Raw genomic sequence first — 115,343 nt, 5'->3', positions numbered from 1 at the left:
GGATCCCGACGTTGGGTACCGCGGTATACGGCGCTGCTCAAGGGCTATTAGCTGCGCTTGCGGGGGCCGAATACGTTGCGCCATACGTTAACCGTGTGGATGCGCAGGGGGGGGACGGCATTCAGACGGTGACCGATCTGCAGACCTTACTGAAAATGCATGCCCCGCACGCCAAAGTACTGGCCGCCAGTTTTAAAACGCCGCGTCAGGCGCTGGATTGCCTGCTGGCAGGCTGCGAGTCCATCACGCTGCCGCTGGATGTCGCTCAGCAGATGATTAGCTCTCCGGCCGTTGATGCTGCCGTAGCGAAGTTCGAGCACGACTGGCAGAGCGCATTTGGACGCACTTCTCTGTAAGTTTGTTTTGCCGGATGGCGGCTAACACCTTATCCGGCCTACACAATGCGCTGTTGTAGGCCTGATTGGAGGCATTAGCATCGCCCTCTGGCAATAGTGTGGTGCCGACGATTTCTCTGCTAACTCCCGCAGACCTCACAGGTGGGATTGCGCATCAGCTTCATTTCGCGAAACTGGCAGGTCATGGCGTCGTACATGACGATTTTTCCTGACGCCGGTTTACCGTAGTTAGCCAGCAGCTTAATGGCTTCCATCGCCTGTAACGAGCCGATCACGCCGATCAGCGGGGCCATCACTCCGGCCTCTACGCAGGTCAGGGCGTTTTCACCGAACAGACGGCTCAGGCAACGGTAGCAGGGCTCTCCTTCCTGGTAGGTAAATACGGTAATTTGTCCTTCCATGCGAATTGCCGCACCGGAAACCAGCGGAACCCTGGCGGCGAAGCATCCGGCATTCAACTGATTGCGGATGCTGACGTTATCCGTACAGTCCAGCACCAAATCGTGTTCGGTAATAAGCGTGTGAATCTCGCTCTCGTCCAGCAGCGCATTCACCGGTGTAATGGCGATATAAGGGTTAATCCGCGCCAGTGCGTCGCGGGCGGATAGCACTTTTGGCTGTCCAACGGTCGCATCGCTGTGCAGCGTCTGGCGCTGGAGGTTCGACACGGAGACCGTGTCAAAGTCGAGCAAGGTTAAATGCCCGACGCCAGCGCCTGCAAGGTACTGAGTTGCTGCACATCCCAGTCCCCCCACACCAACGACCAGTACCCGCGCCTCCTTGAGCGCTTCCTGACCTTCGAAATCGAAGCCGCGCAGAATGATTTGCCGGTTATAGCGCATCATCTCCTGGTCGCTGAGTTCTGCCATTACAGGCCTCCAAACAGTGCGTTAAACGGCTCGACCTCAACCCATTCGCCGGCTTCGACGTTACCGCGATCGCGCTCCAGCACGATAAAACAGTTACCCTGGCTAAAAGAGCTAAAAATATGCGAGCCCTGGTGCCCGGTAGTGGTGACTTCCAGTTCGCCTTCAGCGGTACGCTGCAATACACCGCGCTGAAAATCCAGACGGCCAGGTGTTTTCTTCAGGCGTGAAGCGGTGCGCACGCGCTGGCGAGGCGGTAGTCCACAGGCGGTGTTGCCGCTCAGTTTCGCCAGGAGCGGTTGTACCAGTTGATAGAAGGTGAGGGCCGCAGACACTGGATTACCCGGCAGACCGCAAAACCAGCTGTTGCTCAGTTTGCCAAACGCGAACGGTTTGCCCGGTTTGATAGCCAGCTTCCAGAAGGCAATTTCTCCCAGCTCTTCCAGAATAGTTTTAGTGTAATCCGCTTCGCCTACTGAAACGCCGCCGGAACTGATGACGACATCGGCCTGGCTGTCGGCTTCGATAAACGCGGCACGCAGCGCGTTGGGATCGTCGCGAATAATCCCCAGGTTGATCACTTCGCAGCCTAACTGTTGCAGCATCAGGTGAACGGTCAGACGGTTAGTGTCATAAATCTGCCCGTCTCCCAGCGGCTGACCTGGCAACTGCAGTTCATCACCGGTGGAGAACAGCGCCACGCGGACTTTGCGCACAACGGGAGCATCGGCAACACCGAGCGAAGCCAGAACGGGAAGCTCGGCGGTTGTCAGGCGAGTCCCGGCGGGAAACACCACCGCGCCGTTTGCAATATCTTCACCGCGCAGACGAATATTTTGCCCGCGGCGGACTTCGGCGGTAAAACGCACCCCGTCGTCAGTTTGTTCCGTTTGCTCCTGCATCACCACTGCTTCACAACCAGCAGGCACCGGGGCGCCGGTCATAATACGGATGCAGGTTCCCGCAGGCCACTCGCCATGGAAAGGCTGACCGGCAAAGGCTTTACCCGCCACAGCAAGCGGCTGATCAGATTGTAAATCGGCTAATCGTACCGCATAGCCATCCATTGCCGAGTTATCGAATCCCGGTACATCAATGGGGGAGACAACGTCGGTGGCCAGAATGCGGCCAAAGCATTGAACCAGCGGCAGCGTTTCGACGGCGGTGAGCGGGGTAATACGCGAAAGCATCTGAGAGAGAGCCGTTTCAAGCGGCATCAGTCCGGCGGTAAATTCCATGAGAAGACTCCTGCGGGGCAAAATCGAATCTGCTCATTATGTCAGAAAATGGACGCGGGCAGTATGCTACCTCAGGCTTAGAATCAGATCTGGTAAAGGTTTTGTGTCAGGGATAGCGCAGCAAGAAGAATGCAGTATAGACTCAATATTTCCGCTCATTTTTCCCTGGGGGCTAAATGGCTAATATTATTCCAGACGCAATTCGACGACAGGTGGAGGCCGCCAGTGCGTGCATCCGCCAGATTTTCGAGGGGAATCTCATTGCCCTTCATTTGTATGGCTCTGCGGTTGAAGGCGGCTTAAAACCCCAAAGCGACATTGATTTATTGGTCACCCTGCGTGAACCCATAAATGCCCGACAAAGAAAAAAACTGATGCAGGATTTGCTGACCATTTCAGCGCCTCCCGGCACCTCCGGGCCATATCGTGCGTTGGAAGTGACCGTTGTTCTGCACTCGCAGATCGTGCCGTGGCGATTTCCACCGGCGAGAGAAATGCAGTTTGGCGAATGGCTGCGTGATGATATTCGCGCTGGCGTGTTTGAACCGGCAATGGTGGATGCTGATCTTTCTATTCTGCTGACCCAGGCCCGGCGCGCCAGCGTACCGCTGTTCGGTGAACCGGCTGAGACGTTATTTAACGTCATTCCGTTTAGCGATGTATTGCAAACATTTCGGCATATCCTTGAGATGTGGCAGAAACCGGCTGATTTAGAGGGGGACGAGCGTAATATCATCCTTGCTCTGGCACGTATCTGGTATAGCGTGGTTACGGGTAATATTGTCGCTAAAGATGAGGCCGCATCCTGGCTTCTGCCGCAATTACCCGCTGAGCATGCTGATTTGCTGCAAGCGGCGCGTGCGGAATATCTGGGGTTAACCAAACATAACTGGGCAGCGTGTATGCCGTCTGTAGAACGCTTTGTGTTTTATGCAAAAAAACAGATTACCGATCGGCTTGAATAATTTAGCACCAATGTCGAGAGATCTCCTTTCCGTTAAACACATCTGAATGACCTGATGAGACGGGGTGTGAGGTGCGGGCCTTTACCTTTACATGACGTCTGCATCTTTCTATATTCAAAAATCGAATCAATAAGTCACCGAAATTCTGATATTTATAACCCCCCGGTACCCGCCACCTAATGGACGAATAAAATGGGTAAAGCAGTCATTGCAATTCACGGCGGCGCAGGGGCTATCACCCGCGCGCTACTGAGCCAGGAGCAAGAATTGCGTTATATACAGGCGCTGTCGGATATCGTTGAAACCGGCCAGCGGATGCTTGAAGACGGTCGTAGCGCACTGGATGTGGTCACCGAAGCCGTGCGTTTGTTGGAAGAGTGTCCGTTGTTTAATGCCGGAATTGGCGCGGTGTATACCCGTGATGAAACCCATGAACTGGACGCCTGTGTGATGGACGGTAATACGCTAAATGCGGGAGCCGTCGCCGGGGTTAGCCATCTGCGCAATCCAATTCTCGCGGCTCGCCTGGTGATGGAGCACAGCCCCCACGTCATGATGATAGGTGAAGGGGCTGAAAACTTTGCCATTGCGCAGGGTATGGAGCGCGTTTCGGCGGATATTTTCTCGACGCCAGAACGCTACGCTCAACTGCTGGCAGCGCAATCGGCGGGTGAAACGGTGCTGGATCATAGCGCGACCCCGCTGGATGAAAACAACAAAATGGGTACTGTGGGTGCGGTCGCGCTGGATATGTTTGGCAATCTGGCGGCGGCAACATCGACCGGCGGGATGACCAACAAATTACCGGGTCGGGTAGGTGACAGTCCGCTGGTCGGCGCTGGCTGCTATGCCAATAACGCAAGTGTGGCCGTTTCCTGCACCGGAACCGGTGAAGTCTTTATTCGTGCGCTGGCGGCGTATGACATTGCGGCGTTGATGGACTATGGCGGCCTGAGTTTATCGGAGGCGTGCGAACGCGTAGTAATGGAAAAATTACCGGCGCTCGGCGGTAGCGGCGGTTTAATTGCCGTCGATCACGAGGGCAACGTCGCCTTGCCGTTTAACAGCGAAGGCATGTACCGTGCCTGGGGATATGCAGGCGATACGCCAACCACCGGTATTTATCGGGAAAAAGGAGATACCGTTGCCACACAGTGATGAGCTTGACGCCAGCGACGTGCTGGCAGTCAGCAACCTGAACATTGTCTTTGAGCAGGAGCAGCAGCGCATCAGTGCGGTGCGTAATCTGTCATTTCGCCTGAAGCGTGGTGAAACGCTGGCGATAGTGGGCGAATCCGGTTCAGGAAAGTCGGTAACAGCCTTGTCGCTGATGCGTTTGATTGAACAGTCAGGCGGCGAGGTGAGCTGCGATGAAATGCTCCTTCGACGCCGTAACCGACAGGTTATTGAGCTGGGTGAACAGAGCGCGTCGCGGATGCGTCACGTGCGTGGCGCGGATATCGCCATGATCTTCCAGGAGCCCATGACATCGCTTAATCCGGTATTTACCGTGGGTGAGCAGATTGCTGAGTCAATCCGTTTGCATCAGGGGGCCAGCCACGAAGAGGCGATGGTGGAAGCGAAACGGATGCTCGACCAGGTGCGTATTCCTGAGGCGAAGGCTATTTTATCGCGTTATCCGCACCAGCTTTCTGGCGGCATGCGCCAGCGGGTAATGATCGCCATGGCGCTATCGTGTCGCCCTGCGGTTTTAATTGCCGATGAACCGACTACCGCGCTGGATGTCACTATTCAGGCACAGATCCTGCAACTGATAAAAGTGTTGCAGCAGGATATGTCGATGGGAGTGATCTTTATTACCCACGATATGGGCGTCGTAGCGGATATTGCCGATCGCGTGCTGGTGATGTATCAGGGCGAGGCGGTAGAAACCGGCAGCGTTGAGCAGATTTTTCACGCTCCCCAGCATCCTTACACCAAAGCGCTGCTGGCAGCCGTGCCGCAGCTTGGGGCGATGACTGGACAAGCGTACCCGCGCCGGTTTCCACTCATTTCGTTACACGATCCCAGCCATGTAGAACCACAGACTGAACAGGATACCGTGGTTGAAGGCGAGCCTATTTTGCAGGTACGTAATCTGGTGACGCGTTTTCCGCTGCGCAGCGGCATTCTTAATCGGGTGACCCGCGAGGTGCATGCGGTGGAAAACGTCAGCTTTGACCTGTGGCCCGGAGAGACGCTCTCGCTGGTGGGGGAGTCAGGCTGCGGGAAATCCACCACCGGTCGGGCGCTGCTACGTCTGGTCGAGTCTCAACGCGGGGAGATTGTTTTCAACGGACAGCGTATCGATACCCTGGCCGCCAGTAAGCTACAGCCGCTGCGTCGGGATATTCAATTTATCTTCCAGGACCCCTATGCTTCGCTCGATCCGCGTCAGACCGTGGGATATTCCATTTTAGAACCGCTGCGGGTGCATGGGCTACTGCAAGGCGATGCGGCGGCAAAACGGGTTGCATGGCTGCTGGAACGCGTAGGATTGCTCCCTGAGCATGCCTGGCGCTATCCGCATGAGTTTTCCGGTGGGCAGCGTCAGCGGATCTGTATTGCCCGGGCGCTGGCGCTCAATCCCAAGGTGATTATTGCCGATGAGTCAGTCTCGGCGCTGGATGTCTCAATTCGCGGGCAAATTATCAACCTGTTGCTCGACCTCCAACGAGAAATGGGGATTGCGTACCTGTTTATTTCCCACGATATGGCGGTGGTGGAGCGGATCAGTCATCGGGTGGCGGTGATGTACCTTGGGCAAATCGTCGAGATCGGCACCCGACGCGCGGTGTTTGAAAATCCGCAGCATCCGTACACCCGCAAACTGATGGCGGCAGTCCCGGTCGCCGATCCCTCACATCACCGGCCCCAGCGCGTGCTGTTGTCGGATGATATCCCCAGTAATATCCGCAAACGCGGTGAAGAGATTTCCCCCGTTTCACTCCAGCAAGTTGGCCCGGGGCATTATGTTGCGCGTCCGCAACCAGAAAATGCGCTTTCGCGTTTATAACAGGCAGGCAGGGTTTAAGGAGAATAACATGACAAAAATTGTTGCTCGAAAATGGCTGGTTGCTGTGGGAGTGGCCTCTGCGCTGGCCGCCACACCTGGCTGGGCCGCCAAAGATGTAGTAGTGGCGGTAGGATCCAATTTCACCACCCTCGATCCCTACGACGCAAACGACACGTTGTCGCAGGCGGTAGCGAAGTCGTTTTACCAGGGGCTGTTTGGCCTTGATAAAGAGATGAAGCTGAAAAATGTGCTGGCGGAGAGTTATACGGTTTCTGATGATGGCCTGACTTATACCCTTAAGCTGCGACAGGGTGTGAAGTTTCAGGACGGCACCGACTTCAACGCCGATGCGGTTAAAGCTAACCTCGACCGGGCCAGCAACCCGGAAAACCATCTGAAACGCTACAACCTGTATAAGAATATCGATAAAACCGAGGTCGTCGATCCGTCGACGGTGAAGATAACGCTGAAGCAGCCGTTCTCTGCATTTATCAATATTTTGGCGCACCCGGCTACGGCGATGATCTCTCCCGCCGCGCTGGAGAAATACGGCAAGGAGATCGGTTTCCATCCCGTGGGGACCGGGCCGTATCAGCTTGAGACCTGGAATCAGACGGATTTTGTAAAGGTTAAGAAGTTCGCGGGTTACTGGCAGCAAGGGCTGCCAAAGCTGGATACGATTACCTGGCGTCCGGTGACCGACAACAACACGCGTGCGGCAATGCTGCAGACCGGGGAAGCGCAGTTTGCCTTTCCGATCCCTTACGAGCAGGCGGCGCTACTGACGAAGAATAAAAACCTGGAACTGGTGGCCAGTCCGTCTATTATGCAGCGTTACATCAGCATGAACGTCACGCAAAAACCGTTCGATAACCCGAAGGTGCGTGAAGCGCTGAATTATGCCATCAACCGTCAGGCGCTGGTGAAAGTGGCGTTTGCCGGTTATGCGACGCCAGCAACCGGCGTTCTCCCTCCGTCGATCGCCTATGCGCAAAGCTATACGCCATGGCCATACGACCCGGCAAAAGCGCGCGAACTGCTGAAAGAAGCGGGTTATCCGAACGGTTTTACCACCACGCTATGGTCTTCTCATAACCATAGTACCGCGCAAAAAGTGCTGCAATTTACCCAGCAGCAACTGGCGCAGGTGGGCGTTAAGGCTCAGGTGACGGCGATGGATGCCGGTCAGCGCGCGGCGCAAGTCGAAGGTAAAGCGCAGAAAGAGAGCGGGGTACGCATGTTCTACACCGGCTGGTCTGCCTCTACGGGTGAAGCAGACTGGGCGCTGTCACCGCTGTTTGCATCTCAAAACTGGCCGCCAACGCTGTTTAATACGGCGTTCTACAGCAATAAGCAGGTGGACAGTGATTTAGCGGCAGCGTTGCAAACCAACGATCCGGCCCAGAAAGCGAAGCTGTACAAGGATGCGCAGGATATTATCTGGAAAGAGTCGCCGTGGATCCCACTGGTAGTGGAACAACTGATTTCGGCGCACAACACCAGATTGACCGGGTTCTGGATCATGCCGGATACCGGATTTAGCTTTGATGATGCGGATTTAAAATAAGCTATTCATCCGGCCCCGCCACACAGGGGCCGGCGAAGGGAGTGTGATGCTTAACTATGTTTTCAAGCGCCTGCTGGGGTTGATTCCAACTCTGTTGATTGTAGCGGTGCTGGTATTTTTATTTGTTCACCTGCTACCAGGCGATCCGGCCCGGCTGATTGCCGGACCGGAGGCTGATGCTGAGGTGATCGAACTGGTGCGTCAGCAGTTGGGTCTGGACCAGCCGCTGCATATTCAGTTCTGGCATTACATTACTAACGTGTTGCAAGGCGATTTTGGAACCTCAATGGTTTCTCGTCGCCCGGTCTCCGAAGAGATAGCCAGTCGTTTTATGCCATCGCTATGGCTGACCATTGCCAGCATGGCGTGGGCGGTGTTATTCGGCATGACGGCAGGGATCATTGCTGCTGTATGGCGTAATCGTTGGCCGGACAGATTGAGTATGACGCTCGCCGTCACCGGGATCTCTTTCCCGGCGTTTGCGCTCGGCATGCTGCTCATGCAGATATTCTCCGTTGAGCTTGGCTGGTTGCCCACCGTTGGCGCTGATACCTGGCGGCACTATATCCTCCCGTCTATTACCCTGGGTGCGGCGGTGGCTGCGGTGTTAGCCCGGTTTACCCGCGCTTCGTTTGTCGATGTGCTCAGTGAAGACTATATGCGTACCGCGCGGGCCAAAGGGGTGAGTGAAACCTGGGTGGTGTTAAAACATGGTTTGCGCAATGCGATGATCCCGGTGGTCACCATGATGGGGCTACAGTTTGGCTTTTTGCTTGGCGGCTCAATTGTCGTTGAGAAGGTGTTTAACTGGCCAGGGCTTGGGCGGCTGTTGGTGGACTCAGTCGAAATGCGCGACTACCCGGTGATTCAGGCCGAGGTGCTGTTGTTTTCTCTGGAGTTTATTCTTATTAACTTAGTGGTGGATGTGCTCTATGCCGCCATTAATCCGGCTATCAGGTACAAGTAAGGATGCGATTTTTTAACTGGCGCCGACAGGCGATTTTAAATGCGATGCCCCTTGTTAAGCCTGAGCAGATACGCACGCCGTGGCATGAATTCTGGCGTCGTTTCCGTCGCCAGCGCATGGCGATGTTAGCGGGGTTATTTGTCCTGCTGCTGATAATGGTGGCGATTTTTGCTCGCTGGTTAACGCCATTTGATGCCGAGAATTACTTCGATTATGACCGTCTGAATGACGGACCATCGATGCTGCACTGGTTCGGCGTTGACTCGCTGGGGCGGGATATTTTTAGCCGCGTGCTGGTGGGGGCGCAAATCTCGCTGGCGGCGGGGGTCTTTGCCGTATTTATTGGCGCGGCGATTGGCACCGTGCTGGGTCTGCTGGCGGGATACTACGAAGGCTGGTGGGATCGACTGATTATGCGTATCTGCGATGTGCTGTTCGCCTTTCCGGGCATTTTGCTGGCGATAGCCGTGGTCGCCGTGCTGGGCAGCGGCATTGCAAACGTGATTATTGCCGTGGCCATTTTCTCCATTCCGGCCTTCGCGCGGCTGGTGCGCGCAAATACGCTGGTGCTAAAGCAGCAGACCTTTATTGAATCCGCGCGCAGTATCGGCGCCAGCGATGCGACCATCATCTTCAACCATATCTTGCCGGGTACGGTTTCATCGATCGTGGTCTTTTTTACCATGCGTATTGGCACGTCGATTATCTCTGCCGCGAGCCTGTCATTTCTGGGATTGGGCGCGCAGCCGCCGACCCCGGAGTGGGGGGCAATGCTCAATGAAGCCCGCGCTGATATGGTTATCGCGCCGCACGTGGCGATTTTCCCGGCGGTGGCGATATTCCTGACGGTACTGGCGTTTAACTTACTGGGAGATGGTCTGCGCGACGCGCTGGACCCGAAAATTAAAGGATAAATCACAGGCCGGATAAGACGTAACGCTTATCCGGCCTACTGTTGGGTTGCGCTTATTTAAACGCGGGTGCCCCACAGATCGTATTCATCAGCGTTTTCGACCTTCACGCGAATGATATCGCCAGGTTTCACCTTGGTTTCGCCATTCAGGTATACCGCGCCGTCGATTTCCGGGGCGTCAGCCATGCTGCGGCCAATCGCGCCTTCTTCGTCAACTTCATCAACGATAACCAGAATTTCGCGGCCCACTTTTTCCTGCAAACGTTCAGCGGAGATTTGCTGTTGCAATTGCATAAAGCGGTTCCAGCGTTCCTCTTTCACCTCTTCCGGGATTTGGTCCGGCAGGTCATTGGCGCCAGCGCCTTCTACCGGGCTGTATTTAAAGCAGCCCACGCGGTCCAGACGCGCTTCCTTCAGGAAGTCGAGCAGCATCTGGAAGTCTTCTTCCGTTTCACCCGGGAAACCGACAATGAAGGTTGAGCGCAGCGTCAGTTCAGGGCAGATTTCACGCCACTGCTTGATGCGTGCCAGTTGTCTGTCCACGGAGCCTGGGCGTTTCATCAGCTTAAGAATACGCGGGCTGGCATGTTGCAGCGGGATGTCCAGGTACGGCAGGATTTTCCCTTCCGCCATCAGTGGGATCACGTCATCAACATGCGGGTAGGGGTAGACGTAATGCAGACGAGTCCAGATCCCCAGTTTTGATAACTGCTCGCACAGATCAACCATGCTGGTTTTGACCGGCTCGCCGTTATGGAAACCGGTGCGATGCTTCACATCCACGCCGTACGCGGAGGTATCCTGAGAAATGACCAGTATCTCTTTCACGCCCGCATCCACCAGACGTTTGGCTTCGCTGAGGACGTCGCCAATCGGACGGCTCACCAGATCGCCACGCATCGACGGAATAATGCAGAACGTGCAGCGGTGGTTGCAGCCTTCAGAAATTTTCAGATAGGCATAATGACGCGGAGTGAGCTTGACGCCCTGTTCAGGAACCAGGCTCAGGAACGGGTTGTGCTTTGGTTTGGGCACATAGTGGTGAACGTGCTCCAGAACCTGTTCGTAGCTATGCGGCCCGGTGATTTCCAGCACCTTCGGGTGGACTTCACGGATCTGATCGACTTTCGCGCCCAGACAGCCGGTGACGATCACCTTGCCGTTTTCGTTCAGCGCTTCGCCGATTGCTTCCAGCGACTCCTGAACCGCGCTGTCGATAAAGCCACAGGTGTTAACGATAACCATATCCGCGTCGTCGTAGCTTGGCACAACATCATAGCCTTCGGTACGAAGTTCGGTCAGGATGCGTTCAGAATCGACGAGGTTTTTCGGGCAGCCGAGGGAGACAAAGCCGATTTTCGGCTGGTGGGTTACATTGCTCATAGCGTAAAAATTGTTCAGTTATTGGAATATTCAGGGCACGGATTCTACAGAGTTCTGAATAAAAATTGTATCGCAATCTCATACCATCAGTCGCCACGCCCGGCGTGGAATTAAAGATTATTTGTAAATTGTGTTAATTTTCGGTGATGGATTGATCCTGGACACGACTTTGTTCAAAAAATGACCATACTATTAAGTTGCACCATAGTTGGAAAGAGGAGGAACAAAGTATGGTTGTTGACAGACTGAGAACCGATCTTCTCAACAAATTGATAAACGCCCGTGTCGAACTTGCCGCTTATCTGCTGTTGAGAAAAGCGAAAGGCTACATGTCAGTCAGCGAGAGCGATCGTCTGCGTGATAATTTTTTTGCACTGAATCGCGAATTGCACGAGCAATCACAGCTTCACGGTATGCATCTTGATCAGGAAGAGTGGAATGCCCTTCATCGTGCTGAAGGGGCGTTAGCCGCCGCCGCTGTTTGTCTTATGAGTGGACATCACGATTGTCCAACCTTTATCGCCGTTAACGCAGAGAAACTGGAAAACTGCCTGACAACGCTGACGCTAAGTATCCAGTGTTTGCAATCTTATCCAACGCTGGAACACGTCTGAATCAGGGGGAGGGCGCTCCCCCTTTTCGTTAAGATTATGTAAATGTGGCAGGATAATTCCCCTTGCTGGCTACGCTTTATGCAGAGCCATTAAGGAGGTGTTATGCGTCGACTCTTTCTCTGTGCTGTCCCACTCGCGCTATTTTCCTCTTATGCCGTCGCGGTAGAGGTGGAAGTGCTGCAAACGAAACTCGATCATCCGTGGTCGCTGGCGTTTTTACCCGACAATCGCGGTATGCTCATTACGCTTAAAGGCGGCCAGCTTCGACTTTGGCAGTCTGGGAAGGGGCTTTCCGACCCGCTGACCGGCGTACCCAAAGTCTGGGCGAATGGTCAGGGGGGATTGCTTGATGTGGCATTAGCACCGGATTTTAAACAATCCCGCCGGGTGTGGCTTAGCTTTGCTGAAGCTGACAGTGAAGGTAACGCCGGGACAGCGGTTGGTTACGGACGATTGAGCGACGATCTCAAACATCTGCAAGGGTTCCAGACCATTTTTCGCCAACAGCCGAAACTCTCCAGCGGAAACCATTTTGGCGGACGTATGGTTTTTGATGGCAACGGTTATCTGTTTATTGGTCTTGGTGAAAATAATCAACGTTCTACCGCACAGGATCTGGATAAGTTGCAGGGCAAGGTCGTACGACTGACCGATGAGGGAAAAATTCCGCCGGATAATCCGTTTGTGAAGAGGGCAGGAGCGCGGGCAGAGATTTGGTCATATGGTATCCGCAACCCGCAGGGGATGGCGATGAATCCCTGGAGCGATACGCTGTGGATCAATGAGCATGGTCCACGCGGGGGCGATGAAATCAATATCCCGGAGAAAGGGAAAAACTACGGCTGGCCGCTTGCGACCTGGGGCGTTAACTACAGTGGTCTTAAAATTCCCGAAGCAAAAGGCCCAATTGTTGCTGGAACAGAGCAACCCATCTTTTACTGGGAAAAGTCACCGGCGGTCAGCGGAATGGCTTTTTATAATAGCGATACCTTCCCACAGTGGCGGCAGAAGTTATTCATTGGCGCGTTGAAAGATAAAGAAGTGATCGTGCTGAGCGTCAAAGGGAATGCCGTCACCGAAGAGGGTCGTCTGTTGCAGGAAAGGGGACAACGGATCCGTGATGTGCGCGTCGGACCAGACGGGTACTTATACGTACTAACCGACGAGTCCGACGGGGAATTACTGAAAGTGAGTCCCTGATTTAGTTAGCTGACCGGGATCATTACGACTTTTTGAAACGCCGGACGTTCGGTCAGTTGCTGATACCAGTTCTCCAGATGTGGGCGCGGGGTCCAGCTCAGGCCAACGTTGAACAGGTTATAGATGAACGGCGCAACGGCGATATCGGCAGTGCCAAATTCAGCCCCGGAGAACCATGGCTGGTCCGCCAGCGCGTTATCCAGAATGGCAAACAGGTTATCGCACACCTGGCTACCCGCCTCGATTGCCGCCATGTCGCGTTTCTCGGCAGGGGTTCTGACCAGGCCAAACAAGATAACCCGATGCGCAGGGCTCAGCGTCTGGTTTGCCCAGTCCATCCATTTTTCACCGACGGCGCGCGCGGCCGGGGCGTCAATCCACAAACGCTTTTGTCCGTACTGAGCTGCCAGATAGCGGACAATGGTATTGGATTCCCACAGAACAACGTCCGTTTCATCATCGCGTAGTAGCGGGACCAGTCCGTTCGGGTTGAGTGCCAGATAGTTGGCATCGCGGTTACCGCCATGCTGTCCGCCCGCCAGAATTTGGTTATACGGCAGTTCCAGTTCCTCGAGCGTCCACAATACTTTTTTTACGTTGGTCGAGTTATTGCGACCCCACAGTGTAATCATAGTAACCCCGCAAATTAATTGAGCAGCTTTATGGCTGCTGATGCCATCTGACTAGCCCACATGGTGGGGTAAACCTAATATTTACGCAACAAAGTCTAAAAAAATCGTGCCAGGAGCAGCGCAGCGCGGTGTTATTGCATAAACTTTAAAAACTTTACCAACTTACGGTTTCTTTAAGCTCGTTAGTGCGTTATTACTCACCGCACTTATTTTACACGTCATCCATCAGACCTTTTCTGCATGGGTTGGCCAGGGTCGCCTGGCTGGTTTTGTGTAAACACGGTGTGGTATGACGTGGTTTTTTGGAATGGATACTCGGGTGGCATTTATGACGCAATACTTCTCTTCACTTCGCAGCTTTGCTGCAGGTTCTGCACTCTTAATCCTTTTGGCGCCGAGCGTACAGGCGGCGGAGCAACCAACGGCCCCACCGAGCGTCGACGCGCGCGCGTGGATCCTAATGGATTACGCCAGCGGTAAGGTACTGGCGGAAGGTAATGCTGATGAGAAACTGGATCCTGCCAGTCTGACTAAGATCATGACCAGCTATGTGGTCGGTCAGGCGCTGAAGGCCGGGAAAATTAACCTCAACGATATGGTCACCGTGGGCAAAGACGCCTGGGCGACCGGTAATCCGGCCCTGCGCGGTTCGTCTGTTATGTTCCTCAAGCCCGGCGATCAGGTTGCAGTGTCCGATCTGAACAAAGGCGTTATCATCCAGTCTGGTAACGATGCCTGTATCGCACTGGCTGATTACGTTGCGGGCAGCCAGGAATCCTTCATTGGTCTGATGAACGGCTACGCGAAAAAACTGGGGCTGACCAATACCACTTTCCAGACCGTGCATGGCCTGGATGCGGCAGGACAGTTCAGTACCGCACGTGATATGGCCCTGCTCGGGAAAGCGCTAATCCACGATGTACCGGAAGAGTACGCTATCCACAAAGAGAAAGAATTTACCTTTAATAAAATCCGCCAGCCGAACCGCAACCGTTTGTTGTGGAGCACCAACCTGAACGTGGACGGTATGAAAACCGGTACTACGGCTGGGGCGGGATACAACCTGGTTGCTTCCGCGACCCAGGGGGATATGCGGCTGATCTCCGTGGTGTTGGGGGCGAAAACCGACCGCATTCGTTTTAATGAGTCAGAAAAGCTGCTGACCTGGGGCTTCCGCTTCTTTGAAACCGTTACGCCGATTAAACCGGATGCCACTTTCGTGACGCAGCGCGTCTGGTTTGGTGATAAGAGTGAAGTTAATTTGGGCGCCGGAGAAGCGGGCTCGGTGACTATCCCGCGTGGTCAGCTCAAAAACCTGAAGGCCAGCTTTACCCTGACCGAACCACAGTTAACCGCGCCGCTGAAGAAAGGCCAGGTTGTGGGGACTATCGACTTCCAGTTGAACGGGAAATCCATCGAGCAGCGTCCACTGATGGTGATGGAGGCCGTGGAAGAGGGGGGATTCTTTAGTCGCATGTGGGACTTTGTGATGATGAAATTCCACCAGTGGTTTGGCGGCTGGTTCTCTTAAGCTTAGCGTTTGCCGGATGACGCTATTGCCATCCGGCAGTATCGCTTAATACATCAGTTTGATACGTTGCGCTTTCGCGTACTCAACAAACGCCTCGTCAGGACGGCTATCGCTGACGATGGTATTAAAGTGTTTTACTTCACCCATCCGCGCAGTACGCACCTTACCAAATTTGCTGTGATCGACCACCAGCACGTGATGCTGCGCCATCGACATCGCCCAGTGTTTCACCGGTAGCTCTTCCAGGTTAAAACAGGTCGCGCCTTTCTCAATATGAACGCCAGCTGCGGAATAAAAAGCGATATCCGGGCACAGGTTGTTCAGCGTTTCCTGGAAATCAAGCGGTTTGAAAATTGCGTTGCTGGCATGGAATTCGCCACCACACAGAATGACGCGGCACTGCGGTTTTTCCTGCAGCACCAGAAACGTATTTAGCGAGTAGCAGATTGCGGTGAAAGGCAATTCATTGTCGATAGCCTCAATGATCCACGGCGTGGTGGTACCACAGTCGAAAAAGATAGTCTGATGTGCCTGCACGAGGCTTGCCGCCATCTGGGCGGCACGGCGCTTTTCATCAACCAGTCGGGATTTTTGATCGCTGATTAAATAGTGATTGGCGCTGCGGGGTTCCAGAACAATATAGCCCCCGAGCAAGACGACGGGAGCATCGTGATTATTCAGGTCGCGACGAATGGTCATCTCAGATACGCCCAGCAGCGTCGCGGCTTCTTTGAGGTGTAATTTATCGCTGCGTTTCAGCGCCTGCAGTAATTGACCAATACGCTCGTCGCGTCGAGTTTCCATAGTTCCCCTGGAGAGTAGAATAAGTGCTCAGTATCGCGCTTAATACTACTCTTTTTACCGTGGGTTAGTCACGCACCCAGCCTTTACGGATGGGCAGAGCGAAGCAGGCGCGATAGCAATTTTGCAAGCCGAGGTACAGGGGCGTGCCAAACCGCTGCCAGATCATCTGGGCGCTCAGGCAGCCAATCAGCCCGGCGAGTAATCCTCCCAGCATATCCAGCGGCCAGTGTACGCCAAGGTAGACCCGCGACCAGGCAATCGCCACAGCAACGACCATCAGCAGAGCGCCCGTCCACAGCCGATGCCAGAACAGGAAAGCCAGTGCAAAGGTAAAGATAACCGTACCGTGATCGCTCGGGAAAGAGTCATCCGCCGCATGATGCAGGAAGTTGTAACCGATGTGGTTAACAAACGGACGATCGTGAGGGAACAGATGCCCCATCAGCCATGAAATCGTCAGACCGACGATCAGCGCAATCGCCATTTTTATAACTAACTGGCGCTGGAGAGTAACCTGGGCCCGCGGCCCCCAAAGCCAAAGCACAACGGCTAACAGCGGTACGATGTTAATCAGGTCTTTGGCAATAAAAATGGCAAGCGATATCATCCATTGCGCAGAGTCCGGCGTGGCATTGATGAGATAAAAAAGTGAATTGTTCAGATTTTCCAGCATATCGTCCAGACTCAGTGTAATCGTTAAAAAGGCCCATGAGGGGAGAGCATAAAATTGCTTTCACGGGATAAAAAGCGGTCTTGTCTTATTTGTCTGTTAAATGACTATTTTTCAGACAATTAATGAGACTTAATGAACATGATAGCGGCCTCAACTTAAATTAACCTTAACGCAAAATGTTCCTGAGCAAATGAGTGTAAAAATGTGCGCAATTTGCTTTCAAATCACATAATTCACTATCACCAGTACGGCGCATTTATTACACTTTGCGCGATTTTTCTATAGTTAAGAGACTGCATGCAGAACCGTTTATCTTCAGGCGCCCGTTTGGGGCGTCAGGCATTACTTTTCCCTCTCTGTCTGGTGCTTTACGAATTCTCTACTTATATCGGCAACGATATGATCCAGCCCGGAATGTTGGCGGTGGTGGAGCAATATAATGCCGGATTAGATTGGGTGCCCACATCCATGACCGCCTATCTGGCTGGCGGCATGTTTTTGCAGTGGTTATTAGGACCGCTGTCGGATCGAATTGGACGTCGCCCGGTGATGTTAACCGGCGTGCTCTGGTTCATTGTGACCTGCCTTGCAACCCTGCTTGCGCAGAATATTGAGCAATTTACCTTCCTGCGTTTTTTACAAGGGATAAGCCTGTGCTTTATTGGCGCGGTGGGTTACGCCGCAATTCAGGAATCCTTTGAAGAAGCGGTGTGCATAAAAATTACCGCGCTGATGGCAAACGTAGCGTTGATTGCGCCCCTGCTGGGGCCGTTGGTCGGCGCAGCCTGGGTACATGTTCTGCCGTGGGAAGGGATGTTTATCCTGTTTGCCGCCCTGGCCGCCATCTCTTTTTTTGGTCTGCAACGCGCGATGCCGGAAACGGCAACCCGGCTTGGTGAAAAGCTGTCGATTAAAGAGCTGGGCAAAGATTATAAGCTGGTGCTGAGGAACGTGCGCTTCGTTGCAGGCGCGCTGGCATTGGGTTTTGTCAGCCTGCCGTTACTGGCGTGGATTGCGCAGTCCCCGATTATTATCATCAGCGGTGAACATCTCAGCAGTTACGAATATGGCCTGTTGCAGGTGCCGATTTTTGGCGCGTTGATTGCCGGTAACCTGGTACTGGCGCGCCTGACCTCGCGAAAAACCGTACGTTCGCTGATTATCATTGGCGGCTGGCCAATCGCCGTCGGGCTGGTGATTGCCGCTGCGGCCACGGTGGTGTCATCCCATGCTTATCTATGGATGACGGCGGGTTTAAGCATCTATGCATTTGGTATTGGCGTGGCGAATGCGGGACTGGTACGTCTGACGCTGTTTGCCAGTGAAATGAGTAAGGGCACGGTTTCTGCCTCCATGGGTATGTTGCAGATGCTGATTTTTACCGTCGGTATTGAGCTGAGTAAACACGCTTATCTGCTCGGAGGAAACGGCTTGTTCAGCCTGTTCAATCTGGCAAGCGGCGTACTGTGGGTGATTCTGATGGTTATCTTCCTGAAAGATAAACGGGTAGGGGATTCACGGGAAGGTTAAAGCCCGGTTGCCCGGGCCAGGCAAAAACTTAGTGGTGATCGTCAATCTGGTGTTCGATGATCATTCCTTCACCGACGCTTGCAACATGTCGCGCATAAGGATGTGCGCGATAGACTGGGGCCGGGGCAGGCGCCGGAGCAACATACACCGTTTGTGGCGCGGTGGTAACGCTGACCGCCTGCGGAACGCTGACGGAAGAGGGCACTACCACCACCTTATAACCGCTTGGTACATCAACGGTAACGCTTTGCGCAAATGTTGTCCCCGCAAAACCCAGCAACAATGTCGCTATCAGTACACTTTTCTTCATAATCCGCTCGTCTGAATATTCACTGGAGGTAATAATCCAGCGGGTTAATTTGAGGCGGATTATGAATAGATCATGCCATCATTTTGTTGCCGTCTGTGCTGAGGCGTTATTGCGTAAACGGTGCTTCATTCTTTAACACGCGGTCAATAATATCCAGCACGCCCTCTTCGTTGTTCGACCCTGCGCGATATTTTGCCGCCTGGATAACCGGCTCATGGGCGTTCGCCATTGCAAAACTAAATCCTGCCTGACGCAGCATCTCAATATCATTGCCGCCATCGCCAAACACAACAACTTCATCGTCGGTAATATTCCAGCGTTGTTGCAGCAGACGCAGCCCGTTTGCCTTATGCACACCGGGTATAATTAAATCGATGCTGCCGTAGCCGGTATGTACCGGCACCATAATGTCGCCAATCGCCTCATGGAGGTCAGCCTGCACCTGGGGGATACGATCGTCTGAAATATTTAGCCCGAACTTGAAGAAAATGTCGTTGAGGTTGTCAAAATTATCCACAAATTCAATACGATGATAATACATGGCGGAGACCGTCTTATGCTCATCGCTGTACCGCTTCAGGGTATAGGCGCTATTTTTACCGCAGGCGATAATGTCGATGTCCGTACGGGTCAGCAGATGTTCCACAATGGCATGGAAATCGTCTTTTGCCAGCTCACCGTTAAAGACATCTTCCCCTTCGCTGACCACCCATCCGCCGTTTTCAGCGACAAATGAGATTTCACTGGCTAGTTCAGGGAAAAAGGAGATGAGCTGGTAATACTGGTTGCCGCTGGCGACCACAAAGCGGATCCCTTGTTCTTTCATCTGGCGGTATTGCGCCATAAAGCGCTCACGATTATAGGTTTTTTGGTCGCTTAAAAATGTGCCGTCCATGTCGACTGCAATCAGTTTGATACGCATTAGCTGTTCTCCATCACAGTGGTGTTTTTGAGATCCGGTTTTGCCACCGCTTTCGCGACGATGGCGGCGACAAGCACCAGCGCCAGCACCACCAGCATAGCGCTACGCAGGCCGTAGTGTTCACCCAGGTAGCCCAGCAGCGGTGGTCCAACCAGGAATGCCAGATAGCCGGTAGTGGCGACAACGCTGACGCGGGTTGGCGCATCGGGGCCGGTGTCGCTGGCAGCCGAAATGGTCAGTGGGAAGCCCAGTGATGCGCCGAGTCCCCACAGAATAACGGAAACACCCGCCACCCAAGTGCTGTCGACAAAAATAATCAGGCTAATCCCAAGAGCCCCCATAAGCGCACTGGCGCGTACTACCGCGACGCGGCTGTAGCGGTCGATGAACCAGCCGCCAGTAAATCGTCCAACGGTCATACCCAGCGTAAATCCGGCATAAATCAGCGAGCCTGATGTCGGGCTAAATCCATGTCCGTCCACCATCAGCAGCGGAAGCCAGTCGTTGGCGGAACCTTCAGCAAATGCCATTGCGAGCACCACGACGCCAATCAGCAATAGCTGAATATCGCGATAAAAAGGCAGTCCTTTTTCGCCGGAGTGAGACCCGTCAGCGGCATTTTTACCCGTGCCGTCAGGAATGGCTTTGATGGCGATGAAAATAGGGGTGATAGCCACCATCGCCGCCAGCAAGATATGCGCGGTCGCCGGTACGCTGAAGGCGGTAAGCATCATCCCGACTCCGGCACCCGCCAGCGTTCCCAGGCTGTAAAAACCGTGCATCATCGGCAGTACGGTTTTATTCATTTCGCGCTCAACAGCCGCACCTTCGACGTTGATGGCAACTTCTGCTGCGCCAAAGCTGGCGCCGAACACGCCCAGACCAAATGCGAAAAGCCATGCGGAATGCAGCCAGAGTGCCACGCTGAGGATTGCCATTCCGAGGACAGCGCAAGACATGGTGGTACGGATCACTTTACGCGTGCCAAATCGTTTCACCAGCCAGGCCGAACAAAGAATGCCACTCATCGAACCAATTGAGAGTCCAAACAGCACCGCGCCCATTTCGGCGGTTGAGATGGAGAGGATATCTCTGATGGCAGGGGTACGCGTTGCCCAGGAGGCCATTAATAATCCTGGTAAAAAGAAGAACGTGAACAGTGCCCAGGTGCGACGTCTTAAGGCTTTGCGTGATGAGATGCCAGTCATGAATTCGAGCCGAAGAAAAGAGGAAAGAAGACAACCTTAGCAAGGTTGTGTACATTTGTACACAAATGCAAGAAGAGGTAATGCAGTGCGACGTGCGAACGATCCGCAGCGGCGGGAAAAAATAGTTCAGGCGACTCTGGATGCGGTAATAGCCCATGGTATTCATGCGGTTACACATCGGAAGATTGCGACAATTGCTCAGGTGCCCTTGGGTTCTATGACCTATTACTTTTCGGGAATTGATGAGCTTTTAATGGAGGCGTTTGACCGTTTTACTGACAGGATGATGCTGCAGTATCAGGCTTTTTTTGCCGACGTTGCGGATGCGTCGCAGGCTTGCCATGCGATTACCGATATGATTTACAGCTCCCAGGTCACGACACCCGATAACATGGAACTCATGTATCAGCTGTATGCCTTCGCCAGCCGTAAACCGGCACTAAAAACGGTGATGCAAAACTGGATGTTACGCAGCCAACAAACGCTGGAGCAGTGGTTTGCTCCGGTTACGGCGCGGGCGCTGGATGCGTTTATTGAAGGGATGACGCTGCATTTTGTCACGGACAAAAAACCACTGCGGCGAGAAGATATCTTGCTGATGGTGGAGCGTATTGCGGGGTTGCCCGCGACGGTCAGTTGTGCGTAGCGCCGCCGGTAATATTCACCACCGTTGCGGTGATTGCTCCGGCATGGTCTGAAGCCAGAAAGGTCATTACCTCAGCGATTTGTGCAAGCGTAGGCAGGCGCCCAAGCATGGTACTTTGCGCCGCACCACCTAACCATTGTGCGACGGTTATACCCATTGACTGCGCTTTAGCGGTAAAAATATCCCCGGTATAGGAACCGGCCTGAACGGCATCCACAATCGCATGCGAGCGCACGCCGACGACCCGAATATTCGCCGGCCCCAGTTCGCTGGCGAGCGCTTTAAGAAAGGCCTCTGTTCCCGCACAGCCAACGATGTGTCCCAGATGTCCAGGCATCGCCATCGGGGCCGCGGGCGCAACAACGGTGAGAATGACGCCCGCACGATTGCCGCCCATGTGTGGCGTTACGGCTTTTGCGATATTGAACTGCGCCGAGAGGAAAGGGGTGATACCGCTCATAAACTCAGAAAGGGATAACGCCTCGATGCGTTTGCCCTGTTCATGCATAAAGCCGGTTGCGTTAACCACCACATCTATTCCACCGGTTTGCTGCGCAAGCTGAGTAACTTGTTTTGAGGTAACGTATTTGTCGAGTACATCGGTGACAAAGGTTTCGACGGCACCGCCCGCGGTTCGAATGCTACTGGCCGCCCAATCCAGCTTTTCCTGACTGCGCGCGCCCAGATACACATGAGCGCCTTCACGCGCCATAGCATGCGCAACTGCACTGCCTATAGCGCCGCTGCCACCGAAAATTACCGCGACTTTGCCTGCGAGTAACATAGCAACCACCTATTACCATTTAGCTCTGACTAAAAGTATGTGTCATAACCAGCATGCTGCAAATGTGAGAGAGTTTCGGGGGAGGGAGTCAGCGATCGCAAAATTCAGGCAACAAAAAACCCATCAACCTTGAACCAAAACGGCGGGGTTGATGGGCTCCACAAATTGGGGACATCAAAGAAAAGCAGTGGCAATAGTTATGACTGACGTCTTGAAGAAAAGTTCTGCTTACCTGCAAAAAATTTTCGTTTAAGAGTAAATTTCAGCGCTAACCAAGCCCAGGCCAGACAATAACGATGAGTGTCCCCGCTAATGTCAGCAGTACGTTGGCAATTGCGTAGGTCCCGGCATAGCCTAATGCGGGGATGTTGCTGCGTGCCGTATCGCTGATGATTTCCATTGCCGGAGCGCAGGTACGCGCGCCCATCATGGCGCCAAAAAGCAGGGCGCGGTTCATGCGCAATACGTAAGCACCGAATAAGAAACAGATGACAACCGGCACCAGGCTGACAACCAGGCCGGCAATCAGCATTTGACCACCCACGGCGCCAAGGCCATTGCCAATGCCGCTGCCCGCGCTTAAACCGACGCCTGCCATAAATACCATCAGGCCAAACTCTTTGACCATGTTCAGCGCCCCCTGTGGGATATAGCCAAACGTTGGATGGTTGGCACGCAGGAAGCCCAGCATGATCCCGGCGAACAGCAGTCCAGCCGCATTCCCGATGCCGAAGCTGAAATTACTGAACTGGAAGGTGATCATCCCGATCATCAGACCGATGATAAAGAAGGCGCAGAAGGCCAGCAGATCGGTCACCTGACTGTGAATGGAAATGAAGCCGATACGATCGGCAATGGTTTTGACGCGGCGAGCATCCCCACTGACCTGCAGCACGTCGCCTTTATTAAGCACGACGTTATCATCGATAGGCATTTCAATCTGGCTACGGATCACGCGGTTGAGAAAACAGCCGTGATCGGTCAGTTTCAACTGGGCCAGGCGGCGGCCAACGGCATTGTGGTTTTTCACCACAATCTCTTCAGTGACGATGCGCATATCGAGCAGATCGCGATCGAACACCTCTTTACCATTACGGAAGCTGGGATCGAGGCGGGCATGTGCATCAGGATAACCCACCAGGGCTATCTCATCGCCCATTTGCAGTACCGCGTCGCCATCCGGGTTGGCCAGGATGCCGTTGCGACGGATGCGTTCAATGTAACAACCGGTCTGGCGATAGATACCCAGCTCGCGCAGATTTTTGCCATCGGCCCATGCCACCAGTTCCGGGCCAACGCGATAGGCACGAATTACCGGCAGATAAACCTTACGGTTGGCATCAGTGTCCAGACCTCGTTCACGTGCGATTTGTTGGGCGCTGGTTTGCAGATCCTGATGCTGAAGTTTCGGCAGGTAGCGCGCGCCAACAATCAGACTGACCAAACCAATCAAATAGGTGAGCGCATAACCGAGGCTCAGGTTATCGAGGGCGGTTGAAAGCGATGTCCCCGACATTCCGGAATGGCGCAAGGTGTCACCCGCGCCGACCAGCACCGGCGTTGAGGTCATCGAGCCGGCCAGCATACCTGCCGTCAGGCCGATGTCCCAGCCAAATAGCTTACCCAGCCCCAGGGCGATCAGCATGGCGCTGCCGACCATCACCAGAGCAAGCATTAGATAATTTTTCCCATCGCGAAAAAAAATCGAAAAAAAGTTGGGACCGGCTTCGACGCCGACACAAAAAATAAACAGCATAAAGCCGAGATTTAATGCATCGGTGTTAATACTAAAGTGCTGTTGACCTAATAATAGGGACACCACTAAAACGCCAATGGAATTACCGAGTTGGACTGAACCCAGACGTAATTTACCCAGACACAGGCCCAGTGCCAGGACCACAAATAATAACAGGATGTAATTCCCATTTAACAAATCTGCGACGTTTATATTCACGGAGACTAACTTCTTGTTTACTAGTAAGCTATTGAAAGAAATGGCAATTTACGCTAATGTTTTTGCCAGAAATTAAGGGGCGACAGCTTCGTACACAGCCCCAAATAATGCAGCATAACAATATATGCGGTTAGTTTAATCTCATTACGTATCAACGGCTATAAGAATCGTGTGAGTGTGTTTTTGGCATGGAATGCCTGGTTACTTTATCTGACTGGACGCCTGCGGGCGAAAAGAGTGTTCGATAGAGAATGTGTCAGGAGGAACAATTGAAACATAAGCAAAGTTGGGCGGGTGCGGTCTGCTGCTTTGTGCTCTTTATTGTGGTGTGTCTTTCATTAACGCTGAACGTGAAAGGGGCATTCAGAGCGGCAGGGCATCCTGAGGTCGGATTGTTGTTTTTTATCCTGCCTGGTGCTGCAGCAAGCTTTTTCTCCCATCGTCGGGAGGTGCTCAAACCCCTTCTTGGTGCCATGTTGGCGGCGCCGTGCTGTCTGTTACTGATGCGGTTCGTTTTTATGCCGACGCGTTCGTTGTGGCAAGAGCTGGCATGGTTGTTTAGTGCGGTGTTTTGGTGCGCGCTTGGCGCATTGTGTTTTTTGTTTATCAGCAACTTGTTCAATCAGCATCATCGACGGAAAAAGAACTGAAGACGCCCTCCAGCGGAGGGCGTAGAAACGGCGATCAGGCGAACAGATTCATGTTCTCTTTTGCCCACGCTTCAAAATCCGTGCAGCCGCCGATGTGTTTTTGATCAACAAAAATCTGCGGAACGGTTTCAACTGGCTTACCTACCGTCTTTTCCAGATCGGCTTTCGTAATACCTTCGGCATGGATATCAATGTAGCGGAAGTTAAAATCGTCATGCTCATTGCTTAATTTTTCTGCTAATTCTTTTGCGCGCACGCAATACGGGCACCCTGGACGACCAAAAATAACGGCAAACATCTCTCTCTCCTCGAACTTATCAGGCCGGATGGCAATACTTGTTATGATGCCGCGATTTGTGACGGATGAAAAGCAGGTTCAGCCTGTTGCTTTGATACCCTCAAGCTATAACTGTTAAACACGACAAGCCGGAACGTTTTATAATGGAAGCCATTTCGCCGGGAGGCCGCTTATGCGCACAATTGGTGCATTACCCAAAAGCGTATTGATGCTGGAAATAATCGGGATGGTTTTGTTATCGCTGGCGCTGCTATCGCTTAACGATTACCTCACTTTACCCGCACCGCTTGGCAGTCCGTTAGCCTGCGTGGTGATGATATTTCTGGGTGTGCTGCTGATGCTTCCCGCCGCGGTGGTATTAACGTGGCGTATTGCTCAACTGGTTGCGCCGCAGCTGATGTCACGAACCCCCGGTGATTCTTCACGTTCAGACAGAGAAAAAAGAGATGACGCCAACCATTGATTTACTTCGTAGCCACCGTTCCATTCGCCATTTCACCGATGATGCCATTTCAGATGCGCAGCGGGAGGCGATTATTGCCGCCGCTCAGGGGACCTCAAGCTCCAGTTTTTTACAATGCACAACCATTGTTCGCATAACGGATAACGCCCTGCGTGAATCACTGGCTACTTTATCCGGCGGACAAAAACATGTGGCGCAGGCTGCCGAGTTCTGGGTGTTTTGCGCTGACTTTAATCGCCATTTGCAGATTTGCCCTGACGCGCAACTCGGGCTGGCGGAACAATTGCTACTGGGCGTCGTTGATACCGCGATGATGGCGCAAAATGCGCTGACGGCGGCAGAGTCTTTGGGACTTGGCGGCGTGTTTATTGGCGGTCTGCGAAATAACATTGAGCCGGTCACTGAACTTCTGAAGCTTCCGCAACATGTTCTGCCGTTGTTTGGGCTATGCCTCGGCTGGCCTGCTGATAACCCGGATATCAAGCCGCGACTGCCAGCGTCGCTTGTGGTGCACGAAAATCAGTATCAGCCACTCAACAAAGACGTTTTATCGCAATATGATGAGCAGCTCGCGCAGTACTATCTGACCCGCGGGAGCAATACGCGCCGTGACACCTGGAGCGACCATATTCGCCGCACCATCATTAAAGAAAGTCGTCCCTTTATCCTGGAATATTTGCATAAACAGGGATGGGCTACGCGCTAAAGATTTTAACGCAGTGTATGATACGCCAGCTTTTACCAGGTCATTCAGAGAGGTGCAGGGTGAAAATTGCCATTTTGTCCCGGGACGGAACGCTCTATTCTTGTAAGCGCCTGCGTGAAGCGGCGATGCAGCGTGGTCACCTGGTTGAAATTATCGATCCCCTTTCTTGCTATATGAACATCAGCCCGGCGGCGTCCTCTATTCATTACAAGGGCCGCCAGCTTCCTCATTTCGATGCAGTGATCCCAAGGATTGGTTCAGCGATTACCTTTTACGGTACCGCGGCGTTGCGCCAGTTTGAGATGCTGGGTAGCTATCCGCTGAATGAGTCGGTAGCAATTACGCGTGCGCGCGATAAGCTGCGTTCGCTGCAGCTGCTGGCGCGTCAGGGAATCGATTTACCCATCACCGGGATTGCTCACTCTCCGGACGATACCAGCGACATGATTGACATGGTTGGCGGCGCGCCGCTGGTGGTGAAACTGGTTGAAGGTACGCAGGGGATCGGCGTGGTACTGGCGGAAACGCGCCAGGCCGCAGAAAGCGTGGTGGATGCCTTTCGTGGGTTGAATGCCCATATTCTGGTTCAGGAATATATCAAAGAAGCGAAAGGGCGAGATATTCGCTGTTTCGTGGTGGGTGACGAGGTGGTGGCCGCCATTGAGCGCCGGGCCAAAGAAGGTGATTTTCGTTCTAACCTCCATCGCGGTGGGGTTGCCACTATTGCGAATATCACGCCGCGCGAAAGGGAAATTGCGCTCAAAGCCGCTCAGACAATGGGTCTGGACGTTGCTGGCGTTGATATTCTGCGTGCTGAACGTGGGCCGCTGGTCATGGAGGTCAACGCTTCTCCTGGCCTGGAGGGGGTGGAGAAAACCACCGGAATAGACATTGCCGGCAAGATGATCCAGTGGATTGAGCGTCACGCTACGCCTGAATTTTGCCTTAAAATCGGCGGCTAAGCACAATATCGATTGCGATCGTAGTATGACACGCTCTTTTTGCGTAAGCTGTGCCGGTATTTTTTTCATCAATAGAGGTCGCACATTATTATGACATCACTGGTCGTTCCCACTCTGGATACGTTGCGTCAATGGCTCGACGACCTGGGCATGAGTTTTTTTGAATGCGATACCTGTCAGGCGCTGCATTTGCCGCACATGCAGAATTTTGACGGCATCTTTGATGCAAAAGTTGATTTGGTCGATAACGTCATTCTGTTTTCCGCGATGGCAGAAGTCAGACCTTCTGCACTACTGCCGCTGGCCGCCGATCTGTCTGCGATTAACGCCAGTTCACTGACGGTGAAAGCCTTTCTGGATATGCAGGATGATAATCTGCCAAAGCTGGTGGTCTGCCAGTCTTTATCCGTTATCCCGGGCGTGACGTTTGAGCAGTTCGAATATTTTGTTCGCCAGAGTGAAGAGCAAATATCGATGGTGATCCTCGAGGCCGGTGCGCATCAGCTGTTATTTAACGCTGAAGAAGATGCGCAAAACAGCAACGCCGAAGTTCATTTCCTCCATTAATTCTTCCTGAATCTGGACATATATTGCGCAGCCGCTGCCAAAGCGGTTGCGTATTGCCTGTTTTTATTCTGCATTTAACCGTTCATTAAAGAATTATTCACCTCCATTCAGCGCCTTCCACTGTATGTCATAGACAATTCATGCATAAAAAATTGATAAAAGACGTTTTTTAATCTGGGCTATATCCACAAATCCTGGCTAAAGTTATTCTTGCGAAGCTTATCAACGTCATCATTCAAACAGCCCCTTGTGGCCTGACCTGTGGCCACAATGCATATTGAATGCATGGGCGGATAACAGCGCGCAATAGCGGCGTGAGGAGAGGCCTCTCTTTTCATGGGTGCCGCTTGAAAGAATATGCACGTTTCTTGCATATCATTAGAGTGTGACATTTTTGTTCGTTTGTTAACGAACTTTCAGAAGGAAAGAGATTATGACCGCCTTAAATAAACGATGGTTACCAGGCCTGGTTGCGGGTGCTCTGATGGCCATCTCTGCTGGCACGCTCGCTGCTGAACAAAAAACGCTGCATATTTATAACTGGTCTGATTATATTGCCCCGGATACGGTGGCTAATTTTGAAAAAGAGACCGGAATTAAAGTTATCTATGACGTATTTGATTCCAATGAAGTGCTGGAAGGTAAGCTCATGGCTGGCAGTACCGGCTTTGACCTTGTCGTTCCATCCGCCAGTTTCCTTGAGCGTCAACTGACCGCGGGCGTCTTCCAGCCGCTGGATAAGAGCAAATTGCCTGGCTGGAAAAACCTCGATCCTGAGCTGCTGAAGCTGGTGGGTAAACACGATCCGGACAACAAGTTTGCGATGCCGTATATGTGGGCAACAACCGGTATTGGCTATAACGTGGATAAAGTGAAAGCGGTACTGGGGCCAGATGCGCCGGTTAATAGCTGGGATCTGATCCTCAAGCCAGAAAATCTGGAAAAACTCAAAAGCTGCGGCGTCTCTTTCCTCGACGCGCCCGAAGAAGTGTTTGCCACCGTGCTGAATTATTTGGGTAAAGATCCAAACAGTACCAAAGCGGATGATTACACCGGACCGGCAACCGATCTGCTGTTGAAACTGCGCCCGAACATTCGCTACTTCCACTCCTCGCAGTACATTAACGACCTGGCAAACGGTGATACCTGCGTGGCGATTGGCTGGGCCGGGGATGTATGGCAGGCGGCAAACCGGGCGAAAGAAGCGAAAAATGGCGTCAATATTTCCTTCTCAATTCCTAAGGAAGGTGCGATGGCCTTCTTTGATGTGTTCGCGATGCCAGCCGATGCGAAAAACAAAGACGAAGCCTACCAGTTCCTCAACTACCTGCTGCGCCCTGATGTAATTGCGCATATTTCTGACCACGTGTTCTATGCCAATGCCAACAAAGAAGCGACAGCACTGGTCAGCCAGGACGTTCGCGACAACCCGGGCATTTACCCGCCTGCCGATGTCCGCGCCAAGCTGTTCACGCTGAAAGTACAGGATCCGAAGATCGACCGTGTACGTACTCGCGCCTGGACGAAGGTAAAAAGCGGGAAATAACCCGATGTACGGGACGTGACCCGGCAGGATTTACGCCTGCCGGGCAGTGTTGATCCCGGACACATATAACCCGGCAATACGCACCACCGTGGTGCGTTATTTGCACCGTTTCTTTGTTTTATGCCGGAGAGCGCCTAATTGAATGATGCAACCCCACGCCCACACGCGAAAATCCGCAAGGCGCTGACCCCGCTGCTTGAAATTCGCAACCTGACCAAGTCCTTTGACGGTCAGCACGCCGTTGATGACGTCAATCTTACTATCTACAAAGGTGAAATATTTGCTCTGCTCGGGGCGTCCGGCTGCGGTAAATCGACCCTATTGCGGATGCTGGCGGGATTTGAACAGCCAACAACCGGGCAAATTATGCTTGATGGCGTCGATTTAGCGCATGTCCCGCCTTATCTGCGTCCGATTAATATGATGTTTCAGTCCTATGCACTGTTTCCGCACATGACGGTAGAGCAGAACATTGCCTTTGGCCTCAAGCAGGACAAGCTGCCAAAGGCTGAAATCGCCAGCCGGGTGAGTGAGATGCTGGGACTCGTGCATATGCAGGAGTTCGCCAAACGTAAGCCGCATCAGCTTTCTGGCGGTCAGCGTCAGCGCGTGGCGTTGGCGCGTAGCCTGGCGAAACGCCCGAAGCTGCTGCTGCTGGATGAGCCGATGGGGGCGCTGGATAAAAAGCTCCGTGACCGCATGCAACTGGAAGTGGTGGATATCCTTGAACGTGTCGGCGTGACCTGCGTGATGGTGACGCACGATCAGGAAGAAGCCATGACGATGGCGGGCCGCATTGCGATCATGAACCGTGGAAAATTTGTCCAGATCGGCGAGCCTGAAGAGATCTACGAGCATCCGACTACGCGTTACAGTGCAGAATTTATCGGTTCGGTTAACGTCTTTGAGGGGCTGCTGAAAGAACGTCAGGAAGATGGTCTGGTTATTGAGTCTCCAGGACTGGTACATCCGCTGAAAGTGGATGCAGACGCTTCCGTTGTCGATAACGTCCCGGTGTATGTTGCGCTGCGCCCGGAAAAAATCATGCTCTGCGAAGCCCCTCCGCCAGAGGGATATAACTTCGCGGTAGGCGAAGTGGTGCACATTGCCTATCTGGGTGATTTGTCGGTGTACCACGTACGCTTGAAAAGTGGCCAGATGCTGAGCGCTCAGCTACAAAATGAACATCGTTATCGCAAGGGATTACCAACCTGGGGTGACGAAGTCCGTTTATGTTGGGATGCGGACAGCTGTGTGGTGTTGACGGTTTAAGGAGCGAAGATGAGTACACTTGAACCTCCGGCGCGCGTGGATAACGTGGGGCGTTTCACGCTGTTTATGTCGCGACTGCAAATGAAGCACGGGCGCAAGCTGGTCATCGCGCTGCCGTATGTGTGGCTGATGCTCCTGTTTCTGCTGCCATTTCTGATCGTCTTCAAAATCAGTTTGGCTGAAATGGCGCGGGCTATTCCGCCGTATACCGACCTCATTTCATGGGCTGACGATCAGTTATCCATCACCCTCAATTTAGGCAATTTCCTGCAACTGACGGACGATCCGCTCTATTTTGATGCGTACCTGCAATCTTTGCAGGTAGCGGGGATTTCGACTGTCTGTTGCCTGCTGTTGGGATATCCGCTGGCATGGGCGGTCGCGCACAGCAAACCCTCGACACGCAATATTCTGTTGCTGCTGGTGATCCTGCCGTCCTGGACGTCATTTTTGATTCGCGTATACGCCTGGATGGGGATCCTGAAAAATAACGGTGTCCTGAACAACGTTCTGATGTGGCTGGGCGTTATCGACCAACCGTTGACGATTCTGCACACCAATCTGGCGGTCTATATCGGTATTGTTTACGCCTATTTGCCCTTTATGGTGCTGCCGATTTATACCGCGCTGACGCGTATTGATTACTCGCTGGTGGAAGCGGCACTGGATTTAGGCGCCCGACCGTTGAAAACCTTCTTTAGCGTGATCGTGCCGTTGACCAAGGGCGGGATTATCGCCGGGTCAATGCTGGTGTTTATCCCGGCGGTTGGGGAGTTTGTGATCCCGGAACTGCTGGGCGGCCCGGACAGCATCATGATTGGGCGTGTGCTTTGGCAGGAGTTTTTCAATAACCGTGACTGGCCGGTGGCTTCTGCCGTCGCCATTATTATGCTGCTGTTACTGATTGTGCCGATCATGTGGTTTCATAAATATCAGCAAAAAAGCGTGGGGGAACACGGATGAATAACTTACCGGTCGTTCGCTCGCCGTGGCGTATTTTTATCCTGGTACTGGGTTTTACCTTCCTGTACGCGCCGATGCTGATGTTGGTTATCTATTCGTTTAACAGCTCCAAGCTGGTGACGGTCTGGGCGGGGTGGTCAACGCGTTGGTATGGTGAGCTTTTCCACGATAGCGCGATGATAAGCGCCGTGGGCATGAGCTTAACGATTGCCGCCTGTGCTGCGACGATGGCGGCAATTCTCGGTACCATCGCCGCCGTGGTGATGGTGCGCTTTGGTCGTTTTCGTGGATCAAATGGTTTCGCCTTTATGATCACCGCACCGCTGGTGATGCCGGATGTCATTACCGGTTTGTCGCTGCTGCTGCTATTTGTGGCTTTGGCGCACGCCATCGGCTGGCCAGCGGATCGCGGTATGTTGACCATCTGGCTGGCGCACGTCACATTCTGTACAGCGTACGTGGCGGTAGTGATTTCCTCGCGTTTACGCGAACTGGATCACTCCATTGAGGAAGCGGCGATGGATCTTGGTGCCACGCCGCTGAAGGTTTTTTTCGTCATCACGCTGCCGATGATTATGCCGGCGGTGATCTCAGGGTGGTTACTGGCCTTTACGCTGTCGCTTGATGACCTGGTCATTGCCAGTTTTGTCTCTGGTCCTGGCGCCACAACGTTACCCATGCTGGTGTTCTCCAGCGTACGTATGGGGGTCAATCCGGAGATCAACGCGCTGGCGACGTTGATACTTGGCGTGGTAGGAATTATCGGATTTATCGCGTGGTATCTGATGGCGCGAACAGAAAAACAACGGATTCGCGATATCCAACGTGCAAGACGCGGCTGAAAAAACTAAAATCTGCCAACCTGTCTATACGGCGCAGCTGCGGTGGCTGCGCCGTTTTCATGGAAGACGACGCGTTGGGATTTTTTAAGAAATCATCCACATCACATGCCCGTTTAAACGTCCCTACTTTAGTGCAGGTGGCGGCGCTGGCTATTATCATGATCCGCTGTCTCGATCTGTTGATGATTTTTAATACGCTCGGGTTTCGCGGAACCAGCGAGTTTATTCATCGCAGCGTCCAGACCTGGAATTTGACGCTGGTATTTCTGGGTAGCCTGGTGCTGCTGTTTATCGAAATTTACTGCGCATTTTCGCTGGTTAAAGGTCGGAACTGGGCACGCTGGGTCTATCTACTGACCCAGATTATCGCCAGCGTCTATCTGTGGGCGGCCTCATTGGGCTATGGATATCCGGAACTGTTCAGTATTGCGGGAGAGTCCAGACGTGAAATCCTGCATACGCTGGTAATGCAAAAATTACCGGATATGCTGGTGTTGCTACTGCTGTTTGTTCCTGCGTCCAGCAGGTGGTTCTTCCGCTTGCAATAACGTGTATAATCTTCGCCCCCTGTTAATTTTTAGGTTTTTGTATGCAGTGCGCACTTTATGACGCCGAACGCTGCCGCTCTTGTCAGTGGATAACGCAGCCTGTCGCCGATCAACTCTTCGCCAAAACAGCCGATCTGCAGAATCTGCTGGCCGCTTATCCGGTCGGAGAATGGTGCGCGCCGGTCAGCGGCCCGGAGAGCGCTTTTCGTAATAAAGCCAAAATGGTGGTCAGCGGCAGCGTGGAAAAACCGCTGCTGGGGATGTTGCATCGTGACGGTACGCCGGAGGATTTGTGCGAGTGTCCGCTCTATCCTGAGTCTTTTGCGCCGGTGTTTGCCGCACTAAAACCGTTTATCGCCCGTGCGGGGTTGACGCCCTATAACGTGGCGCGCAAACGCGGGGAGCTGAAATATCTGCTGTTAACGGAAAGCCGGTTTGATGGCGGTATGATGCTGCGTTTTGTTCTGCGCTCCGATGCGAAACTGGCACAACTGCGTACGGCGCTGCCATGGTTACAGGCCCAGCTTCCGCAGTTAAAAGTGATCACCGCCAATATTCAACCTGTGCATATGGCGATTATGGAAGGGGAGAGCGAAATCTACCTGACGGAACAACAGGCGCTGGCTGAACGCTTTAACGATGTGCCATTGTGGATACGCCCACAGAGCTTCTTCCAGACCAACCCCGTGGTGGCTGGGTATTTATATGCCACGGCGCGCGACTGGGTGCGACAGCTTCCGGTTAATCACATGTGGGATCTGTTTTGCGGCGTCGGGGGTTTTGGTTTGCACTGCGCCACGCCGCAGATGAAACTGACGGGTATTGAAATTGCGCCAGAGGCCATTACCTGTGCGAAACAGTCGGCGCAGGAGCTTGGGTTGCAGAATCTGCATTTTCAGGCGCTGGATTCAACCCAGTTTGCTACCGCGCAGGGAGAAGTGCCGGACCTGGTGCTGGTGAATCCGCCTCGTCGGGGGATTGGGAAGCCGCTGTGCGATTTTCTCTCCCGCATGGCACCGCGTTTTATCGTTTACTCCAGCTGTAATGCACAAACCATGGCGAAGGATATCCACGAGTTGCCTGGATATCGCATTGAACGCGTCCAACTTTTTGATATGTTCCCACATACCGCGCATTACGAAGTGTTAACACTGCTCAGCCGACAATAACCGACATGCCTGATGGCGCTACGCTTATCAGGCTACGCAGAGATGTTGAAATGTAGGCCGGATAAGGCGCATGCGCTGCATCCGGCAAATGCAACATGCGAAAAAAAAGCCCGTACTTGCGTACGAGCTCTTTCTCGAATATGGCGGTGAGGGGGGGATTCGAACCCCCGATACGTTGCCGTATACACACTTTCCAGGCGTGCTCCTTCAGCCACTCGGACACCTCACCATATTGTATTGCTGCCTGACCGCTTGGGGGGCAACGGGGCGCTACTATAGGGAGTTGCGCTAAAACGGTCAAGCAGAATTTACGTGTTAACTCTCGTTTGGTTACGCAATGTACATATTCCTCCGCCCGGACAGGCGCGGAGAATATGATTAGCGCTGCGAGTCCAGTTTTTCGCCGTTGGTCACGACTTCCTGGGCCTTGCTATAGCTCTCGATCAGCAACTGATAAGCCGGGAAGATTTTGGTATACACTTCCGCCCATTCAGCGGCATCTTCACGGTTCCATGTCCCCTGAATTTCAGAAGCGACGGCGGCGGTATCCATCGGTATCACGCCAGCCTGAACAACACGTGCCAGGGTGATTTCCTGCGCCATTTTGCTGTAAGTACCGGAAGCATCGATCACTGCGAAGACCTTGTAGCCCTCAGCAACCGCGCTGATGGCCGGGAAAGCCATGCACACGCTGGTGATCGTACCGGCGATAATCAGCGTCTTACGACCCGTAGCTTTGACCGCTTTCACGAAGTCTTCGTTATCCCAGGCGTTGATTTCGCCTTTACGTGCTACGTATTGGGCATGTGGCGCATTGGCATGGATCTCTGGGATCAACGGGCCGTTAGGCCCCTGCGGTACCGATGCCGTGGTAATTACCGGCATCTTCGCCAGGGTTGCGATTTTAGCCAGCGCGGCGGCACGCGCACGCAGTTCCGGCATGGGCATATCGCCGACGGTCTGGAACAGCCCACTCTGATGATCGATAAGCAGCATGACGGAATCATTCACATCGATGACCGGACGTGAACCATTAAAGTTTGCAGGACTGGACATATTCTTCTCCTTCGATTCAGATTTGGCCAAAGCGGCCGGAGTTAAAATCGCGGACGGCTTCAGCGATTTCTTGTTTCGTATTCATCACAAACGGACCGTAACCTACAATCGGCTCGTTCAACGGTTCGCCAGACAGCAGCAGCACGCTGGCGTCGCTGGTGGCTTCAATGTGTAGCGTTTTCCCCTGCTGGCTTAGCACTACCAGTTGTGCTTCGCTGGCAGGCGTGGTGCCGTTTACGGTGATATTCCCTTTTAATACCACCAGAGCGGTGCTCCACCCTTCAGACTGGGACAACGTCAGCGGATGATTACGTTGCAGGCGCATATCCCAGACGTTCAGCGGTGAAAAGGTGTGTGCCGGGCCTTTCGTATCCTGATAGCTGCCCGCGATCACGCGAACGCTGCCTGCATCATCGGGCAAGGCGACGGTGGGAATAACATCGCTGCTGATGCCCTGATAACCCGGTACGGCCATTTTGTCTTTTGCCGGCAGATTGACCCACAGTTGCACCATTTCCAGTTCACCGCCCTGACGGGTAAATTCCGGGGAGTGGAACTCGTCGTGTAATATTCCTGCACCAGCGGTCATCCACTGCACATCGCCAGGGCCGATAATGCCGCCGCGACCGGTTGAATCACGGTGTTCAACTTCGCCGCTGTAAACGATAGTCACCGTCTCAAAACCGCGGTGAGGGTGTTCACCTACGCCGCGTTTTTCGTTACCCGGCGTGAACGTATGCGGACCCGCGTAATCAAGCAGCAGGAACGGGCTTAATTGCTCAGCATGAGACTGGTAAGAGAACATCGAGCGAACCGGAAATCCATCGCCAACCCAGTGTGGGCGAGGTGCGGTGTAGACGCCTGTTACTTGTTTCATATGTGTCTCCTCAGTGGCGTTGTTTTGATGTGAATAAGCTTATATTCATGACAGCGAGCTGAGTAGTAGCTAAAATAGCCCTCACTGTCTCAAAAATAGGACAATGAAATGACAAGGCCGGATCTCAATGATTTTGCATGGTTTGTGCATGTTGTAGAGGAAGGGGGATTCGCGGCGGCGGGTCGGGCGCTTGATGAACCAAAATCAAAACTGAGCCGACGAATAGCGCAACTCGAAGAGAGACTGGGGGTACGACTGATTCAGCGAACCACCCGGCAATTTAACGTGACTGAAGTCGGGCAAACCTTTTACGAACACTGTAAGGCGATGCTGGTGGAGGCGCAGGCGGCGCAGGATGCCATTGCCGCGTTACAGGTTGAACCGCGTGGCGTTGTGAAGCTGACTTGTCCTGTCACGTTGCTGCATGTGCATATCGGGCCAATGCTTGCCCGTTTTATGGCACGTTATCCTGACGTATCAGTACAACTGGAGGCCACTAACCGTCGTGTTGACGTCGTTGGAGAAGGTCTGGATGTGGCGATTCGCGTCAGACCTCGGCCATTTGAGGATAGCGACCTGGTGATGCGCGTCCTGGCGGACAGAGGACATCGCTTGTATGCCAGCCCGCAGTTAATTGAGCAGATGGGGGCGCTACACTCTCCGGCAGAGCTGACCCGTTGGCCAGGTTTGAGTCTGGCCTCTGGTAAACATGTGCATCGTTGGGAGTTATTCGGCCCGCAGGGCGCGCGGGCGGAGGTGCATTTCACGCCGCGTATGATCACCACCGATATGCTGGCGTTACGCGAAGCCGCAGTCGCCGGCGTAGGTGTTGTTCAACTTCCACAGTTGATGGTAAAAGATCAATTAGCAGCGGGTGAGTTGGTGGCGTTGCTCGACGGTTGGGAACCTAAGCGAGAAATTATTCACGCAGTCTTTCCATCACGCAGGGGATTATTACCGTCAGTGCGCGCATTAGTGGATTTCTTAACGGAAGAATATGCGCGGATGATTGAGGATTAAATACCAGGCCTCAGTCCACAAAAAAGGCCGGTTAAACCGACCTTTTATTATCTGGACGCCATTCGGGCGTTAAAAACAATCAGCGACTACGGAAGACAATGCGGCCTTTGCTCAGGTCGTACGGGGTCAGCTCAACAGTCACTTTGTCGCCCGTCAGGATGCGGATATAGTTTTTACGCATTTTACCGGAGATGTGTGCAGTAACCACGTGACCGTTTTCTAACTCTACGCGGAACATGGTATTAGGTAACGTATCGAGAACGGTACCCTGCATTTCAATATTGTCTTCTTTGGCCATCTAATCCTCTGGGGTATCACTACCGTAATTTGAACCGGCAAGATAATGCCGAAGTTCTTTTAATAAGTAAAGATTTGTGCGTTTAAAACACAGCAAATCGGGTTTGGCGCATTACTCTATCCACACACGGCAAAGCCGCACTTAAAGCGCAACGTGTAAGGGAACGAGGAGATAAACGATAGGCGTTGCCTGACGCGAACTGTTCCTTAACGGCGGCGGGGTAATGGGCTAAACCAACTCTGCGCGACAATTATAACACCCCGACAAAAAATGTGCCGAAAACATTCACTCCTGAGGTGAAAATAACGTCCTGGGAATCCAGAAATGGCTCGGTAGCCGCTGCTGGCGCAGTCTGCTCAGGTGCTCAAGGTACTCCCGACGCGGTGTTTCGACGGCGCCCAGCGAGGCTGTGTGGCTATTTAATACCTGGCAGTCGATTAATTTTCCGCCCTGACGGATAAATTCAGCGCAAAAAACAAGCAGTGCGGTTTTGGACGCATTTTCCTGACGGCTGAACATCGATTCGCCACAAAACAGCGTACCTTGCCCCACGCCATACATACCGCCCACTAATTCATTTTGTCGCCACACCTCAATTGAGTGGGCATGCCCCAGTTCGTGCAGGCGATGGTAAGCATCCACCACATCATGCGTTATCCAGGTGCCTTCTTCCCGGTCATTCGCGCAGCCTTCAATCACCTGACCAAACGCGTAATTGAGCGTCACGCGATAAGGCGAATTTTTATGAAAGCGTTTCATGCTGCGGCTGAGGTGAAATTTCTCGGGCCAAAGAATGGCGCGCGGATCGGGCGACCACCAAAGGATGGGGTCGCCAGGTGAAAACCATGGGAAAATACCGCGCTGATAGGCCATCAGCAGGCGGGCAGGGCTGAGATCGCCGCCAAGCGCCAATAAACCGTTAGGCTCGCGTAAAGCGCCTTCCGGTGACGGGAAGGCTATGGAATGGCGGGACAGTTGCACCAGGCGCATGACAGCGAAACTCCACTACGCGAGTTTGATCGTTCAATAATAGCTTACAGACGTTGCTTAAACTGGTAATAACGCCCCTGCCTGGCTAACAGATCTGCGTGATTACCTTGCTCAATAATTTGTCCGTTGTCCATTACTATTATTTGATCAAAACGTGACAGCCCACGCAGACGATGTGTAACCATTAATACGGTTTTATTGCGCATGACATCGCTAATTAATTCAAGCATTTGACTTTCCGTTGTGGCATCCAACCCTTCGGTGGGTTCATCCAGCAGCATCAGCGGAGCATCGTGCAATAAGGCGCGGGCGATAGCCAGACGACGGAGCTCGCCGCCAGAAAGCTGACGACCGCCTTCGCCAAGCCAGGCGTTGAGTCCATCATCCTCAATCAGTTTGTCCAGACCGACGCGGCACAACATCGCGGTTAAGGCGTCATCGCCGGCGTGCGGTGCCGCCAGCAACAGGTTATCGCGAAGCGTAGCGCTGAACAGATGCACGCGCTGTGGCACGACGCTGATACTCTGGCGCAGCGTGGCTTCACTAAGGGTCGCAATCGGCTGTTCGTTAATCAGGATCTCGCCACTCTGCGGATCCCATGCGCGGGTTAGTAATTGCAATAACGTTGATTTACCACAGCCGGTGCGACCGAGAATCGCAATGTGTTCACCGGGGTTGGCCTGCAGGGAAAGTGTATCGAGCGCCTTTTGCGCCTGTCCTGCATAGCTGAATGACACATCGCGTAGCGTAAGGGTTACCTGCTCTGAAACCGAGGAACCCGCATCCGGGAAGGTCACTTCTGGCTGCTGTTCGGTCAGTTCGGTGATGCGCAGCGCAGAGGCAATAACCTGGCCGAGATGCTGAAACGCGCCGGTGACAGGCGCTAACGCTTCGAACGCGGCTAGTGCACAGAAGACAAACAGCGCGATCAGTGCGCCTGGCTGGGTGTTACCGCCCACGCCGCCTGAGGCCATCCATAGCATCATAATCACTGCCAGCGCGCCGACTAACAGCATGACCGCCTGCGACAACGCCGTTAATTCAGACTGGCGTCTCTGGGCTTCGTGCCATTGCAACTCGGTGGCTTCCATTTGAGCGCGGTAGCGTTCACTGGCGCCAAAAATGGTCAATTCAGCCTGGCCCTGTAGCCAGGAGGTTAACTGCTGACGATATTGCCCACGCAGATGCGTCAGACTTTGTCCGGTGCTTTTGCCTGCCTGATAAAAGAGTGGGGGCAGAATAAATAAGGTCAGCAGCATAATACCGCCGAGGGTGATAGCCAGCGTGAAATCGAGAACGCTTAGACCCAGCGTGACCACCATGATGACGACAAAAGCCCCCACCAGCGGGGAGATCACGCGCAAGTACAGATGATCGAGCGTGTCTACATCAGCCACCACGCGGTTAAGTAATTCACCCTGTCCATAACGGGACAGGCCCGCAGGAGAGAGCGGCAGTAGTTTGCTGAAGGTATAAATACGCAAATGCTGCAGCACACGGAATGTTGCGTCATGGCTGACCAGTCGTTCGAAATAACGCCCCGCGGTGCGGGTGATCGCTGCGCCGCGTACGCCTGCGGCAGGGAGCATATAGTTAAAGCTGTAAATCCCGGTGACGCCAACCACCGCAGAAGCCGACAGGAACCAACCTGAAAGCGTCAGTAAGCCAATACTTGCCAGCAGCGTGACGATCGCCAGAACGATCCCCAGCGTTAACATCCATTTGTGACGTTTATACAGCGTCAGATAAGGTAGCAAAGCGCGCATTTAGATGTCCTCCTGACGATGAGCCAGTAATGTCGCAAAAGCCCCGTTGGCTGAGCTAAGTTCGGTCCAGGTACCTTGTTCAACGATCTGTCCGTCCTGCATCACCCAGATAGCGTCCCAGTCGGCAAGATCTTCCAACTGGTGCGTCACCATCAGCGTGGTCTGGCGGCGAGATGCCGCGTTTAACGCCTGCATCACGCGTTGTTCGCTGTGCGCATCAAGACTGGCGGCGGGTTCATCCAGCAGCAGTAACTGACAGGGATTGAGTAAGGCGCGAGCAACGGCAACGCGCTGCGCTTGCCCGACGGAAAGTCGGGCCGCCTGATCGCCGACTGGCGTATCCACGCCCTGCGGCAGCAGCGGTAAAAACTCGCTGACCCAGGCGCTGTCGAGTGCGGCTTGTAGCTGTTCTTCGCTGGCATCGGGGCGAGCCAGCAGAACGTTTTCGCGTAACGTGGCGGCAGGAAGCTGCGGATTTTGCCCGACCCATGACAGCTGTTTACGCCAGGAAGCAGGTGACAGGTCGCGAAGTTCAAAGCCGTTAATTCGCAGCGATCCCCGATAAGAGAGGAAACCGGACAGGACATTAAGCAGCGAACTTTTACCGGAACCGCTGCGTCCAACCAGCACCGCGCGTTGACCGGCTGCCAGGGTAAAGTTGAGCGGGCCGGCCAGCACTTTACCTTCCGGCGAAGTGATAATCAGATCGTGTGCCTCAATTGAAACGGCGTCTTTCGTCGCCAGCTCAATGTCGCCACGCTCTGGATGAGCCAGCGGGGTTTCCATGAAGGTTTTCAGACTATCAGCTGCACCAACGGCTTGCGCTTTGGCGTGATAAAACGTGCCCAGATCGCGCAGGGGCTGGAAAAACTCCGGCGCCAGAATGAGCGCGAGGAAGCCTGCTGCCAGCGTGACGCCTGTCCCGTAGTGGCCGAAATCTAGCTCTCCGAGGTAGGAAAAACCGAAGTAAACCGCCACCAGCGCAATAGACAGAGAGGTAAAGAACTCAAGGACACCGGATGACAGGAACGCCAGGCGCAGGACTTCCATGGTGCGCTGGCGGAAATCTTGCGACGCAGCGCGGATGCTTTCCGTTTCGGCTTCACCGCGACCAAATATTCTTAGCGTTTCCATGCCCCGCAGACGATCGAGGAAATGACCGCTGAGGCGGGCAAGAGCCTGAAAATTGCGGCGGTTAGCATCGGCAGCGCCCATACCGACCATTGCCATAAATAACGGGATCAGCGGGGCTGTTCCGAGCAGAATAAGGGCGGCTACCCAGTTTGACGGGAATACCGCCGCCACAATCAATAATGGGACGCATACGGCCAGCGCCATTTGCGGCAGATAACGTGCATAGTAATCATGCATATCGTCAATCTGTTCCAGGATCAGCGTGGCCCAGCTTCCGGCCGGTTTGCCCTGTATCCAGGCCGGACCAGCCTGTTGCAGACGGTCAAGCACCTGGCGGCGAATTTCAAAGCGAATATGTTGCCCTGCGTGAAACCCGACCCGTTCGCGTAACCAGACGACCCATGCCCGCAGGATGAAAATCAATACCAGCACGATGAACGGAAGCAGCAGCGCCTCTCGGGGAATATTGGCCATGATCATATGGTCCAGAATGCGGGCCATGAGCCAGGCCTGAGCGACGATTAACAGACCACTCACGAACCCCAACAGGCGTGAAATGTTCAGCCATCGTTGGGAAATTACACTTTGCTGTTTTAACCAGCGGGTCAGCTCTTTTTGACGGGTTTTATTCATTGCACGCTTAGCAGGTGAGTTATTGGAATTTTTGGGCAGGGCAATGTTACAACGAGGCAAAAATAAAGGCGACTTATAGTCGCCTTTTTTACTTTTGTTACTGATTTGTAAAACTTATTTGCAAGCGTCCGCCAGACCGTCGAGATAACGTTCTGCATCAAGCGCGGCCATACAGCCTGTGCCCGCAGAGGTGATCGCCTGGCGATAAATATGATCCATCACGTCACCGGCTGCGAAGACCCCCGGAATGCTGGTTTGTGTGGCATTACCGTGAATACCGGACTGAACTTTGATGTAGCCGTTTTCCAGTTCAAGCTGACCGTCGAAAATGGCAGTATTCGGGCTGTGACCGATAGCGACAAACAATCCGGCAACGTCAAGTGACTCCACATTGTCAGTGTTTTGCGTATCGCGCAGGCGCAGCCCGGTTACGCCCATTTGATCACCGGTTACTTCTTCCAGCGTGCGGTGGGTGTGCAGCATGATGTTGCCGTTTTCAACTTTATCCATCAAACGCTTGATGAGAATTTTCTCAGCGCGGAAACTGTCGCGACGGTGAATCAAATGCACTTCAGATGCGATATTCGCCAGATACAGTGCTTCTTCAACCGCAGTGTTGCCACCGCCAATCACCGCAACTTTTTGGTTACGGTAGAAGAAACCGTCGCATGTCGCGCAGGCGGAAACGCCGCGGCCTTTGAATGCTTCTTCTGAAGGCAAGCCCAGGTAACGTGCTGAAGCGCCGGTAGCGATGATCAGTGCGTCACAGGTGTACTCTCCGCTATCGCCGGTCAGACGGAAAGGGCGGTTTTGCAGATCAACTTTGCTGATGTGATCAAAAATGATTTCTGTATCAAATTTGGTCGCATGTTCGTGCATACGCTCCATCAGCAGCGGGCCAGTGAGATCGTGCGGATCGCCAGGCCAGTTTTCCACTTCTGTTGTTGTGGTCAGTTGACCACCTTTTTCCATACCGGTAATCAGTACCGGTTGCAGGTTAGCGCGTGCAGCGTAGACCGCAGCGGTATATCCCGCAGGGCCTGAGCCCAGAATAAGAAGTTTACTGTGTTTGGTTGCGCCCATGAGATCCCCATAGTTGTTGGCAGGCAATGAGCAGGATTGTAGGGAATTTACAGGCGTAAAAAAAGAGTATGGCGATTTTGTTAACAATTTGTGTAATAGCAGAAACCGATGAGCGGGGGAATAAGTCGTAATACTATAACGATTTCTACTAAAAATCGGTCAGTTATAAGGTGATAAAATGACGATTTTCCATCACTGCGAATGAATAACTGGCATGTTGTACTAAAAATCGATGTTTTACTTTGACAATCACCTGCTGTTTTGCGAAAACAGTCAAGGAAGAAAAAAAATGTGTCATGTATGTGCTGCATAATCATGCATGTAGTTACCATGTTTACCGTGTTAGCGAAATCTACGCATGGTGTGGACAGATGCCATTCGTGATGTCGATAGCCGCCGACAGGCAACGGTCTTCTCACCATAAGCCCAGGCATTACAAACCGAAAATCCCTCTGGGTTGCGGTTTATTTTGATGGGTAGCGACTCTGAACAGTGATGTTGGTAGAGTCAGGCAGGAGTAGGGAAGGAATACAGAGAGACAATAATAATGGTAGATAGTAAGAAGCGCCCTGGCAAAGATCTCGACCGTATCGATCGTAACATTCTTAATGAGCTGCAAAAGGATGGGCGTATTTCTAACGTCGAGCTTTCTAAACGTGTGGGACTTTCACCAACGCCCTGCCTTGAGCGTGTGCGTCGGTTGGAAAGACAGGGTTTTATTCAGGGCTATACAGCGCTGTTAAACCCGCATTATCTGGATGCATCACTTCTGGTTTTTGTTGAGATTACTCTGAATCGTGGCGCCCCGGATGTGTTTGAGCAATTTAACTCTGCAGTACAAAAACTTGAAGAAATTCAAGAGTGTCATTTGGTTTCCGGTGATTTCGACTATTTGTTGAAAACACGCGTACCGGATATGTCGGCGTACCGTAAGCTGTTGGGGGAAACCCTGCTGCGTCTGCCTGGCGTGAATGACACACGTACTTATGTCGTAATGGAAGAAGTCAAACAGAGCAATCGTCTGGTAATTAAGACGCGCTAACACGGAACAGGTGCAAAATCGACGCAGTTTGATTACACTCCTGTTAATCCATACAGCAACAGTGCCGGGGCAACCCGGTGCTGTTGTCCGTTTTAGCATCGGGCAGGAAAAGCCTGAAACCTGGAGAGCCGTTTTTGAGCCAGGAATACACTGAAGACAAAGACGTCACATTGACGAAGTTAAGCAGCGGGCGCCGACTCCTGGAAGCGCTACTGATCCTTATTGCCCTTTTTGCCGTCTGGTTGATGGCTGCCTTACTCAGCTTTAACCCTTCGGATCCCAGTTGGTCGCAAACCGCGTGGCACGAACCTATCCATAATCTGGGGGGAATACCCGGAGCATGGCTGGCAGACACACTGTTCTTTATTTTTGGCGTCATGGCCTACACCATTCCCGTCATCATTGTCGGCGGCTGCTGGTTTGCATGGCGACACCAGGCCAGCGACGAATACGTCGATTATTTTGCCGTTTCGCTGCGTATTATTGGCGTTCTGGCGCTGATCCTTACCTCTTGCGGGCTTGCCGCAATCAATGCCGATGACATCTGGTATTTCGCCTCTGGCGGCGTGATCGGCAGCCTGCTCAGCACCACGTTGCAACCATTACTGCACAGTAGCGGCGGTACGCTGACGCTATTGTGCATTTGGGCTGCGGGATTAACGTTGTTTACCGGCTGGTCATGGGTGAGCATTGCGGAAAAACTGGGCGGCTGGTTACTCAATATCCTGACGTTTGCCAGCAACCGTACCCGTCGCGACGATACCTGGGTCGATGACGAAGAATATGAAGATGAAGATGAGTCTTTCGACACCGCTGATGGCAAACCTGATGAATCGCGTCGGGCGCGTATTCTGCGCGGTGCGTTAGCACGCCGTAAGCGTCTGGCGGAGAAATTTACCAACCCGCTTGGCCGTCATACTGATGCCGCGCTATTTTCCGGCAAACGCATGGATGATGAAGACGAAATTGAATACAGCGCTCGTGGCGTTGTTGCCGATCCTAACGATGTGCTGTTCTCCGGTAATCGTGCGACGCTGCCTGAATATGACGAACTTGACCCACTGCTGAATGGTCATTCGGTGACAGAGCCAGTTGCCGCCGCAGCTGCAGCGACAACGGCAGCTCAGGCCTGGAGCGCACCGGTTGATCCGCTGCTGCAAACATCGCCAGTGACCAATACCGTTATGGAACAACCGGCCCCAGCCGTAGCCTGGCAAGCCGTGCCTGGTCCGCAAACCGGTGATGCGGTGATTGCGCCAGCGCCTGAGGGGTATCCTCAGCCAGCCCACTACGCGCAGCCACCGGTGCAGCAGCAGTTTGAACCATGGCAGCAGCCGGTTGTGGAGGAGAGTCCGCAGCCGCAGGGATTTACCGCGGAGCACAACTGGCAGCCGGAACCTGCATATCAGCCGGAGCCCGTGCAGCAGCCTGTTTATCAGCCGGAATCAACCTTTCAACAAAACGCCGCGTTCCAGCAGCCTGCGGTTGAACAACCGCCTGTAGTGGAACCTGAGCCGGTGGTTGAAGAGGTTAAACCGACTCGTCCGCCACTCTACTATTTTGAAGAAGTTGAAGAGAAACGTGCACGTGAGCGCGAGCAACTGGCCGCCTGGTATCAGCCGATTCCAGAGCCTGCTCAAGAGCCTGAACGTGTTAAGCCGTCTATGCCGACGGTAGCATCCATACCGCCCGTTGAGTCAGTTGCTGCCGCTGCGCCGCTGGCCGCTGGGGTGAAAAACGCCGCTTTAGGGGCGGGTGCGGCTGCCGCAGCACCTGTCTTTAGTCTTGCGGGTAGCGGTGCGCCGCGTCCACAGGTGAAAGAGGGGATTGGTCCGCAGTTACCGCGTCCGAATCGTGTGCGCGTACCTACTCGTCGGGAGCTGGCGTCGTATGGCATAAAACTGCCGTCACAACGTATGGCTGAAGAGAAAGCGCGCGAAGAGCATCTTGATACAGATGCATACAGTGACGAAGAAATTGACGCCATGCAGCAAGATGAGCTGGCGCGTCAGTTCGCCCAGTCTCAGCAGCACCGCTATGGCGACGAGTATCAGGATGATGCCAGTCAGACTGATGATGATTCAGCCGCAGAAGCAGAACTGGCTCGCCAGTTTGCCTCTTCCCAGCAGCAGCGCTATTCCGGTGAACAGCCTGCCGGAGCGAATCCGTTCTCGCTTGATGACTTTGAATTTTCGCCAATGAAAACGCTGGTGGATGATGGTCCGCATGAGCCGCTATTTACTCCAAGCGTAATGCCGGAGCCTGCGCCGCAGTACCAGCAGCCTGTCGCACCGCAGCAGCATTACCAGCAGCCAGCGCAGCCTGTCGCACCGCAGCAGCATTATCAGCAGCCAGCGCAGCCTGTCGCACCACAACAGCATTACCAGCAACCGGCGCAACCAGTCGCACCACAACAGCATTACCAGCAACCGGCGCAACCAGTCGCACCACAACAGCATTACCAGCAACCGGCGCAACCAGTCGCACCACAACAGCATTACCAGCAACCGGCGCAGCCTGTCGTACCACAACAGCATTACCAGCAACCGGCGCAGCCAGTCGCACCGCAGCAGCATTATCAGCAACCGGCGCAGCCTGTTACAGCGCCGCCGCAGGATAGTCTGATCCATCCGCTCCTGATGCGTAATGGCGACAGTCGTCCGGCGCACCGTCCAAGTACGCCGCTGCCATCGTTGGATCTGCTCACGCCGCCGCCGAGTGAGGTTGAGCCGATAGATACTTTCGCTCTGGAGCAAATGGCTCGTCTGGTGGAGGCTCGTCTGGCGGACTTCCGCATTAAAGCCGATGTGGTGAACTACTCACCTGGTCCGGTTATTACCCGCTTTGAGCTTAATCTTGCTCCTGGAGTTAAAGCGGCGCGTATTTCCAACCTGTCGCGAGATCTGGCGCGTTCATTGTCGACCGCAGCGGTACGCGTGGTCGAGGTAATTCCGGGCAAACCGTATGTCGGGCTGGAGTTACCCAACAAAAAACGTCAAACCGTTTATCTGCGCGAAGTGTTGGATAACGCCAAATTCCGTGATAACTCATCTCCGCTGACCGTGGTACTGGGTAAAGATATTGCGGGCGAACCGGTGGTTGCCGATCTGGCGAAAATGCCGCACCTGCTGGTGGCAGGGACAACTGGTTCCGGTAAGTCGGTTGGGGTGAACGCCATGATCCTCAGCATGTTGTACAAGGCGCAGCCGGAAGACGTTCGCTTTATCATGATTGACCCGAAAATGCTGGAACTGTCGGTTTATGAAGGCATTCCGCATTTGCTGACTGAAGTTGTGACCGACATGAAAGATGCCGCCAACGCCCTGCGCTGGAGCGTCAATGAAATGGAACGTCGCTACAAGCTGATGTCGGCGCTTGGCGTACGTAATCTTGCCGGTTATAACGAAAAAATTGCTGAAGCCGCCCGTATGGGGCGTCCGATTCCGGACCCGTACTGGAAGCCGGGCGACAGTATGGATGTTCAGCATCCGGTGCTGGAAAAACTGCCGTATATCGTTGTGCTGGTGGATGAATTCGCCGACCTGATGATGACCGTGGGTAAAAAGGTGGAAGAACTGATTGCTCGTCTGGCGCAAAAAGCGCGTGCGGCGGGGATCCACCTGGTGCTGGCGACCCAGCGACCGTCGGTTGACGTTATCACTGGTCTGATTAAAGCGAACATCCCAACGCGTATCGCCTTTACCGTGTCCAGTAAAATTGACTCGCGTACCATCCTTGACCAGGGCGGAGCGGAATCGCTGTTGGGTATGGGTGACATGCTGTATTCCGCACCAAACTCAACGATCCCAGTGCGTGTACACGGCGCCTTTGTACGTGATGAAGAAGTTCACGCTGTGGTTCAGGACTGGAAAGCGCGCGGTCGTCCACAATACGTTGACGGCATAACGTCTGACAGCGAAAGCGAAGGCGGCGGTGGCGGCTTTGATGGTGGCGAAGAGTTGGATCCGCTGTTCGATCAGGCGGTAAACTTTGTCACCCAGAAACGCAAAGCCTCAATCTCCGGCGTCCAGCGTCAGTTCCGTATCGGTTACAACCGAGCGGCGCGTATCATCGAACAGATGGAAGCGCAGGGAATTGTCAGCGAGCAAGGGCATAATGGTAATCGTGAAGTGCTGGCTCCACCGCCCTTCGAATGATTGCAAAGTTAAGTAATTCAGTATTTTCTACTTTCCTCATGCTGATTTTTGGCCTGAAATGGATAGCAGAGGGATCTCCCCGTTGGGAGTGACGTATTTTGAGGAATAACGATGAAAAGAATCGCAATCACCTGTGCATTATTGTCGAGCTTTGTGGTGAGCAGCGTCTGGGCAGATGCTGCCAGCGACCTGAAAAGCCGCCTGGATAAAGTCAGTAGCTTCCATGCCAGCTTTACTCAGAAGGTCACGGACGGTAGCGGTGCGGCGGTGCAGGAAGGTCAGGGTGACTTATGGGTTAAACGTCCTAATCTGTTTAACTGGCATATGACGCAGCCTGACGAGAGCATCCTGGTTTCCGATGGTAAAACGCTGTGGTTCTTTAACCCGTTTGTTGAGCAGGCGACTGCGACATGGCTGAAAGACGCCACGGGCAACACGCCGTTCATGCTGATTGCGCGTAACCAGGCCAGCGACTGGCAGCAGTACAATATTAAGCAAAATGGCGATGATTTCGTGCTGACGCCAAAAACCAGCAGCGGTAACCTTAAGCAGTTTACTATCAATGTTGGGCGTGACGGGACGATCCACCAGTTCAGCGCCGTTGAACAAGACGATCAGCGCAGCAGCTATCAGCTGAAATCTCAGCAGAACGGTGCGATTGAACCCTCTAAATTCACCTTTACCCCGCCGCAAGGTGTAACGGTTGACGATCAACGTAAGTAGAGGCGTGTGAGTGAGCAATCTGTCGCTCGACTTTTCTGATAATACTTTTCAGCCGCTGGCCGCGCGTATGCGGCCAGAAAATTTAGCGCAGTATATCGGCCAGCAGCATCTGCTGGCTGCGGGCAAACCCTTGCCGCGCGCCATTGAGGCCGGGCATCTGCACTCCATGATTTTATGGGGACCGCCGGGGACCGGGAAAACGACGCTTGCCGAAGTTATTGCCCGTTACGCCAACGCCGATGTCGAACGAATTTCGGCAGTTACGTCTGGCGTGAAAGAAATTCGTGAAGCGATTGAGCGTGCGCGTCAGAACCGTAACGCGGGGCGACGCACGATCCTGTTCGTGGACGAAGTTCACCGTTTTAATAAAAGCCAACAGGATGCGTTTTTACCGCATATTGAAGACGGTACCATTACGTTTATTGGTGCTACCACTGAAAACCCCTCGTTTGAGCTCAACTCGGCGCTGTTGTCGCGTGCGCGCGTTTATCTACTGAAATCGTTAACTTCCGACGACATTGAACAGGTGCTGGACCAGGCGATGTCAGACAAAGTGCGTGGTTATGGCGGCCAGGATATTGTTCTGCCGCCAGAAACGCGTCGGGCTATTGCCGAACTGGTTAATGGTGACGCGCGGCGGGCGCTGAATACGCTGGAAATGATGGCCGATATGGCCGAAGTTGATGATTCCGGCAAGCGCGTATTGAAACCAGAATTGCTCACCGAAATTGCCGGTGAACGTAGTGCGCGTTTCGATAATAAAGGCGATCGTTTTTACGATCTCATCTCCGCACTACACAAGTCGGTACGTGGAAGCGCCCCAGATGCGGCGCTTTATTGGTATGCGCGAATTATTACCGCTGGTGGCGATCCGCTGTACGTTGCCCGTCGCTGTCTGGCGATTGCCTCAGAAGATGTCGGCAATGCCGATCCCCGCGCCATGCAGGTGGCGATTTCCGCATGGGACTGTTTTACCCGCGTGGGACCCGCGGAAGGCGAACGCGCGATTGCTCAGGCGATTGTTTATCTGGCCTGTGCGCCGAAGAGTAATGCGGTTTACACCGCCTTCAAAGCCGCGCTGTCTGATGCCCGCGAACGTCCGGATTACGACGTGCCGGTTCACCTGCGCAATGCGCCGACTAAGCTGATGAAAGAGATGGGCTACGGTCAGGAGTATCGTTATGCCCATGATGAGCCTAATGCCTATGCCGCCGGAGAAGAGTACTTCCCGCAGGAAATGGCACAAACGCGCTATTATCGCCCCACAAACAGAGGTCTTGAAGGCAAGATTGGCGAAAAGCTCGCCTGGCTCGCCGGACAGGATCAAAATAGCCCTATAAAACGCTACCGTTAGTGTTATCGTTGCGGTAATGTTGTCTCTGTATCCCTGTGACCGCAGGCTGTGGTCACTTTCTCCTATTTTAATTCGATAAGCACAGGATAAGCATGCTCGATCCCAATCTGCTGCGTAATGAGCCAGACGCAGTCGCAGAAAAACTGGCAAGCCGGGGCTTTAAGCTGGATGTAGATAAGCTGCGCGCTCTTGAAGAGCGTCGTAAAGTTCTGCAGGTACAAACTGAAAACCTGCAGGCAGAGCGTAACTCGCGATCGAAATCCATCGGCCAGGCAAAAGCGCGCGGGGAAGATATCGAGTCTTTACGTCTGGAAGTGAACAAACTGGGCGAAGAGCTGGATGCCGCGAAAGCTGAACTTGATACCTTACAGGCCGAGATCCGCGACATTGCGCTGACTATTCCTAACCTGCCAGCGGACGACGTTCCGGTGGGTAAAGATGAAAATGACAACGTCGAAGTCAGCCGCTGGGGTACTCCGCGTGAGTTTGATTTCGAAGTGCGCGATCATGTTACCCTGGGTGAAATGCACACGGGTCTTGATTTCGCCGCTGCGGTTAAGCTGACCGGCTCTCGTTTCGTGGTCATGAAAGGGCAGATTGCGCGTATGCACCGTGCGCTGTCTCAGTTCATGCTGGATCTGCATACTGAACAGCATGGCTATAGCGAAAACTACGTCCCGTATCTGGTTAACCATGACACGCTGTACGGTACAGGCCAACTGCCGAAATTCGCTGGCGATCTGTTCCATACCCGTCCACTGGATGAAGAAGCTGATAGCAGCAACTATGCGCTGATCCCAACGGCAGAAGTTCCGCTGACCAACCTGGTGCGCGACGAAATCATCGATGAAGATGCGCTGCCGATCAAAATGACTGCGCATACGCCGTGCTTCCGTTCTGAAGCAGGTTCTTACGGCCGTGACACGCGTGGTCTGATCCGTATGCACCAGTTCGATAAAGTTGAGATGGTGCAGATTGTTCGCCCGGAAGATTCGATGGACGCGCTGGAAGAGATGACCGGCCATGCCGAGAAGGTCCTGCAACTGCTGGGTCTGCCGTATCGCAAAATCATCCTGTGCACTGGCGACATGGGCTTCGGCGCATGCAAAACTTACGATCTGGAAGTGTGGATCCCGGCGCAGAACACCTATCGCGAAATCTCCTCTTGCTCCAACGTGTGGGATTTCCAGGCTCGTCGTATGCAGGCGCGTTGCCGCAGCAAATCCGACAAAAAGACCCGTTTAGTGCATACTCTGAACGGTTCCGGTCTGGCGGTTGGGCGTACGCTGGTTGCGGTAATGGAAAACTATCAGCAGGCTGATGGCCGCATTCAGGTTCCGGAAGTATTACGTCCGTACATGAATGGCCTGGAATTCATCGGTTAAGTTACCTTTCTCTGCTAAAAAAGCGCCTCAGGGCGCTTTTTTTATGCCCGTTTGACGTCGGACAATAATGACTACTCCTATAGGGGTAATACTGACTTCGAATGAAAGTCAGTATTTTTCTCTGTCTTTTAGCAAATTCAGTTTCTACCAGCCCGTATATCGATATTAACGTTATATAAAAAACTATACATCGAATATTTGTATTTTGTTTATTGTGAGCAGCAGAGTGAGCCACTATGAAAACTAAGATCCCCGATGCCGTGCTGGCAGCTGAGGTTAGTCGCCGCGGTTTGGTGAAAACGACGGCGATAGGCGGACTGGCGGTGGCCAGTAGCGCGTTTACCCTGCCATTTACCCGGATTGCAAATGCTGCAGAAGCCCTTAATCCGACACCGATTAATGAGAAAGTGATCTGGAGCGCGTGTACGGTGAACTGCGGCAGCCGCTGCCCGCTGCGTATGCATGTGGTCGACGGTGAAATAAAGTATGTCGAAACTGACAACACCGGCGATGACAACTATGACGGTCTGCACCAGGTACGCGCCTGTCTGCGTGGTCGATCCATGCGTCGCCGAGTCTATAATCCCGATCGTCTGAAATACCCGATGAAACGCGTTGGTAAGCGTGGCGAAGGAAAATTTGAGCGCATCAGTTGGGATGAAGCCTACGACATCATTGCCAGCAATATGCAGCGTCTTATCAAAGACTACGGCAATGAGTCTATCTACCTGAACTACGGTACCGGTACGCTGGGTGGCACTATGACGCGCTCGTGGCCGCCGGGTAAAACGCTGGTGGCACGGTTGATGAACTGCTGCGGCGGCTATCTTAATCACTACGGTGACTACTCTTCAGCGCAAATCGCTGCCGGGTTGAACTATACCTACGGCGGCTGGGCTGACGGTAACAGCCCGTCCGACATTGAAAACAGCAAGCTGGTGGTTCTGTTCGGTAATAACCCTGGTGAAACCCGTATGAGCGGGGGTGGGGTAACCTATTACCTTGAACAGGCGCGACAGAAATCCAATGCCCGCATGATCATTATCGATCCCCGTTATACTGATACCGGTGCGGGGCGTGAAGATGAATGGATCCCGATCCGTCCTGGTACTGATGCGGCGCTGGTCAATGGTCTGGCGTATGTCCTGATCACCGAAAACATGGTTGACCAACCGTTCCTCGACAAATACTGCGTGGGTTACGACGAGAAAACCTTACCGGCCGACGCGCCGAAGAACGGTCACTATAAGGCGTATATTCTTGGGCAGGGTAAGGACGGCATTGCCAAGACCCCGGAGTGGGCGGCGCAGATTACCGGTATTCCCGCTGAACGTATCGTCAAACTGGCGCGTGAAATAGGTAGCGCTAAACCGGCATACATCAGCCAGGGGTGGGGGCCGCAGCGTCATGCTAACGGTGAAATAGCGACCCGCGCCATTTCTATGCTCGCTATCCTGACCGGTAACGTTGGGATCAACGGCGGCAACAGCGGGGCGCGTGAGGGCTCATACAGTTTGCCGTTTGAGCGTATGCCAACGCTGGAAAACCCTGTTGAAACCAGCATCTCGATGTTCATGTGGACGGACGCGATTGAGCGAGGCCCGGAGATGACGGCCCTGCGCGACGGCGTACGCGGCAAAGACAAGCTCGATGTTCCTATTAAGATGATCTGGAACTATGCCGGTAACTGTCTGATTAACCAACACTCTGATATTAACCGCACGCATGAAATCCTCCAGGACGAGAAGAAGTGCGAGATGATCGTCGTCATCGACTGTCATATGACTTCCTCGGCGAAATACGCAGACATTTTGCTGCCGGACTGCACTGCCTCCGAACAGATGGATTTTGCGCTGGATGCCTCATGCGGGAACATGTCCTATGTGATTTTCACCGATCAGGCGATCAAACCACGCTTCGAATGCAAGACTATCTACCAGATGACCAGCGAGCTGGCGAAGCGCCTTGGCGTTGAGCAGCAGTTTACAGAAGGTCGTACTCAGGAAGAGTGGATGCGCCATCTGTATGAGCAGTCGCGCAAAGTGATTCCTGAACTGCCTACGTTTGAAGAATTCCGTCAGCAAGGGATCTTTAAACAGCGCGATCCGCAAGGACATCATGTGGCGTACAAGGCATTCCGTGAGGATCCTAAAGCCAATCCGCTGACCACGCCGTCAGGTAAGATCGAAATTTATTCGCAGCAGCTTGCCGAGATCGCGGCAACCTGGGAACTGCCGGAAGGTGATGTAATTGATCCGCTACCGATTTATACCCCAGGCTTTGAAAGCTTAAACGATCCGCTGGTGGAGAAATTCCCTTTGCAGCTGACCGGCTTCCACTATAAGTCTCGCGTTCACTCGACCTATGGCAACGTCGATGTCCTGAAAGCATCCTGCCGCCAGGAAATGTGGATCAACCCGATGGATGCGCAGCGACGCGGTATTAACAACGGCGACAAGGTACGTATCTTTAACGATCGTGGTGAAGTGCATATTGAGGCGAAAGTGACGCCACGTATGATGCCCGGCGTGGTGGCATTGGGCGAAGGGGCCTGGTATGACCCGGATGCAAAACGCGTGGATCAGGGCGGTTGCATTAACGTCCTGACGACCCAGCGTCCGTCTCCTCTCGCAAAGGGAAATCCGTCACACACGAACCTTGTTCAGGTTGAAAAGGCGTAAGGAGTAACCGATGACAACCCAGTATGGATTTTTTATTGATTCCAGCCGTTGCACCGGTTGCAAAACCTGCGAACTGGCCTGCAAAGATTTCAAAAATTTAACCCCGGAAGTCAGCTTCCGCCGCATTTATGAATACGCAGGCGGCGACTGGCAGGAGGACAACGGCGTCTGGCATCAGAACGTCTTTGCTTATTACCTCTCCATTGCGTGTAACCACTGTGAAGATCCAGCCTGTACCAAGGTTTGTCCGAGCGGCGCGATGCACAAACGTGAAGATGGTTTTGTCGTTGTCGACGAAGATGTTTGCATTGGCTGCCGGTATTGCCACATGGCCTGTCCTTACGGCGCGCCACAGTACAATGCTGAAAAAGGGCATATGACTAAATGTGATGGCTGCCATGAGCGCGTCGCTGAAGGCAAGAAACCTATCTGCGTGGAGTCCTGCCCACTGCGTGCGCTGGATTTTGGTCCGATTGAAGAGCTGCGCAAAAAACACGGTACTTTGGCTGCGGTAGCGCCACTGCCGGGCGCGCACTTTACCAAACCAAGTATTGTCATCAAACCTAACGCCAATAGCCGCCCGACCGGGGATACTACAGGTTATCTGGCCAATCCGAAGGAGGTGTAAGATGGGAAGTGGATGGCATGAATGGCCGCTGATGATCTTCACTGTCTTCGGACAGTGTGTAGTTGGTGGCTTTATCGTTCTGGCGCTGGCGTTGATGAAAGGGGACTTACGCCCTGAATCGCAGCAGCGCGTGATTGCCTGCATGTTCGGGCTGTGGGTATTAATGGGCATTGGCTTTATTGCTTCCATGCTCCACCTGGGCTCACCGATGCGCGCCTTTAACTCACTCAATCGTGTAGGGTCTTCTGCGTTGAGTAATGAAATTGCCAGCGGCTCAATCTTCTTTGCCGTTGGCGGCATCGGCTGGCTGCTGGCAACGTTGAAAAAAATGTCGCCCGTATTACGCAATCTGTGGTTAGTTGTCACCATGGTACTGGGCGTGATTTTTGTCTGGATGATGGTGCGCGTGTATAACACCATCGATACTGTGCCGACCTGGTACAGCATCTGGACGCCGCTGGGCTTCTTCCTGACGATGTTTATGGGCGGTCCGCTGCTGGGATATCTGTTGCTGAGAATTGCTGGCGTGGACGGTTGGGCGATGCGCCTGTTGCCGGCTATTTCAGTGCTTGCTCTGGTCGTGAGCGCCATCATGTCTGTAATGCAGGGGGTTGAACTGGCGACGATCCACAGTTCCATTCAACAGGCGTCTGCGCTGGTTCCGGATTACGGCTCGCTGATGGCGTGGCGGATTGTCGCTCTGGCATTAGCGCTGTGCTGCTGGATTGTACCGCAAGTGAAAGGCTACCAGCCTGCAGTTCCGCTGCTTTCCGTCGCGTTTATTCTGCTGTTAGTCGGCGAGTTGATTGGTCGTGGCGTGTTCTACGGGCTGCATATGACCGTCGGTATGGCGGTTGCCAGCTAAATGACAAACCGGGGCATAGCCCCGGTTTTTTTACTTCTGTTTAGTTAACGTGTCGTAGCTGGTCATCAGATTGCGATAATCAGGAATGTGATTAGAGAACAGCGTCGCCAGACCTTCGATATCGTTGCGCCAGTCGCGATGCAACTCACATGCGACACCAAACCACGTCATCAGTTGAGCACCGGCCTGGGACATCCGATCCCATGCTGAATGGCGAGTAATTTCATTAAATGTACCCGACGCATCGGTTACGACAAAGACATCAAAACCTTCTTCAATAGCCGAGAGCGCAGGGAAAGCAACGCAAACTTCCGTCACGACACCGGCAATAATCAGCTGTTTTTTACCGGTCGCTTTCACTGCTTTCACGAAATCTTCGTTATCCCACGCGTTAATGTTTCCGGGGCGAGCAATATAAGGCGCATCGGGAAATTGAGCTTTCAGTTCCGGTACCAGTGGCCCGTTTGGTCCTGTCTCGAAACTGGTTGTCAGAATGGTTGGGAGTTTGAAGTATTTTGCTAAGTCGCCGAGGGCAAGCACGTTGTTTTTAAATTTATCGGGATCGATATCCCGAACCAGAGAGAGCAGGCCAGCCTGATGGTCGACCAGCAGTACTGCCGCATTATCTTTATCAAGTCTTACGTAAGGTTTAGTCATGATATTTCTCCTGTTCAGCATCAGTGGGGGAAATTTGATGAGTTTAAGTCTACAGAAAGAACGATATATGGATTAGATACCTAAATAAGAACTCACTGTTCTATTTTGAAGACAATGCAGATCTGCATCCCGCATAGAGTTTAGTAAGAAATAAAAGTAAGGGGAGTCCATGAAATTTTTCGACTGAACGCAACGCGAGATTTTTGTTTTAGATCAATAAAAACAAGCAGATGTGTTTTTGTGTTTTTTATCTATTCACATTAAGAATCAGTAATGCAAATCGATCGTCCGGAAAGCGCCTCAGCCCTTTGATTGCGCCGATTGACAATGTTTTTGGCAGTGGCATGATGCGCATGAAATTTGAACTTCCTCACGGTTTTTATTCATGTCCATCTATACCCGTCCCGTCATGCTGTTGCTGTGCGGGCTGCTTCTGCTGACCCTGGCGATCGCCGTGTTAAACACGCTCGTCCCGCTTTGGCTCGCCCATGAAAATTTGCCCACCTGGCAGGTAGGTGTGGTGAGTTCTTCCTACTTTACCGGCAATCTGGTAGGGACGTTGCTGACCGGGTATTTAATAAAACACCTTGGTTTTAATCGCAGCTATTATATTGCCTCGCTTATTTTTGCCGCGGGCTGTATCGGCCTGGGGGTTATGGTGGGATTCTGGAGCTGGATGACCTGGCGTTTTATCGCCGGTGTTGGCTGCGCCATGATTTGGGTGGTAGTGGAAAGTGCGCTGATGTGCAGCGGGACTTCGCGTAATCGCGGACGCTTGCTTGCCGCCTATATGATGATCTATTACGTGGGGACGTTTTTAGGCCAGCTACTGGTTAGTAAAGTATCAACAGAATTGATGAACGTCCTGCCGTGGGTGACGGGTACGATCCTGGCTGGCGTTTTGCCATTGCTCTTTACGCGCATTGCCAATCAGCAGGGTGATGAACAGCAGTCTACTCCTATTACCTCCATGCTGAAGTTGCGGCAGGCGCGTCTGGGCGTTAACGGCTGTATTATTTCCGGGATTGTGCTGGGGTCTTTGTATGGCCTGATGCCGCTGTATCTCAACCATCAAGGGGTGAGCAACGCCAGCATTGGTTTCTGGATGGCGGTTCTGGTTAGCGCCGGTATTCTGGGGCAATGGCCGATTGGCCGCCTGGCAGACAAGCTGGGACGCCTGCTGGTTTTACGCGTCCAGGTCTTCGTGGTTATCGTCGGAAGTATCGCCATGCTGAATCAGGCGGCGATGGCGCCTGCGTTGTTTATGTTGGGTGCGGCAGGTTTTACCCTCTATCCGGTGGCGATGGCCTGGGCCTGTGAAAAGGTTGAACATCATCAGCTGGTCGCCATGAATCAGGCATTGTTATTAAGCTATACCGTTGGCAGCCTGCTTGGTCCTTCATTCACCGCAATGCTGATGCAGAATTATTCCGATAATCTGTTATTCATTATGATTGCCAGCGTATCGTTTATTTATCTGCTGATGTTGTTGCGTAGCGCCAGACATACGCCGACTCCGGTGGCTCACGTATAAAGCGCGCCAGACGGTATGCAGGCAAAATGTTTGCATACCGTGACTCATTTTCCCATTGCGGGTATGCCGGAAGTTGCGAGGTATTCGCATGCTTTCAGCGTGCAGTGAAGTTGCGCCTGACTGGTCATACTCGTCAGCTGTTGTAAATGCTCCCCTTCATCCAGCCAGCAAACCAGTTTTTGAATCATTTCAATATGTCGGGTGCTGCTGGCAGCCGCCAGGACAATAATTAACCGCACATCTGGATGCCCTGGAAAAGGCACCGCCTCTTTCAGACACAAGAGCGACAAATGTGTCTCACTGCTTATCACTCCTTCTTCCGGACGAGCGTGCGGCAGGGCAAACTCAGGGCTTAAGATGTACCACGGACCCAGTTGTTCTGTTTCACGGATGATTGCCTGAGCGTAGGCGGACGTAATCGCGCCCAGTTCTTCCAGAGGCTGGCAAGCCAGCGTCACGGCCTCCTGCCAGGAGTGGCATTGTTCACGAAACTGACAGGCAGAAAATAGCGCAGATGTCATTGTGTTCTCCTTATTTCAGAGCAGCAGACCGCATTGCGGTCTGCCAACCCGAACTATCTGAGGGCTTCAAAGAGTGCGGTCGCCGAAATACCGTATTTCTCTTTCAACTGGCGGCTATTGCCTGATTCCGTAAACGTATCTTGTGTCCCCAGTCGGATTAATCTCGTGGTTAATCCTTCCTCCGCCAATACTTCAGCAACCTGTCCGCCAAGCCCACCGGTGATCGTGTGATTTTCAATCGTTGCGATCTGCGGGCAACTGGCAATCAGTTGCAGAAAGCGCTGGCGGTTAAACGGTTTTAGCATGGCGACGTGAATCAGCTTGCCACGTTTTCCCTGGGCGCACAGCTGCACATAACCTGCGCTTGCCTGCTCCAGAACGGTCCCTTCATAGAGAATGGCGAAGTCATTGCCTGAGTCCTCCACGGCGGCGATATCGGTCACTCGCGGAACGGCAGATTTATCGCGCACGGGCATCGGTTCTCGGGCTACGCGAATATAGACCGGACCGGGAATGTTTACTGCCTGTTCAAATGCGGCCTCAACTTCTTCAGCGTCGGCAGGTGTTAGAATTGTGAGCCCCGGCAGTACGCGCGTCAGGGCCAGATCTTCCAGCGCATGATGCGATGCGCCGTCAGGTCCATCATCCATTCCTGGGTGGCTACCAACTAATTTAATGTTAGCTTTGGCGTAGCATGCCTGGCGCAGCTGAGTCCAGGCGGTGCCTGTCACAAACATCGCAAAGTTAACGTAGAACGGAATATTTCCTTCCAACGCCTGGCCAGTGGCAAAGCTCATTGCCGATCCTTCCGCAATACCCATTTCAAAGAAAGCGTCTGGATAGACGGCCTGGAACTGGTCAGTGCGGGTGGAGCTGGCTAAATCACTATCAATGGCGACAATGGGATAGCCCTTTTTTTTCAGGGCAATGAGTGCGTTACCAATTTCATCACGTGGGGCTTTCATCACTGCAACTCCTCCATAGCCTGCTGATATTGTTCGGCGGTTGGGGTTTTTGAATGCCAGTCACCGTTATTTTCCATATAGCTAACGCCACTGCCTTTGGTGGTATGCGCAATAATGGCGACAGGTTTTCCTTTCAGATGGCGTGAAAGCATCAGCGTGTCGGCAACCTGATGCATATCGTTACCGTTATGGAGTTCGAGTACGTGCCAGCCGAAAAGACGCACTTTGTCGGCCAGAGGTTCCAGATTCACCACCTGATTAACGGGGTCGTGGGAGGAAAAACCGTTGTAGTCAATAATCGCCACCAGGTTATCCATCTTCATATGGCCTGCCTGTTGTAGCGTTTCCCAGATTTGCCCTTCATGCATTTCGCCATCGCCAATGATGGCGAAAACGCGCTGTGATTCCCCCCGCTGTTTTTTGGCCGCCGCCATACCAAAAGCAATGGATAATCCCTGGCCCAGCAGGCCGGTTGTTGCATCGACTTCGGGCAGAGATTTGATGCTAGGGTGCCCCTGTAAACGTGAGTTAATTTGTCGAAAAGTATTAAATTCGCTGCGCTCAATTTTGCCTTTTTGATGCAGCATGGCGTACTGAGCAGCAACTGCATGACCTTTGCTCATGACCACGCGAGCGCGAGGGGCGCAGGAGAAGTTCACCTCTTGATCGTAAATCCAGGTCAGAATGTCGATGATGGACAATGCACCGCCAGGATGGCCAATGCCTGATTCATAAATCATGGTGACAATATCCCGGCGAGCAGCCAGCGCATGGGATTTTAATTCGTCAATATTCATGTTCATTCCTTATCAGGGCAACATTTTGCCGATGTAATAAACCACTAAGCCGAGGGCGACAAAATCTGTCTCCGGGAAGCTAGTACCGGACAATCCCACCGATTCCATGATGGGATAGATGAGTGCCGGGCCAATACCAATTAATATGCCAGTGACAAAGCTACCGGCGATGGCCCCTTTCCAGCCTCCTGACGCATTACCGAAGACGGCGGCGGTAGCACCAATGAAGAAGTAGGGGATGGCGACGGGGATAATGACCGTTTGCCCAATTGATGCGAGTACCCCCATAACCACCAATCCACCCACAAAGGAAGATATGAAACCTAAAACGGTGGCGGTTGGGGCATACGGAAAGACGACTGGGCAATCCAGTGCGGGTTTGGCGTTCGGGATAAATTTTTCAGAGATGCCCAGAAATGCCGGGACTATTTCTGACAACAGCAAGCGAACGCCGGTGATGATGATATAAAGCGATGCGGTAAACGTGAGTGACTGGAATAGCGGATAAACCAGCCAATGCATTCCACCGGCGGCGGCCGTTACCGCTTCTTCGCCTGCGGCAAGCGCCGCGATGTAATAGAAAATACTGACAGAGATGGACACGGAGACGATGTAGTCTTTAAAAATCCCCAACCATCCGGGAAGATTTAGCTTTTCTGTTGACTGCTTAGGATCACCCACTTTCGAACCGATCCATCCCGATAGCGCGTAGGCCAGAGTAACGTAATGACCCATCGCGATTTCATCATTACCGGTAATCTTACGCATCCACGGCTGAGCGATAGCTGGATAGACACAGGCCGCAAGCCCCAGCAGTATGGAACCGACGATGATTGTTGTTACATCGCTGTAGCCAAGCGCCTTAAGCGTAACGGTTAAGAGGGCAGACAGATACAGATTATGTTGGCCAGTCAGGAAGATGTATTTGAACGGCGTTACGCGGGCAAAAAACAAGTTCCAGCCGAAACCAACGACCATGATGAGTGAAACGCACATGGCAAACTTGGTTTGTGCCAGCCCAGTTAACGCTTCGGCTAACGGCATCACACCTTTCAGACCGAATCCATCGCTGAATAAGGTCTGAAAATTACCTAAGGATGTCACCGCAATCCCTGCTCCGCCGGCAAATACCAGAAATCCGACGATGGTTTTAAAGGTACCTGAAAGCACTTTTTCGATGGGTTTACGCTGGATAAGCAAACCAATTAGCGCAATAAAGCCAACTAAAAGTGGGGTTACACCCAAAATGTCGAATACAATGAACTTTAGGAGATCCATATTTCCCCCGGAGAGGTTAGTTGTTTTGAACAACGCTGGTGAGCGCAGATTCCATTTCTTCGCTGTTCATCAGATCGGTGATACCGATTGCTCTGAACCCGGCGGCTTCTACCTCATCGGTCAGGTCGCTCATGGTGATCACGAAGTCGATGTTTTGCCAGGTTCGTAGCCCTGACAGGACATCGTGTTCAAGATCGATATCCCAGCCATGTTTATCGATGACTTTTTGGGCTTTGATTTTCAGCATTAGCGAACTGCCCATACCGGTACGACAGACGATCAGACCTTTCATTAGACGTTCTCCTGTTTGTAAAAATAATTATTTTTAATTATCATTGGTGCGATAAAAATTATTATCGCAAAGCCGGGCAAAGTATGTGACAGCATTTGCATTTTGTGCAAAAAGGCGAAAAATGAGTCAGATAGATACTAATTTATTGATTAACATAAGAAATGGGGCTTCAGAGCTTAGTCCGATCCTGGAAAAGGTAGGGCGTTTTATCACTGAAAATCCTGATTTTGTGATGCGGCATACGATAACCGAGCTGGCCGATTCTATTGATACCAGTGAGGGGAGCATCACTCGTTTTTGCCGTGCCTTTGGTTTTAAGGGGTTTTCTGATTTCAGAACGGCTCTTGCACTGGAGCAAGGAGCTGCACGGCCGAATGATGGAGGAAGTGAGGAGACGGCGGCGGTACTGGCAAGCGTTTGTGACAGCAATGCCATCATTGACAGCAAAGAGTTGCAGGCGGTTGCGACCTGGTTAAATCAGCTCAGTAATATTGCAATTTATGCGGTAGGTACTGCGGTGCCGGTGGCGTTATTCCTGCAAATCAATCTGGTGCAGATGGGGAAAATAGCCAGTTATATCGACCGATTTTATCCGGCGGCTATCTCTCCGTTGGCGGACAGCCAAAAAACAGGGATTATCGTTATTCATACAGAACAAGTCTCTACCGATATGATGCAGTCGCTGACGCTAGCGAAGGAACAAGGCATAAAAATTCTCTCGTTAACTCGCGGATCGTTTGCGCCATTAAATCGGCTTTCTGACTGGAATTTGCAGGCGGCGGTTGCATTACAGGGGGAAGGTGAGTCTGGTTTTGCTGAAATTGCTGGTGCGATGATGGTGGCGGATCGCATACTCAGTGCTCTGGAAGAGCAGGATGAGCGTTACGTGCAGTGTCGTAAAGCACACCAGAAACGTATTTTCTCTATTGAAAGCGTGACCAATAAACTTTCAGAATATTTTATGTCGTAGGCATCGAACGTTGGCGTCGCGCTACTCAAGCAGAGCGCTGCGACGCCGTGGTCGTCATACCTTAGTACATTACTTTATGACCATACTGCTCAAGAATGCCTTTCACGCGCTCCATGGTCTCTTTCTTCGGTGGCTTAACACCGTCAAGTTTGTACTCTTCACCCATTGCCACCCATTTGTGTTTGCCCAGCTCATGGTATGGCAGCAGTTCGATTTTCTCTACGTTGCCCATATCGCGGGTAAACTCGCCCAGGCGGTGCGCGGAGTCGTCATCGTCAGACCAGCCAGGCACAACGACGTAGCGGATCCACACCTTGATGTCTTTATTGGACAGGTAACGTGCGAACTCAAGCGTACGATGGTTAGATACGCCCACCAGATTCTGATGGATTTCATCATTCATCTGTTTGAGATCGAGCATCACCAGGTCAGTGACTTCCAGCAATTCATCAATCACCGGATCGTAGCGGCGAACAAAACCGTTGGTATCCAGACAGGTATGAATACCTTCTTTTTTACAGGCACGAAACCAGTCGCGTACAAATTCAGCTTGCAGGATAGCTTCGCCACCGGACGCTGTTACACCGCCACCGGAGGCGTTCATAAAGTGGCGGTAGGTCACGACCTCTTTCATTAACTCGTCGACGGTGACTTCTTTGCCGCCGTGCGTATCCCATGTGTCACGGTTATGACAATACAGGCAGCGCATCAGGCAGCCCTGGAAGAAGGTAATAAAACGGATGCCCGGGCCATCAACAGTGCCACAGGATTCAAAGGAGTGAATGCGACCAATAACTGACATTGCGGTGTTTCTCCAGGTGTGGCCCATCCGGGGCCAGTGTTAGTGCACAGTTATTAACTGTGTCGAGTCTGTTTTGGCTGCTATCCATAAGTATAGATAGCTGACAAAGCAGGCTATTAAAAAGGCCCCACTTACGTGGAGCCTTTATTGTACGCTTTTTAAAGTACGATTTCAGTCAAAACCAATTACATGGTCTGAGTGAAGGTACGAGTAATAACGTCCTGCTGCTGTTCTTTAGTCAGGGAGTTAAAACGTACTGCGTAGCCAGAAACACGGATGGTCAGCTGCGGATATTTTTCCGGATGTTCCATCGCATCCAGCAGCATTTCACGGTTCATGACGTTCACGTTCAGGTGCTGACCACCTTCGATGGACGCTTCGTGGTGGAAGTAACCATCCATCAGACCAGCCAGGTTGGTCTTACGAACTTCGTCGTCTTTACCCAGCGCGTTCGGAACGATAGAGAAGGTGTAAGAGATACCATCTTTAGCGTAAGCAAACGGCAGTTTAGCAACGGAGGTCAGAGAGGCAACAGCACCTTTCTGGTCACGACCGTGCATTGGGTTAGCACCCGGTCCGAACGGCGCGCCAGCACGACGACCATCTGGGGTGTTACCGGTTTTCTTACCATAAACCACGTTAGAGGTGATGGTCAGAACAGACTGAGTCGGGATAGCGTTACGATAAGTAGTCAGTTTCTGAATTTTCTTCATGAAACGTTCTACCAGGTCAACCGCCATGTCATCAACGCGAGAGTCGTTGTTACCAAACTGCGGGTATTCGCCTTCGATTTCGAAGTCGACAGCCAGACCGTCTTCGTCACGAATCGGTTTAACTTTCGCATATTTGATTGCAGACAGGGAGTCAGCAGCAACGGACAGACCAGCGATACCACACGCCATGGTGCGGATAACGTCACGGTCGTGCAGCGCCATCAGAGAGGCTTCGTAGCTGTACTTGTCGTGCATGTAGTGGATAACGTTCAGTGCAGTGACGTACTGTTTAGCCAGCCAGTCCATGAAGTGATCCATGCGCTCCATAACTTCGTCGAAGTTCAGAACGTCGCCTTTGATCGGTTCAGATTTAGGACCAACCTGCATTTTCAGTTTTTCATCAACGCCGCCGTTGATTGCGTACAGCATGGTTTTCGCCAGGTTTGCACGCGCACCGAAGAACTGCATTTGTTTACCAACAACCATCGGGCTTACGCAGCAAGCGATAGCGTAGTCGTCGTTGTTGAAGTCCGGACGCATCAGGTCATCGTTCTCGTACTGCAGAGAAGAGGTGTCGATGGACACTTTAGCGGCGAATTTCTTGAAGTTCAGAGGCAGTTTTTCAGACCACAGAACGGTGATGTTCGGCTCCGGAGAAGGACCCATGGTGTACAGGGTGTTCAGGAAGCGGAAGCTGTTTTTGGTAACCAGAGTACGGCCATCAACGCCCATACCACCGATAGATTCAGTTGCCCAAATCGGGTCACCGGAGAACAGTTCATCATATTCAGGGGTACGCAGGAAACGAACCATACGCAGTTTCATGACCAGGTGGTCAATCATTTCCTGAGCGTCTTGCTCGGTGATTTTGCCTGCTTTGATATCACGTTCGATGTAGGCATCCAGGAAGGTGGATACGCGACCGAAGGACATTGCTGCGCCGTTCTGAGATTTAACCGCGGCCAGGTAGCCGAAGTAAGTCCACTGGATAGCTTCCTGAGCGTTGGTTGCCGGACCAGAGATATCGCAGCCATATTTAGCAGCCATTTCTTTGATTTGACCCAGTGCGCGGTGCTGTTCAGCAATTTCTTCACGCAGACGGATAGTGGCTTCCAGGTTTACGCCGTTTTCCAGATCGGACTGCAGAGAGACGAACTGAGCGTATTTGTCTTTCATCAGGTAGTCGATACCGTACAGCGCAACGCGACGGTAGTCACCGATGATACGGCCACGGCCATAGGCATCTGGCAGACCAGTCAGAACACCGGATTTACGGCAGTTCAGAATGTCTTTGGTGTAAACATCGAATACGCCCTGGTTGTGGGTTTTGCGGTATTCGGTGAAGATTTTTTTCAGCATCGGGTCCAGTTCGCGATTGTACGCTTTGCAGGAACCTTCAACCATTTTGATGCCGCCAAACGGAATGATCGCACGTTTCAGCGGAGCTTCAGTCTGCAGACCAACAATTTTCTCGAGCGCTTTGTTGATGTAGCCAGCGTCGTGAGAAGTGATGGTAGAAGCAACGGAGGTGTCAAAGTCAACAGGCGCGTGAGTGCGGTTTTCCTGTTTAACGCCTTCCATCACGCTGTCCCACAGTGCAGTGGTCGCATCAGTTGCGCCAGCCAGGAAGGACTCGTCACCCTCATACGGAGTGTAGTTTTTCTGAATGAAGTCACGGACGTTTACTTCATTCTGCCAATCACCTTTGGTAAAACCTTCCCAGGCTGTGGCTAACTTTTCATTAAGCTCGGACATGTAACACCTACCTTCTTAAGTGGATTTTTTATTTACTGCGTGTAATGGGCATCATCAGATTAATGATGATCGTTACCACGCAGATAAATGACCCAGTATGTCAACCCGACCAACAAACCGCCGCCGATAATGTTGCCGATCGTAACCGGAATCAGGTTATCGGTGATGAAATTCATCACGGTCAGGTGAGAAAAATTCTCCGGAGAAGACCCAACAGCGGTCCAGAATTCCGGGGTGGCGAAATCGCGAATTACAATACCCATAGGGATCATAAACATGTTTGCGATACTGTGCTCAAAACCGCTGGCAACAAACATTGCGACCGGTAATACCATGATAAACGCTTTGTCCATCAGGCTGCGACCCGAATAGCTCATCCATACTGCCAGACACACCATCAGGTTCGCCAGGATGCCAAGACTTACCGCCTCAACAAAAGTATGGTGCACTTTGTGGTCGGCTGTTTGCAGGACGTTGAGACCCCACGCGCCGTTAGCGGTCATATACTCGCCAGAAAGCCACATGAGTAACACGAAGATCAGGGCGCCAATCAGGTTGCCGACATAAACGTTAAGCCAGTTTTTAGCCAATTGGCCCCAGGTGATGCGACCACTGGCTTTCGCTACGACAATCAGTACGGTTGAGGTGAAGAGGTCTGCACCGCAGACAACGCAGAGAATCAGCCCCAGGGAAAAGCAGATACCACCTACTAGCTTCGCCATGCCGAAAGGCATTGTGCCGGTACCGGTTGTGGCGGTGATATAGAAAACAAAGGCAATTGAAATGAATACACCGGCAGTAATTGCCAGATAGAACGTCTTAAGCGGATGTTTCGTTGCTTTATAGACGCCTGCTTCTTCGGCAACTTTGGCCATTGCAGCAGGAAGAATAAGATCAAAAGGGTTGTCAGCTTTCACACTAACTCTCTCTTTATTAAGTCGGCGACGAGATACTAACAAAGCATTATAGATGAGAATTTGATATAGATCATATCTCGCCTGGCTTATAGGCCCGTAAGGCGCATGGTTTTTATGCGATTACGGTGTAACTTGTTGATTATCCAAATAAAAATAAATTTTAAAAATTATAAAGTGAGTTGAATTTTTTCTTTCTGTCTCCTCTGGGGCGGTTAATTAAAATGGAGTAATTGAGATAAAAAACCACATTAATAAGCTAATTTTCTTAATATCAACTACTAATATTTAACCTTGTTTTTACATTTATTTTTTGATTTGACCAAAATAAAAAACAGGGCGCATTAAGCGCCCCGTAATATAGCCCAGACAATACCTTTAGCCTACTCAGCGCAGGCTGATTGTCACTATTTTGACCAATGTGCTGCTTTCGCGCGCTGCAGTTTTTCGTAAGCTTTCAGCAGAGACTGATGCGCCGGGAAAGCCTGCAGATCGCTATCAACAGTTTGAAGCCCGTAGAACGGCGCTTCGCCACTTAATGCTGCACTTGCGGCTTCAACCGCCTCGGCACCGTACATGCGCACAAACGCGTTCAGATATTGTAGCGGCTGACGATCTTCTTCCTGAGATAGCAGCAGCAGCGTTTGCAGACAGCGGTAGTAGTTGGCACGTTCAGCGCTAAAGACAGAGGCGTTGAATTCCATCGTCCATTCTGTCCAGACCAGCGCCTGCTCCAGGTCGCCGCCGGCCAGCGCCAGCATCACTTTAAGCTCGCCAATGCGCAGGGTGTACCAACCGTTATCCGCACCGGTTGCCAGACCGAGCAGCTCGCGTACGCGGGTGAAGTCGTCAAAGCCTTCTTCATCCAGTTGTTCGATCAGATTGAGATAGTCTTCTTTATCCCATTCACTGCCCGGAAGCGAGAGAATAGTGTCACGCAGATGGGCGCCCATGGCGTTGTTGGCTAACCACAGATCTTCAGCCGGATAGATGTCAGACATTCCCGGAACAATAATGCGGCACGCGTAAACGCTCAGGTGCTCGTAGTCGGCGATATACACTTCTTTATCTTCAGCATTGAAGATGGCCATCAGGGTGGCGAACTCTTCTTCGGTGGTACCGGAGAAATTCCAGTCAACGAACGGATAGTCAGCATCCTGCTTGAACAGATCCCAGGAGATCAGGCCGCTGGAATCGATGAAGTGGGTTTCAAGGTTAGTATGTTCAGCCACTTCTTCGTCGTCAAAGGTCGGTGGGGTGAAGACATCAAGATCTTTCAGACCACGGCCTTGTAGCAGTTCAGTGACGGTACGCTCCAGCGCAACGCCGAAATCCGGGTGCGCACCGAAGGAGGCAAAGCAGGTACCATTGGCCGGGTTGAACAGGACAACGCAAATCACCGGATACTTGCCGCCCAGCGAGCCATCGTAGGCGAAAATTGGGAAACCTTCCGCTTCCAGTTTGGCGATGGACTCCACCACTGCCGGGTAGCGCGCCATGACTTCGGCCGGGATTTCCGGCAGGCTGATGCTTTCCGCAATAATACGGTTCTTCACATGACGCTCAAAGACTTCAGACAGGCCCTGAACGCGCGCTTCGTTACGGGTGTTACCCGCAGACATGCCGTTAGAAACGTACAGGTTGCCAATAATATTCATCGGAATATAGACGGTCTGGTTATCCGACTGACGGGTAAACGGTAGGCCGCAGACCCCACGTTCTTCATTACCGGATTGCAGATCGATAAGCATGCTGCCAGTCAGTTCGTTGTCTGGATCGTAAAACGCACGCAGACGAGCATCCAGCAGACCTTCTGGTACGTCGTCTTCTTCAGTCAACGGGAACCATTTTTCGTTCGGATAATGCACGAATGGGCCGTTGGCGATGGTTTCACCCAGCCAGAAATCCGCAAAGAAATAGTTAGTCGACAGACGCTCAAAATATTCGCCCAGCGCGGAAGCCAGCGCCGCTTTTTTCGTCGCGCCTTTACCGTTGGTGAAGCACAGCGCGCATTCTTTGTCGCGAATATGTACAGACCAGACGTTAGGGACGGGATTCAACCACGAGGCTTCTTCAATTTGAAAACCAAGGTCGAGCAATTTTTGCTGGAAGCGAGCGATGGAGTCTTCCAGAGCGGCATCTTTGCCGGGGATAAATGTTTGCGTCATGAAAATCACTTTTGTCGTACGGAAAGCGCGCAATGATACGGGTTTTAAATGAATGGCGCTATCGTCGCCGGAGTTCAGACGTAAATAAAAGTATTAGCTATGCTTTCCTACAGCCAACCACGTTTAGAGCATAATAATGAAAGCTTTCGATTTACACCGAATGGTACTGGATAAGGTGCCCATGGATTTTCTGGGAGAAGTTGCTCTGCGCAGCCTCTATACCTTTATATTGGTTTTTCTGTTTTTAAAAATCACCGGACGTCGCGGCGTACGCCAGATGTCGCTTTTTGAAGTGCTGATTATCCTTACGCTGGGGTCCGCGGCGGGAGACGTGGCATTTTATGATGATGTCCCGATGCTGCCGGTGCTGGTGGTCTTTATTACGCTTGCTGTGCTGTATCGGCTGGTTATGTGGCTGATGGCGCATAGCGAGAAAATGGAGGATTTGCTGGAGGGCAAGCCCGTTGTGATCATTGAGGACGGCGAGCTGGCATGGTCGAAGCTCAATAGCGCCAATATGACGGAATTCGAATTCTTTATGGAATTGCGTTTGAACGGCGTGGAGCAATTGGGACAGGTGAGACTGGCCATCCTGGAGACAAATGGGCAAATCAGCGTCTATTTCTTTGCCGATGAAGACGTAAAGCCGGGGCTCAGTATTTTGCCTAAACGCTGTACACAGCGATTTAAAGTGATACCTGAAGCTGGGGACTATGCATGTATACGGTGTAGTGAAGTGGTGCAAATGAACGCCGGAGATCATCAATTATGTCCACGCTGTGCAAATCCAGAATGGTCGAAGGCCAGTCGCGCAAAACGGGTCACCTGACAGCGAAAATCTCGGTTTTTACCCGTCAATCCGATAGATTCTGTTGTGTGACCAATGACACATTTTTACCCTAGCCAGTTTTACCCATTGCGGCGCGTGTCACTGAATGATAAAACCGATATCCACAGGAATAACTTATACCAATGTCTGTCACCGGATTATCGCCAATGACAGGATGTTGATTGGACAACAACACAACGTGGTGAGGGGAAATGGCTCAGGTCTTCAATTTTAGTTCAGGTCCGGCAATGTTACCGGCAGAAGTACTTAAACTGGCTCAACAGGATCTTCGCGACTGGAACGGTCTTGGCACGTCGGTGATGGAAATTAGCCACCGTGGCAAAGAATTCATCCAGGTCGCAGAGGAAGCGGAGCAGGATTTTCGCGATCTTCTCAGCATCCCCTCCAACTATAAAGTGTTGTTCTGCCATGGCGGTGGGCGCGGGCAGTTTGCGGGTATCCCGTTAAATATTCTGGGTGACAAAACCACGGCGGATTACGTTGATGCCGGTTATTGGGCCGCCAGCGCAATTAAAGAAGCGAAAAAATACTGTACGCCAAACGTTATCGACGCCAAAGTCACCGTTGACGGACTGCGTGCTGTTAAGCCAATGAGCGAATGGCAGCTTTCTGACAACGCGGCGTATTTGCACTATTGCCCGAATGAAACCATTGATGGCATTGCGATCGATGAAACGCCGAATTTTGCCAGCAATGTGGTGGTTACGGCGGATCTGTCCTCTACCATTCTTTCTGCACCGCTTGACGTGAGCCGTTATGGCGTAATTTATGCCGGGGCGCAGAAAAACATCGGCCCGGCCGGGCTGACCATTGTCATCGTACGTGAAGATTTGCTGGGTAAGGCTCATGTGTCATGCCCGTCAATCCTCGACTATACCGTGCTGAATGACAACGACTCCATGTTCAATACGCCGCCAACCTTTGCCTGGTATCTGTCTGGCCTGGTCTTTAAATGGCTGAAAGAGCAGGGCGGTGTTAACGCGATGGATAAAATTAACCAGCAAAAAGCGGAACTGCTGTACGGCGTAATCGATAACAGCGATTTCTACCGTAACGACGTGGCAAAATCGAACCGTTCACGCATGAACGTACCGTTCCAGCTTGCTGACAGCGCACTGGATAAACTCTTCCTGGAAGAGTCTTTCGCTGCGGGTCTGCACGCGTTGAAAGGGCACCGTGTGGTCGGTGGTATGCGCGCGTCCATCTACAATGCAATGCCGCTAGAAGGTGTAAAAGCGCTGACCGATTTCATGGTCGATTTCGAGCGCCGCCGCGGTTAATCTGCTGTATTTTCATCCCCACAGCCAGTCTGTGGGTTTTTATGTCTGTTTTTGAGAGTCGAGTTTCATGGAATCCCTGACGTTACAACCCATTGCGCGGGTGGATGGCACCATCAATCTGCCTGGATCCAAAAGTGTTTCTAACCGCGCTTTGCTGCTGGCTGCATTAGCAAATGGCACCACTGTCCTGACCAACCTGCTGGACAGCGATGATGTCCGCCATATGCTTAATGCTCTGAATGCGTTAGGAATTAGCTATACCCTTTCTGCCGACCGTACGCGTTGCGAGATTATCGGCAATGGCGGCGCGCTGCATGCCGAAGGCGCAGTAGAACTGTTCCTTGGCAATGCCGGAACCGCAATGCGCCCACTGGCCGCTGCGCTGTGTCTGGGCAGTAATGACATCGTGTTGACAGGCGAGCCGCGCATGAAAGAGCGCCCGATTGGCCATCTGGTTGATGCGTTACGCCAGGGCGGAGCCAACATTGAATACCTGGAGCAGGAAAACTATCCGCCTTTACGTCTGCGCGGTGGCTTTACCGGGGGACAGGTTGAGGTAGACGGCAGCGTATCCAGCCAGTTCCTGACTGCGCTGCTGATGACTGCGCCACTGGCGCCGCAGGATACGACGATCGCCATTAAAGGCGAGCTGGTATCCAAACCTTACATTGATATCACACTGAACCTGATGAAAACGTTTGGTGTTGAAATTGAGAATCAGAACTACCAGCGCTTTATTGTGCAGGGTCAGCAGCAGTATCAGTCACCGGGTGCATATCTGGTTGAAGGCGATGCTTCTTCCGCTTCCTATTTTCTCGCAGCGGGAGCCATTAAAGGCGGTACGGTAAAAGTCACCGGGATTGGCCGCAACAGTATGCAGGGTGATATCCGCTTCGCTGATGTGCTGGAAAAAATGGGCGCGACCATTACCTGGGGCGATGACTTTATTGCCTGTACTCACGGTGAGCTGAACGCGGTAGACATGGATATGAACCATATTCCCGATGCGGCGATGACCATAGCCACGGCAGCGCTGTTCGCTAAAGGCACCACGACTTTACGTAACATCTATAACTGGCGCGTCAAAGAGACCGACCGCCTGTTCGCGATGGCGACCGAGTTGCGTAAAGTGGGCGCGATCGTTGAAGAGGGCGAAGACTATATTCGCGTTACACCACCGGCGACGTTACAGTTTGCGGAGATCGCGACCTACAACGATCACCGCATGGCGATGTGTTTCTCGCTGGTGGCGTTGTCTGACACGCCGGTGACCATTCTGGACCCTAAATGTACCGCCAAAACCTTCCCGGATTATTTCGAACAGCTGGCGCGTATTAGTACACCTGCCTGATCCTCACATCTGACGATCGCGCTCCGCATATTCGTGAGCGAATCACTGCAGATAAAAAGTAAATCAGTGTCATCTTCCGGGCTGGTTTCTCGCCAGCCCGCTATAATTGCGCAATTCTTCCTCATATCGTTACAGACTAATCGGGTTTTTACACTCTGTGTTAACGATTATTAGCGTTGGCGCGTATAATGCGCGGCGTTCACGTTAACGTATGCCCGTTTAAGGAGAAAAAGATGACGGCAATTGCCCCGGTTATTACCATTGATGGCCCAAGTGGTGCAGGAAAAGGCACCTTGTGCAAGGCAATGGCGGAAGCATTGCAATGGCATCTGTTAGATTCAGGCGCGATCTACCGCGTACTGGCGCTCGCAGCGTTGCATCACCATGTTGATGTCACATCTGAAGATGCTCTGGTACCGCTTGCCTCACACCTGGATGTGCGTTTTATCTCAACGGACGGCAACCTGGAAGTCATTCTGGAAGGTGAAGATGTCAGCGGCGAAATCCGCACCCAGGAAGTAGCGAATGCCGCATCTCAGGTCGCTGCGTTTCCTCGCGTACGCGAAGCGCTGTTACGTCGTCAACGCGCGTTTCGTGAAGCGCCCGGCCTGATTGCCGACGGACGAGACATGGGGACCGTGGTGTTCCCGGATGCACCAGTGAAAATTTTCCTGGACGCCTCCTCGCAAGAACGTGCGCATAGACGTATGCTACAGTTGCAGGAAAAGGGCTTTAGTGTTAACTTTGAACGCCTTTTGGCCGAGATCGAAGAACGCGATTTCCGCGATCGTAACCGTGCTGTAGCGCCGCTGGTTCCCGCTGCTGATGCTTTAGTTTTGGATTCAACCCGATTAAGCATTGAGCAAGTGATTGAAAAAGCGTTACAATACGCGCGCCAAAAACTGGCACTCGCTTAAGTGCGACCGAATTTGCAGTACCCCCGTTGCAATGGATTGACAGCGGGTATGTTAAACAACCCCATCCGGCATGGAGCCAGGTGGACGTTAAATATGAAACCTGAAGATTAAACATGACTGAATCTTTTGCTCAACTGTTTGAAGAATCCTTAAAAGAAATCGAAACCCGTCCGGGTTCCATCGTTCGTGGTGTTGTTGTTGCTATCGACAAAGACGTAGTACTGGTTGACGCTGGTCTGAAATCTGAGTCCGCCATTCCGGCAGAGCAGTTCAAAAACGCCCAGGGCGAGTTGGAAATCCAGGTTGGTGACGAAGTTGACGTTGCTCTGGATGCAGTAGAAGACGGCTTCGGTGAAACCCTGCTGTCCCGTGAAAAAGCTAAACGTCACGAAGCTTGGATCACGCTGGAAAAAGCTTACGAAGAAGCTGCAACCGTTACTGGTGTTATCAATGGCAAAGTCAAGGGTGGCTTCACTGTTGAGCTGAATGGTATTCGCGCGTTCCTGCCGGGTTCCCTGGTAGACGTTCGTCCGGTCCGCGACACGCTGCACCTGGAAGGCAAAGAGCTTGAATTCAAAGTAATCAAGCTGGATCAGAAGCGTAACAACGTTGTTGTTTCCCGTCGTGCCGTTATCGAATCCGAAAACAGCGCAGAACGCGATCAGCTGTTGGAAAACCTGCAGGAAGGCATGGAAGTTAAAGGTATCGTTAAGAACCTCACTGACTACGGTGCATTCGTTGATCTGGGTGGCGTTGACGGCCTGCTGCACATCACCGACATGGCATGGAAACGCGTTAAGCATCCGAGCGAAATCGTAAACGTTGGCGACGAAATCACTGTTAAAGTGCTGAAGTTCGACCGCGAGCGTACTCGTGTATCTCTGGGCCTGAAACAGCTGGGCGAAGATCCATGGGTAGCTATCGCTAAGCGTTATCCGGAAGGTACCAAACTGACTGGTCGCGTGACCAACCTGACCGACTACGGCTGCTTCGTTGAAATCGAAGAAGGCGTTGAAGGCCTGGTTCACGTTTCCGAAATGGATTGGACCAACAAAAACATCCACCCGTCCAAAGTTGTTAACGTTGGCGATGTAGTGGAAGTTATGGTTCTGGATATCGACGAAGAACGTCGTCGTATCTCCCTGGGTCTGAAGCAGTGCAAAAACAACCCATGGCAGCAGTTCGCGGAAACCCACAACAAGGGCGACCGTGTTGAAGGTAAAATCAAGTCTATCACTGACTTCGGTATCTTCATCGGCCTGGACGGCGGCATCGACGGCCTGGTTCACCTGTCTGACATCTCCTGGAACGTTGCAGGCGAAGAAGCAGTTCGTGAATACAAAAAAGGCGACGAAATCGCAGCTGTTGTTCTGCAGGTTGACGCAGAGCGTGAGCGTATCTCTCTGGGCGTTAAACAGCTCGCAGAAGATCCGTTCAACAACTGGGTTGCACTGAACAAGAAAGGCGCAATCGTAAACGGTAAAGTCACTGCAGTTGATGCTAAAGGCGCAACCGTAGAACTGGCTGACGGCGTTGAAGGTTACCTGCGCGCTTCTGAAGCTTCCCGTGACCGCGTTGAAGATGCAACTCTGGTTCTGAGCGTAGGCGACGACGTTGAAGCTAAATTCACCGGCGTTGATCGTAAGAACCGTGCAATCAGCCTGTCTGTTCGTGCTAAAGACGAAGCTGATGAGAAAGATGCAATCGCAACTGTTAACAAACAGGAAGATGCTAACTTCTCTAACAACGCAATGGCTGAAGCTTTCAAAGCAGCTAAAGGCGAGTAATATCGAGTGCTCCCAAATCCTTTGTGCTGTTAACAGCACAAAGGGTGACGAGTAGCTTGACAGATTACAGGATTCGTCCTGTAATCAATGACAAAGGGCGGCTAAGGCCGCCCTTAATCAATGCAGCAGCTAATTATGCCTTTAAGGAACCGGAGGAATCATGACCAAGTCAGAATTGATTGAAAGACTTGCAACCCAGCAACCTCATATTCCCGCGAAAGCGGTTGAAGATGCAGTTAAAGAGATGCTGGAACATATGGCCTCGACTCTTGCGCAGGGCGAGCGTATTGAAATCCGCGGTTTCGGCAGTTTCTCTTTGCATTACCGCGCACCGCGCACCGGACGTAATCCGAAGACCGGCGATAAAGTGGACCTGGAAGGAAAATACGTTCCGCACTTTAAACCAGGTAAAGAACTGCGCGATCGCGCCAATATTTACGGTTAAGTTTTTAGCGAGACTTAACGCCGAGAAAAGCACCCGCATGGGTGCTTTTTTCATTTCTGCCAGCCCATCCTGGAATCCCCATCCCAGTTAATTTGCACGTTACAAGCGCCGCTAAATGTTAGCGGAATGCATACCGTATAACGCTAAATTTGCACCAGACAACCGTCGAACATTACTGCACACTTCCTGCTACAGGGAGGTGACTGATGAAAATAACAACGGTTAGTACGAGTGCATTATTCGGCATTCTCCCGCTTATGCTATTACCTGCGTTACCTGACATGCTGTGCATCGGCGTTATATTTGGTCTGGCAATTCTGCTCTGTCTTATTTCTCACAGCCCTGTACGTTTCGCCGGATTAACCCTGCTATTTTTTCTTTGGGGAGTTCAGGCTGCGAAAGATGCGCTGTGGGCCGGTAATACGCTGCCTGCAAAAAGCCAGCAGGCCATCGTGCGGATAACCGGAACCGATAATATGACAACGCACTACGGCCAGATCACGCATCTGCAGGGGAAGCGAGTATTTCCTGCCATCGGAATTACTCTGTATGGGCAGTACCTACCCGGCAACGTTTGTGCGGGCCAGACATGGGCGATGACGTTGAAGGTTCGTGCTATACACGGTCAATTGAACGAGGGCGGGTTTGATAGCCAGCGTTACGCATTGGCGCAGCACCAGCTGCTGACGGGAAGATTTTTGCAGGCTTCGGTTATCACACAACAATGCAGTTTGCGTTCGCGGTATCTCTCCTCGTTGAAAAGCGCGCTCGCTGACTATCCCTGGCAGCAGGTTATACTGGGCCTGGGAATGGGGGAGCGCTTGTCCGTGTCACAAGCGGTGAAAACCATTATGCGTGATACCGGTACGGCCCATTTGATGGCTATCTCCGGGCTGCATATTGCATTTGCCGCACTTCTGGCAGCAGGATTAATTCGCGCGGGGCAATTTTTTATACCAACCAGATGGATTTGCTGGCAGGTTCCGTTAGTTGGCGGGATCGTCTGCGCAACATTCTATGCCTGGTTAACGGGGCTACAGCCCCCGGCATTACGTACGGTTGTTGCGCTACTGGTCTGGGGAGGGCTAAAACTCAGCGGCAGGCAGTGGAGTGGATGGTCGGTGTGGATCTGCTGTCTGGCAGCCATTCTGGTGGTGGATCCTGTCGCCGTTCTTTCACAAAGTCTGTGGTTGTCTGCTTTTGCCGTTGCGGCGCTGCTGTTCTGGTATCAATGGGTTCCGATGCCGGATTGGCCGCTGTCGCGCGTTGGACGCCAATTTCTGGCGCTTGCTCATTTGCAATTGGGAATTATGCTCCTGCTTCTGCCTGTGCAAATCGCGATGTTTCACGGTTTTAGCCTGACCTCATTTCTGGCGAATTTGTTTGCCGTACCGCTGGTTACGTTTATTTCCGTACCGTTGATATTAGCAGGCATGATCGTGCATTTAACCGGACTGGCGATGGTTGAGTCGAACCTATGGTATTTAGCGGATCGCTCCCTCGCGCTACTATTTTGGGGGCTCAGGAGCCTGCCTGAAGGGTGGATCAATATTGATGCACGTTGGCAATGGCTTGCATTTTTACCCGGACTCCTGTTCATCGCATATCGGCTGAACGCGTGGCGAACTATACCGGTAGTTTGCGTCACTGTGCTCCTTTTACTGAGCGCCCCGTTCTGGCGAACGTCACGTACTGATGTCTGGCAAGTGCATATGCTGGACGTCGGGCAGGGGCTGGCGATGGTAATTGTGCGCAATGGGAAAGCGATTCTTTACGATACCGGTCTGGCATGGCCTGAAGGCGATAGCGCGCAACAGCTGATTATTCCCTGGTTACGCTGGCACAACCTGGAGCCAGAAGGCGTTATTTTAAGCCACGAGCATATGGATCACCGGGGCGGGTTGCGCTCGCTGCAGCAAACCTGGCCGTCGCTATGGATAAGAAGCCCATTAGGTTGGGAAGGGCATCTCCCGTGTTTACGCGGGGAGCGCTGGCAATGGCAAGGGTTAACCTTTAGTGCGCATTGGCCCGTGCGTGGAAATAAAGATCTGGGAAATAACCACTCCTGCGTGGTTAAGGTCGATGACGGGCATCAGAGTATTCTGCTGACCGGAGATATTGAGTCTCCCGCTGAACAAAAAATGCTAAGTCACTACTGGCAGCATCTGCAGTCTACGGTGATACAGGTTCCACATCATGGTAGCAATACCTCATCATCGCAGGCGCTGATTCAGCGGGTCGGCGGGCAGGCCGCGCTAGCCTCCGCATCCCGTTACAATGCCTGGCGTCTCCCGTCCAGGAAAGTGAAGCAACGTTATCGGCAACAAAATTATCAATGGCTGGATACACCACACCAGGGGCAGATTACGCTGGATTTTTATCAAAAAAACTGGCGAATAAACAGCTTGCGGGATCAGATTTTACCTCGTTGGTATCATCAGTGGTTTGGCGTGTCGGAGGATAACGGGTAGAATATGCGGCTATTCTAACAAATGCTGGTTTTTTGAATGCATAACGATAAAGATCTCTCTACGTGGCAGACGTTTCGCCGACTATGGCCAACCATAGCGCCTTTTAAATCGGGTCTGATCGTGGCGGGTATAGCGTTAGTCCTTAACGCGGCCAGCGATACCTTCATGTTATCGCTCCTTAAGCCATTACTGGATGATGGTTTTGGTAAAACGGATCGCTCGGTGCTGCTGTGGATGCCGCTGGTGGTCATTGGACTGATGATAGTTCGTGGCTTAACCAGCTATGTCTCCAGCTACTGCATCTCATGGGTATCAGGCAAAGTGGTCATGACCATGCGTCGCCGCCTGTTTGGCCATATGATGGGCATGCCGGTCTCCTTTTTTGATAAACAGTCTACAGGTACGCTATTGTCACGTATTACCTATGATTCAGAGCAGGTCGCGTCATCGTCCTCCGGCGCGCTGATCACGGTGGTACGTGAAGGGGCCTCAATTATTGGCCTGTTTATCATGATGTTTTATTACAGCTGGCAGCTGTCATTGATCCTGATTGTGCTGGCACCGATTGTATCAGTGGCAATCCGTGTGGTTTCCAAGCGCTTTCGTAGCATCAGTAAAAATATGCAAAACACCATGGGTCAGGTTACGACCAGTGCTGAGCAGATGCTGAAAGGCCACAAAGAAGTTCTGATTTTTGGTGGTCAGGAAGTCGAAACTAAGCGCTTTGATAAAGTCAGCAATAAGATGCGTTTGCAGGGCATGAAGATGGTTTCCGCCTCTTCTATCTCCGATCCTATCATCCAGCTGATTGCGTCTCTGGCTCTGGCCTTCGTGTTGTATGCAGCCAGCTTCCCAAGCGTAATGGAAAACCTGACTGCAGGGACAATTACGGTTGTCTTCTCCTCAATGATCGCGCTGATGCGTCCGTTGAAATCGCTGACCAACGTCAACGCGCAGTTCCAGCGCGGTATGGCGGCCTGCCAGACCTTATTTACGATTCTGGATAGCGAGCAGGAAAAAGATGAAGGTACACGCGAAATCGAACGCGCTACCGGCAATCTCGAGTTCCGCAACGTGACATTTACCTATCCGGGACGTGAAGTACCTGCGCTGCGCAACATCAACCTGAATATTCCAGCGGGGAAAACCGTTGCCCTGGTTGGCCGTTCGGGTTCAGGGAAATCCACCATCGCCAGCTTGATCACGCGCTTCTATGATATTGATGAAGGGCAGATTCTAATGGACGGACACGATCTACGTGAATATACCCTGGCATCCTTGCGCGATCAGGTCGCGTTGGTTTCGCAGAATGTGCACCTGTTTAACGATACGGTTGCCAACAACATCGCCTACGCGCGTACCGATTTGTACAGCCGTGAGCAGATCGAAAAAGCGGCGAAAATGGCTTACGCCATGGATTTCATCAATAAGATGGACAATGGCCTGGATACGGTGATTGGCGAAAACGGCGTCCTGCTATCTGGTGGTCAGCGCCAGCGTATCGCTATTGCCCGCGCCTTGTTGCGTGACAGTCCGATTCTGATCCTTGATGAAGCAACGTCGGCACTCGATACCGAGTCTGAACGCGCGATTCAGGCTGCTCTGGATGAGCTTCAGAAAAACCGTACCTCCCTGGTGATTGCTCACCGCCTTTCTACCATTGAACAGGCGGATGAAATCATCGTGGTGGAAGACGGTATTATTGTTGAGCGTGGAACCCATAGCGAGCTGATTGAGCAGCGTGGGGTGTATGCACAATTACATAAAATGCAATTCGGTCAATGATCGCTCGAATCTGGTCTGGTGAGTCGCCGCTGTGGCGACTGTTACTCCCGCTCTCCTGGCTGTATGGCCTGGTGAGCGGGGGGATCCGCTTATGTTACAAGCTTGGGATTAAACGCGCGTGGCGTGCACCAGTCCCGGTTGTGGTGGTCGGAAACCTGACCGCGGGTGGCAATGGCAAAACACCCGTGGTGATTTGGCTGGTTGAACAACTGCGTCAACGTGGGATTCGCGTGGGCGTGGTGTCGCGTGGTTATGGCGGGAAAGCGGCTGCTTACCCGCTGTTACTGACCGCAGATACCACTACGGCAGAAGCGGGTGATGAACCTGTACTGATCGCCCAACGTACCGGTGTGCCCGTAGCGGTATCCCCGGTAAGATCGGATGCAGTCAAAGCCATTTTGGCCCAACACGATGTGCAGATGATTGTGACGGACGATGGGCTACAGCACTACCGTCTGGCGCGAGATGTTGAAATCGTGGTTATTGACGGAGAACGTCGGTTTGGCAATGGCTGGTGGCTTCCCGCGGGTCCCATGCGGGAACGCGCAGGCCGGCTTAAATCGGTGGATGCGACTATCGTTAACGGTGGCGTTGCGCAGCCAGGGGAAATCCCTATGCGACTTGAACCGGGGCTGGCCGTTAATTTACGTACGGGTGAACGCCGCGATGTGTCGCAGCTGTCCAATATTGTCGCCATGGCGGGCATTGGCCATCCACCGCGTTTTTTTGCCACGCTGGAAGCATGCGGTGCCAGCGTGCAAAAAAGTATTGCGCTGGCAGACCATCAGTCTCTGACCTACAGTGACGTCAGTGCGTTTGCAGACGCCGGGCAAACGCTGGTGATGACGGAAAAAGATGCGGTTAAGTGCCGTGCATTTGCCGATGAAAACTGGTGGTATTTACCTGTTGACGCTCATTTGTCAGGTGATCGGCCTGATATGTTGCTGGATAGCTTAATCTCGCTGACTCGCTAACTGATTCACGCTGCGGCAGCGAATCATTTATGAGGCCATAAATGTCGTTGCCGCGTCTTTCTTTGACGGATGCCCGTCATCTTCACCTTGCCGCTCAAGGGCTGCTGAAAAAAACACGCCGTCGGGCAACCCCAGCAGATATTCTTGCTACCATTTCGCGCATGTCGTTATTGCAAATCGATACCATCAATATTGTGTCGCGCAGCCCTTACCTGGTGCTGTTTAGTCGGTTGGGTGATTATTCGCCCCAGTGGCTGGATGACGCATTGCAGCGGGGCGAACTGATGGAATACTGGGCGCACGAGGCCTGCTTTTTGCCGCGTAGCGACTTTATGCTGATACGTCACCGCATGCTGGCCCCGGAGAAAATGGGCTGGAAATATAAAGCGGAGTGGATGAAAGAACATGCGCATGAGATTGAGCAACTGCTCCAGCACATCCAGCATAACGGACCAGTACGCTCTGCCGATTTTGAGCATCTGCACAAGGGGGCCAGCGGCTGGTGGGCATGGAAACCGCATAAGCGTCATCTTGAAGGCCTGTTCACCGCCGGGAAAGTGATGGTGGTGGAACGGCGTAATTTCCAGCGAGTGTATGATTTAACCCATCGCGTCATGCCGCACTGGGATGATGAACGCGACCGGCTTTCACAGGAAGAAGCAGAAAGCCTCATGCTGGATAACAGTGCCCGCAGTCTGGGGATTTTTCGCGAACAATGGCTGGCAGACTACTATCGCCTGAAGCGTCCGGCGCTAAAAAACTGGTGCAACGTACGTGCACAGCAGCAACAGATTATTCCTGTCGATGTCGAAGGGTTAGGAACCCTGTGGCTGCATAGCCACCTTCAGCCGATGCTGGAGCAGGCATTGACGGGTAAATTAACGGCGACGCATAGCGCAGTATTATCACCCTTTGATCCGGTGGTCTGGGATCGTAAACGGGCAGAGCAGCTATTCGATTTTAGCTATCGGCTCGAATGTTACACGCCAGCACCGAAACGTCAGTATGGTTATTTCGTCCTGCCGCTGCTGCATCGCGGACAGTTAGTTGGGCGGATGGATGCCAAAATGCACCGCAAAACGGGCGTACTGGAAGTGATTTCGCTCTGGTTACAGGATGGCGTCAAACCTGGGGTTACTCTGCAAAAAGGATTGTTTCAGGCGATTGATGATTTTGCCCGCTGGCAGCAGGCAACACGTGTGACGCTGGGACGCTATCCTGAAGGTTTATTTGCTGATGCGCGCCATGGTTGGGAAATAGACCCAGCACGGTAAGCGATTATGTTAATATTTACGGATTCACAATCCGGTCCATCTGGAGGAACTATGGATCATCGTCTGCTTGAAATCATTGCCTGCCCGGTATGCAATGGCAAACTCTGGTTTAACCAGGAAAAACAGGAACTGATTTGTAAACTGGATAACCTTGCTTTCCCACTGCGTGATGGCATTCCCGTGTTACTGGAAACCGAAGCTCGCGTTCTGACTGCTGATGAGAGTAAATCATGAGTTTTGTGGTCATTATTCCTGCGCGTTATGCGTCCACACGTTTGCCGGGCAAGCCGCTGCTGGATATCAATGGCAAGCCGATGATCGTGCATGTGCTGGAGCGTGCGCGTGAATCTGGCGCTGAACGTATTATTGTTGCGACCGATCACGAAGATGTCGCTCGCGCGGTAGAAGCGGTGGGGGGGGAAGTATGCATGACCCGCGCCGATCACCAGTCCGGTACGGAGCGTCTGGCGGAAGTCGTCGAGAAATGTGGCTTTAGCGATGATACCGTTATTGTTAACGTACAGGGTGATGAGCCGATGATCCCGGCGGTCATTATTCGCCAGGTCGCTGAGAATCTGGCACAGCGCCAGGTCGGTATGGCGACCCTTGCTGCCCCGATTCACAGTGCGGAAGAGGCATTTAATCCGAATGCGGTGAAAGTCGTTCTGGACGCCGAAGGTTATGCGCTCTATTTTTCACGCGCGACCATTCCGTGGGATCGCGACCGTTTCGCTAAAAGCCTGGAAACGGTGGGTGACACCTTCCTGCGACATCTGGGTATTTACGGCTATCGCGCCGGTTTTATCCGCCGTTATGTTAACTGGCAGCCTAGCCCGCTTGAGCATATTGAAATGCTGGAGCAACTACGTGTGCTGTGGTATGGCGAAAAAATTCATGTTGCCGTCGCAAAAGAAGTACCCGGTACCGGCGTAGACACTGCCGAAGATCTTGAGCGCGTTCGCGCCGAAATGCGTTAGTTTTTCTCACGACACTCCCCCTGATGACGCGAATTTTTGGGAGGAGTGTCGTATCGTTACGCTTTCCCGCCATTTTTCTTTTCATCAATTGATCTCATCCGGGTGACATCTGTCTGCACGACGCTCATTATGAAAGCAGTAGCATTTATGAGGGCAATCCGAAATGGAACAGTTGCGTGCCGAACTCAGTCATCTGTTGGGTGAAAAACTCAGTCGTATAGAATGCGTGAATGAAAAAGTGGATACGGCCCTGTGGTCACTGTACGACAGCCAGGGAAATCCGATGCCACTGATGGCGAGAAGTTTCACCACGCCGGGTATGGCGCAGCAGTTGGCATGGAAAACCTCCATGCTGGCGCGCAGTGGTACGGTGCGTATGCCCGTCATTTATGGGGTCTTAACCCACGAGGAACATCCCGGTCCTGATGTGCTACTGCTTGAGCGTTTACGTGGAGTGCCGGTGGAAGCGCCTGCCCGAACGCCCGAACGCTGGGAACATTTAAAAGATCAGATCGTAGAAGGTCTGCTGTCATGGCATCGGCAGGATAGTGCTGGCTGCGTGGGAATGGTGGATAACACGCAAGAGAATATCTGGCCATCATGGTATCGTCAGCGGGTTGAGGTGCTGTGGACCACGTTAAATCAGTTCAACAATACCGGGCTAACGATGCAGGACAAGCGGATCCTGTTTCGCACCCGTGAGTGTTTGCCTGCCTTATTTGAAGGATTCAATGATAACTGCGTGCTGATCCACGGTAATTTCAGTTTACGTAGCATGCTCAAAGACGCCCGTAGTGATCAGCTTCTGGCTATGGTGGGACCGGGGTTGATGCTGTGGGCGCCAAGGGAATATGAACTGTTCCGCCTGATGGATAATGCGCTGGCGGAAAGCCTGCTTTGGCAATACCTGCAGCGCGCGCCAGTGGCGGAGTCATTCATCTGGCGGCGCTGGTTGTACGTGTTATGGGATGAAGTGACGCAACTGGTCAACACCGGACGCTTTAATCGTTCCAACTTTGACCTGGCAACGAAATCATTGCTGCCGTGGCTCGCATGATAAACATGTGAACATCTTATCAGGCAACATTCCTGTCAATGTTCCGATCCTTTCAGCCACTGCCAGATGCGTCCCAGGGTTTCGTAACCAACGCGATCGCTGTGCATCAACCAGACGGGTGAAGGTATAGCGCGCTCCCACGGATTAAGCGGTGAATCAATTGCTAACTGATTGGCTGGCGCTGGCAGCGGATGCAAGCCGGCCTGCTGGAAGAAGATCATCGCCCGCGGTAAGTGGGAAGCAGAGGTTACCAGCAGGAACGGCGCATTGCCGATGGCCTTCTTTACCGCTGCGGCTTCTTCTTCGGTATCTTTGGGGTGATCCAGGGTGATGATTTCATTGGCTGGCACCCCCAGCGACTGCGCAACTCGGGCACCAGCTTCTGCGGTACTGACGTTATTCGTCTTTGCGGCAGCGCCGGTAAAGATGAGCTTCGATCCCGGGTTTGCGCGCCATAGGCGAATACCTTCATTCAGACGTGGAAGGCTGTTGCTGATCAGATTTGAACTCGGCGCCCACTGCGGATTCCAGGTATACCCTCCGCCCAGCACCACAATATATTCCACTTTTTGCGAACCTTGCCACGTTGGATAACTGTCCTCAATCGGTTTCAACAGGCTGTCGGCGACGGGCTGTAAACTAAGGAGTAACAGTGCCAGCCAACTCAGGCTAATACACACTTTCCCTGTTTTTTGAAAGCGACTGAACCAGACCAGCGCCAGGCCAATACCCATCATAATTAGCATCAGTGGCAGCGGCAGCATCATACCGCCAATCACTTTCTTCAGCGTAAAAAGCATCCTTTTTGGTTCCTTTTTTAACCATACAGCAGGGGATCTGCAGGGATATTACACCAGGAAGGTTCATTCTCGGCGTGGGTGTGACAAAATAGCGGTTTTACTTAGTCACCCTAAAGCCAGTATGCGGAGAGCCCGATGCGGGATCGCAATTTTGATGACATTGCAGAGAAGTTTTCCCGTAACATTTACGGCACCACCAAAGGTCAATTAAGACAGGCTATCCTTTGGCAGGATCTGGATCGATTACTGGAAACGTTCGGTGAGCAAAAACTGCACATTCTGGATGCCGGTGGTGGTGAAGGGCAAACGGCCATCAAAATGGCGGAACGAGGACATTTCGTCACATTATGCGATCTGTCTGGCGAGATGATCGCCCGAGCGCAACAGGCGGCAGAGGCAAAAGGTGTGAGCGGGAACATGCATTTTATACAATGCGCCGCTCAGGATGTTGCTTCGCATTTGGAAAGCCCGGTTGATCTGATATTGTTTCATGCTGTGCTGGAGTGGGTGACAGATCCGGTCAACGTGTTGCAGACTCTGTGGTCAGTATTGCGTCCTGGCGGCGCGCTGTCGTTAATGTTCTACAATGCTAACGGTCTGTTGATGCATAACATGGTCGCAGGGAACTTTGACTATGTGCAGGTGGGGATGCCGAAACGTAAAAAACGCACGCTTTCACCGGACTACCCGCGCGATCCGGGGCAGGTCTACCAGTGGCTGGACGAGATCGGTTGGCAGATAACCGGTAAAACGGGCGTCCGCGTGTTTCATGATTATCTGCGAGATAAACATAAACAGCATGACGACTTTGAAATGTTACTTGAGTTAGAAACGCGTTATTGCCGCCAGGAACCGTATATCAGCCTTGGGCGCTATATTCATGTCACCGCGATTAAAAGTTCGGCCCGAGCCGCAGATGCAAGGATAATTTATGAGTGAATTTTCCCAGACAGTCCCCGAACTGGTTGCCTGGGCCAGAAAAAATGACTTCTCCATCTCTCTGCCTGTAGACAGACTTTCGTTCCTGCTGGCGGTCGCGACCCTGAACGGTGAGCGACTTGACGGCGAGATGAGTGAAGGTGAGCTGGTGGATGCGTTCCGCCATGTGAGTGATGCGTTTGAGCAAACCAGCGAAACCATCGGCGTACGCGCCAACAACGCGATCAACGATATGGTGCGTCAACGTCTGCTGAACCGCTTTACCAGCGAGCAGGCGGAAGGCAACGCTATATATCGTTTAACGCCATTGGGAATTGGCATCACGGATTACTACATTCGTCAGCGTGAATTCTCTACGCTACGTCTTTCAATGCAGCTGTCGATTGTTGCTGGTGAACTAAAGCGCGCGGCGGATGCGGCAGCGGAAGGTGGCGATGAGTTCCACTGGCATCGCAACGTCTACGCGCCATTGAAATACTCGGTGGCGGAGATTTTCGACAGTATCGATCTGACCCAGCGCATCATGGATGAACAGCAGCAGCAGGTAAAAGACGACATCGCACAGTTGCTTAATAAAGACTGGCGGGCGGCGATCTCCAGCTGTGAACTGCTGCTCTCTGAAACGTCTGGTACGCTGCGTGAACTGCAGGATACGCTGGAAGCGGCGGGGGATAAGCTACAGGCTCACCTGTTACACATCCAGGACGCCACGATGACGCATGACGATTTGCATTTCGTCGATCGGTTGGTGTTTGACTTACAAAGTAAGCTCGACCGCATTATCAGTTGGGGTCAGCAGTCCATTGATTTATGGATCGGCTACGATCGTCACGTGCATAAGTTTATCCGTACCGCGATCGATATGGATAAAAACCGCGTCTTTGCCCAGCGTCTGCGCCAGTCCGTGCAGACATACTTTGACGATCCGTGGGCGCTAACCTATGCCAACGCCGATCGTCTGCTGGATATGCGTGACGAAGAGATGGTGCTGCGTGACGAAGAGGTCACCGGCGAGCTTCCGGAAGATCTGGAATATGAAGAATTTAACGAGATCCGTGAACAGTTGGCGGCGATCATCGAAGAACAGCTGGCTATCTACAAATCCAGACAAACACCACTGGATCTCGGTTTGGTCGTGCGCGAGTATCTGGCGCAATACCCACGTACGCGTCATTTCGACGTCGCGCGCATAGTTATCGATCAGGCGGTACGCCTTGGCGTAGCGCAAGCAGACTTCACCGGACTGCCAGCCAAATGGCAGCCGATTAATGATTACGGAGCCAAGGTACAGGCGCATGTCATTGACAAATATTGAACAAGTGATGCCGGTAAAGCTGGCGCAGGCGCTGGCGAATCCGTTATTTCCGGCGCTGGACAGCGCCTTACGTTCGGGCCGCCATATCGGTCTGGATGAACTGGATAATCATGCCTTCCTGATGGATTTTCAGGAATATTTTGAAGAGTTTTACAGCCGCTATAACGTGGAATTGATCCGTGCGCCGGAAGGGTTCTTCTACCTTCGCCCGCGTTCAACGACGCTCATTCCCCGTTCGGTCCTGTCTGAACTGGACATGATGGTCGGTAAAATTCTTTGCTATCTCTATCTCAGCCCGGAACGCCTGGCGAATGAAGGGATTTTTACCCAGCAAGAGTTGTACGACGAGCTGCTAACGCTGGCTGATGAAGCGAAGCTGCTGAAACTGGTGAACAACCGTTCAACCGGTTCGGATGTTGATCGCCAGAAGCTACAGGAAAAAGTTCGTTCTTCGCTAAACCGTCTGCGCCGTTTAGGCATGGTGTGGTTTATGGGTCACGACAGCAGCAAATTCCGTATTACGGAATCAGTCTTCCGCTTTGGCGCGGACGTGCGCAGCGGTGACGATCCGCGCGAAGCGCAGCGTCGCTTAATTCGTGATGGCGAAGCGATGCCGGTCGAGAACCGCCTGCAGCTCAACGATGAGCCCGAAGAGAATCAGCCGGACAGTGGAGAAGAAGAATAATGATTGAACGCGGTAAATTTCGCTCACTTACGCTGATTAACTGGAATGGTTTTTTTGCCCGTACGTTCGACCTTGATGAACTGGTTACCACGCTGTCCGGCGGTAACGGTGCGGGTAAGTCCACCACCATGGCGGCATTTGTAACAGCGCTCATCCCGGACTTAACCCTGCTGCATTTCCGTAACACCACCGAAGCCGGTGCAACCAGTGGTTCACGTGATAAGGGCCTGCACGGTAAGTTGAAAGCGGGCGTCTGTTACTCAATGCTCGACGTCCTCAACTCGCGCCATCAGCGCGTGGTCGTGGGGGTGCGTCTGCAACAGGTTGCCGGTCGCGATCGTAAAGTGGATATCAAACCGTTTGCCATTCAGGGGCTGCCGATGTCGGTGCAGCCAACCCAACTGGTGACGGAAACGCTGAATGAACGCCAGGCGCGCGTGCTGTCCCTCTCTGAGCTGAAAGAGAAGCTTGATGAGATGGAAGGTGTGCAGTTTAAACAGTTCAACTCAATCACCGATTATCACTCACTGATGTTCGATCTGGGCATCATCGCCCGTCGTCTGCGTTCCGCGTCTGACCGTAGTAAATTCTATCGTCTGATTGAAGCCTCGCTGTACGGCGGGATCTCCAGTGCCATTACCCGTTCACTGCGTGACTACCTGCTGCCGGAAAACAGCGGCGTACGTAAAGCCTTCCAGGATATGGAAGCTGCGCTGCGTGAAAACCGCATGACGCTGGAAGCGATTCGCGTAACTCAGTCTGACCGCGATCTGTTTAAGCATTTGATCAGCGAAGCGACCAACTATGTGGCCGCGGATTATATGCGTCACGCCAACGAACGTCGTATCCATCTTGATAAAGCGCTGGAATATCGTCGTGAGCTGCATACTTCACGCAAGCAGCTGGCCGCGGAGCAGTATAAGCACGTGGATATGGCGCGCGAACTGGGCGAGCATAACGGCGCGGAAGGCGATCTGGAAGCTGATTACCAGGCCGCGAGCGATCACCTGAATCTGGTGCAAACCGCGCTGCGTCAGCAGGAAAAAATTGAACGTTACGAAGCGGATCTTGAAGAACTGCAGGTCCGTCTCGAAGAACAAAATGAGGTGGTCGCGGAAGCCGTTGACCGCCAGGATGAAAACGAAGCCCGCGCAGAAGCCGCGGAACTGGAAGTGGATGAGCTGAAAAGCCAGCTTGCCGATTATCAGCAAGCGCTGGACGTCCAGCAAACGCGAGCCATCCAATATACCCAGGCGATCCAGGCGCTGAATCGGGCGAAAGAGCTCTGCCACTTACCGGATCTGACCGCCGACAGCGCTGCTGAATGGCTGGAAACTTTCCAGGCTAAAGAGCAGGAAGCCACTGAAAAACTGCTGACGCTGGAACAAAAAATGAGCGTGGCGCAAACCGCGCACAGCCAGTTCGAACAGGCTTATCAGCTGGTGGCGGCTATCAATGGCCCGCTGGCGCGTGGTGAAGCCTGGAGCGTGGCGCGTGAACTGCTGCGGGAAGGCGTTGAACAGCGCCACCTGGCGGAACAGGTTCAGCCGTTGCGTATGCGACTCAGCGAACTGGAGCAGCGTCTGCGCGAACAGCAAGATGCCGAGCGTCTGCTGGCTGAATTCTGCAAGCGTCAGGGTAAACAGTTCGATATCGATGAGCTGGAAGCGCTGCACCAGGAACTGGAAGCACGCATCGCCGCCTTGTCGGACAGCGTCTCTTCTGCCAGCGAACAGCGTATGACGTTGCGTCAGGAGCAGGAACAGCTGCAGTCTCGTATCCAGCATCTGATGAAACGTGCGCCTGTCTGGCTGGCCGCGCAGAATAGCCTGAATCAGCTTAGCGAGCAGTGTGGCGAAGAGTTTACCTCAAGCCAGGATGTGACCGAGTATCTGCAACAACTGCTGGAGCGCGAGCGTGAAGCCATTGTTGAGCGTGATGAAGTCGGTGCGCGCAAAAATGCAGTTGATGAAGAAATTGAACGTTTAAGTCAGCCGGGCGGGGCGGAAGATCAGCGTCTGAACGCGCTGGCGGAGCGCTTCGGCGGCGTTCTGCTGTCAGAAATCTATGACGACGTTAGCCTTGAAGATGCGCCGTACTTCTCTGCGCTGTACGGTCCTTCGCGTCATGCCATCGTGGTGCCGGATCTGACGCTGATTACCGAGCAGCTTGAAGGGCTGACGGATTGTCCGGAAGATCTCTATTTCATCGAAGGGGATCCGCAGTCGTTTGATGACAGCGTTTTCAGCGTTGATGAGCTGGAAAAAGCGGTAGTGGTGAAAACCGCCGAGCGTCAGTGGCGTTATTCCCGCTTCCCGACGGTGCCGATTTTTGGCCGTGCAGCGCGCGAAAGCCGTATCGAAACCCTGCATGCCGAGCGTGAAGGGCTGTCTGAACGTTTCGCAACGCTCTCCTTTGACGTCCAGAAAACCCAGCGTTTGCATCAGGCGTTCAGTCGTTTCATTGGCAGTCATTTGTCGGTGGCGTTTGAAGCCGATCCGGAAGCGGAAATTCGCCAACTGAATGGCCGTCGCGTTGAACTGGAACGTGCGCTGACCAATCATGAAAATGATAATCAGCAAAGCCGTATGCAGTTTGAGCAGGCGAAAGAGGGGGTCTCTGCTCTTAACCGCCTTCTCCCGCGTTTGAATCTGCTGGCGGATGACACGCTGGCCGATCGCGTGGACGAAATTCGTGAGCGCCTGGATGAAGCCCAGGAAGCGGCGCGTTTTGTACAGCAACATGGCAACCATTTAGCCAAACTGGAACCGATTGTTTCGGTCCTGCAAAATGACCCTGAGCAGTTTGAACAACTGAAGGAAGACTACGCGTATTCCCAACAGATGCAGCGCGATGCACGTCAGCAAGCTTTTGCTCTGACCGAAGTGGTGCAGCGCCGGGCGCACTTTAGCTATTCCGACTCTGCTGAAATGCTTAGCGGCAACAGCGATCTGAACGAAAAACTGCGTGAGCGCCTGGAACAGGCGGAAGCTGAACGTACCCGCGCCCGTGAAGCGCTACGCAGTCACGCTGCACAGTTAAGCCAGTACAACCAGGTCATGGCGTCGCTGAAAAGCTCCTATGACACCAAAAAAGAGCTGCTTAACGATTTACAACGTGAACTGCAGGATATTGGCGTTCGTGCGGACAGCGGTGCCGAAGAGCGCGCGCGTATTCGTCGTGATGAACTGCATGCGCAGCTCAGCAACAACCGTGCGCGCCGTAACCAACTGGAAAAAGCGTTGACCTTCTGCGAAGCGGAGATGGAAAACCTGACCCGCAGGTTGCGCAAGCTGGAACGTGATTATTTTGAGATGCGTGAGCAGGTGGTTACCGCGAAAGCCGGATGGTGTGCGGTGATGCGGATGGTGAAAGATAACGGCGTTGAACGCCGCCTGCACCGTCGTGAGCTGGCGTATCTTTCCGGTGATGAACTGCGCTCAATGTCGGATAAGGCGCTCGGTGCGCTGCGCCTGGCGGTTGCGGATAACGAACACCTGCGCGATGTACTGCGCATGTCTGAAGATCCAAAACGCCCAGAGCGTAAAATTCAGTTCTTTGTCGCGGTTTATCAGCATCTGCGTGAACGTATTCGTCAGGATATCATCCGTACCGACGATCCGGTTGAAGCGATCGAACAGATGGAGATTGAGCTGAGCCGTCTGACGGAAGAATTAACGTCCCGCGAACAGAAACTGGCGATCAGCTCTCGCAGCGTGGCGAATATCATTCGTAAGACCATTCAGCGCGAACAGAACCGTATTCGCATGCTGAACCAGGGGCTGCAAAGCGTGTCGTTTGGCCAGGTAAACAGCGTTCGTCTGAACGTCAACGTACGCGAGACGCATGCTACCTTGCTGGACGTACTTTCCGAACAGCATGAGCAGCACCAGGATCTGTTTAACAGCAATCGTCTGACCTTCTCTGAAGCGCTGGCGAAGTTGTATCAGCGTCTGAATCCGCAGATTGATATGGGGCAACGTACGCCGCAAACCATTGGTGAAGAACTGCTGGATTACCGTAACTATCTGGAAATGGAAGTTGAGGTTAACCGTGGCTCTGACGGCTGGCTGCGTGCTGAATCTGGCGCGCTGTCAACGGGTGAAGCGATCGGGACCGGGATGTCTATTCTGGTGATGGTTGTGCAAAGCTGGGAAGACGAAGGGCGTAGACTGCGCGGGAAAGATATTTCTCCTTGCCGTCTACTGTTCCTGGATGAAGCTGCGCGACTTGATGCACGCTCTATCGCGACTCTGTTTGAACTGTGCGAGCGTCTGCAAATGCAGCTGATTATCGCAGCCCCAGAAAACATTAGCCCGGAGAAAGGCACCACCTACAAACTGGTGCGTAAAGTCTTCCAGAACACCGAACACGTTCACGTGGTAGGTCTGCGCGGGTTTGCGCCTCAGTTACCTGAGCCGCTGCCTGGCGCCGAAGATGCCTCCTCGCAGGCAAGCTAAATAAAAGGCGGCTAAATGGCCGCCTTCTTTTTTCCGGAAATTCTCAATAACTGGTGTAATTTCTTTAAACTTCTTTACATTAGGTTAGGCAAAAATTTTTTCATGTTTATATACTAAAGGTAAGCCTAACGCGTCACAGGCTTGCTCGTCATACTTCAGCTTGTATTGGCGTTTTACAGGTTCGGCCCCGCCAAAATAAGGGGAAGACATACGGCCTGGCTACTCAAAGTATGATAAAAAAACAGGGGGCAAGGGATGTTGCTTAATAAAATGTGTGGTCGTCGGCTGTCGGCAATTAGTTTGTGCCTGGCCGTAACATTCGCTCCACTGTTCAATGCGCAGGCCGATGAGCCTGAAATGATCCCTGGCGATAGCTCAGCGACCGTCAGTGAACAGCCAACAGCGTTATCACAGCCGCAGGCTCAATCTTCCGCGACGGCTATGATGGCAGGTATCCAACCGCTGCCCGAGGGCGTGTCAGTTGATAAAGCCCGCGCCGAATTACAATCTCAACTTCCAGCGGGCTTCACACCGGTTTATATGAGCCAACTGGAACTGCTGTATGCCGCACGCGAAATGAAACCGATGTGGGAAAATCGTGATGCGGTAAAAGCCTTTCAGCAACAGTTAGCTGAAGTGGCGATTGCCGGCTTTCAGCCGCAGTTCACCACCTGGGTCGCTTTACTGACTGACCCGGCAGTAACCGGTCAGGCGCGAGATATCGTGCTCTCAGATGCGATGATGGGGTATCTGCACTTTATTGCCAACATCCCCGTCAAAGGTAATCGCTGGCTCTATAGCGATAAGCCCTATGCGCTGACGACGCCGCCGATTTCCGTGATCAACCAATGGCAAGTCGCGCTGGATAACGGTCAACTGACTTCGTTTGTCGCCAGCCTGGTACCGCAACATCCGCAGTACGCAGCCATGCATGAATCGCTGCTCAAGCTGGTGGGCGATACGCGGCCCTGGCCGCAACTGACCAGTACCGCGACGCTGCGTCCGGGGGAGTGGAGTAACGACATCCCTGCGCTGCGTGAAATTTTGCGCCGTACCGGGATGCTGGAGTCTGTTGTCAGTACGGCTGCCAAAGAAGGCCGTAGCGCTTACGAGCGTGAACTTGTTGACGCGGTTAAGCGTTTTCAGACGTGGCAAGGGCTTGGGGCCGATGGCGCGATTGGCCCAGCCACGCGTGACTGGCTGAACGTGACGCCCGCTCAACGTGCGGGCGTGCTGGCGTTAAATATTCAGCGCTTGCGCCTGCTGCCGGGTACGTTGTCTACCGGTATCATGGTGAATATTCCTGCCTACTCGCTGGTGTATTATCAAAACGGCAATCAGGTACTGGCCTCGCGCGTTATCGTCGGACGTCCCGATCGTAAAACGCCGATGATGAGCAGTGCGCTGAATAACGTGGTCGTTAACCCGCCGTGGAACGTGCCACCGACGCTGGCCCGGAAGGATATTCTGCCTAAGGTTTGGAATGACCCGGGGTATCTTGAGCGTCACGGCTATACCGTAATGCGCGGCTGGAACAGCAAAGAGACGATAGATCCGTGGCAGGTTGACTGGGCCACCATCACCGCCTCCAATCTGCCGTTCCGCTTCCAGCAGGCTCCGGGAGCGCGTAACTCGCTCGGACGCTATAAATTCAATATGCCGAGTTCGGATGCTATTTATCTGCACGATACGCCGAACCACACTCTGTTCCAGAAGGATTCGCGGGCGTTAAGCTCCGGCTGCGTGCGCGTGAACAAGGCATCTGAGCTGGCGAATATGCTGCTACAGGATGCGGGGTGGAATGATACGCGCATCTCGGATGCCCTGAAGCAAGGGGATACAAGGTACGTGAATATTCGCCAGAATATCCCCGTCAACCTCTACTATCTGACCGCATTTGTTGGCCCGGATGGTCGCACGCAGTATCGTACAGATATTTACAATTACGATCAGACAGCGCGATCCAGTGCACAAATTGTGTCAAAAGCTGAACAATTAATCAGATAAATGAAGCAGTTCGAGGAAAATAATTGTCGTAAGTTATGCTGGAAACGGGGCGAAATGGCTGCAAGCCCCGTATTTCCTGGGGTTGGGAGCCTTGACGTGGACTACTTAGCCAGATAAGGTTTCCCGCGTGCGCTAGAGCATACATACGATAACATTGACCTTGTAGACCTTAAAACCATGGACAAATTTGACGCTAATCGCCGCAAACTGCTGGCGCTTGGTGGCATTGCCCTCGGCGCTGCCATCCTGCCTACGCCTGCGTTTGCTACACTCTCTACCCCACGTCCGCGCATTTTGACTCTGAATAACCTGCATACCGGTGAGTCAATAAAAGCAGAGTTTTTTGATGGCAGGGGCTATATTCAGGACGAATTAGCTAAACTTAATCACTTTTTCCGTGATTTTCGTGCGAATAAAGTGAAATCCATCGATCCGGGATTGTTCGATCAACTCTTCCGTCTGCAGGGCCTGCTGGGCACGCGTAAACCCGTACAGCTTATTTCTGGTTACCGCTCTATTGATACCAATAATGAATTACGTGCGCACAGCCGCGGTGTGGCAAAGAAAAGCTACCACACGAAAGGGCAGGCCATGGATTTCCATATTGAAGGCATCGCATTAAGTAATATTCGCAAAGCTGCGTTATCTATGCGCGCAGGTGGTGTAGGATACTACCCACGCAGTAACTTTGTGCATATTGACACCGGACCGGCGCGTCATTGGTGATCCATAAGCTTAATGAAACAGGAGCCGTATGAACTATCGTATTATTCCGGTCACTGCATTCGCCCAGAACTGCTCGTTAATCTGGTGTGAGCAAACCCGTCTGGCTGCGCTGGTCGATCCCGGCGGCGATGCTGAGAAAATCAAACAGGAAGTCGATGCCAGTGGCCTGACGCTAATGCAGATCCTGCTCACCCATGGTCATCTTGATCACGTAGGTGCGGCGGCTGAACTGGCACAGCATTATGGTGTACCGGTTATTGGTCCGGAAAAAGAAGATGAGTTCTGGTTACAAGGACTTCCTGCTCAGAGTCGCATGTTTGGCCTGGGCGATTGTGAGCCGCTGACGCCCGATCGCTGGTTGAATGAAGGCGACCGGGTAAGCGTGGGTAACGTGACGTTGCAGGTACTGCATTGCCCGGGTCACACGCCGGGACATGTGGTCTTCTTTGATGAACAATCAAAGCTACTGATTTCTGGTGACGTGATTTTCAAAGGCGGCGTAGGGCGCAGCGATTTTCCTCGCGGAGATCATAGTCAATTGATTGATTCGATTAAACGTAAACTGTTGCCGTTGGGCGATGACGTGACGTTTATTCCGGGTCACGGCCCACTTTCGACGTTGGGCAACGAACGGCTACATAATCCGTTCCTGCAGGATGAAATGCCAGTCTGGTAACACCGCAGATAAATGAAAAAGGCCGCTATTGCGGCCTTTTTAGTACGCGATAGATTACAGTACTGCGACAATCGCTTCGCACAGCGGCGCCATGTTATCTGGCGTCATTCCTGCTACGTTCACACGTCCGGAAGCGACGGCATAGACACCAAACTCTTCACGCAGACGCAGAACCTGCTCTTTGGTCAGGCCGCTGAATGAGAACATGCCGTTCTGTTTGATGATAAAGCTGAAGTCGCGGTTCGCACCTTTCTCCTGCAGCGTATTCACAAACAGCAAACGCATGCGTTGGATGCGTTGACGCATATCAGTCAGTTCCTGCTCCCAGATAGCGCGCAGGGCATCGTTGCTCAGGATGGTTGCCACAACCGACGCACCGTGTGCTGGTGGGTTGGAATAGTTGGCACGAATGACGGATTTCATCTGGCTAAACGCGCGGTCGACGGTTTCAGCATCGGCTGCAACCAGCGTACAGGCGCCTACGCGCTCATTGTACAGACCAAAGTTCTTGGAGTAGGAGCTGGCGACGATCAGCTCTTTGTGCAGCGCAGCGAATGCGCGCAGACCTTCTGCATCTTCTTCCAGACCGCGGGCAAAGCCCTGGTATGCGAAGTCAAACAGCGGCAACCAACCTTTTTCGACAGAAAGCTGAGCCAGCGTTTGCCACTGCTCCAGCGTAGGATCGATACCGGTTGGGTTATGGCAGCAGCCGTGGAATAACACCACGTCGCCAGCCTGCGCTTCGCTGAGGCTTGCCAGCAGCGCATCAAAGTCTAATGAGTGGTTCGCGGCATCGTAATAGTTGTATTCACGAACTTCCAGACCGGCAGAGTTAAAGACGCTCTTATGGTTTGGCCAGCTTGGATTGCTCACCCATACGCGTTTAGCTGAGGTGTTTTTTGCCAGGAAATCAGCGGCCACACGCAGTGCGCCAGTGCCGCCAGGAGTCTGTGCTGTACGCGCACGTTTGTCGTTGATAAGCGAACTTTCTTTACCAAACAGTAATTCCTGAGTGCAGCGACCAAACTCTGGAATACCGTCGATGCCAAGGTAATTTTTGGTGGTTTCATTTTCCAGTATATATTGCTCGGCTTTTTTAACGCTGGTCAGTACCGGCGTTTTACCTGTCTCATCTTTATATACACCGATCCCAAGGTTTATTTTTCCTGGGCGGTCATCGGCACGAAACAAATCAGCCAGACCCAAAATGGGGTCGGCAGGAGCGGCAGTAATGTTCTCAAACATGACGAGGTTCCATAGTGATTACAGAAGGGAAGTCCGCTATCAGGTTAACGGTAGATTTACAAAATGCCAACCGTTACTGACGAAAAGCCGAGGTGTTTTTTTAAGACGCAAGAATCCGCTAGCAGAGATAAAAAAACAGGACCGAAGTCCTGTTTTTAAGGCATTTAACAAAGAGGTCTGCTATTAGAACTGGTAAACGATACCGAGTGCTACGGTGTCGTCAGAGTTCACACCCAGTTTGTTGTCAGAATCGATCTGGTTGATCTGGTAGTCAACATAGGTGGACATGTTTTTGTTGAAGTAGTAGGTTGCGCCTACTTCAATGTAGTTCACCAGATCTTCGTTGCCTACACCTTCTACGTCTTTCGCTTTAGATTTGTTGTAGGAGATGGACGGGCGCAGACCGAAATCGAACTGGTACTGAGCGACAACAAAGAAATCTTGCGTTTTGTTGGCGAAGCCGCTGGTGGTCACGCCATTCTGGGTAGTGGAGAGGCGGGTTGCGTTACGGGTTTCTCCGTAGTTCGCCGCCAGGTAGATGTTGTTAGCATCGTACTTCAGGCCGGTTGCCCACTGCTCAGCTTTTTTGCCGCCGTTAGCGTAGAAAGAGTTTTCCTGCGCGTTGGTACGGTCAGCCGCACCGTAAGCACCAACGATCCCGAAGCCATCCATTTCGTAGCTTACAGAACCGCCAACGCCGTCGCCGTTAGAACGACCGGTATTGCCATCACGCTCGTTTTTACCCAGATACTGGATACCGAAGTTCAGACCGTCAACCAGACCGAAGAAGTTAGAGTTACGGTAGGTCGCAACACCACCCACACGGCCAACGAAGAAGTTGTCGCTGTACGCGGTATCACCACCAAATTCTGGCAGCATATCGGTGTAACCCAGGGCATCGTAAACGATACCGTAGTTACGACCGTAGTCGAAAGAGCCCAGATCGGCATATTTCAGACCAGCAAATGCCAGACGGGTTTTGTTACCGTTCTGAGCGTCGCTGCCACCTTCAGAGTTGTTACCGGCAAAGTTGTATTCCCACTGACCGTAACCGGACAGATCGGAATTAATCTGAGTTTCCCCTTTGAAACCAAGACGGGCATAAGTCTGATCGCCATCGTTGCCAGCGTTATCAGAAAAATAGTGCAGACCTACGGTTTTACCGTATACATCCAGCTTGTTGCCATCTTTGTTATAAACTTCTGCAGCGTTAGCTGCCCCGGCTACCAGCAGAGCAGGGATAACCACTGCCAGAATATTGCGCTTCATCATTATTTATTACCCTCATCGGTTTTTATATGACACCTGCCACTGCCGCCAATAATTTCCGTCAATAAAAATTTACGGAACTATTGATGAGAGTTTGGTGTCTTTATGTGTCTGACAGGCATCTTTCCATTCAAACTATCGTTTCGCTACCGTCAAAGTGCTACAAATATAAAGATTTAGTTTCAAAAAGAAAAAATGTGTAACAAAATGTTATTTTTGTGCAACTTTGTGAACAACTTCAAATTTCAGATGTCCGTGCGCTAAAAATCACCACTTCTATTTCTATTTATATGATTTTCTTATATTTAATTTAGATAAACTCCATTTTTCTCTGTTCTGCCATAAACTTCCTGCTTTACAGATAGCTATTTCTGGACGTCTGGAATGCCGTGCAAGTGGTCATAAAATGTACTATTTAATCAGAAAATGCTAATCCACAATAAAAATGATGATTATTTTTTGTTCAAATATGTTGCGGTGAAATATTACGTAACAGGAAGGGGGAAGGCGAAGGGTTGTGTTAAACGCGGGAGGGGGAGCCCAAAACGTGAAGCGGTGACAAAAAAAGCCAGCAATGCTGGCTTTTGTATCAAAAATGCAGGGTTAGAACGTGGCGTTGCGCGGGGTACGCGGGAACGGAATAACGTCACGGACGTTCTGCACGCCGGTAACGTAAGCGATCAAACGCTCAAAGCCCAAACCGAAGCCGGAATGTGGAACGGTACCGTAGCGACGCAGGTCGCGATACCACCAGTAATCTTCTTTGTTCAGACCCATTTCCAGCATACGGGCATCCAGTACGTCCAGACGCTCTTCACGCTGAGAACCACCGATGATTTCACCGATTCCCGGAGCCAGGACGTCCATTGCTGCAACGGTTTTACCGTCTTCGTTAAGGCGCATATAAAACGCTTTGATATCTTTCGGGTAGTTTTTAACGACGACCGGCGCTTTAAAGTGCTCTTCAGCAAGGTAACGTTCGTGCTCAGAAGACAGATCCACACCCCAGTAAACCGGGTTTTCGAACTGTTTGCCGCATTTTTCCAGAATGCTTACCGCGTCGGTGTAATCCACCTGCGCGAAGTCAGCCTCAATGAAACGTTCCAGGCGTGAAATCGCGTCTTTGTCGACACGTTCGGCGAAGAATTTCATATCATCCGCACGCTCAGCCAGTACGGCTTTGAACGCGTACTTCAGCATCGCTTCAGCCAGGCCTGCAACATCGTTCAGGTCGGCGAAAGCCACTTCCGGTTCCAGCATCCAGAACTCTGCCAGGTGACGACTGGTATTAGAGTTTTCTGCACGGAACGTCGGGCCAAAGGTATAAATTTTGGACAGAGCACAGGCGTAGGTTTCGCCGTTCAGCTGACCGGAAACGGTCAGGAAAGCTTCTTTACCAAAGAAGTCTTTGTCGAAATCGACTTTGCCCTGATCGTTACGCGGCAGGTTTTCCAGATCCAGCGTAGACACGCGGAACATTTCACCGGCACCTTCGGTGTCGGAAGCGGTGATCAGCGGAGTCGATACCCAAAAGAAACCCTGCTCGTGGAAGAAGCGATGCAGCGCTTGCGCCAGCGTATGACGTACACGCGCGACAGCACCAATCATGTTGGTACGTGGACGCATGTGCGCCACTTCACGCAGATACTCAATGCTGTGACGCTTAGCCGCCATTGGATAGGTATCAGGATCTTCAACCCAGCCAGCTACTTCAACCTCAGTGGCCTGAATTTCAAAGCTCTGTCCTTGTCCAGGAGATGCAACGACTTTACCCGTTACGATAACTGAACAACCCGTCGTCAGGCGCAGTACGTCCTGATTGTAATTGGGCAGAGAATTATTGATGACGGCCTGTACAGGATCAAAGCAGGAACCGTCATAAACGGCGAGGAAGGAGATGCCAGCTTTTGAATCTCGGCGGGTACGCACCCATCCGCGCACGGTGACTTCGCTGTCAACGGCTACGCGGCCCTGGAGTACGTCGGCTACAGGCACAACGCTCATAATATTCTCTCTGTTAATAGTCGGATATATAAACACATGTCCACCCGTAATGGGGGGATACCTATGTTACCTGGCATCTGCAATCAGACAAGCAGAATTCGTAGCTGGAGTGAAAGATTTCGGAAATTAGCGTGAAAAGGGAGCCAAACTGGCTCCCTGGAAGGTTTAACTGGCTTTTTTAATATGCGGCAAATCGAAGGCTTTGCGTAGCGCGCGCACGAACGCTTTATCGTGGCAGATGGTTTTACCCGGGCTATCAGATAACTTCGCCACAGGTTTGCCGTTACATTCCACCAGCTTGATTACAATATTGAGCGGCTTAACCTGGGGAATATTACAGGTTAAACGTGTGCCAATACCAAAACTCAACTGCACACGAGAAGAGAAGTGGCGGTAGAGCTCAATCGCTTTTTTCAAATCGAGGTTATCTGAAAACACCAGCGTTTTGCTCAGCGGATCAATGCCCAGTTTTTCATAATGGGCGATGGCTTTTTCACCCCATTCCACCGGGTCGCCTGAGTCATGGCGTAAACCCTGATAGCGGGTTGCAAACTCGACGCCAAAGTCGCGTAAAAACGCATCCATGGTGATGCAATCGGTCAGCGCAATGCCGAGTTGGTCAGGATATTCATTTAACCAGGCGGCCAGGGCAACGCGCTGGCTGGTGGCAAGTTCAGGGCTGATTTGCTGATGAGCCTGGAACCACTCATGCGCCTGCGTGCCCATTGGGGTTAATGACAGGCGGCGGGCCAGATCGTAGTTACTGGTGCCGACAAACCAGGGCTCTCGCTGCAGGCGTTTAACAATAGCCTGCTGTACTTCACGTGAAAAACGACGACGCGTACCGAAATCCATCAGATGGAAGCGGGACATATCGACATCTTTCGTTAAAGCAGAGAATTCTACTAGTTTGCTTTCCAGCTCATCGAGTGCCTGCGGGACGCCGGATTCGGGCGAACGGTAACGGTGTACCATCTCGCTGATGACCGCTAGCAGCGGGACTTCCCACATGATCACTTCACGCCACGGCCCGGTTAAGCGGATGTTCAGCTTACCGTTATCATTGGTGACGCAAACCTGTTCCGGGTTATAGCGGAAATCACGTAACCAGGTGAGGTAATCAGCTTTAAAGAAAGGCAGGCCGGAGAGCCACTGGTACTCGTCCTCCTGCAGTCGCAGGTGTTGCATAGCATTCACCTGCTCACGAATAGAATCGGCATAAATACCGAGCAGGTCATCGCCACGGCAACGAAATTCAGCCGCTACTTGTACATCATAGTAGTGGTGAAAAACGGCTTGCTGCATATGCAACTTATAAGCGTCTGTATCCAGCAGCGAGTGCAGAACAGGAGAAGCGAATTGTGTCATAGGTGCGCAGTAGCATCCTCTCACGGGAGCGTTTAGTACAATAAACAACTAAGAAAACCGCTGGAGTATACCTTGTTTAGCGATTTATTGAACCCCGATCACACCATAAGCTGTCTTTCTGGTCGAGGGCAATTCGTGCCGCGTGTTATAAAAATGTAGCAAAAAGGGTGTTTGTGCCTGAAAAGATGAACATTCTGCGTAGCGCGATTTACGCAACAGGAATAGACTGAAGCCGAGACTCTACCAAAGATGCTAAAGGTTTTTTATGACACAACAGCCACAAGCCAAATACCGTCACGACTATCGTGCGCCGGATTACCAGATTACTGATATTGACTTGACCTTTGACCTGGATGCTGAAAAAACCGTGGTCACCGCCGTGAGCCAGGCTGTCCGTCATGGAGCGTCCGATGCGCCCCTGCGCCTGAATGGCGAAGATCTGACCCTGGTGTCGATCCACGTGAACGACGAGCCGTGGGCAGAGTATAAAGAAGAAGAAGGCGCTCTGGTCATCAGTCAACTGCCGGAACGTTTTACGTTGCGTATCGTGAATGAAATTAGCCCGGCGGCCAATACCGCGCTGGAAGGACTGTACAAGTCCGGCGACGCGCTGTGCACCCAGTGTGAAGCGGAAGGGTTCCGCCATATTACCTGGTATCTCGACAGGCCGGATGTCCTGGCGCGTTTTACCACCAAAATTATCGCCGATAAAACCCAATATCCGTTCCTGCTCTCCAATGGTAACCGCGTGGCGCAGGGGGAACTGGAAAATGGTCGTCACTGGGTACAGTGGCAGGATCCGTTCCCGAAACCGTGTTATCTGTTTGCGCTGGTAGCCGGTGATTTCGACGTCCTGCGCGACACCTTTACCACCCGTTCCGGGCGTGAAGTGGCGCTGGAACTGTACGTCGATCGCGGCAACCTGGACCGCGCGCCGTGGGCGATGACTTCACTGAAAAACTCCATGAAATGGGATGAAGAGCGCTTTGGCCTCGAGTATGACCTCGACATTTATATGATTGTCGCGGTCGATTTCTTCAACATGGGGGCGATGGAGAATAAAGGTCTGAACATCTTTAACTCCAAATATGTGCTGGCACGTACCGATACCGCCACCGACAAAGACTACCTCGATATTGAGCGCGTCATTGGTCACGAATATTTCCATAACTGGACCGGCAACCGCGTGACCTGTCGCGACTGGTTCCAGTTGAGCCTGAAAGAGGGGCTAACCGTGTTCCGCGATCAGGAGTTCAGTTCCGATCTCGGCTCACGCGCGGTAAACCGGATCAGCAATGTGCGCACCATGCGCGGCCTGCAGTTTGCCGAAGATGCCAGCCCAATGGCGCATCCTATCCGTCCGGATATGGTCATTGAAATGAACAACTTCTATACCCTGACCGTGTACGAAAAGGGCGCTGAAGTTATTCGTATGATCCACACCCTGCTCGGTGAGGCTAACTTCCAGAAAGGGATGCAGTTGTACTTTGAGCGTCATGACGGCAGCGCTGCAACCTGTGATGATTTCGTGCAGGCGATGGAAGATGCGTCCAACGTCGATCTATCGCATTTCCGCCGCTGGTACAGTCAGTCCGGTACGCCGATTCTGACCGTGCGTGATGACTACAATCCATCCACTGAGCAGTACACGCTGACTATCAGCCAGCGCACGCCGGCCACGCCGGATCAGGCCGAAAAACAGCCGCTGCATATTCCTTTCGCCCTCGAGTTGTATGACAACGAAGGGAAAGTGATCCCGCTGCAAAAAGGCGGGCACCCGGTGAATTCCGTACTCAATGTCACCCAGGCTGAGCAGACGTTTGTCTTTGATAATGTCTACTTCCAGCCGGTTCCGGCACTGCTGTGCGAATTTTCCGCACCGGTAAAACTGGAATACAAATGGAGCGATCAGCAACTGACTTTCCTGATGCGTCATGCGCGTAACGATTTCTCTCGTTGGGACGCGGCGCAAAGCTTGCTGGCGACCTATATTAAGCTCAACGTAGCCCGCCATCAGCAGGGGCAGCCGCTGTCGCTGCCGGTACACGTGGCCGATGCATTCAGGGCGATTTTGCTGGATGAGAAAATCGATCCGGCACTGGCGGCAGAGATTCTGACGCTGCCTTCGGTGAATGAAATTGCTGAACTGTTCGACATCATCGATCCGGTGGCGATAACGGAAGTACGTGAAGCGTTAACTCGCACGCTGGCGGCCGAACTGGCGGATGAATTCCTCGCCATCTATAACGCTAATCATCTTGATGAGTACCGCGTTGAGCATGCCGATATTGGCAAGCGTACGCTACGTAATGCCTGCCTGCGTTTCCTGGCCTTTGGCGAAACCCATCTGGCCGACACGCTGGTCAGCAAGCAGTACCGTGAAGCAAACAATATGACCGATGCGCTGGCGGCGCTGTCCGCGGCAGTCGCGGCGCAACTGCCTTGCCGCGACACGCTAATGCAGGAGTATGACGATAAGTGGCATCATGACGGTCTGGTGATGGACAAATGGTTTATCCTGCAATCCACCAGCCCGGCGAGAAACGTGCTGGAAACGGTACGTGGCTTACTGAAGCACCGTTCCTTCAGTATGAGTAACCCGAACCGAATCCGATCTCTGATTGGCGCCTTTGCGGGCAGCAACCCGGCGGCATTCCATGCGGAAGATGGCAGCGGCTATCAGTTCCTGGTCGACATGCTGACTGAACTCAATAGCCGTAACCCGCAGGTGGCGTCACGTCTGATTGAGCCGCTGATTCGCTTAAAACGGTATGATGCAAAACGTCAGACGCAGATGCGCGCGGCGCTGGAACAACTGAAAGGTCTGGAGAATCTCTCCGGCGATCTGTTCGAGAAGGTAACCAAAGCGTTAGCCTGAAACGTTGACCTGTCGTTTTGTAAGCCGGATTAGGCGGTAACGCCGCTATCCGGCAAAAGGCCCGGTGGCGCTTGCGCTTACTGGGCCTGATTTTTCTGAATGCTTATCCATGCCGGCGGATCGGCTGTTCCATTTCGCTACGCTGCATTACCCGGTTCAACACTTCTGCTTCCAGCTCTGCCAGACGCACCGAACCAATCCGGCGTGGTCGCGCAATATCCACCGTTAAATCCAGTCCGATTTTTCCATCTTCAATAAGCAACACGCGATCGGCCATTGCCACCGCTTCACTGACGTCATGGGTGACCAGCAGTACGGTAAAGCCGTGCTCTTGCCATAAAGAGACAATCAGCTCCTGCATTTCAAGGCGGGTTAAGGCATCCAGCGCACCGAGGGGTTCATCCAGCAGCAGCAGACCGGGACGATGAATTAATGCCCGCGCCAGGGCCACGCGCTGTTTTTGTCCACCGGACAGGGCGGCAGGCCATTCCTGAGCACGATTCTCCAGCCCAACTGCGGCCAGCGCGTCCCGGGCCGCATCGCGCCAGTGACCTTTCAGACCCAGACCCACATTATCGATAACCGTCTTCCAGGGCAGCAGACGCGCATCCTGAAACATCATTCGCGTATCCTCCTGAATTTCTGCCAGCGGGGTGGTTCCGGCAAGTAATGCACCTGAGGTGGGAGACTCCAGCCCAGCCAGCAGACGCAGCAACGTGCTTTTTCCTCCCCCGCTGCGGCCAACCACGGCAACAAACTGTCCGGCCTGAATGTGTAAATCTAACTGATTGAGCACCGTATTGGCGGCGTATTGTTTCGTCACGGCACTTAGTAAAAGCGGCGTGCCTTGGTTTAGGCGAGCGGTATTCATACGGTAGCCTCCTTCACATGGTAAGCCGGGTTCCAGCGCAGCCAGATCCGCTCTAGCCATTGGGCGCTGACGTCGGCAAGTTTGCCGAGCAGGGCGTAGAGAATAATGGCCACCACGACCACATCGGTTTGCAGAAATTCGCGGGCGTTCATTGCCAGGTAACCAATGCCGGCATTGGCTGAAATGGTTTCCGCGACAATAAGCGTTAACCACATCAGCCCGAGAGCAAAACGCACGCCAACCATAATCGAGGGCAGGGCGCCGGGGAGGATCACATGAATGAACAGTGAAAATCCAGACAGCCCATAGCTGCGAGCCATCTCTACCAGACCGCGATCGATATTGCGGATCCCATGCCAGGTGTTGATGTAAATCGGAAAAAGCGTGCCCAGCGCGACGAGAAAGATCTTGGCAGATTCATCAATGCCGAACCACAAAATCACCAGTGGGATCAGCGCCAGATGCGGCACGTTACGCAGCATCTGCACCGAAGTATCCAGCAGGCGTTCTCCCCACCGCGAAAGACCGCTAATCAGTCCCAGCGTCAGGCCAATCGATCCGCCGATGGAGAAGCCTACCAGCGCGCGCCAGGAGCTGATCGCCAGATGCTGCCAAAGCTCGCCGCTGGCGGAAAGCGTCCAGAAGGCTTCGACAACGCCCTCCGGAGAGGGCAGGATGCGGGTGGACAACCAGCCCATTGATGATGCGAGCTGCCAGAGCGCGACCAACCCAACCGGTAAAAACCAGGGCGCGAGGCGCAGTAACCACCTGTTTTTCGGCGTTGCCATCAGCAGGCTCCTTAGCTTTGCGCGATTTTGCGTGGGATAAATTCGTTTGCCACCGCTTCACCTTGTTGATGCTGGCGCTGCGGCTGTGGAATTTCTGGTATAGCGACATCCAGATGTGGGAACAGCAGCTCGCCAACCTTGTATGCCTCTTCCAGATGTGGATACCCGGACAACACAAAACTGTCGATTCCCAGTGCGGCATACTCGTTGATACGCGCCGCGACCGTCGGACCATCTCCGACCAGCGCGGTACCCGCGCCACCGCGCACCAGTCCTACTCCTGCCCACAGGTTCGGGCTGATTTCCAGTTTGTCGCGTTTACCGTTGTGCAGTGCAGCCATTCGCTGCTGACCAACCGAATCCGCTCTTGAGAAGGCGGCCTGGGCTTTGGCAATGGTGTCGTCATCCAGATGGGCTATCAGACGATCCGCTGCCTGCCACGCCTCTTGTGTTGTCTCCCGGACGATCACATGCAGACGAATACCAAAGCGGATCTTGCGCCCGAGCGCCGCCGCTTTGGCCCGCACCTGTTCAATCTTCTCTTTCACCTGTTCAGGCGGCTCGCCCCAGGTCAGATAGAGATCAACCTGCTCGGCAGCAAGATCTTGTGCAACATCAGACGAACCGCCGAAATAAAGCGGTGGCCGGGGTTGTTGTACAGGAGGGAAAAACAGTTTCGCCCCGCGGACATGAATGTGTTTGCCGTTGAAATCCACGGTTTCACCTTGCAGCAAACGCCGCCAGACCTGAGTGAATTCAGCAGAGGCTTCATAGCGCTCGGTGTGATCAAGGAACACGCCGTCACCCGCTAGCTCTTGTGGATCGCTGCCGGTTACCAGGTTGAATAACGCCCGGCCGTTAGAGAGTCTGTCGAGCGTCGCAGCCTGGCGGGCGGCGACCGTCGGCGAGGTTACGCTTGGACGAAGCGCGACCAGAAACTTTAATCGCTGGGTGACTGGGATCATCGACGCGGCGACCAGCCAGGCATCTTCACAGGAGCGACCGGTTGGGATCAGAACGCCAGTAAATCCCAGACGATCGGCTGTTTGCGCAATTTGTTGCAAATAACCGTGATCGACCGGGCGCGAACCTTCTTCCGTCCCCAGATAATGACCGTCACCGTGGGTGGGTAAAAACCAGAACATGTTCAGACTCATAATTTTTCTCCTGCCTGCTGAGTGGGTTGCCAGATACGCTGGCGAATATCGATTTTTTTCGGCACCAGACGGTTGTCATAAAATAGATCGGCGGTTTGTTGTTGTAGGGCGGCAACAGAGGCGCTGACGGGCGTAATGGTGGTTGGCGGACGGTGATCCAGATAAGACGCAATTACCGGCTCGGGCAGGCCCATGGTTTTAGCCAGCAGAGTAATACTTTGCTGGCGTTGGCTGAGAGTTAACGCATCCGCCTGGCTAAAGGTATCCAGTACGCCAAGAACAAAAGCGCTATTTTTTTCGGCATAAGGACGTGCAGCGAGATAAAACGAACCGGTCTGCTTGAGGTCTGAGCCGTCTTTCAGCACGCGCACATCACCTTGCAGTAATGCGGCCGAATAGTAGGGATCCCAGATAGCCCACGCATCGACGTTTCCTTGCTGGAAGGCCGCTCGCGCATCGGCGGGGGTCAGATAAGTCGGTTGAATATCGGTAAATTTCAACCCTGCCTGTTGCAGCGCCCGGAGCAGTAAATTGTGGGCGCTGGAACCTTTCTGGAAGGCGACTTTATGCCCTTTGAGCTGCGCAACGCTCTGGATCGGGCTATTTTTCGGCACCAGAATCACTTCGGCTTTCGGTTTGGGTGGTTCGACGCCCACATAAACCAGATCGGCTCCGGCGGCCTGGGCGAAAATTGGCGGAATGTCACCGGTACTGCCGAGATCGATACTGCCGATATTGAGTGCTTCCAACATTTGCGGTCCAGCCGGGAACTCAATCCACGAGATTTTGGTCTGTGGGTAGCGTTTCTCCAGTAGCTGATGACTTTTTGCCAGCACCATACTGACGCTTCCTTTCTGATACCCAATGCGCAGAGCATCCGGAGCCGATTCTGCGGCATGCACCAAGGATGACAGGGACAGCAGCCCGGTAAATGCCAGCCATGAGGTGTGACGCTTGAGCAGATTAAGCATGGGCGGCACCTCGCAGGGCGTTCAGTTGCGGGAGTTGGAGATCGCGACGATGCAACGCCAGCCAGAAAGTGTCGAGCGCACTGTCCAGGCGCTGCTGCAGGTTGGGCGTAAACTGCGGTTTATGCTGATAATCGATGACCTGCGAATCATCGGCAAACACGCCGTGCAGGATCTCCTGAGCCTTTAACGCGCTCAGCACCGGTTTCAGCGCGTAATCGACGGCCAGTAAATGCGCCACGCTGCCGCCGGTCGCCAGCGGCAAAACCACTTTTCCTTCCAGCGCCCGCTCGGGGAGTAGATCGAGCAGCGTTTTCAGTGCGCCAGAGTAAGCGGCTTTGTAGACCGGCGTTGCGACAATCAGCCCGTCTGCATCCTGTAGTTGTTCGATAAATGTCTTCAGCGCCGGACTGTCAAAACGGGCATAGATCAGGTCTTCCGGGGCAAAGTTGTGCAGGTTCCAGTGAAAGACTTCGACATCCTGGCCGTTCAATTTTTCTCGGGCATATTCCAGCAACGCGCTGGAGCGAGAGGGAAAGCGTGGGCTTCCCGCCAGAGTGATGACGCGCATAATTTTATTCTCCCCTTATAACCAATTGTTTGCTTTTGATTAACATTGATAACAATTTGTGCAGTCTGGCAGAGAGACTTTGTTTATCGAAATGATTTATACGGGATAGAAAAGTTGAAAAATGAATAAAAAGGAGGAAGCAGGAAAACGATTGCTATTTATTGCCGCAGGTCAATTCCCTTTTTGCTCGCGATCGCACATAATACGCCCCCGGTTTGCACACCGGGAATCCAGGAGAGTTCATGTACTACCCCTTCGTTCGTAAAGCCCTTTTCCAGCTCGATCCAGAGCGCGCTCATGAATTGACATTCCAGCAATTACGTCGCATTACCGGCACGCCGCTCGAAGCGCTTGTCCGCCAGAAAGTACCCGCAAAACCGGTTACCTGTATGGGGCTGACGTTTAAAAATCCACTCGGGCTTGCTGCCGGACTGGATAAAGACGGGGAGTGCATTGATGCGCTCGGCGCGATGGGATTTGGTTCCATTGAGATTGGTACCGTGACGCCGCGTCCTCAGCCGGGTAATGATAAACCACGTCTGTTTCGTCTGGTCGATGCAGAAGGTTTGATCAACCGCATGGGGTTTAATAACCTGGGGGTTGATAACCTGGTTGAGAACGTCAAAAAATCGCATTTTGACGGTATTCTGGGGATTAATATTGGTAAGAATAAAGATACTCCGGTAGAGAACGGCAAAGATGACTATCTGATTTGTATGGAAAAAGTCTATGCTTATGCTGGTTATATCGCGATTAATATCTCTTCACCGAATACGCCGGGATTACGTACGCTGCAATATGGTGAGGCGCTGGATGATCTTCTGACGGCAATTAAAAATAAGCAAAATGATCTGCAAGCGATCCACCATAAATATGTTCCAGTGGCGGTTAAGATCGCCCCGGATCTTTCTGTGGAAGAACTGATCCAGGTTGCTGATAGTTTAGTTCGTCATAATATTGATGGCGTAATTGCGACTAACACCACTCTCGATCGTTCTCTCGTTCAGGGAATGAAAAATTGCGATCAAATGGGCGGCCTCAGCGGTCGACCGTTACAATTAAAAAGTACAGAAATTATTCGCCAGTTGTCTCAGGAATTAAAAGGTCAGCTGCCGATTATTGGGGTTGGTGGCATCGACTCAGTAATCGCCGCGCGTGAGAAAATAGCTGCTGGTGCTTCCCTGGTACAGATTTATTCGGGCTTTATTTTTAAAGGCCCACCGTTGATTAAAGAAATCGTCACCAATATCTGAATGCTACCTTAATCACAATCCAGGGCTTTATTTCTGGCCCTGGTTGTTTTATATTCCTTTACTGTTGCTTATTTAAACATTCTGAGCTTTTATTATTAAGGCAATAAACGAAGCGGCAAAAGGATACTGTCGTAATGGTGATGATTAAGGAAAGGAGAGAAACTGATGCGAATTAAACCCGACGATAACTGGCGCTGGTATTATGATGAAGAGCACGATCGTATGATGCTCGATTTAGCCAATGGCATGTTATTCCGTTCGCGTTTTGCTCGTAAAATGCTCACTCCGGATGCATTTTCTCCGTCGGGTTTTTGTGTTGATGACGCCGCGCTTTATTTTTCCTTTGAAGAAAAATGTCGCTACCTGGATTTAGCCAAAGAGCAAAAGGCGGAACTGGTGCTTAATGCGCTGGTGGCGATTCGTTACCTTAAACCGCAAATGCCAAAAAGCTGGCACTTTGTCGCACACGGTATTAACTGGTCGCCAGTCGTGGGGGATGCTGCTTGTGTGGATTTAAGCGATACGGATGAACAGGTAAACCTGTTAGTGGTTGAACCGGGTGAAAATGCCGCGCTTTGTCTGCTTGCACAACCTGGTGTGGTTATTGCCGGGCGCACAATGCAGCTTGGCGACGCGATTAAAATAATGAATGACAGACTGAAACCGCAGGTTATTGCCGACAGTTTCAGCCTTGAGCAGGCGGTTTAACTCTCCAGCCTGATTGTCGTTTTGGGAACGCAACTGCAGCACAGAATCGTCCCGTCATCCCCAATCGCTGATTTTTTCAGCGGACTAACTTCGCCTTCCAACAGTCGAATTCGACAGCATCCGCAAATTCCTGCCCGGCATGAATAGGGCACCCTGATACCCTGGTTTTCCAGTTGTTCAAGCAATACCTGCTGATTATTTCCGCGAAAGGTCTGTCCCTGCCAGTCAATAAGTACCGTGGCATCGGGTTGTTGTTCCAGTGCGGTATCGTCTGGCTCCGCCGCACCGTAAGCTCTGGCGGGAACGGTTGCCAAAATCTCTACCTCATCGCCGACGCGAATAACGCCACTGTTGCGTGCGATAAGATTCTGGCCGAAATCAACGTCGCCGTTATCCACCGCTGTCCGGAAGGTTTGCAGCGTGGCGAGCGGCTCGCCAGACGGATGTTTCTGGCCTTTTTCTGGGCTAACGGTAGTGAAAATGCAGCGGCTACAGGGTTTTGCCACATCAAAAATGACGTCGCCAATGCGAATCACTTTCCAGGTGTCTTCTGCCCAGGCGTCAGCCCCCGAAACCACCAGATTGGGGCGAAACTGTTCCATTTTGACGCCTGCCGGACAGCGCTGTTGCACATCGCGCAGAGATGCTTCGTTGGCCAGCAGGTAGGGATAACCATCGGCAAAGGACAAAGGAACATCAGCGTGGCGCTTCACCCGGCGTGTCAGTTGCGGACCCACCCAGCGCAACTGCACGTCACGGGAGAAAAAGCCGCTCAGCCACAGGTTGATAGCCGCTGGTGCAATACGCGCGGTAAAATGGTTTCCCCACACTTCTGTCGGCGCATCCTGGGTGGCGAAGTCTGCGAATCGCACGAGCGCGCTGCTGCCGTCTGGAGCCGTGAGATGAAGTCCATCGTGGAAAGGGGAAGGGGTAAAGCGGACCATTTGCGGGAACTGTCGGGCGGTAATGAACGTCCCGTCGGGTTCGGTAATCATAAATATACGATCCAGGGCGAGACCGCTCACGTCTGCCAGGGCGTGCGTGAGTCCAATTCCACGCATTGATTTAACCGGATGAATAAAAAGTCGGGTCAACGTTACCACTGCACAGCCCCTTGAACGAAAATAAGCCTTCAACTTTATGACATACAGCCCATATTAGCTATAATGCGCAGCAATTTTCTAGGAGTAAAAGTGACATTATGAATTCTCTGTTTGCCAGTACGGCCCGTGGGCTGGAAGAGCTGTTAAAAACTGAACTGGAAAACCTCGGCGCGCTGGAGTGTCAGGTCGTTCAGGGTGGGGTCCATTTTAAGGGCGACACGCGGCTTGTTTACCAGAGCCTGATGTGGAGCCGCCTGGCCTCGCGCATTATCCTGCCGATGGGAGAGTGCAAGGTCTACAGCGATCTTGATCTGTACCTCGGCGTTCAGGCAATCGACTGGACAGAGATATTTAATCCTGGTGCTACGTTTGCCGTCCATTTTAGCGGCCTGAACGAGACCATTCGTAACAGCCAGTACGGCGCGTTGAAGGTCAAGGATGCGATTGTCGATGCCTTTACCCGCAAAAATCTGCCGCGTCCGAATGTGGATCGTGAATCTCCGGATCTGCGAATCAATGTCTGGTTGAACAAAGATACCGCCAGCATTGCGCTCGATCTGAGCGGTGACGGTTTGCATCAGCGCGGTTATCGCGATCGCGCGGGTCAGGCGCCGATTAAAGAGACGCTGGCCGCCGCTATTGTTATGCGTTCTGGCTGGCAGCCGGGCACACCGTTACTCGATCCGATGTGCGGCTCCGGCACGCTGCTGATTGAAGCGGCGATGTGGGCAACCGATCGCGCGCCGGGCCTGCATCGCGGGTACTGGGGCTTTAGCGGTTGGGCACAGCACGATGAAGCCGTCTGGCAAGAGGTTAAAGCCGAAGCTCAGGTGCGTGCGCGTAAGGGGCTTGCTGACTATACTTCGCACTTCTATGGCTCCGACAGCGATGCGCGCGTGATTGAAAAAGCGCGTAGTAACGCCCGCCGCGCAGGTATTGCCGATCTGATGACATTTGACGTTAAAGATGTCGCCAAACTGAGTAATCCACTGCCGAAGGGACCGTATGGTACGGTGATCAGTAACCCGCCCTACGGCGAACGTCTGGATAGCGAACCGGCGCTGATTGCCCTGCATAGCTTGCTGGGCCGTACGATGAAAAACCAGTTTGGCGGCTGGAATTTGTCGCTGTTCAGCGCCTCTCCGGATTTGCTCAGCAGCCTGCAATTACGTGCTGACAAGCAGTTCAAAGCGAAAAACGGTCCGCTGGATTGCGTACAGAAAAACTATCACGTTGCAGAGACCACTGCGGACAGCAAGCCAGCCACGGTCGCGGAAGATTATGCCAATCGCCTGCGCAAGAATATCAAGAAGCTGGAAAAATGGGCTCGTCAGGAAGGAATTGAATGCTATCGCCTGTATGATGCTGACCTGCCGGAATACAACGTTGCAGTGGACCGTTACGGTGAGTGGGTCGTGGTTCAGGAATACGCTCCGCCGAAGACGGTCGATGCGCAAAAAGCACGTCAACGCTTGTTCGATATCATTGCCGCAACGCTGTCGGTCCTTGAAATCGCGCCAAATAAACTGGTGCTTAAAACCCGTGAGCGGCAGAAAGGGAAGAACCAGTATCAGAAGATGAATGAGAAGGGTGAATTCATTGAGGTAAGCGAGTACAACGCGCGCCTGTGGGTCAACCTGACAGACTATCTTGATACCGGTTTGTTCCTCGATCACCGTATTGCGCGCCGCATGCTGGGCCAGATGAGTAAAGGTAAGGATTTCCTTAACCTGTTCTCCTACACCGGTAGTGCCAGCGTTCATGCCGGGCTGGGCGGTGCGCGTAGCACCACGACGGTTGATATGTCGCGTACCTACCTGGAGTGGGCTGAGCGTAACCTGCGCCTGAACGGCCTGAGTGGTCGCGCTCACCGTTTAATTCAGGCTGATTGCCTGGGCTGGCTGCGCGATGCCAATGAACAGTTTGATCTGATTTTCATCGATCCGCCGACGTTCTCTAACTCAAAACGTATGGAAGACTCTTTTGATGTACAGCGCGATCATCTGGCGCTGATGAAAGATCTGAAACGTCTGCTGCGTAAAGACGGCACGATCATGTTCTCCAACAACAAGCGTGGGTTCCGTATGGATCTCGACGGTCTGGCTGAACTGGGATTAAAAGCACAAGAAATCACCCAAAAAACGCTTTCCCAGGACTTTGCCCGTAACCGTCAGATCCACAATTGCTGGCTGATTACCGCAGCCTGAAAGGATAAATAAATGTCATTGATCAGTATGCATGGTGCATGGCTGTCGTTCAGCGATGCGCCGCTTCTTGATAATGCAGAACTGCATATCGAAGATAACGAACGCGTCTGTCTGGTTGGCCGTAATGGCGCAGGTAAGTCGACGCTGATGAAGATCCTCAACCGTGAACAGGGTCTTGACGACGGGCGTATTATTTATGAGCAGGACCTGGTTGTGGCGCGTCTGCAGCAGGATCCGCCGCGTAATGTTGAGGGCAGCGTCTATGACTTCGTTGCTGAAGGTATTGAGGAACAGGCTGAATATCTGAAGCGTTATCACGATATTTCGCGCCTGGTGATGACCGATCCCAGCGACAGAAACCTGAATGAAATGGCGCGGGTTCAGGAAATGCTCGATCACCATAATCTGTGGCAGCTCGAAAGCCGCATTAATGAAGTGCTGGCGCAACTGGGACTGGATCCTAACGCCGCGCTTTCTTCGCTTTCGGGCGGCTGGCTGCGTAAGGCGGCGCTGGGCCGCGCGTTAGTGAGCAACCCGCGCGTACTGCTGCTGGATGAACCAACTAACCACCTGGATATTGAAACTATCGACTGGCTGGAAGGGTTCCTGAAATCCTTCAATGGGACAATTATTTTCATTTCCCACGACCGTTCATTTATTCGCAATATGGCGACGCGTATTGTCGATCTCGACCGCGGCAAGCTGGTGACCTATCCGGGGAACTACGATCAGTATCTGCTGGATAAAGAAGAAGCGCTGCGGGTGGAAGATCTCCAAAACGCGGAATTTGATCGCAAGCTGGCTCAGGAAGAAGTCTGGATCCGTCAGGGCATCAAAGCGCGTCGTACCCGTAATGAAGGCCGCGTGCGGGCACTGAAAGCCATGCGTCGCGAGCGTGGCGAACGTCGCGAAGTGATGGGCACGGCGAAGATGCAGGTCGAAGAGGCGAGCCGTTCTGGCAAGATTGTCTTCGAAATGGAGAATGTTGATTACCAGGTTGATGGAAAGCAACTGGTAAAAGATTTCTCCGCGCAGGTGCAACGTAGCGACAAGA

General features: G+C 52.7%; 99 protein-coding genes, 1 tRNA gene and 1 pseudogene (2 of these 101 running past the window's edge). 59 read left to right on the top strand and 42 right to left on the bottom strand.

Going from position 1 to position 115,343, the window contains the following annotated elements; genetic code table 11:
• Nucleotides 1-356: the 3' portion of a fructose-6-phosphate aldolase gene (gene fsa / locus HV229_RS16745; RefSeq protein WP_019076360.1), read on the top strand. Its footprint begins 307 nt before the window's first position; only the last 356 of its 663 coding nucleotides appear in the window; its start codon lies beyond the left edge, outside the window; it ends in the stop codon at nucleotides 354-356.
• 119 nt (nucleotides 357-475) lie between these two features.
• On the opposite strand, the gene moeB is transcribed toward fsa, so the two are convergent.
• On the bottom strand, nucleotides 476-1,225 hold the full coding sequence (moeB, locus tag HV229_RS16740) for a molybdopterin-synthase adenylyltransferase MoeB (protein WP_049282695.1): 750 nt from the start codon (nucleotides 1,223-1,225) through the stop codon (nucleotides 476-478).
• Nucleotides 1,225-2,460, bottom strand: a complete 1,236-nt coding sequence (moeA, locus tag HV229_RS16735; RefSeq protein WP_019076362.1) for a molybdopterin molybdotransferase MoeA — start codon at nucleotides 2,458-2,460, stop codon at nucleotides 1,225-1,227. Before moeA ends, moeB begins: the two co-directional genes overlap by 1 nt.
• A gap of 176 nt (nucleotides 2,461-2,636) precedes the next feature.
• Here moeA and HV229_RS16730 point away from each other — a divergent pair, with 176 nt between their 5' ends.
• From HV229_RS16730 to gsiD, 6 genes are all read left to right on the top strand, one after another.
• Complete coding sequence (locus tag HV229_RS16730; RefSeq protein WP_109017298.1) at nucleotides 2,637-3,425, top strand: aminoglycoside adenylyltransferase family protein; 789 nt, start codon at nucleotides 2,637-2,639, stop codon at nucleotides 3,423-3,425.
• Nucleotides 3,426-3,617: 192 nt separating this feature from the next.
• Nucleotides 3,618-4,583 carry a beta-aspartyl-peptidase gene (iaaA, locus tag HV229_RS16725; protein ID WP_016156081.1) on the top strand — a complete coding sequence of 322 codons (966 nt, stop codon included), beginning with the start codon at nucleotides 3,618-3,620 and terminating at the stop codon, nucleotides 4,581-4,583.
• Complete coding sequence (gene gsiA / locus HV229_RS16720) at nucleotides 4,570-6,441, top strand: glutathione ABC transporter ATP-binding protein GsiA (protein ID WP_049282698.1); 1,872 nt, start codon at nucleotides 4,570-4,572, stop codon at nucleotides 6,439-6,441. The genes iaaA and gsiA overlap by 14 nt, the downstream gene beginning before the upstream one ends.
• A gap of 28 nt (nucleotides 6,442-6,469) precedes the next feature.
• On the top strand, nucleotides 6,470-8,008 hold the full coding sequence (gene gsiB / locus HV229_RS16715; RefSeq protein ID WP_153690563.1) for a glutathione ABC transporter substrate-binding protein GsiB: 1,539 nt from the start codon (nucleotides 6,470-6,472) through the stop codon (nucleotides 8,006-8,008).
• Nucleotides 8,009-8,054: 46 nt separating this feature from the next.
• The gene (gene gsiC, locus HV229_RS16710; RefSeq protein WP_016152391.1) at nucleotides 8,055-8,975 is read left to right on the top strand and encodes a glutathione ABC transporter permease GsiC; all 921 of its coding nucleotides are present in this window, start codon (nucleotides 8,055-8,057) and stop codon (nucleotides 8,973-8,975) included.
• Nucleotides 8,976-8,977: 2 nt separating this feature from the next.
• Entirely contained in the window at nucleotides 8,978-9,889 is a 912-nt protein-coding gene (gene gsiD / locus HV229_RS16705; RefSeq protein WP_047359421.1) for a glutathione ABC transporter permease GsiD, read from the top strand.
• Nucleotides 9,890-9,945: 56 nt separating this feature from the next.
• Here gsiD and rimO read toward each other — a convergent pair whose 3' ends face one another.
• Nucleotides 9,946-11,271 (bottom strand): 30S ribosomal protein S12 methylthiotransferase RimO, encoded by a 1,326-nt coding sequence (gene rimO, locus HV229_RS16700; RefSeq protein ID WP_016152393.1) that lies wholly within the window; start codon nucleotides 11,269-11,271, stop codon nucleotides 9,946-9,948.
• Nucleotides 11,272-11,501: 230 nt separating this feature from the next.
• Here rimO and bssR point away from each other — a divergent pair, with 230 nt between their 5' ends.
• Both bssR and HV229_RS16690 read left to right on the top strand, forming a co-directional pair.
• Nucleotides 11,502-11,885, top strand: coding sequence for a biofilm formation regulator BssR (gene bssR / locus HV229_RS16695; protein WP_047359409.1), 384 nt, complete (start codon nucleotides 11,502-11,504; stop codon nucleotides 11,883-11,885).
• 102 nt (nucleotides 11,886-11,987) lie between these two features.
• A complete protein-coding gene (locus HV229_RS16690; RefSeq protein ID WP_181545954.1) occupies nucleotides 11,988-13,085 on the top strand; it encodes a PQQ-dependent sugar dehydrogenase in 1,098 nt (365 codons plus the stop codon).
• A 5-nt stretch (nucleotides 13,086-13,090) separates the two neighbouring features.
• Here HV229_RS16690 and HV229_RS16685 read toward each other — a convergent pair whose 3' ends face one another.
• The gene (locus tag HV229_RS16685; RefSeq protein WP_181545952.1) at nucleotides 13,091-13,717 is read right to left on the bottom strand and encodes a glutathione S-transferase family protein; all 627 of its coding nucleotides are present in this window, start codon (nucleotides 13,715-13,717) and stop codon (nucleotides 13,091-13,093) included.
• Nucleotides 13,718-14,045: 328 nt separating this feature from the next.
• Here HV229_RS16685 and dacC point away from each other — a divergent pair, with 328 nt between their 5' ends.
• Nucleotides 14,046-15,248, top strand: a complete 1,203-nt coding sequence (dacC, locus tag HV229_RS16680; RefSeq protein WP_016156089.1) for a serine-type D-Ala-D-Ala carboxypeptidase — start codon at nucleotides 14,046-14,048, stop codon at nucleotides 15,246-15,248.
• 45 nt (nucleotides 15,249-15,293) lie between these two features.
• Here dacC and deoR read toward each other — a convergent pair whose 3' ends face one another.
• Both deoR and ybjG read right to left on the bottom strand, forming a co-directional pair.
• Nucleotides 15,294-16,052: a DNA-binding transcriptional repressor DeoR gene (gene deoR / locus HV229_RS16675; protein WP_053388810.1), complete on the bottom strand. Its 759-nt coding sequence runs from the start codon at nucleotides 16,050-16,052 to the stop codon at nucleotides 15,294-15,296.
• Between the two features lie 64 nt (nucleotides 16,053-16,116).
• Nucleotides 16,117-16,725: an undecaprenyl-diphosphate phosphatase gene (gene ybjG, locus HV229_RS16670; protein WP_181545950.1), complete on the bottom strand. Its 609-nt coding sequence runs from the start codon at nucleotides 16,723-16,725 to the stop codon at nucleotides 16,117-16,119.
• 297 nt (nucleotides 16,726-17,022) lie between these two features.
• Between ybjG and HV229_RS16665 the strand changes: the two genes are divergently transcribed.
• Nucleotides 17,023-18,255, top strand: a complete 1,233-nt coding sequence (locus HV229_RS16665; RefSeq protein WP_181545948.1) for an MFS transporter — start codon at nucleotides 17,023-17,025, stop codon at nucleotides 18,253-18,255.
• A gap of 28 nt (nucleotides 18,256-18,283) precedes the next feature.
• Here the strand turns inward: HV229_RS16665 and HV229_RS16660 are convergent, their stop codons facing one another.
• From HV229_RS16660 to HV229_RS16650, 3 genes are all read right to left on the bottom strand, one after another.
• Complete coding sequence (locus tag HV229_RS16660; protein WP_019076373.1) at nucleotides 18,284-18,565, bottom strand: hypothetical protein; 282 nt, start codon at nucleotides 18,563-18,565, stop codon at nucleotides 18,284-18,286.
• A gap of 106 nt (nucleotides 18,566-18,671) precedes the next feature.
• On the bottom strand, nucleotides 18,672-19,487 hold the full coding sequence (locus HV229_RS16655; RefSeq protein WP_181545946.1) for a Cof-type HAD-IIB family hydrolase: 816 nt from the start codon (nucleotides 19,485-19,487) through the stop codon (nucleotides 18,672-18,674).
• On the bottom strand, nucleotides 19,487-20,695 hold the full coding sequence (locus HV229_RS16650) for an MFS transporter (protein ID WP_029139467.1): 1,209 nt from the start codon (nucleotides 20,693-20,695) through the stop codon (nucleotides 19,487-19,489). The genes HV229_RS16655 and HV229_RS16650 overlap by 1 nt, the downstream gene beginning before the upstream one ends.
• 85 nt (nucleotides 20,696-20,780) lie before the next feature.
• Between HV229_RS16650 and HV229_RS16645 the strand changes: the two genes are divergently transcribed.
• Entirely contained in the window at nucleotides 20,781-21,341 is a 561-nt protein-coding gene (locus tag HV229_RS16645; protein WP_029139468.1) for a TetR/AcrR family transcriptional regulator, read from the top strand.
• Here HV229_RS16645 and HV229_RS16640 read toward each other — a convergent pair.
• Together HV229_RS16640 and HV229_RS16635 are read right to left on the bottom strand one after the other, a co-directional pair.
• Nucleotides 21,328-22,125 (bottom strand): SDR family oxidoreductase, encoded by a 798-nt coding sequence (locus HV229_RS16640; RefSeq protein WP_181545944.1) that lies wholly within the window; start codon nucleotides 22,123-22,125, stop codon nucleotides 21,328-21,330. The genes HV229_RS16645 and HV229_RS16640 overlap by 14 nt on opposite strands.
• A gap of 268 nt (nucleotides 22,126-22,393) precedes the next feature.
• Complete coding sequence (locus tag HV229_RS16635) at nucleotides 22,394-24,079, bottom strand: aspartate:alanine antiporter (RefSeq protein WP_016152406.1); 1,686 nt, start codon at nucleotides 24,077-24,079, stop codon at nucleotides 22,394-22,396.
• A gap of 269 nt (nucleotides 24,080-24,348) precedes the next feature.
• On the opposite strand from HV229_RS16635, the gene HV229_RS16630 reads away from it, so the two are divergent.
• A complete protein-coding gene (locus HV229_RS16630; protein WP_016152407.1) occupies nucleotides 24,349-24,729 on the top strand; it encodes an inner membrane protein YbjM in 381 nt (126 codons plus the stop codon).
• Nucleotides 24,730-24,763: 34 nt separating this feature from the next.
• Here HV229_RS16630 and HV229_RS16625 read toward each other — a convergent pair whose 3' ends face one another.
• Nucleotides 24,764-25,027 carry a GrxA family glutaredoxin gene (locus HV229_RS16625; RefSeq protein ID WP_016152408.1) on the bottom strand — a complete coding sequence of 88 codons (264 nt, stop codon included), beginning with the start codon at nucleotides 25,025-25,027 and terminating at the stop codon, nucleotides 24,764-24,766.
• A 172-nt stretch (nucleotides 25,028-25,199) separates the two neighbouring features.
• Between HV229_RS16625 and HV229_RS16620 the strand changes: the two genes are divergently transcribed.
• The 10 genes from HV229_RS16620 (at nucleotide 25,200) to rlmC (ending at nucleotide 34,065) form a co-directional block, all read left to right on the top strand.
• Nucleotides 25,200-25,490 (top strand): YbjC family protein, encoded by a 291-nt coding sequence (locus tag HV229_RS16620; protein WP_016152409.1) that lies wholly within the window; start codon nucleotides 25,200-25,202, stop codon nucleotides 25,488-25,490.
• Nucleotides 25,474-26,196: a nitroreductase NfsA gene (nfsA, locus tag HV229_RS16615; RefSeq protein ID WP_016156098.1), complete on the top strand. Its 723-nt coding sequence runs from the start codon at nucleotides 25,474-25,476 to the stop codon at nucleotides 26,194-26,196. The genes HV229_RS16620 and nfsA overlap by 17 nt, the downstream gene beginning before the upstream one ends.
• 59 nt (nucleotides 26,197-26,255) lie before the next feature.
• Nucleotides 26,256-27,158 carry a 30S ribosomal protein S6--L-glutamate ligase gene (rimK, locus tag HV229_RS16610; protein WP_016152412.1) on the top strand — a complete coding sequence of 301 codons (903 nt, stop codon included), beginning with the start codon at nucleotides 26,256-26,258 and terminating at the stop codon, nucleotides 27,156-27,158.
• 90 nt (nucleotides 27,159-27,248) lie between these two features.
• Nucleotides 27,249-27,725 carry a YbjN domain-containing protein gene (locus HV229_RS16605; protein WP_016152413.1) on the top strand — a complete coding sequence of 159 codons (477 nt, stop codon included), beginning with the start codon at nucleotides 27,249-27,251 and terminating at the stop codon, nucleotides 27,723-27,725.
• A gap of 433 nt (nucleotides 27,726-28,158) precedes the next feature.
• Nucleotides 28,159-29,271 (top strand): spermidine/putrescine ABC transporter substrate-binding protein PotF, encoded by a 1,113-nt coding sequence (gene potF / locus HV229_RS16600; protein ID WP_016152414.1) that lies wholly within the window; start codon nucleotides 28,159-28,161, stop codon nucleotides 29,269-29,271.
• Nucleotides 29,272-29,409: 138 nt separating this feature from the next.
• The gene (potG, locus tag HV229_RS16595) at nucleotides 29,410-30,543 is read left to right on the top strand and encodes a putrescine ABC transporter ATP-binding subunit PotG (protein WP_181545942.1); all 1,134 of its coding nucleotides are present in this window, start codon (nucleotides 29,410-29,412) and stop codon (nucleotides 30,541-30,543) included.
• Between the two features lie 9 nt (nucleotides 30,544-30,552).
• Nucleotides 30,553-31,506, top strand: coding sequence for a putrescine ABC transporter permease PotH (gene potH / locus HV229_RS16590; protein ID WP_016152416.1), 954 nt, complete (start codon nucleotides 30,553-30,555; stop codon nucleotides 31,504-31,506).
• A complete protein-coding gene (gene potI / locus HV229_RS16585; RefSeq protein WP_016152417.1) occupies nucleotides 31,503-32,348 on the top strand; it encodes a putrescine ABC transporter permease PotI in 846 nt (281 codons plus the stop codon). The genes potH and potI overlap by 4 nt, the downstream gene beginning before the upstream one ends.
• Before the next feature lie 59 nt (nucleotides 32,349-32,407).
• Nucleotides 32,408-32,896, top strand: a complete 489-nt coding sequence (locus HV229_RS16580) for a YbjO family protein (protein ID WP_181545940.1) — start codon at nucleotides 32,408-32,410, stop codon at nucleotides 32,894-32,896.
• A gap of 41 nt (nucleotides 32,897-32,937) precedes the next feature.
• Nucleotides 32,938-34,065 carry a 23S rRNA (uracil(747)-C(5))-methyltransferase RlmC gene (rlmC, locus tag HV229_RS16575; RefSeq protein WP_104651572.1) on the top strand — a complete coding sequence of 376 codons (1,128 nt, stop codon included), beginning with the start codon at nucleotides 32,938-32,940 and terminating at the stop codon, nucleotides 34,063-34,065.
• A 141-nt stretch (nucleotides 34,066-34,206) separates the two neighbouring features.
• Here rlmC and HV229_RS16570 read toward each other — a convergent pair.
• The 3 genes from HV229_RS16570 to HV229_RS16560 all read right to left on the bottom strand — a co-directional run bounded on the left by HV229_RS16570 (nucleotide 34,207) and on the right by HV229_RS16560 (nucleotide 35,998).
• Nucleotides 34,207-34,294, bottom strand: a tRNA-Ser gene (locus HV229_RS16570).
• Between the two features lie 149 nt (nucleotides 34,295-34,443).
• Entirely contained in the window at nucleotides 34,444-35,121 is a 678-nt protein-coding gene (locus HV229_RS16565) for an isochorismatase family protein (protein ID WP_016156101.1), read from the bottom strand.
• A 16-nt stretch (nucleotides 35,122-35,137) separates the two neighbouring features.
• Nucleotides 35,138-35,998 carry a pirin family protein gene (locus HV229_RS16560; RefSeq protein ID WP_181545938.1) on the bottom strand — a complete coding sequence of 287 codons (861 nt, stop codon included), beginning with the start codon at nucleotides 35,996-35,998 and terminating at the stop codon, nucleotides 35,138-35,140.
• Between the two features lie 108 nt (nucleotides 35,999-36,106).
• On the opposite strand from HV229_RS16560, the gene HV229_RS16555 reads away from it, so the two are divergent.
• On the top strand, nucleotides 36,107-37,018 hold the full coding sequence (locus HV229_RS16555; RefSeq protein ID WP_016152423.1) for a LysR family transcriptional regulator: 912 nt from the start codon (nucleotides 36,107-36,109) through the stop codon (nucleotides 37,016-37,018).
• A 79-nt stretch (nucleotides 37,019-37,097) separates the two neighbouring features.
• On the opposite strand, the gene infA is transcribed toward HV229_RS16555, so the two are convergent.
• The 6 genes and pseudogenes from infA to trxB all read right to left on the bottom strand — a co-directional run bounded on the left by infA (nucleotide 37,098) and on the right by trxB (nucleotide 42,922).
• Nucleotides 37,098-37,316: a translation initiation factor IF-1 gene (infA, locus tag HV229_RS16550; RefSeq protein WP_002211347.1), complete on the bottom strand. Its 219-nt coding sequence runs from the start codon at nucleotides 37,314-37,316 to the stop codon at nucleotides 37,098-37,100.
• Nucleotides 37,244-37,601 (bottom strand): annotated as a pseudogene (locus HV229_RS16545) (hypothetical protein). Before HV229_RS16545 ends, infA begins: the two are co-directional and overlap by 73 nt.
• Nucleotides 37,602-38,306, bottom strand: coding sequence for a leucyl/phenylalanyl-tRNA--protein transferase (gene aat, locus HV229_RS16540; protein WP_181545936.1), 705 nt, complete (start codon nucleotides 38,304-38,306; stop codon nucleotides 37,602-37,604).
• 44 nt (nucleotides 38,307-38,350) lie between these two features.
• Complete coding sequence (gene cydC, locus HV229_RS16535) at nucleotides 38,351-40,072, bottom strand: cysteine/glutathione ABC transporter ATP-binding protein/permease CydC (RefSeq protein WP_181545934.1); 1,722 nt, start codon at nucleotides 40,070-40,072, stop codon at nucleotides 38,351-38,353.
• On the bottom strand, nucleotides 40,073-41,839 hold the full coding sequence (cydD, locus tag HV229_RS16530) for a cysteine/glutathione ABC transporter permease/ATP-binding protein CydD (RefSeq protein ID WP_181545932.1): 1,767 nt from the start codon (nucleotides 41,837-41,839) through the stop codon (nucleotides 40,073-40,075).
• Nucleotides 41,840-41,953: 114 nt separating this feature from the next.
• Nucleotides 41,954-42,922: a thioredoxin-disulfide reductase gene (trxB, locus tag HV229_RS16525; protein ID WP_181545930.1), complete on the bottom strand. Its 969-nt coding sequence runs from the start codon at nucleotides 42,920-42,922 to the stop codon at nucleotides 41,954-41,956.
• Nucleotides 42,923-43,469: 547 nt separating this feature from the next.
• Between trxB and lrp the strand changes: the two genes are divergently transcribed.
• From lrp to HV229_RS16485, 8 genes are all read left to right on the top strand, one after another.
• Nucleotides 43,470-43,964 (top strand): leucine-responsive transcriptional regulator Lrp, encoded by a 495-nt coding sequence (lrp, locus tag HV229_RS16520; RefSeq protein WP_002439523.1) that lies wholly within the window; start codon nucleotides 43,470-43,472, stop codon nucleotides 43,962-43,964.
• A 134-nt stretch (nucleotides 43,965-44,098) separates the two neighbouring features.
• Entirely contained in the window at nucleotides 44,099-48,121 is a 4,023-nt protein-coding gene (gene ftsK / locus HV229_RS16515; RefSeq protein WP_181545928.1) for a DNA translocase FtsK, read from the top strand.
• Nucleotides 48,122-48,232: 111 nt separating this feature from the next.
• Entirely contained in the window at nucleotides 48,233-48,844 is a 612-nt protein-coding gene (lolA, locus tag HV229_RS16510) for an outer membrane lipoprotein chaperone LolA (RefSeq protein WP_003831898.1), read from the top strand.
• Between the two features lie 10 nt (nucleotides 48,845-48,854).
• The gene (gene rarA, locus HV229_RS16505; protein WP_131348209.1) at nucleotides 48,855-50,198 is read left to right on the top strand and encodes a replication-associated recombination protein RarA; all 1,344 of its coding nucleotides are present in this window, start codon (nucleotides 48,855-48,857) and stop codon (nucleotides 50,196-50,198) included.
• Between the two features lie 92 nt (nucleotides 50,199-50,290).
• Complete coding sequence (gene serS / locus HV229_RS16500) at nucleotides 50,291-51,583, top strand: serine--tRNA ligase (RefSeq protein WP_003831902.1); 1,293 nt, start codon at nucleotides 50,291-50,293, stop codon at nucleotides 51,581-51,583.
• A gap of 236 nt (nucleotides 51,584-51,819) precedes the next feature.
• A complete protein-coding gene (gene dmsA / locus HV229_RS16495) occupies nucleotides 51,820-54,264 on the top strand; it encodes a dimethylsulfoxide reductase subunit A (RefSeq protein WP_115190742.1) in 2,445 nt (814 codons plus the stop codon).
• A 10-nt stretch (nucleotides 54,265-54,274) separates the two neighbouring features.
• On the top strand, nucleotides 54,275-54,892 hold the full coding sequence (locus HV229_RS16490) for a DMSO/selenate family reductase complex B subunit (protein WP_003035741.1): 618 nt from the start codon (nucleotides 54,275-54,277) through the stop codon (nucleotides 54,890-54,892).
• A 1-nt stretch (nucleotide 54,893) separates the two neighbouring features.
• The gene (locus HV229_RS16485; RefSeq protein ID WP_181545926.1) at nucleotides 54,894-55,757 is read left to right on the top strand and encodes a dimethyl sulfoxide reductase anchor subunit family protein; all 864 of its coding nucleotides are present in this window, start codon (nucleotides 54,894-54,896) and stop codon (nucleotides 55,755-55,757) included.
• A 30-nt stretch (nucleotides 55,758-55,787) separates the two neighbouring features.
• Here the strand turns inward: HV229_RS16485 and ycaC are convergent, their stop codons facing one another.
• On the bottom strand, nucleotides 55,788-56,414 hold the full coding sequence (gene ycaC / locus HV229_RS16480; protein ID WP_016152433.1) for an isochorismate family cysteine hydrolase YcaC: 627 nt from the start codon (nucleotides 56,412-56,414) through the stop codon (nucleotides 55,788-55,790).
• 385 nt (nucleotides 56,415-56,799) lie between these two features.
• Between ycaC and HV229_RS16475 the strand changes: the two genes are divergently transcribed.
• Nucleotides 56,800-57,948: an MFS transporter gene (locus tag HV229_RS16475; protein WP_016152434.1), complete on the top strand. Its 1,149-nt coding sequence runs from the start codon at nucleotides 56,800-56,802 to the stop codon at nucleotides 57,946-57,948.
• Between the two features lie 44 nt (nucleotides 57,949-57,992).
• Here the strand turns inward: HV229_RS16475 and HV229_RS16470 are convergent, their stop codons facing one another.
• Genes HV229_RS16470 through HV229_RS16450 form a run of 5 tightly spaced genes read right to left on the bottom strand, consistent with a single transcriptional unit; the run spans nucleotide 57,993 to nucleotide 61,801 of the window.
• Nucleotides 57,993-58,469: a PTS sugar transporter subunit IIA gene (locus HV229_RS16470; RefSeq protein ID WP_016152435.1), complete on the bottom strand. Its 477-nt coding sequence runs from the start codon at nucleotides 58,467-58,469 to the stop codon at nucleotides 57,993-57,995.
• Nucleotides 58,470-58,522: 53 nt separating this feature from the next.
• Entirely contained in the window at nucleotides 58,523-59,434 is a 912-nt protein-coding gene (locus HV229_RS16465) for a transketolase C-terminal domain-containing protein (protein ID WP_047501183.1), read from the bottom strand.
• Nucleotides 59,434-60,231, bottom strand: coding sequence for a transketolase (locus HV229_RS16460; protein WP_181545924.1), 798 nt, complete (start codon nucleotides 60,229-60,231; stop codon nucleotides 59,434-59,436). The genes HV229_RS16465 and HV229_RS16460 overlap by 1 nt, the downstream gene beginning before the upstream one ends.
• A 12-nt stretch (nucleotides 60,232-60,243) precedes the next feature.
• Nucleotides 60,244-61,509 carry a PTS ascorbate transporter subunit IIC gene (locus tag HV229_RS16455; RefSeq protein WP_016156112.1) on the bottom strand — a complete coding sequence of 422 codons (1,266 nt, stop codon included), beginning with the start codon at nucleotides 61,507-61,509 and terminating at the stop codon, nucleotides 60,244-60,246.
• A gap of 16 nt (nucleotides 61,510-61,525) precedes the next feature.
• Nucleotides 61,526-61,801 carry a PTS sugar transporter subunit IIB gene (locus HV229_RS16450; protein WP_016152439.1) on the bottom strand — a complete coding sequence of 92 codons (276 nt, stop codon included), beginning with the start codon at nucleotides 61,799-61,801 and terminating at the stop codon, nucleotides 61,526-61,528.
• Between the two features lie 121 nt (nucleotides 61,802-61,922).
• On the opposite strand from HV229_RS16450, the gene HV229_RS16445 reads away from it, so the two are divergent.
• Nucleotides 61,923-62,771 (top strand): MurR/RpiR family transcriptional regulator, encoded by an 849-nt coding sequence (locus tag HV229_RS16445; protein ID WP_016156113.1) that lies wholly within the window; start codon nucleotides 61,923-61,925, stop codon nucleotides 62,769-62,771.
• A 61-nt stretch (nucleotides 62,772-62,832) separates the two neighbouring features.
• On the opposite strand, the gene pflA is transcribed toward HV229_RS16445, so the two are convergent.
• From pflA to ycaO, 4 genes are all read right to left on the bottom strand, one after another.
• Nucleotides 62,833-63,573: a pyruvate formate lyase 1-activating protein gene (gene pflA, locus HV229_RS16440; RefSeq protein WP_003035751.1), complete on the bottom strand. Its 741-nt coding sequence runs from the start codon at nucleotides 63,571-63,573 to the stop codon at nucleotides 62,833-62,835.
• 185 nt (nucleotides 63,574-63,758) lie between these two features.
• Complete coding sequence (pflB, locus tag HV229_RS16435; protein ID WP_016152441.1) at nucleotides 63,759-66,041, bottom strand: formate C-acetyltransferase; 2,283 nt, start codon at nucleotides 66,039-66,041, stop codon at nucleotides 63,759-63,761.
• A gap of 59 nt (nucleotides 66,042-66,100) precedes the next feature.
• Nucleotides 66,101-66,958, bottom strand: a complete 858-nt coding sequence (gene focA / locus HV229_RS16430; RefSeq protein WP_003831909.1) for a formate transporter FocA — start codon at nucleotides 66,956-66,958, stop codon at nucleotides 66,101-66,103.
• Nucleotides 66,959-67,362: 404 nt separating this feature from the next.
• Nucleotides 67,363-69,123, bottom strand: a complete 1,761-nt coding sequence (gene ycaO, locus HV229_RS16425) for a 30S ribosomal protein S12 methylthiotransferase accessory factor YcaO (RefSeq protein WP_047414124.1) — start codon at nucleotides 69,121-69,123, stop codon at nucleotides 67,363-67,365.
• A 136-nt stretch (nucleotides 69,124-69,259) separates the two neighbouring features.
• On the opposite strand from ycaO, the gene HV229_RS16420 reads away from it, so the two are divergent.
• From HV229_RS16420 to HV229_RS16360, 13 genes are all read left to right on the top strand, one after another.
• The gene (locus HV229_RS16420; protein WP_016156114.1) at nucleotides 69,260-69,952 is read left to right on the top strand and encodes a DUF421 domain-containing protein; all 693 of its coding nucleotides are present in this window, start codon (nucleotides 69,260-69,262) and stop codon (nucleotides 69,950-69,952) included.
• A 212-nt stretch (nucleotides 69,953-70,164) separates the two neighbouring features.
• Complete coding sequence (gene serC, locus HV229_RS16415) at nucleotides 70,165-71,253, top strand: 3-phosphoserine/phosphohydroxythreonine transaminase (RefSeq protein WP_016152445.1); 1,089 nt, start codon at nucleotides 70,165-70,167, stop codon at nucleotides 71,251-71,253.
• Nucleotides 71,254-71,320: 67 nt separating this feature from the next.
• Nucleotides 71,321-72,604, top strand: coding sequence for a 3-phosphoshikimate 1-carboxyvinyltransferase (gene aroA, locus HV229_RS16410; RefSeq protein WP_142417747.1), 1,284 nt, complete (start codon nucleotides 71,321-71,323; stop codon nucleotides 72,602-72,604).
• A 233-nt stretch (nucleotides 72,605-72,837) separates the two neighbouring features.
• Complete coding sequence (gene cmk / locus HV229_RS16405; protein ID WP_016152447.1) at nucleotides 72,838-73,521, top strand: (d)CMP kinase; 684 nt, start codon at nucleotides 72,838-72,840, stop codon at nucleotides 73,519-73,521.
• 113 nt (nucleotides 73,522-73,634) lie between these two features.
• A complete protein-coding gene (gene rpsA, locus HV229_RS16400; protein ID WP_003035776.1) occupies nucleotides 73,635-75,308 on the top strand; it encodes a 30S ribosomal protein S1 in 1,674 nt (557 codons plus the stop codon).
• A 160-nt stretch (nucleotides 75,309-75,468) separates the two neighbouring features.
• Complete coding sequence (gene ihfB / locus HV229_RS16395; RefSeq protein WP_003035780.1) at nucleotides 75,469-75,753, top strand: integration host factor subunit beta; 285 nt, start codon at nucleotides 75,469-75,471, stop codon at nucleotides 75,751-75,753.
• Between the two features lie 206 nt (nucleotides 75,754-75,959).
• Nucleotides 75,960-78,224, top strand: coding sequence for a ComEC family protein (locus HV229_RS16390; protein ID WP_181545922.1), 2,265 nt, complete (start codon nucleotides 75,960-75,962; stop codon nucleotides 78,222-78,224).
• A 36-nt stretch (nucleotides 78,225-78,260) separates the two neighbouring features.
• Nucleotides 78,261-80,009, top strand: coding sequence for a lipid A ABC transporter ATP-binding protein/permease MsbA (msbA, locus tag HV229_RS16385; RefSeq protein ID WP_046275669.1), 1,749 nt, complete (start codon nucleotides 78,261-78,263; stop codon nucleotides 80,007-80,009).
• Nucleotides 80,006-80,983, top strand: a complete 978-nt coding sequence (lpxK, locus tag HV229_RS16380; protein WP_016152450.1) for a tetraacyldisaccharide 4'-kinase — start codon at nucleotides 80,006-80,008, stop codon at nucleotides 80,981-80,983. Before msbA ends, lpxK begins: the two co-directional genes overlap by 4 nt.
• A gap of 41 nt (nucleotides 80,984-81,024) precedes the next feature.
• A complete protein-coding gene (locus HV229_RS16375) occupies nucleotides 81,025-82,257 on the top strand; it encodes a winged helix-turn-helix domain-containing protein (protein ID WP_181545920.1) in 1,233 nt (410 codons plus the stop codon).
• A gap of 51 nt (nucleotides 82,258-82,308) precedes the next feature.
• Nucleotides 82,309-82,491, top strand: a complete 183-nt coding sequence (gene ycaR / locus HV229_RS16370; protein ID WP_003035793.1) for a protein YcaR — start codon at nucleotides 82,309-82,311, stop codon at nucleotides 82,489-82,491.
• Nucleotides 82,488-83,234, top strand: coding sequence for a 3-deoxy-manno-octulosonate cytidylyltransferase (kdsB, locus tag HV229_RS16365; RefSeq protein ID WP_016152452.1), 747 nt, complete (start codon nucleotides 82,488-82,490; stop codon nucleotides 83,232-83,234). Before ycaR ends, kdsB begins: the two co-directional genes overlap by 4 nt.
• A 163-nt stretch (nucleotides 83,235-83,397) precedes the next feature.
• Nucleotides 83,398-84,291 (top strand): YcbJ family phosphotransferase, encoded by an 894-nt coding sequence (locus HV229_RS16360; RefSeq protein WP_016156120.1) that lies wholly within the window; start codon nucleotides 83,398-83,400, stop codon nucleotides 84,289-84,291.
• A 35-nt stretch (nucleotides 84,292-84,326) separates the two neighbouring features.
• On the opposite strand, the gene elyC is transcribed toward HV229_RS16360, so the two are convergent.
• Nucleotides 84,327-85,091, bottom strand: a complete 765-nt coding sequence (gene elyC, locus HV229_RS16355) for an envelope biogenesis factor ElyC (RefSeq protein WP_019076401.1) — start codon at nucleotides 85,089-85,091, stop codon at nucleotides 84,327-84,329.
• Nucleotides 85,092-85,226: 135 nt separating this feature from the next.
• Between elyC and cmoM the strand changes: the two genes are divergently transcribed.
• The 7 genes from cmoM (at nucleotide 85,227) to HV229_RS16320 (ending at nucleotide 95,899) form a co-directional block, all read left to right on the top strand.
• The gene (cmoM, locus tag HV229_RS16350) at nucleotides 85,227-86,030 is read left to right on the top strand and encodes a tRNA uridine 5-oxyacetic acid(34) methyltransferase CmoM (protein WP_016156122.1); all 804 of its coding nucleotides are present in this window, start codon (nucleotides 85,227-85,229) and stop codon (nucleotides 86,028-86,030) included.
• Entirely contained in the window at nucleotides 86,023-87,345 is a 1,323-nt protein-coding gene (gene mukF / locus HV229_RS16345) for a chromosome partition protein MukF (RefSeq protein ID WP_181545918.1), read from the top strand. Before cmoM ends, mukF begins: the two co-directional genes overlap by 8 nt.
• The gene (gene mukE, locus HV229_RS16340) at nucleotides 87,326-88,030 is read left to right on the top strand and encodes a chromosome partition protein MukE (protein WP_016152457.1); all 705 of its coding nucleotides are present in this window, start codon (nucleotides 87,326-87,328) and stop codon (nucleotides 88,028-88,030) included. The genes mukF and mukE overlap by 20 nt, the downstream gene beginning before the upstream one ends.
• Nucleotides 88,030-92,490: a chromosome partition protein MukB gene (mukB, locus tag HV229_RS16335; protein WP_181545916.1), complete on the top strand. Its 4,461-nt coding sequence runs from the start codon at nucleotides 88,030-88,032 to the stop codon at nucleotides 92,488-92,490. The genes mukE and mukB overlap by 1 nt, the downstream gene beginning before the upstream one ends.
• Before the next feature lie 255 nt (nucleotides 92,491-92,745).
• Nucleotides 92,746-94,497 carry a L,D-transpeptidase gene (gene ldtD / locus HV229_RS16330; protein WP_181545914.1) on the top strand — a complete coding sequence of 584 codons (1,752 nt, stop codon included), beginning with the start codon at nucleotides 92,746-92,748 and terminating at the stop codon, nucleotides 94,495-94,497.
• 177 nt (nucleotides 94,498-94,674) lie between these two features.
• Nucleotides 94,675-95,223, top strand: coding sequence for a YcbK family protein (locus tag HV229_RS16325; protein ID WP_016152461.1), 549 nt, complete (start codon nucleotides 94,675-94,677; stop codon nucleotides 95,221-95,223).
• 28 nt (nucleotides 95,224-95,251) lie between these two features.
• Nucleotides 95,252-95,899 carry an MBL fold metallo-hydrolase gene (locus HV229_RS16320; protein WP_003035823.1) on the top strand — a complete coding sequence of 216 codons (648 nt, stop codon included), beginning with the start codon at nucleotides 95,252-95,254 and terminating at the stop codon, nucleotides 95,897-95,899.
• 54 nt (nucleotides 95,900-95,953) lie between these two features.
• On the opposite strand, the gene aspC is transcribed toward HV229_RS16320, so the two are convergent.
• The 4 genes from aspC to pncB all read right to left on the bottom strand — a co-directional run bounded on the left by aspC (nucleotide 95,954) and on the right by pncB (nucleotide 101,785).
• Nucleotides 95,954-97,144, bottom strand: a complete 1,191-nt coding sequence (gene aspC, locus HV229_RS16315) for an aspartate transaminase (protein WP_016152462.1) — start codon at nucleotides 97,142-97,144, stop codon at nucleotides 95,954-95,956.
• 183 nt (nucleotides 97,145-97,327) lie between these two features.
• Nucleotides 97,328-98,416 carry a porin OmpF gene (ompF, locus tag HV229_RS16310; protein ID WP_003035828.1) on the bottom strand — a complete coding sequence of 363 codons (1,089 nt, stop codon included), beginning with the start codon at nucleotides 98,414-98,416 and terminating at the stop codon, nucleotides 97,328-97,330.
• A gap of 600 nt (nucleotides 98,417-99,016) precedes the next feature.
• Complete coding sequence (asnS, locus tag HV229_RS16305; protein ID WP_016152464.1) at nucleotides 99,017-100,417, bottom strand: asparagine--tRNA ligase; 1,401 nt, start codon at nucleotides 100,415-100,417, stop codon at nucleotides 99,017-99,019.
• Nucleotides 100,418-100,582: 165 nt separating this feature from the next.
• A complete protein-coding gene (gene pncB, locus HV229_RS16300) occupies nucleotides 100,583-101,785 on the bottom strand; it encodes a nicotinate phosphoribosyltransferase (protein ID WP_131348230.1) in 1,203 nt (400 codons plus the stop codon).
• Nucleotides 101,786-102,050: 265 nt separating this feature from the next.
• Between pncB and pepN the strand changes: the two genes are divergently transcribed.
• Nucleotides 102,051-104,663 carry an aminopeptidase N gene (gene pepN, locus HV229_RS16295; protein ID WP_016152466.1) on the top strand — a complete coding sequence of 871 codons (2,613 nt, stop codon included), beginning with the start codon at nucleotides 102,051-102,053 and terminating at the stop codon, nucleotides 104,661-104,663.
• Nucleotides 104,664-104,766: 103 nt separating this feature from the next.
• On the opposite strand, the gene ssuB is transcribed toward pepN, so the two are convergent.
• The 5 genes from ssuB to ssuE are packed head-to-tail and all read right to left on the bottom strand — an operon-like array spanning nucleotide 104,767 to nucleotide 109,018.
• A complete protein-coding gene (gene ssuB, locus HV229_RS16290) occupies nucleotides 104,767-105,534 on the bottom strand; it encodes an aliphatic sulfonates ABC transporter ATP-binding protein (protein ID WP_049042117.1) in 768 nt (255 codons plus the stop codon).
• Complete coding sequence (ssuC, locus tag HV229_RS16285; RefSeq protein WP_016156130.1) at nucleotides 105,531-106,322, bottom strand: aliphatic sulfonate ABC transporter permease SsuC; 792 nt, start codon at nucleotides 106,320-106,322, stop codon at nucleotides 105,531-105,533. Before ssuC ends, ssuB begins: the two co-directional genes overlap by 4 nt.
• A gap of 11 nt (nucleotides 106,323-106,333) precedes the next feature.
• Nucleotides 106,334-107,479 carry an FMNH2-dependent alkanesulfonate monooxygenase gene (gene ssuD / locus HV229_RS16280; protein WP_047414147.1) on the bottom strand — a complete coding sequence of 382 codons (1,146 nt, stop codon included), beginning with the start codon at nucleotides 107,477-107,479 and terminating at the stop codon, nucleotides 106,334-106,336.
• A complete protein-coding gene (locus HV229_RS16275; RefSeq protein WP_080858510.1) occupies nucleotides 107,476-108,450 on the bottom strand; it encodes a sulfonate ABC transporter substrate-binding protein in 975 nt (324 codons plus the stop codon). The genes ssuD and HV229_RS16275 overlap by 4 nt, the downstream gene beginning before the upstream one ends.
• A complete protein-coding gene (gene ssuE, locus HV229_RS16270) occupies nucleotides 108,443-109,018 on the bottom strand; it encodes an NADPH-dependent FMN reductase (protein WP_016152471.1) in 576 nt (191 codons plus the stop codon). The genes HV229_RS16275 and ssuE overlap by 8 nt, the downstream gene beginning before the upstream one ends.
• A gap of 242 nt (nucleotides 109,019-109,260) precedes the next feature.
• Here ssuE and pyrD point away from each other — a divergent pair, with 242 nt between their 5' ends.
• Both pyrD and zapC read left to right on the top strand, forming a co-directional pair.
• Nucleotides 109,261-110,271, top strand: coding sequence for a quinone-dependent dihydroorotate dehydrogenase (pyrD, locus tag HV229_RS16265; protein ID WP_016152472.1), 1,011 nt, complete (start codon nucleotides 109,261-109,263; stop codon nucleotides 110,269-110,271).
• Between the two features lie 165 nt (nucleotides 110,272-110,436).
• A complete protein-coding gene (gene zapC / locus HV229_RS16260; RefSeq protein ID WP_016152473.1) occupies nucleotides 110,437-110,979 on the top strand; it encodes a cell division protein ZapC in 543 nt (180 codons plus the stop codon).
• On the opposite strand, the gene HV229_RS16255 is transcribed toward zapC, so the two are convergent.
• A complete protein-coding gene (locus tag HV229_RS16255; RefSeq protein WP_181545912.1) occupies nucleotides 110,976-112,082 on the bottom strand; it encodes a YcbX family protein in 1,107 nt (368 codons plus the stop codon). The genes zapC and HV229_RS16255 overlap by 4 nt on opposite strands.
• A 98-nt stretch (nucleotides 112,083-112,180) precedes the next feature.
• Here HV229_RS16255 and rlmKL point away from each other — a divergent pair, with 98 nt between their 5' ends.
• Together rlmKL and HV229_RS16245 are read left to right on the top strand one after the other, a co-directional pair.
• On the top strand, nucleotides 112,181-114,289 hold the full coding sequence (gene rlmKL / locus HV229_RS16250; protein WP_016152475.1) for a bifunctional 23S rRNA (guanine(2069)-N(7))-methyltransferase RlmK/23S rRNA (guanine(2445)-N(2))-methyltransferase RlmL: 2,109 nt from the start codon (nucleotides 112,181-112,183) through the stop codon (nucleotides 114,287-114,289).
• A gap of 12 nt (nucleotides 114,290-114,301) precedes the next feature.
• On the top strand, nucleotides 114,302-115,343 hold the 5' portion of the coding sequence (locus HV229_RS16245) for an ABC transporter ATP-binding protein (RefSeq protein WP_016152476.1). Its footprint extends 866 nt past the window's final position; 1,042 of the gene's 1,908 nt are visible here — the first part of the coding sequence; its start codon is at nucleotides 114,302-114,304; its stop codon lies off the right edge, out of view.

Origin of the sequence: Citrobacter sp. RHBSTW-00524 (assembly GCF_013747755.1) — a bacterium.
Classification (GTDB): Bacteria; Pseudomonadota; Gammaproteobacteria; order Enterobacterales; family Enterobacteriaceae; genus Citrobacter; species Citrobacter braakii.
Note: the sequence above shows the minus strand (reverse complement) of the source record. Positions and strands in the feature narration are given on the sequence as shown.

Excerpts from the sequence above, each read along its gene's own strand:
- moeB (WP_049282695.1), bottom strand. The coding sequence starts at position 1,225 with ATGGCAGAACTCAGCGACCAGGAGATGATGCGCTATAACCGGCAAATC.
- moeA (WP_019076362.1), bottom strand. The coding sequence starts at position 2,460 with ATGGAATTTACCGCCGGACTGATGCCGCTTGAAACGGCTCTCTCTCAG.
- HV229_RS16730 (WP_109017298.1), top strand. The coding sequence starts at position 2,637 with ATGGCTAATATTATTCCAGACGCAATTCGACGACAGGTGGAGGCCGCC.
- iaaA (WP_016156081.1), top strand. The coding sequence starts at position 3,618 with ATGGGTAAAGCAGTCATTGCAATTCACGGCGGCGCAGGGGCTATCACC.
- gsiB (WP_153690563.1), top strand. The coding sequence starts at position 6,470 with ATGACAAAAATTGTTGCTCGAAAATGGCTGGTTGCTGTGGGAGTGGCC.
- gsiC (WP_016152391.1), top strand. The coding sequence starts at position 8,055 with ATGCTTAACTATGTTTTCAAGCGCCTGCTGGGGTTGATTCCAACTCTG.
- gsiD (WP_047359421.1), top strand. The coding sequence starts at position 8,978 with ATGCGATTTTTTAACTGGCGCCGACAGGCGATTTTAAATGCGATGCCC.
- rimO (WP_016152393.1), bottom strand. The coding sequence starts at position 11,271 with ATGAGCAATGTAACCCACCAGCCGAAAATCGGCTTTGTCTCCCTCGGC.
- bssR (WP_047359409.1), top strand. The coding sequence starts at position 11,502 with ATGGTTGTTGACAGACTGAGAACCGATCTTCTCAACAAATTGATAAAC.
- HV229_RS16690 (WP_181545954.1), top strand. The coding sequence starts at position 11,988 with ATGCGTCGACTCTTTCTCTGTGCTGTCCCACTCGCGCTATTTTCCTCT.
- HV229_RS16685 (WP_181545952.1), bottom strand. The coding sequence starts at position 13,717 with ATGATTACACTGTGGGGTCGCAATAACTCGACCAACGTAAAAAAAGTA.
- dacC (WP_016156089.1), top strand. The coding sequence starts at position 14,046 with ATGACGCAATACTTCTCTTCACTTCGCAGCTTTGCTGCAGGTTCTGCA.
- deoR (WP_053388810.1), bottom strand. The coding sequence starts at position 16,052 with ATGGAAACTCGACGCGACGAGCGTATTGGTCAATTACTGCAGGCGCTG.
- ybjG (WP_181545950.1), bottom strand. The coding sequence starts at position 16,725 with ATGCTGGAAAATCTGAACAATTCACTTTTTTATCTCATCAATGCCACG.
- HV229_RS16665 (WP_181545948.1), top strand. The coding sequence starts at position 17,023 with ATGCAGAACCGTTTATCTTCAGGCGCCCGTTTGGGGCGTCAGGCATTA.
- HV229_RS16660 (WP_019076373.1), bottom strand. The coding sequence starts at position 18,565 with ATGAAGAAAAGTGTACTGATAGCGACATTGTTGCTGGGTTTTGCGGGG.
- HV229_RS16655 (WP_181545946.1), bottom strand. The coding sequence starts at position 19,487 with ATGCGTATCAAACTGATTGCAGTCGACATGGACGGCACATTTTTAAGC.
- HV229_RS16650 (WP_029139467.1), bottom strand. The coding sequence starts at position 20,695 with ATGACTGGCATCTCATCACGCAAAGCCTTAAGACGTCGCACCTGGGCA.
- HV229_RS16640 (WP_181545944.1), bottom strand. The coding sequence starts at position 22,125 with ATGTTACTCGCAGGCAAAGTCGCGGTAATTTTCGGTGGCAGCGGCGCT.
- HV229_RS16625 (WP_016152408.1), bottom strand. The coding sequence starts at position 25,027 with ATGTTTGCCGTTATTTTTGGTCGTCCAGGGTGCCCGTATTGCGTGCGC.
- HV229_RS16620 (WP_016152409.1), top strand. The coding sequence starts at position 25,200 with ATGCGCACAATTGGTGCATTACCCAAAAGCGTATTGATGCTGGAAATA.
- nfsA (WP_016156098.1), top strand. The coding sequence starts at position 25,474 with ATGACGCCAACCATTGATTTACTTCGTAGCCACCGTTCCATTCGCCAT.
- HV229_RS16605 (WP_016152413.1), top strand. The coding sequence starts at position 27,249 with ATGACATCACTGGTCGTTCCCACTCTGGATACGTTGCGTCAATGGCTC.
- potF (WP_016152414.1), top strand. The coding sequence starts at position 28,159 with ATGACCGCCTTAAATAAACGATGGTTACCAGGCCTGGTTGCGGGTGCT.
- potH (WP_016152416.1), top strand. The coding sequence starts at position 30,553 with ATGAGTACACTTGAACCTCCGGCGCGCGTGGATAACGTGGGGCGTTTC.
- potI (WP_016152417.1), top strand. The coding sequence starts at position 31,503 with ATGAATAACTTACCGGTCGTTCGCTCGCCGTGGCGTATTTTTATCCTG.
- HV229_RS16580 (WP_181545940.1), top strand. The coding sequence starts at position 32,408 with ATGGAAGACGACGCGTTGGGATTTTTTAAGAAATCATCCACATCACAT.
- rlmC (WP_104651572.1), top strand. The coding sequence starts at position 32,938 with ATGCAGTGCGCACTTTATGACGCCGAACGCTGCCGCTCTTGTCAGTGG.
- HV229_RS16565 (WP_016156101.1), bottom strand. The coding sequence starts at position 35,121 with ATGTCCAGTCCTGCAAACTTTAATGGTTCACGTCCGGTCATCGATGTG.
- HV229_RS16560 (WP_181545938.1), bottom strand. The coding sequence starts at position 35,998 with ATGAAACAAGTAACAGGCGTCTACACCGCACCTCGCCCACACTGGGTT.
- HV229_RS16555 (WP_016152423.1), top strand. The coding sequence starts at position 36,107 with ATGACAAGGCCGGATCTCAATGATTTTGCATGGTTTGTGCATGTTGTA.
- infA (WP_002211347.1), bottom strand. The coding sequence starts at position 37,316 with ATGGCCAAAGAAGACAATATTGAAATGCAGGGTACCGTTCTCGATACG.
- aat (WP_181545936.1), bottom strand. The coding sequence starts at position 38,306 with ATGCGCCTGGTGCAACTGTCCCGCCATTCCATAGCCTTCCCGTCACCG.
- cydC (WP_181545934.1), bottom strand. The coding sequence starts at position 40,072 with ATGCGCGCTTTGCTACCTTATCTGACGCTGTATAAACGTCACAAATGG.
- cydD (WP_181545932.1), bottom strand. The coding sequence starts at position 41,839 with ATGAATAAAACCCGTCAAAAAGAGCTGACCCGCTGGTTAAAACAGCAA.
- trxB (WP_181545930.1), bottom strand. The coding sequence starts at position 42,922 with ATGGGCGCAACCAAACACAGTAAACTTCTTATTCTGGGCTCAGGCCCT.
- lrp (WP_002439523.1), top strand. The coding sequence starts at position 43,470 with ATGGTAGATAGTAAGAAGCGCCCTGGCAAAGATCTCGACCGTATCGAT.
- lolA (WP_003831898.1), top strand. The coding sequence starts at position 48,233 with ATGAAAAGAATCGCAATCACCTGTGCATTATTGTCGAGCTTTGTGGTG.
- serS (WP_003831902.1), top strand. The coding sequence starts at position 50,291 with ATGCTCGATCCCAATCTGCTGCGTAATGAGCCAGACGCAGTCGCAGAA.
- dmsA (WP_115190742.1), top strand. The coding sequence starts at position 51,820 with ATGAAAACTAAGATCCCCGATGCCGTGCTGGCAGCTGAGGTTAGTCGC.
- HV229_RS16490 (WP_003035741.1), top strand. The coding sequence starts at position 54,275 with ATGACAACCCAGTATGGATTTTTTATTGATTCCAGCCGTTGCACCGGT.
- HV229_RS16485 (WP_181545926.1), top strand. The coding sequence starts at position 54,894 with ATGGGAAGTGGATGGCATGAATGGCCGCTGATGATCTTCACTGTCTTC.
- ycaC (WP_016152433.1), bottom strand. The coding sequence starts at position 56,414 with ATGACTAAACCTTACGTAAGACTTGATAAAGATAATGCGGCAGTACTG.
- HV229_RS16475 (WP_016152434.1), top strand. The coding sequence starts at position 56,800 with ATGTCCATCTATACCCGTCCCGTCATGCTGTTGCTGTGCGGGCTGCTT.
- HV229_RS16470 (WP_016152435.1), bottom strand. The coding sequence starts at position 58,469 with ATGACATCTGCGCTATTTTCTGCCTGTCAGTTTCGTGAACAATGCCAC.
- HV229_RS16465 (WP_047501183.1), bottom strand. The coding sequence starts at position 59,434 with ATGAAAGCCCCACGTGATGAAATTGGTAACGCACTCATTGCCCTGAAA.
- HV229_RS16460 (WP_181545924.1), bottom strand. The coding sequence starts at position 60,231 with ATGAATATTGACGAATTAAAATCCCATGCGCTGGCTGCTCGCCGGGAT.
- HV229_RS16455 (WP_016156112.1), bottom strand. The coding sequence starts at position 61,509 with ATGGATCTCCTAAAGTTCATTGTATTCGACATTTTGGGTGTAACCCCA.
- HV229_RS16450 (WP_016152439.1), bottom strand. The coding sequence starts at position 61,801 with ATGAAAGGTCTGATCGTCTGTCGTACCGGTATGGGCAGTTCGCTAATG.
- HV229_RS16445 (WP_016156113.1), top strand. The coding sequence starts at position 61,923 with ATGAGTCAGATAGATACTAATTTATTGATTAACATAAGAAATGGGGCT.
- pflA (WP_003035751.1), bottom strand. The coding sequence starts at position 63,573 with ATGTCAGTTATTGGTCGCATTCACTCCTTTGAATCCTGTGGCACTGTT.
- pflB (WP_016152441.1), bottom strand. The coding sequence starts at position 66,041 with ATGTCCGAGCTTAATGAAAAGTTAGCCACAGCCTGGGAAGGTTTTACC.
- ycaO (WP_047414124.1), bottom strand. The coding sequence starts at position 69,123 with ATGACGCAAACATTTATCCCCGGCAAAGATGCCGCTCTGGAAGACTCC.
- HV229_RS16420 (WP_016156114.1), top strand. The coding sequence starts at position 69,260 with ATGAAAGCTTTCGATTTACACCGAATGGTACTGGATAAGGTGCCCATG.
- serC (WP_016152445.1), top strand. The coding sequence starts at position 70,165 with ATGGCTCAGGTCTTCAATTTTAGTTCAGGTCCGGCAATGTTACCGGCA.
- aroA (WP_142417747.1), top strand. The coding sequence starts at position 71,321 with ATGGAATCCCTGACGTTACAACCCATTGCGCGGGTGGATGGCACCATC.
- cmk (WP_016152447.1), top strand. The coding sequence starts at position 72,838 with ATGACGGCAATTGCCCCGGTTATTACCATTGATGGCCCAAGTGGTGCA.
- rpsA (WP_003035776.1), top strand. The coding sequence starts at position 73,635 with ATGACTGAATCTTTTGCTCAACTGTTTGAAGAATCCTTAAAAGAAATC.
- ihfB (WP_003035780.1), top strand. The coding sequence starts at position 75,469 with ATGACCAAGTCAGAATTGATTGAAAGACTTGCAACCCAGCAACCTCAT.
- HV229_RS16390 (WP_181545922.1), top strand. The coding sequence starts at position 75,960 with ATGAAAATAACAACGGTTAGTACGAGTGCATTATTCGGCATTCTCCCG.
- msbA (WP_046275669.1), top strand. The coding sequence starts at position 78,261 with ATGCATAACGATAAAGATCTCTCTACGTGGCAGACGTTTCGCCGACTA.
- lpxK (WP_016152450.1), top strand. The coding sequence starts at position 80,006 with ATGATCGCTCGAATCTGGTCTGGTGAGTCGCCGCTGTGGCGACTGTTA.
- HV229_RS16375 (WP_181545920.1), top strand. The coding sequence starts at position 81,025 with ATGTCGTTGCCGCGTCTTTCTTTGACGGATGCCCGTCATCTTCACCTT.
- ycaR (WP_003035793.1), top strand. The coding sequence starts at position 82,309 with ATGGATCATCGTCTGCTTGAAATCATTGCCTGCCCGGTATGCAATGGC.
- kdsB (WP_016152452.1), top strand. The coding sequence starts at position 82,488 with ATGAGTTTTGTGGTCATTATTCCTGCGCGTTATGCGTCCACACGTTTG.
- HV229_RS16360 (WP_016156120.1), top strand. The coding sequence starts at position 83,398 with ATGGAACAGTTGCGTGCCGAACTCAGTCATCTGTTGGGTGAAAAACTC.
- elyC (WP_019076401.1), bottom strand. The coding sequence starts at position 85,091 with ATGCTTTTTACGCTGAAGAAAGTGATTGGCGGTATGATGCTGCCGCTG.
- cmoM (WP_016156122.1), top strand. The coding sequence starts at position 85,227 with ATGCGGGATCGCAATTTTGATGACATTGCAGAGAAGTTTTCCCGTAAC.
- mukF (WP_181545918.1), top strand. The coding sequence starts at position 86,023 with ATGAGTGAATTTTCCCAGACAGTCCCCGAACTGGTTGCCTGGGCCAGA.
- mukE (WP_016152457.1), top strand. The coding sequence starts at position 87,326 with ATGTCATTGACAAATATTGAACAAGTGATGCCGGTAAAGCTGGCGCAG.
- mukB (WP_181545916.1), top strand. The coding sequence starts at position 88,030 with ATGATTGAACGCGGTAAATTTCGCTCACTTACGCTGATTAACTGGAAT.
- ldtD (WP_181545914.1), top strand. The coding sequence starts at position 92,746 with ATGTTGCTTAATAAAATGTGTGGTCGTCGGCTGTCGGCAATTAGTTTG.
- HV229_RS16325 (WP_016152461.1), top strand. The coding sequence starts at position 94,675 with ATGGACAAATTTGACGCTAATCGCCGCAAACTGCTGGCGCTTGGTGGC.
- HV229_RS16320 (WP_003035823.1), top strand. The coding sequence starts at position 95,252 with ATGAACTATCGTATTATTCCGGTCACTGCATTCGCCCAGAACTGCTCG.
- aspC (WP_016152462.1), bottom strand. The coding sequence starts at position 97,144 with ATGTTTGAGAACATTACTGCCGCTCCTGCCGACCCCATTTTGGGTCTG.
- ompF (WP_003035828.1), bottom strand. The coding sequence starts at position 98,416 with ATGATGAAGCGCAATATTCTGGCAGTGGTTATCCCTGCTCTGCTGGTA.
- asnS (WP_016152464.1), bottom strand. The coding sequence starts at position 100,417 with ATGAGCGTTGTGCCTGTAGCCGACGTACTCCAGGGCCGCGTAGCCGTT.
- pncB (WP_131348230.1), bottom strand. The coding sequence starts at position 101,785 with ATGACACAATTCGCTTCTCCTGTTCTGCACTCGCTGCTGGATACAGAC.
- pepN (WP_016152466.1), top strand. The coding sequence starts at position 102,051 with ATGACACAACAGCCACAAGCCAAATACCGTCACGACTATCGTGCGCCG.
- ssuB (WP_049042117.1), bottom strand. The coding sequence starts at position 105,534 with ATGAATACCGCTCGCCTAAACCAAGGCACGCCGCTTTTACTAAGTGCC.
- ssuC (WP_016156130.1), bottom strand. The coding sequence starts at position 106,322 with ATGGCAACGCCGAAAAACAGGTGGTTACTGCGCCTCGCGCCCTGGTTT.
- ssuD (WP_047414147.1), bottom strand. The coding sequence starts at position 107,479 with ATGAGTCTGAACATGTTCTGGTTTTTACCCACCCACGGTGACGGTCAT.
- HV229_RS16275 (WP_080858510.1), bottom strand. The coding sequence starts at position 108,450 with ATGCTTAATCTGCTCAAGCGTCACACCTCATGGCTGGCATTTACCGGG.
- ssuE (WP_016152471.1), bottom strand. The coding sequence starts at position 109,018 with ATGCGCGTCATCACTCTGGCGGGAAGCCCACGCTTTCCCTCTCGCTCC.
- pyrD (WP_016152472.1), top strand. The coding sequence starts at position 109,261 with ATGTACTACCCCTTCGTTCGTAAAGCCCTTTTCCAGCTCGATCCAGAG.
- zapC (WP_016152473.1), top strand. The coding sequence starts at position 110,437 with ATGCGAATTAAACCCGACGATAACTGGCGCTGGTATTATGATGAAGAG.
- rlmKL (WP_016152475.1), top strand. The coding sequence starts at position 112,181 with ATGAATTCTCTGTTTGCCAGTACGGCCCGTGGGCTGGAAGAGCTGTTA.